Here is a 115,343-nt window from a genome sequence, read left to right on the forward strand (position 1 = left end):
ATTTCGATACAAAAAGAATAGCGCAGTGTACCAATAACAGTATTCGGGCTGTGGAAAGTAAAAAGTACAGAATCCGGAAAAAATTAAATATTTCCTCAGAGATTAATATCAATAGCTTTCTTATAAAAATTTAAACAAAATTCTGATTTTTGTTACTCATACGTAGTGTTGAGTAGCTTCTGATGGTATTTTTTGAGTTTCTTGTCGATATTTTTACTTAAAAAATATTGTAATGAATATTAAAGACATTCATATTGGAAACCTGATCAGATCTAAAGTAGAAGAATATCAGATTTCAATAGAAAGAATTTCCCGATTTTTAAACAGGACGGAAGATGAAGTAGAGATGATGTTTCATGTCAAAAGTATGGATACTGATGTTCTATTAAAATGGTGTAAGCTTTTAAAATTCGATTTTTTTAGGTTCTATACAGGTCATCTGATTTTGTATGCCCCTCAGGCAAGAATTGATAATGAGTTCACTCAAAAGAATGACACTCTGGTTTTCAGAAAGAGCATCTACACACAAGAGGTTAAAGATTTTATTCTTGATAAAATAAAAACTGGTAAAATGACAGCTAATGATGCTGTTAAAAGGTATAGAATACCCAAGACCACTTTATATAAATGGATGAAAAAAATATAATATGATTCCTGATTACAAGCAGATTTATACCGATATTCTTGAAGAAAAGTTTCCTGAGAAATTATTGGATGCGGCCATAAGGCTTAAGCTGGAAACATTGCATTCGGCTTTTGATATTCTGAAATTTAATCAATTGATTTTTGGAGACGCCCAATATACCGTTGGATGTGATAATCAGAGACTCCGTTCTTATGACGAAGAATCTATTTTGAAAATTCTCAGTTACCAAAAAAGAAATGGACTGACTAATCTTCAGGTGAGTCATCATTTTAAGATAAGCCGAAATACAATTGCCAAATGGAAAACAATTTTTAAATCATAAAAGTGTTGTATCCTGTTTAATCCAATTGTTTTATTTTTTTCTATTACATAAGAAATAATTGATTTTATGCTGTTTTGATTTTGATTTTGAATTTATGGTTGAGTTTTGTTCAATAACTCAACTTTTTTATTTGTGTTGGATGTGATGATAAGTTATTGGCGTTTTGTGAGTTTTACTACGCGTGAGTAGTATTGCGTAGAGGGAATTAATTTGTAATCGTCTGTGGTTGATAATTTTGTGGAAGTTAAATGTTCAGATTAAAATTTAATTATAAAACAATTATAACTTAATACAATGATGGAAACAAAATTTACAATGCCTTCAATCAAAGTCTTGTTCATCGCAATGCTCTTTGTTTTTGGAAAATCTTTCTCTCAAACCAATAATGGTGCAGTAGGGATTAATACTACAACCCCGAACTCTAATTCCGTTTTGGATGTTGTTTCAGGAAATAATAACAAAGGAGTCCTTATTCCTCGTTTAACTGAAGCCCAGCGAAACGCAATTGTAATCAATCAATCCAATGATGATGGTTTGACGATTTACAACACCACAGAAGACTGTTTCAATTACTGGAGTCTTGCAGATAACGAATGGAAAAGTGTCTGCGGACAGATGGGGAAAGCTGTTTTTACCATAGATTGCTCCACGTCCAAAGCCATGGGTAGCTATGTAAAAGGAAAAGAGCTTACCAACTCAAATTATCTGAGCATTGCCGTGAATGTGACAAAGCCAGGTAATTATACCATTTCCGGAACTACCACAAACGGATATAATTTCTATGGAACAGGAGTATTTCTAAATGCTGGAGCACAAACCATACAGATTCCGGGGCAAGGAACTCCTCAGAATATTCAGACAGATAACGTGTCGCTAGAAGCCAACGGAACAGCGGTTGCCTGTACTCCTGCCATTTCTATTGCTGTGTTAAGCCCTGCAGGAACGTATACAATGAGCTGTGGTAGTGCCACCGTAAACGGTATTTATAAAGTAGGAACGGCTCTTACCGCTTCCAATACCATTACTTTACCAGTGAATGTTTCAACATTGGGAAGTTACACTATTACAACCAACACGGTTGACGGAATTTCTTTCAGCGGATCAGGAACCTTTACGGCTACAGGAAATCAGAATATAACATTAGGAGGAGTGGGAACACCTTCTTCTACGACAGTAAAAACAATAACAATTACTTCAGACAGCCAGGGAGGTGTATCTACAACATGTTCTGTCAATGTGATTGTGGTAGTTCCAAAGAAAAAACTTTTAACAATCGGAACGGCGCCAAACGGTTGTGGATATAATATTTCAGGAACTTCTCCATCAGGAATGGTAACTAAAGCGGCCGCTAATTTTGGAACACTGGCCAACAGTATCGTAAAGTACGAAGGATGGGATCAGATCATAGATGGTACGGATAGTCCGAATGCTACCCAGCTGACAACCTGGACCACCGGATCTAATCCTGTAGATATCATTGTCATAGGATATGCGTGGGGAATGAATGCTGCAGAAGCACAGGTTTTAAAAAATTATCTGGCAAAAGGTGGTGTAATCGTTGCCTATTCTGAAAGTAATGCCGGAATGCAGAATCTTTTCAGAAATGTTTTTGACGGATCAGTAAATACCGGAAGTGTAAACAGTGCGGGAGCTATTTATAAGCTGCCAATGACTAATGATGAAATATTGAACGGTCCTTTCGGTGATATCAGAGGATTGCAATGGGGTGAAGATGCTTCTTCTACAACGTATGCAACCGGTTTGCCTTCAAGTGAAATAACAGTCTATTCAGGAGATACAAATATTTCTACAGCCTCACCATCGGGAACCGTTGGGCGTGTAACTGCGTTTAAGCATAATACACTGAACTTCATCTGGGTAGGTGATGGCGGATTTAACTCTCAATGTGGAACAGTTACTTCTCCCAACACTTCTGATACGATATGTCCATTCTATGCAGATACGAACTATAAGCCAATTGCTAAACCCAATTATGGAAATGGAGCAGCTGCCTACGAAATGAATGTATATAACTCAATATTCTATGCGAATGCTCTTGCCTGGGCAATTAAAAAGGCAGAGTTCAACGGAATAAACACAAAATGATAAAGTTTTTTAAAGATGACTCCGGCACGATTATTCGTGACGGAGTTTTTTTATTTTATATACTTTTTAATCTCTTCTGTCAGACTTACTATAAATTCTACAGGAATATCCTCTTCCATATCAATAAGAAGGATTTTAAACTTCTTTCTGCCATCCTGGATCAGTTCGGGATAATCAAGTCTGTCACCATGATAAAAACTCAGGTAATGTTTTTTATATTTTTTGCTGTAATAGAAATAGCACAGCATTTTCTTTTTGTATTTGATAAAAGGAAGCCCGAAACTAAATGTTTCTGTAATGTTTTCCGGATCTGAAGCTAAGATCGTATCACGCAAAAATAAAAGAGTACTTCTTTCAGGCTCTTCGATTCTGTAGAAATACTCTTGTATAGGGTTCATTTTAATTCAATTAAAAGATTAGTCGAAGTTTTGAAGTTCGACAAGTTTGTGATACATTCCTCTTTTTGCGATCAGATCATGATGAGTTCCCTGTTCCACGATATCACCTTTTTCCATCACTACAATCCAGTCTGCTTTCTGAATGGTTGAAAGACGGTGGGCAATGACTAAAGAAGTTCTGTTTTCCATCATTTTCTCCAGTGCATCCTGTACAAATCTTTCGGATTCCGTATCCAGTGCAGAGGTGGCTTCATCCAGAATCATGATAGGTGGGTTTTTCAATACCGCTCTGGCAATAGAGACCCTTTGCTTCTGACCTCCGGAAAGTTTACCTCCGTCATCTCCGATATTGGAATCATATCCTTCAGGGAGTGTGGTGATAAATGCATCTGCATTGGCAATTTTAGCGGCTGCAATGACTTCTTCTCTGGTGGCATCAGGTTTACCCATCAGAATATTATTGTAAACGGAATCATTGAATAATACAGATTCCTGGGTTACCATTCCCAATAGCTTACGGTATTCCTGTAGCTTTAAATGTTTGATGTCTGTTCCGTCAATCAGAATTTCTCCTTCCGACACATCATAAAATCTTGCTAAAAGATTGGCAATAGTTGTTTTACCACTTCCACTTTGCCCAACAAGAGCAACCGTTTTCCCTTTTGGAATAGAAAGTGAGAAGTTTTTAAGAATCGTATGGTCTTTATCATAGTAAAAACCAATATTATTAAATTCGATAGAATGATTTAATGTTGATATAGAAACAGGATTGGGTACTTCGTCAATTTTCACATCCGCATCCAGAATAGCTAAAACTCTTTCAAGAGAAGCTTCACCCTTCTGAACATTCGAAATAGATTGAGATAAACTTTTCACAGGAGGTAAAATCTGGAAGAAAATACCCAGAAAAACTAAGAAATCTGCAGGTGAAATACTTTGTTCTACAATGATTTGCTTTCCACCGTACCATGCGATAATCAAGAACGTAACTGATCCTAAAAATTCGCTCATAGGAGAAGCCAGTTCCTTTTTTCTTCCTAAATTTATTGAACTGTTGATCCATTTCTGCATAGACTGCATAAAACGGTTGTCCATTATTTTTTCTGCGCTGAAAATCTTAATCACTTTTGTAGATTTTAGTGTTTCATCTACAATCGAGAAAATATTTCCCATCTCATTTTGAGCCTGGTGAGAATCTTTTTTCAGACTTTTTCCTATTAAAGCAATCATTGTTCCCATTACAGGCAATACTAAAAGAGAAAAAAGAGTCATCTCTGTACTTAAAAAGAAAAGTGTCACCAATGTACTGATCAGCATGAAAGGGGCGTTGATTAATTCAACTAAACTTCCTAAAATATTACCTTCAACTTCACCCACATCATTGGACATACGGGACATCAGATCTCCCTTTCTGCTTTCTGTAAAAAAGGAAACAGGTAAAGCAAGAATCTTTCTGTACATCGCTCCACGAAGGTCTTTGGTAACCCCTACACGGTAATTGATCAGTAAAAATGAACCTAAATATCTGAAAAGGTTTCTCAGCAAAAACATAAAAGCTGTGATCACACAAAGCCACGCCAAAACGTTAAGTGCTCCATATTGGGTTACTAAACTCTGAACATAATAATTGGCATATTCTTTTGCATAGGAGAAAAAATCTAAAATTTCTCCCGAATACACAGGTGGATGGCTGTATTTTTTAGCCTCAATGGTTCCGAAAAGCATTCCCAAAACAGGTAGAATTGTCCCTAAGGAAGCAATCTGGAATACAGAATACATAAGATTGAAAAACAAACTTCCGTAGATGTATTTTTGGTGAGGTCTTGCGAACTTTAGTATTTTAATATATTGGTTCATTCAATGAAAAAATTGGATAGCAAAATTACGTAAAATTAAAAGATAAGACGTTCTTAATCCTGTTTTACTTTACTGGATAAGTTTCAAAAAGTGTCTTTTTGTTACAACTCAGCGTTATTAAGCATTATTTTTTTGAATAAATAAACCTGAATAGGGCTTAAGAACAGGAGATCATAAGATATTGTTATTTAATAAAAAAAAACTGCTGAAACAGCAGTTTTTACATTATTTCACTTAAAATTTCACCTGATCATTGTATTTAGGAGCAAAATTTTTAGGACTCAGTTTGTCCAGTGTTTTTCCCAAATTATTGATGATCTGCGTCATATTATCAAAATCTACAACGTTGATGTCATCATTTTCATGGTGATAATGAGACGCTTTGGTCATATCAACAGTAGAAAATGAATGGGCAATGATTTTCTTTTTGACAAAGCTTACATTGTCTGAACGGTAGAATAGCTGCTGTTTTGCATATGGATCGGGATTGATTTTTAATCCGTTTACTGCATTTTGATTGAAAAGCTCATCAAGATCCGAGAATCCGTCTCCCGTCATATATAATGCGTTTTTTCCCCATTGAGATTCTGTAGCCACCATTTCGAAATTGAAAAGAGCGGTCATCTTATTATAAACAGGATCCAGATTTTTATCCGTTGAAATCGCTCTTGAGCCGAGCATGCCTTTTTCTTCCCCATTGAATGCCATGAACACCATAGAGAATTCCGGTTTTTTGTTTTTGAAATAATCGGCAATACCTACCAGAGTAGTAATTCCGCTGGCATCATCATCTGCTCCGTTATAAATATTGTCTCCGCTTTTATCACTGGTTCCGATATGGTCAAAATGCCCTGAGAATCCAAGATATTGATCCGTTTTTCCCTTTTTGATTCCACAGACATTATATACCGTTTTTCCATTATAATCAAAAGGAACCAGATAAGATTTTCCGGTACAGTATTCCAGGTTATTTTCTTTGAAAAGCTTTGCAATATAGTTGGCAGCATTTTCATTTTCCTGAGTTCCGATTTCACGGCCTTTCATTTCATCTGAAGCGAGAGTGGAAAGAACTGTTTTTACTCTTTCCTTGGAAACTTCCTGTCCAAAAGTAAATATGGAGAATAGTGATAAAGTAAGATACGTTAGCTTTTTCATTGTCTTTTGTTAAAATTATATGATCTGTCGTGCTTTTAATCAAAAAGTTGCAATGAATTTACATATTTTAAATTAAGAATGGCTGACAAATAAAAAAAACAGCTCCTAAAAAGAAGCTGTTCTCACTCAAAAAATCGTTGTAAGGCTATCGAAGTCTGTCTACAGATTTTACGAGCCTCTCATCTTTACGGATGTAAATGTTTGCTATAAGCAGACAGATTACCGCAATCAATGGGAAAATCGGCTCAATACCCTTCTCAGGAATCTGAATTCCTCCGGATAAGTTTAGTAACCAGTACGCCAATACACCAATCAACAAAACGTTTATAATGATGCTGATGGTATTCAGCAAAATTTGTCTTTTTCTGTTTTTGAAACTAAAAATACTTAATGCTCCGATAATAACAAGTACTATACAGCTTATATTAAGTAAAGGAATACTGTCAGAAATGACAACATCCTGTCCTGTTATGAAAAGGAAAACAGCAGCTAAAACTGCTAATAAAGTCCATATTGTTTGTATTCTCTGTAGCATTGAATATTAAATTCTTGGCAAAAATAATATAAATTTTGCACAATTCAAAAATAAGTGTAGATTTGCATTATACAATGTACTTGAAAACAAAAGTCACCGGACTTACTTTTCTTACTCACAATTAATTACATTTTTACATTAAATATGTTTAACATAGAAACGTTAAGGTCAAAATCCGTAACGGAACTGACTAAAATCTTAAAAGATTTGGGCGTTAAAGTTGCAAGAACCAGCAATGAAAATGACAAGATCTTTGCTATTCTTGACTTTCAGGCTTCTAACCCTAAAGTTGCAAAAGATTATTTCAACGCCACAGAAACCGCCAGTGTAAATACTGAAGAGGCTCCAGCAGAAAAACCTGCCAAAGCCCCGGCAAAAAAAGCTGCCCCGAAAAAAACAGCAGCCAAGCCAAAAGCACCAGCAAAAGCTCCGGTAGAAACTAAAACAGAGGAAATAGTAGAAGAAAAGGTCGCTGCTTCTGAAGAAATAAAACCGGAAGAACCAAAAGCTGATACCGCTGTAGCAACAGTAACAGAAGAATCAGCAGCAACTGCTCAGGCAAAAAAGAAAAGAAAAAGAGTTTCTACCAATGCAGGGAATGCAGAAGTATCTCAGGAAAGAACAGAAACTCCAAAAAACACAGAACCTCAAGAGCCTGTTCAGGCTGAAGAAAAGCCTAACAATCCTCAACAACCACAGGCTAACAGACCCCAAAAAGGACACAACCATCCACAGAACAGTGGAAACCAACATAAAAACCAAAACCAACAACATCAGCATCAGCACCAAAACCAAAATCAGAATCAAAACAGACATTCTGAAAAGGCAGAGGAGCAGAACGACCATAAAAAAGAATTCAATTTCGATGGATTGGTAAGTATTGAAGGTGTTTTGGAAATCTTACCGGATAACTACGGATTTTTACGTTCCTCAGATTTCAGCTATATCTCTTCTCCGGATGATGTGTATGTATCTACAGCACAGATCAGGAATTATGGATTGAAAACCGGAGACACGGTGAAAGGAATTGTAAGGCTTCCGAAAGAAGGAGAAAAATACTTTTCATTGCTAAAACCAACCGAAGTAAACGGACGTGATCTTGCATTCATCAAAGACCGTGTTGCTTTTGAATATCTTACTCCGCTTTTCCCGGAAGAAAAATTCAATTTGGCAGGAAGCAATTCTACCATTTCTACCAGAATTGTAGATTTATTTGCACCTATCGGAAAAGGTCAGAGAGCAATGATCGTTGCACAGCCTAAAACAGGTAAGACGATGTTGTTGAAAGATATTGCTAATTCTATTGCAGCCAACCACCCGGAAGTATACATGATGGTTCTTTTGATTGATGAACGTCCGGAAGAGGTTACTGATATGGAAAGAAGCGTAAATGCAGAAGTAATTGCCTCTACATTTGATGAAGCAGCAGAAAAACATGTGAAAGTAGCCAACCTTGTTCTTGCAAAAGCACAAAGAATGGTAGAATGCGGACATGATGTAGTGATCTTACTGGATTCTATTACAAGATTAGCAAGAGCTTACAACACCGTAACACCTGCATCTGGTAAAGTACTTTCCGGTGGGGTAGATGCCAATGCTCTTCACAAGCCAAAAAGATTCTTCGGAGCGGCAAGAAAAATTGAAGGAGGAGGATCTCTGACAATCATTGCTACAGCATTAATTGATACAGGGTCTAAAATGGATGAAGTTATCTTTGAAGAATTCAAAGGTACAGGTAACATGGAACTTCAACTGGACAGAAAAATTGCCAACAGAAGAATTTATCCTGCTATTGACCTTATTTCTTCCAGTACCCGTAGAGATGACCTGCTTCTGGATGAAGTAACTTCTCAGAGAATGTGGATCTTCAGAAAATATCTTTCTGAAATGAATCCTGTAGAAGCTATGGAATTTGTTAATAAAAACATCAAAGGGACTCTGAATAATGAGGAATTCCTGATGTCTATGAATAAATAAATTTAATTTAATATTGTTAAATAGAAAGCACGGATCATTGGGTTCGTGCTTTTTATTAATATGATAAAAAAATTAAAACTTAATTCATTCTAAATCAATATATCAATGTTAAAGATTTATTAAAGTAATCCACAATCCTTGATAATCCCTTAAATATTGGCTAATTTTGAAATATAACATTAAAAATAAAGATTATGTCATTTGAATTACCAAAACTAGGATATGCATACGATGCATTAGAGCCAACGATCGATGCAAGAACTATGGAAATCCACCATACAAAACACCACCAGGCATATATTGACAATTTAAATAAAGCAATTGAAGGAACTGAACTAGCAGGAAAAACTATTGAAGAAATCTGCCAGACAGGAACAGACAAGCCAGCAGTAAGAAATAATGGAGGAGGTCACTTCAACCACTCTCTATTCTGGGAAATTTTAACTCCTGGAGGAAGCAAAGAGCCTGTAGGAAATGTAAAGGCTGCTATCGAAAATTACGGAGGTCTTGATAAATTCAAAACTGATTTTTCTGATGCTGCTAAAACAAGATTCGGTTCAGGATGGGCTTGGTTAGTAAAAAATGCTGACGGCTCTGTATCTGTTTCTTCTACACCTAATCAGGATAACCCATTAATGCCTGTAGCAGACGTTAAAGGAACACCTGTTTTAGGATTAGATGTTTGGGAGCACGCTTATTATTTAAACTACCAAAACAGAAGACCTGACTATGTTTCTGCATTCTTCGATGTAGTAAACTGGGATAAAGTAGAAGAATTATTCAATAAATAATTTTCAGCTATTATAAAAATGAAAAGGTTCAGAATTACTCTGAACCTTTTTTATTGAAGATTGTTTAACATCTACCTTGCCGCATCGCTTCCGGATAATCCATTCAATCTTAGCTTGTATTTCCAGTTTACATAAGCGAAAACCTGGTATAATTTATATTCAAACTTGATCCCGTACTTTTCCTGAGGATCATAATCTATCCCGGATTCTATCATATTTCTGTATCTCCCGGAATGATAATAGCTGTTCCACTCATTGACCAAAAATGTATTTTTTGTCTTCAGATAAGATTCTGTATACTGGCTGATAGGTTTGGCGACAGCGCTCAGAAAATAGTCGAACTGGGTATCAATAACGGTAAGTTCCCATTCTCCATCTTCATTTTTAGAAGGCTTCATTTCATGTTGCTCTTTATCTTTCTTTGGTGTTTCCTGAGAAAAACAACTGAAAGGGACCAATGCAATCATTACTAATAAAATAATATTTTTCATGATATAGGTATTTATATAAAAAAGCACTCCAATAAGAGTGCCTAACTTTTTTATGGTTCTTTCTGAAGAACTACAAATGCCGGAAAGTGGTCACTGTAGCCTCCAGTAAATTGGTCTCCATTCCAGGATCTGAAAGGATATCCTTTGTAATTTCCTTCTTTATTGACAAGATAAGCTGGAGCGAAAATTTCTGCTTTGTACACAGAATATTCTTTAGTTACCTGATCTGAAATTACGTTTTTAGAAACGATAATCTGGTCAAACAGGTTGGGAGCATCCTGATAAGCCAAAGAGGCAACCCCTTTCTTATATAAAGGATACATGAGGTTAAGATAAGGGTTTTCTTCACTTAAATCTTTAGGGTTTGCCTGAGCTTTCAGGTGGTTTTTTAAACTTGGGCTTACAGGATCGTCGTTAAAGTCACCCATAGCAAAAAGTTTAGTAGTAGGATCTGCAGCTCTTATGCTGTCCATCTGTTGTTTTAATAAGGCAGCAGCAGCATTTCTTTTAGGTAGAGAAATTGCTTCACCACCCCTTCTTGAAGGCCAGTGGTTCATAAAAAACGCTACTTTTTCATTATCTAAAAATCCTGTTACTACAAGGATGTCTCTTGTGTATTCTCTTTTTCCGTTGTCACCGTAAATTACCAGTTCTTTTTTTAATGAATTGGTTGGGGTAAACCTTCTTTTCTGATAAATCAATGCCACATCAATTCCTCTGTAGTCGTAAGAGTTGTAATGAATAATTCCGTAGTCATATTTCTTTAAAGCAGGTTCGTTCACAAGATCCTGAATGACCTGTCTGTTTTCAACCTCAATTAAACCTACCACTGCCGGAGCTGTTTTGGTATATTGTGCTCCCATTTCAGAAATCACCTTAGCTTCGTTAGCCAGTTTTGCCCTATAAATTTTAGTTCCGTAGTTTTTAGCACTTTTAGGAGTGAATTCTTCAGAACCACTTTGTATTCTTACTGCTTTTTTCCCTTTCAAAGCACCGTCACTCCAAGGTCCGTCGTATTTTTCTGCTTCCAGAAACTGGATAGAATCCATAGGAATACTTCTGTGGAAAGCAGGGTTTTTAATGTCCTTGGTGCCGTCTATATAATCTGCTGAGCGAATAGTATCCCAAAGGTTTTCTACATTTAAAAAACCTACGGTAGCTACTTTTCTCAGTTTTCCTTGTTGTTGGGAGAATGCCACGATCGAAATAAACAGGGCAAACAGACTCGAAAATCTCTTCATCTCTTTGGAGTTTTATTATACTATTAATTACAAATTTACTTTTTTTTAACTCGCTGCGTTTTAAATATTTGTAAATTTAAAAGCAGTAATTCGAGCCTCTCTTTTATAATGATTCTTAAAAGATTGCAATGTTAAGGAAAAATAACGTTAAAAAAGTTCTGAATTGCAAAATTTGATTAAATTTGTGCCCCCAACTTTTAAACTGTTGAAAATTAACAATAAAAGTATTAAAAAATAAATATACTCATGATTAAAAAATTATCATTGATCTCTTTATTTACTTTGCTGCCTGCTTCATATTATTATGCGCAGACAACTGTGTTTGCGTATCTTAAGGATGCGGACGGTAAACCTGTGGAGCAGGCAAGTGTAGATTTAAAAGGAGCAGGAAATGATGCAAAGGCAGACAAAATCGGATATTTCCAATTTAAAGATTTGATGCCTGGACATTATCAGATTATGGTTACAAAACCCAATTTTGAAACTAAAATTTTTGAATTTGATGTAACCAGTGATGAGAAAAGAAAAGATCTTGGAGTAATTACTCTTTATTCTGCATTAAATGGTGCAGATCAAGGGTTAGCTATCATAGAAGATTCTGGAGAAAGTGATGGCGGTGGTGCACAGCAAACAGCAACGGTGGGATTATTACAGTCTTCTCAGGATGTTTTCAGCAGAATTGCAAGTTTTGATTTAGGACCCTATTGGTTCCGTCCAAGAGGAATTGATAGCAGAACAGGTGAGAATATGATCAACGGGGTTTCTATGGCCGCTGCAGATAATGGAGATGTAGACTTCAGTACCTGGGGAGGATTGAACGAAATTACCCGTTACTCGGAAATTGCAGCTAACCATGCCCCTTCAGAATATGCTTTCGGAGGAACCACCGGAGTTTTTTATAAAAATACAAAAGCCAGCGAGTACAGAAAAGGAAGTCAGCTGACGTACTCTCTGACAAACAGAAACTATACTAACAGATTATCCTACAGATTTTCATCCGGAATGAATAAGAACGGATGGGCATTTACAGGAATGATCGCAAGGAGATGGGCACAGGAAGGGATTCAGGATGGTACCGCTTATGATGCATACAGCGGATATATAGGTGTTGAGAAGAAATTCAGTGACAGCCATACTATGACTTTGAATGCCATAGGTTCTAAATATGCAAGAAGCTCTTCAAGTCCAAGTACTCAGGAAGTTTATGACTTCAGAGGTGTTCATTACAACTCTTATTGGGGATGGCAAAACGGTGATAAAAGAAATGAAAGAGTGAAAAGAGGTTTCCAGCCGATGATTCAATTGCAGGATTTCTGGAAAATCAATAAAAACTCTCAGCTATGGACGTCTGTTTCTTACCAGTTTGGGAAAGAGTACAGTTCAAGATTGGATTGGTACAGAGCGAATAACCCGTCTCCAACTTATTACCGTAATCTACCAAGTTATTGGTTAAATTATAAAGATCCGTCTCCGGAGCAGGCTGCCAACATCGGAATTACAAGAGACTGGTGGACGAATGATGACCAGTCACACACACAGATCAACTGGGATAACCTTTATAATGCCAACAGAAACGTAGAGTACAATGCTTTACTTGGCGGAAGAAGAGCAGCTTATTATCTTGTAGATGATGTAAAAGATGATAAAGTATGGAATGTATCTACTCACTATACTTATAACTTCACTGATACTTCCCGTTTTATCTTAAACTTATCTTATCAGAACTACAGATCTGAACAGTACAGAGAAGTAAACGATCTTTTAGGTGCTGATTTTGCCCTGAATATGGATCCTTTTGCATCCAATACCACAGCAGGAAGTGTTTGGGGTAAATTTAATACAAGAGAAAGTGACACTGATGTTGCCAAAAGAGAAGGTGATAAAATCGGGTACAGCTATATCTTCAGAAGACAGGAATTCAAAATAAACCCAGCTTTCAAATTCTCCACAGGTAAATTTGATGTTTTTATTTCCGGATTGTTTGGTTATACTACGAACAGCAGAGAAGGATTGTTCCAACACTATCTGTATGAGTCTTCTTATGGAAAAGGATCAGACCAAAACTTCTGGAATGCAGGAGTTAAAGGTCAGGTTACCTATAAAATCAATGGTAGAAACTTCCTTGTTTATAATGGAGCTTACTTTTCACAATCTCCTTTCTTAAATGATATTTACTTTAATACAAGAGTAAGTGGTGTTACAACTCCTGGGATCAAGAATGTTGTTGTTGATGCTAATGACCTGAGCTATGTAATCTCTACTCCGATTGTTAAACTTAGATTGACAGGTTATCTTGTTAATACTCAAAATGAAACAAGTGTACAAAGATATTTCGCACAGGGTGTTAAACTGACCAACCTTACTGAGAGCGGTGATCAGGCTCCGGTTCAGGATGGAGCTTTCATTACACAGGTATTGGCAGGAGCGAATAAGAGAAATATGGGAATTGAGCTTGGTGCACAGGTGAAAGTAACGCCTAGCTTAACTGCCAGTGGGTTACTAAGCTTAGGACAATATACTTATACTAATAATCCTACTGTTTATTTTGCATCTGATGCCGTTGGAACTTTCAGAGAGCTTGACGGAAACGGAAATATCGTATCAAGATCTTATACCAACATGGGTGAGGCTACTCTTAAAAATTACAGACAGGGTGGTACTCCTCAGGAGGCATATACATTAGGCCTTCGTTATAGCAGCCCTAAAAACTACTGGTGGGTAGGAGCAACCTGGAACTATTTTGGACATTCATTCTTAGATCCGTCTCCGGTAACCAGAACAGACAGGTTCTATACCAATCCTGGTACACCAGGAGTACCTTATGACCAGGTAACTGATGAAGAACTTGCAAGAGTTCTTACGCCTACAAAGCTTCCTTCAGCATTCTTCTTCAATATCAATGCAGGGAAGTCCTGGATGATTGGTAAATATTATGTATTGGTATCCGGATCTGTCAATAACATCCTTAATAACAGAAACTATATTACAGGAGGATTTGAGCAGACCAGAAACGTTAACTATATTGATTATGCGAATGATTATGACAGCGGAAACATGGTTTTCGCACCAAAGTATTGGTATAATCAGGGCAGATCTTATTTTGTTAACCTTCAATTCAGATTCTAAAAAACTAAAATTAAAAATCGAAAACAATGAAAAATATATATTTTAAAGCAGCGATCTTTAGTGCTATTTCAATGCTGTCATTCTCGTCTTGTGTAAAAACTGATGATTATGAATTACCGGAAATTAAATGTACTAACAAATTTGCAGCAGCTAATCACCCGTTAACTGATCTTGCTACTATTGCAAAAGCAAAACCAACGGAAGCGGATATCATTAAAGAAGATTACATCGTTGAAGCCTATGTTTCTTCAAGTGATGAATCAGGAAATATCTATAAAATGATGTTCCTTCAGGATAAGCCAGAAAACCCGACACAAGGGATTGAAATTGACATCGATGGTGGAAATCAGTATCTTGATTATCCTACCGGATCTTTAGTAAGAATTAACCTGAAAGGATTGATTGTTCAAGGTATTAACGGAAACATTAAAGTAGGTTCTTTTGATCCTAACTATCCTATCGGTAGAATCAACCCTAATAAAGTTTCAAATTATATTGCAAGAGTTTGTGACGGACAAAAGGCTGTAGTAACTGCAATAAAGCCATTAGAGTTTAATTCTATCGCTGATGCTCTTAAAAATGGAGCTCACATCAATCAGCTTGTAAAAATTAAAAATGTTCAGTTCGAGGAGCCTGAATTGACAAAAACTTTTGCTGATGAATCAGGAACAGGGGACCGTTATATTACTGATAAAAAAGCTGGTAGATTAGATCTTCGTTTCAGCAATTATGCAACTTTTGCGAAATCTCCGATTTCTCCTAAATATGCAAAAAGTGGCGAAATCGTTCTTCTTCTGAGCCGTTTTACCAGTTCAAGTAATGCAACAATTTTCACAGATCAGGCGTATATCAGAAATCTAGATGATATAAACTTCCCTAATGACAGATTCAATCCAGGTGAACCAGATGCTCCTTCTGCTTCTGCTGTAAACCTTTTCGCAGGATCAGATTTTGAAAACTGGACAACTTTCTTATCAAGTGTAAATACTTTCGGTCTCAAGCCTTACGCTACACAAGGTGTTGGTCTGGGATATAATGGTACAAATTCACTTCAGATCAAAGGAACTCCTACAGCTAACGATTATGTATTTACCTCTGTGGCTACTACAGGAATCCCAGCTGTACCAAAAAGAATTACAATGTATATCAAAGGTACTGCAACAGGAAAAACTCTTTCTTTCAACGTATACAAAGCAGGTGGAGGTTTCTATGTGTTTAACTTAGGTACATTCTCTACAGGGGCTACTTTAGGAGTAGAAAGTGCTAACTCTTACACAGGATCTATCAATACAAACGGACAGTGGAGATTAGTTGAGCTTACTCTTACAGGTATTACGGATATTAACACTACAGCCGGAAAAGATATGTTTGCGATCAAAACTGGAAATGGTGGAATCTATGATGTTCAGATTGATAACATCAAAATTGAGTAATACATTAGGATACAATATATTCTAATACATTTTATAAAACAAAAACCACTGCATCAGCAGTGGTTTTTTTATTTCCTTTTATTTAACTGTAATTGTTGGATCCCAGTAAAAGTAGCCAAACAGAATCTGTTTGTTACTGTCATTCGGATCTAAAATATAAAGTCCAAACTGTACATAGAAGTTCTCTTTTCCTGTAGCTTTCACTTTAGAGTCGATACTGGCAAAAGTAATATCAGCAGTAGCGGCAGGAAGACCATTTTGAGAATTCAAATTAGGTACTGCAGCTTGTCTTCTTTCAACAGAATTGTATATAAAGCTGTTAAAAACCTGATCTCCGGACCAGTACTTAATATTGTAGATGATAACAGCATCGTCAGAATTCTGATAGATGGAAGTTCCTCTGAAGGAAACTGTATCTCCGGCTCTTGCGCTGAAATTCAGATCAGCAGAACCTTGTCCGGAAATTGCGTTGGCATTGGAAACAATCATATGCTGGCTGTTATGATCAATTCCTGTAGGATTATTAGGGTCTTTACTTGGGTTTGGATAAGTAGCTCTTACATAATCCGTGTCTATTACAATCAGGACATCTATTTCCTGACTGGATGATTTTTGTTGTACATCGTCCATGATATTTCGTTTTTAGTTTGGTGTTTTCTTACTCATGTGGCTTTTCAGATTTCGCCCCGTTATTTATGTGATTCCGGCTTCACCTTGATGGTTGTAATTACAATACAAATGTACATTGCTGAAAATGAAAATATTAGAGTGGAAATGCTGAAATTTCAGATTAAGTATTTGTACTTAATTAATCTCTTCAAAGTGATTTTTTATGGGGCAAAAAAAATACCCTGAAAAGTCTGACTTTCCAGGGTACCCATTTATAATGGTTAAATCTAATTTTCGTTTAAAAAGAAACCTCGTTCACTTCTTTTCCTCTTTGGAAGTTCATTGTTTTCTGGCTGCCTTTGTAGGCGATGTTCACCAGGTTAATCTGCTTAGGAAAAGCGCTTAAAAGGATCGTATTTTTAATCTTTAAGGTATTGATATCCGAAACGCCTCCGGTTTCAAAATATACCCATACAGTTTCTCCACTGACCTGACTTCCTGTGAAGGTAATCGTTTTAGGAGCTCCATTGACAAAAACATCAAAATTATTGTTCACATATTTTTTTACCTCTGCTTCAAATCCTGCCGTATTGGGGTTGATTTTAATCGCATCAGAGATATGGCTTGTATTCATTTTTGTGGTAAACTTCAATGTCTTGCTTCCATCAATATAGTCAACTTTGGTCATTGAAGAGAAAAAGTCTACATACATAAAACTCATTAACACAAAAAATGTTAAAATTCCTGATATATATAAAAGTTTTTTCATCTTAATTAATAGATTTACAATCATACTTGTTCGTTATAAGTCACAAATAATATGCCAATTAGAAATTTACATTTACAGAATATTTATCATAAAAGGCTTTAATATGTGCTACAGCCTCATCAGCAGTATCTACCACCCGATAAAGATCAAGATCATCTTCCGCAATCATTCCTTCTTTTAACAGAGTTGCTTTAAACCAATCCAGTAATCCACCCCAGAATTCACTTCCTACCAAAACAATTGGGAATTTTCCAATTTTGTTGGTCTGGATCAAGGTCATCGCTTCAGTCAGCTCATCCAGTGTTCCGAATCCTCCAGGCATTACTACGAATCCTTGAGAGTATTTTACAAACATTACTTTTCTCACGAAAAAGTAATCAAAGTTCATAGAATAGGATTTGTTGATATAAGGATTAAAATGCTGTTCAAAAGGAAGATCAATATTAAGTCCTATAGATTTCCCTTTGGCATTAAAAGCTCCTTTATTTCCTGCTTCCATAATCCCTGGACCGCCTCCGGTAATAATTCCGAAACCTAGTTTGGTGATCTTTTCAGCAATATCTACCGCCATTTCATAATACTTGTTCTCCGGCTTCAGTCGGGCAGAGCCAAATATAGAAACGCATGGGCCAATTTTAGCCAGTTTTTCATAGCCGTCTACAAATTCAGCCATGACCTTGAAGACCATCCAGCTGTCTTTGGTGATTGTTTCGTCCCAGGTTTTCTGTCTGAAACTGTTATGCAGTTTTGTTTCGTTAATGTCAAGTTCTGGATTTACTAAACTTTCATCCCTGGTTCCATCAATTTCCATTGCAAAAATTTATTTAAAATGTTTTTCGGCTTCTATTATAGATGATGGTCTTCCGACATCAATAAGAATACTGTCGTGTACAAAACCATGTATATGCTCGGTCTGCATCAGATCCAGATATTCTTCCATAACAGAGAATTTGCCTGTTCTTTTTATTTTTTCGAAGATAACAGGATTGATACAATGAATTCCGCTGAATGCAAGAGCTCTAAAGCCTTTATTGAATTCTGCTAATCTTTGTTCACCAGTCTGTACATTCAGCCAGCCTCTCAAAACCATATCATCATTGAAAAGGAGTTTTCTCGAACTTTCTCTGTCCGAAACCGCTAAAGTAGCAAAATCTTTTATCTTTTTGTGGTATTCTACCAATGCATTGATGTTCAGATCGGTTAGAATATCAGCGTTCATGATTAAAAAATCTTCTCCGTGATCTAGGAATTTTCTTGCAAATATCAAGCCGCCACCAGTTTCCAGAAGCTCATTGGTTTCATCAGAGATTTCAATCTTGCACCCGAAATTATTGTTTTTATTCAGAAAATCAACAATCTGTTCTCCAAAATGGTGAATGTTGATAACAAAATCCTTTATTCCGAAACTTTTCAGGTAATTAATATTTCTTTCCAGAAGCGGAATTTCATTTACCTTGGCGAGTGCTTTTGGATGATGATCTGTAAACGGCTTAAGTCTGGTACCTTTTCCAGCTGCGAAAATTAAAGCTTTCATAATTTTATAAGTAATGTGTGATTGATAATGAGTAATATATGTGTAATTAGAAAATTACTTATTGCTCATTACTGATTACTAATGTTCAGTTGCGGTTGTTCATCATGATGAAGGGTTACCTGAGTTCCTTCATGATATTTTTCTTTGATAAATTCTGCAATTTTTATAGCTGAATATACTGATCTGTGCTGTCCGCCTGTACATCCGAAGTTGATTTGAAGATGTTCAAAACCTCTTGCAAGATAATCGTCGATATTGATAGAAACAAGAGATTTTACCAATTCCAGGAACTTAGGCATTTCTGTTTTTGTTTCCAGATATTCCTGAACTCCGATGTCATTTCCGGTCTGGATTTTATATTCTTCAATTCTTCCTGGATTTAATATTCCACGGCAGTCAAAAGCGAAACCTCCGCCATTTCCTGAATTGTCTTTAGGAATTCCTCCTTTTTTGTATGAAAAACTGTGTATCTCGATGTTTAGCATATTTTTTATTTTTAAACCATTAAGGCTTATTTAGTTATGTTGAAGTCGCTTTGTGCTTTGCTCAAATATTTTCACTCTGTCAGTCTGAGCGGAGCCGAAGACTTATTTATTTATTATTTCTTCAATTTTTTGCTTTGCTTTCTCTGATGTCAGTTGCTGAATTACTTTTTGCAATTCCGGATAATTATTCATCTGTTCCCATGAGTCTGCAAATTGGGTAATATTCTGTATCCCTTTTTCAAGGCTGGCCATGAAATGTTGCTTTCTCTGAATCAATCCTCGGAATCCATAGGCTCCTAATACTTGCAGAAATCTCATCATCTGAATAGGCATCACTGCATTTTTCAACTGCATTCTTGTTTCAGGATTTTCAAACTGTTGAATATAATATTCCAGCATTTCCTGTTTGAAATCTTCCGGGAAATTGGCTTTAGCCTGAAATAGAAAAGAGATGACATCATACATTAACGGACCTTTCATTGCCGATTGGTAATCGATGAAAGAGACTTCATTTTTTTCATTCACCATAATATTTCTTGCCTGAAAATCTCGGATCATAATTCCTTTAGGTTCAAGATTTTCAATAAGTACAACAATTTTTTTAAACTCTTTCAGAAGAGTAGATTTATTGTATTCAAGTTCCAGAAAATCGGCGACAAAATTTTTGAAGTAATAAAGATCATGAATCACGGGAAGTTCATCATAACTTTCATATTCAAAGGTTTTTGAAAAATCAATTTTTCCCTGGGTCTGTATCTGCAGTTGGAAAAGCTTTTCTAAGGTCTGCTTAACCAAAGATTTTACAGTAGGAGATAATTGTTCTTTTGTAATCACCTCGGAAAGTGTCTGCTGCCCTAAAAACTCCTGAATGTACATTTTTCTGTCATCAGAAACAGCAATGATAGAAGGGGTATTGAGATTCAACCCGGAGAATACTTCGGAATAGTAAAGAAAACTTTCATTTTCCGGAAGATTTTCATTGTACGTGATGATGTATTTTTCAATGCCTGTAGTGGCCAGAAAATTGACCCTCGCAGAGCCGCTTTGAGCTAATGTGACGAATTCAGAAGATTTTTTACCTATATGGTTTTCAAAAAATCGTTTTGCGTTATCAGAAGTCATAATATGAAAACAAATATACTAAATTAACATGAGTTGGAAATGATAGATTTAAGAAGTGATGGATGAAGATCAAAGAGTTATTATTAGGGAGATGTAGAATTTTGGTTTTATTGATTGTTTTTGTGAAAAATTTTCAGTGTAAGCCTAGCAATTATACGGTTTGAACTCTTGTTTTTAACTTTCTTCATTCAAATTCAGGATATTACAAGCTAATTTTTATCTTTGTATTATGCTGAAAGACTTTAAACCTGTTTTGGGTATTTTATTGCGTTTTATTATTATTTATCTGGTGCTGCTTTTTGCCTATCAGTTCTATCTGAATAGTGGGAAAGACTCCGGATTGGATTCTTTTTCAAGGATGATTGCCAATCAGGTAACGTCTCTTCAGAATGCGATAGGTTACCCCACAGAACTTTATGACGATGTAAAGAACGAACAGGTTTGGTTTTATGTTAAACAGAATTATGTGACGAGAATGGTAGAGGGCTGTAATGCGATTTCTGTTATCATTTTATTTGTGTCTTTTGTTTTTGCTTTTTATAAAGGAACGAAAACTTTTGTTTTTGTGGGAGCAGGATTAGTATTATTGTACGTTATCAATCTTTTAAGAATTGTAGGATTGAATATTGTGATGTCAGATCATAAAGAATACGGAAAGATGTTTCACGATTTTATTTTTCCTGCCATTATTTATGGAAGTGTGGTTGTCCTTTGGCTGATCTGGATTAAATTTTTTGCCTTAAAACATGAAAATTCTTAGCTGGTTTCTGGTTCTCGCAGGTATATGCGGATTGATTGGGGTAAGAGCTCTAGAAGGAACTCTTTTTTATGACCCTTTTTTAGATTACTTTCACGAAGCCAATAAACATATTGAGTTCCCTGTCTTTGAGTGGGGAAAACTGATTACAGGATATGTGTTCAGATTTATTTTAAATCTTCTTTTTTCCTGCCTGATTATTTATGGTTTATTTAAAAATAAAGAATGGACTTTGCAGGGAGCTGTAATGATGATTGTCGTTTTTGCCATTACATTCCCGATTTACCTGTACTGTATTCACAGCAAATTTGAAATAGGATATCTTTTTTCTTTTTATATGAGAAGATTCGTAATTCAGCCTTTGATTATCCTTTTGATTGTTCCGATGTTCTATTATCGAAAACAGGTGGCTCTTAAATCAAATTGATAAAACCAAAACTGAATTTCCTTACTCATCTTCAGAGATGGTATGTTTATCTACACTTGTAACATTTTCTGGGGTCCATTCTACCCGTTTGATAAAGCTTTTTTCGCGAACAGGACATTCTTTGATCTGGCAGATTGAACATGAAATTGGTTTACAGTCATCCATATGAAAATTGAACTCAATAGTACGTTTAATATTTTTAGCAAGAAGGATGATTACCTTTTCCATTTCTCCGTGGGCATCACGCAGATCATAATACCATGGAAGGGTAATATGGGCATCAATATGCAGGGAAGATCCGAATTGTTGAATTTTCATATTGTGTACATCAATCCATTCTATTTGTCTGTTTTCTTCAAGGATTTTAATCACCTGATTTAGTATTTCAGGATCCTGCTCGTCCATAATGCCGCTCAGAGATTTTCGAACGATTTTATAGCCTACAAATATGATATAAAGCCCAAAGCTTAATGCTACTACTGAATCCAGCCAATAAATTTTGGTGAAGTAAACAATAATTAAACTGGCAACCACGCCAAGGGTTGTAATGGTATCCGACTGAAGATGTTTACCGGATGAAATAAGAACAAGAGAGTTTTCTCTTTCTCCTTTTTTAATAGAAATATATCCCAGCAAATAATTAATAACTGCAGTGGCAGCAATAATCCATATCCCAAGATCAATTTTACTCAGTGTTTTTCCTACAATAAGACTGTGAATTCCTTCGTAGATAATCATAACACCGGCTATGGCAATCAAAGCTCCTTCAATTCCGGAAGTCACGAATTCTACTTTCCCATGGCCATACGGATGGTCATCATCTTTAGGTTTGGCCGCAAGATGAAGAGAATAAAGTCCCATGAATGCACTGATGACATTAACGATACTTTCCATAGCATCAGAAAATACAGCATCAGAATTGGTAAGCTTCCATGCAATAATTTTTCCGACAAAAAGGATGATTCCAAATGTGGCAATAAGCTTCTGGAATCCTATTTTCTCTTTATGGGTATTTTTCTGGGTATTCATACTGTGTTTGATAAAAAAAAGAATCTCAATTCTGAGACTCTTTTTATTTTGTTAGTTTATACTAAGTTGTTTGCTACAAGGTATTCTGCAATTTGTACAGCGTTTGTTGCTGCTCCTTTCCTCAGATTGTCTGCAACGATCCAGAGGTTGAGTGTTTTGGGCTGCGAAAGGTCTCTTCTGATTCTTCCCACAAAGACCTCATCTTTTCCTTCTGAATACAGAGGCATCGGGTAGTGGTTGTTTTTTACATCATCCATTACAATGACTCCCGGAGTTTCAGCTAAGATTTTTCTTACTTCATCCAGTTCAAATTCATTTTCGAATTCAATATTTACACTTTCAGAATGTCCTCCCTGAACCGGAACTCTTACAGCAGTTGCTGTTAAGTTAAAGGTATCGTCTCCTAAAATCTTCTTAGGTTCCTTCATCAGTTTGATCTCTTCTTTGGTGTAGTCATCTTCTGCAAACACATCACAGTGTGGTAATGCATTTTTGAAAATCTGATAAGGATACACTTTTTCAGTAGAATCATCTCCGCTGATTTCACCATTTAGCTGGTCTACAGCAGCTTTACCTGTTCCTGTTACAGACTGGTAAGTAGAAACAATTACTCTTTTTAAATCATATTTTTTGTTCAAAGGTCCAAGAACCATGACCAACTGAATGGTAGAACAATTCGGATTTGCAATGATTTTATCTTCTTTTGTTAGGACATCAGCATTGATTTCCGGAACAACTAATTTTTTATCAGGATCCATTCTCCATGCAGAAGAATTGTCAATTACTGTTGTTCCTGCTTCTGCAAATAAAGGAGCAAATTCAAGAGAAGTAGAACCACCTGCAGAGAAGATTGCAATATCCGGTTTGGCAGCTATAGCGTCCTTCATGCTTACGATGGTAAATTCCTTCTGTTTATACTTCACCTTCTTGCCTACAGATCTTTCGGATGCTACCGGGATTAATTCTGTTACAGGGAAGTTTCTCTCCTCCAAAACTTTAAGCATAACTTGTCCAACCATTCCTGTTGAACCTACTACAGCTACTTTCATTGATTTAATTAAAAATTTAAGATTAAACTATTTATAAATTATAACGCATATAATTTCTTTGTCTGTTTTAAGCCCCGAAGACTCTTGTCCAAGGGAATGCAAATGCAAATAAACCTACTGCAATCAGTCCCATAATTACTACTCCTAAAGAAATAGTATCATTGGATTTTACTTTTTTGTTGACAATGGTCATCAAAACTGCAGCAATAAGCATAGAGAATGGATGTTCAACATATTGGAATCTTAATGCTGCATTTTTCATTACTTCTCCCATGTTTAAACCTTTGCTGAAAGTGGTGATCAGCATAATGATCCCTAATAAAAACTGAACGTGGAAGAAAATCATTGTGAAAAGAGTTGTTTTCTTCAAAAATTTGTTCACTTTTCCACTGAAACCGAACATGGTAGCTAAAAGTGCAATGACAAATAATGTTACCAAAAGAATTTCAAGATACCCGAAACCTTTATGGGCATTAAGTAAAATGTTGTAAAAATCCATAATCCTATTTTTTTGTACACAAAGATAACAAAAATCCCGGCTCAAAGCCGGGATTGATATTTATAAAATCTAATATTGTGATATTATTAGAAGTTGAATGATAATGTAGTAGACCAAGTTCTCCCGAATCCGAAGAATACTCTGTTTGAAGGATCAAGTCCTTTGTACAATGTAGCCTGGTAAGCATCATATTTCTGTTGAGCAGTTGTTGTAACTCCACCAGTTGTAGTGGTAGTAAAGTCACCAAGCTCTTTAGTTTTGATGTTTGTAGCACCATCTTGAATATAAGTAGTATCAAACAAGTTGTATACGTTTACACCAAGAGTAAAATATTGGCTTGGATTTTTCAATTTAATCTTATAAGATGCACCTATGTTGAATAAATTAAAGTCAGGTAATTTTAAAGCTTCGTTTCCTGGTTTAATGAAGTCATTCATATTCATTGCTGAATAAATTCTTCCTACATATTGCCAGTTACCATAGATTCTAAGATCTGTAACCGGAGTTACTGTAAATCCTAATGAAGATGTGGTCTGTGGAACACTGTTATTGGTTCCTCCTACATTTACTTTATCTAAATAAAGAGTAGAAGTGTTAGATCCGTCTGTTAGGATAGGAGTGTTATCATCCTGGAAGTTTGATCCTGTTGCATTTCCTTTGTATTTGTAATCTCCCCAAGAGAACATACCTTGAAGTTCTAAGAATCTGTTTACTCTATAAGTAGCTTCAGCTTCAACTCCTTGGTGAAGTTGAGTAATTCCACTGATTTCAGAATATCCTCTGATACCATTTCCAAAGTCTACACCTCCTCTTCTGAACCATCTGTCTTTCCACTCAGTTCTATATAAGTTAACTTTTGCATTAAAGTTAGCTGTTTTGAATCCATAACCTAATTCAACAGAGAAGATTTTCTCATTAGTTAAGTTAGGGTTTACAACCTGTTGGTTACTTGGATATACTGCGCTCATCAAAGGTTGTTTGCTATAATAACCGATATTAGCGAAAACGTTGTTACTAGCATCGATGTTGTAGTTAGCTCCCCCCTTAATGTTATAACCAAAAAGGTTTTTGAATCCGGTTTTTCTTTCTACAGCCTGACCTTGTTGAATAGTTCCTGGTTTTGTAAAGTCATCAATTCTCTGATACCCTTGGTTTGAAACGGAACCTTGTGCATATACTGTTAGTTTTTCAGTAGAATATTCTACTTGCCCAAAACCACTGTACCACAATACTTCACCATCATTACTGAATGCTACTCTGTCTTCCATTGGTGCATTAGATCCACCGAAAGGATTCCAGTTTAGTTTTTGATAATCGTAAGTATTACGAACAATATTATTTGTAGCTAAATTTTTATTTGTGTTATCTGAATAACCAGAAGCTCCATAAAGATCAGAAAGTACTTGGTAGTGATATCCGTAGTAGTATCTGTCATCAGTACCGATAGAGAAGTTCCAGTTATCGTTAATTTTGTGTTGGAAGTTCATCAAAATTCCGTACCAGTTGTGAGAGTTTACACTTGAGCTACGTACTAAAGTGTTTCCTGATACACCTATAGTTGGAGTTACAGCTGCATTGGCTGCAAAAATTGTATTATAATTGTAGTGTCCTTCTGCATCAATGAAACTTGGATCTGTAATAGACTTGTTTCCAACTCTACCTAGGTTTCTTGCTCCACCACCACGTCCGTTTGACATGTAAGCAACGGTACTTAAAGTTGATTTATCACTGATCGTCCAATCCCAGTTCAACATCATTACAGGCTTAGAATAATAGTTCATAGCATTGGCTATGTTTGTTCTTCTTCCATCTGCTGATGTATAATATCCATAATCAGAGTTGTATTGTCTGTATGGTGTACCATCATTATCCGGGTTGTATTTGATATAGTTCCCAATAGTTGGAGCCCAAGATCTCTGATCGTGCCACTGTGGGGAAGAAGTTATCATAAACTGTAAGTTATGCTTCGCGCTTGGCTGGTAACCTAAAGCAAAGAAATAAGTATATGATTCGTAATCTGTATTTTGTACATAGGTTCCTCCTGCTTGTCTGGCCATCAAGAATGATGCAGCCCAACCATTTTCAGATTTTCCGGTATTGTAAGCAAAAGATGTTTTTAAGAAATCGTTATTACCAATACCTAATCTAACTGCTCCACCTTGTTTCATATCAGCAGAACGGGTAATGAAGTTCATTGTTCCTCCTACAGAAGCAATTGCTAATTTAGAAGATCCAAGACCTCTTTGTACCTGCATAGTGCTGGTAACGTCAGATAACCCCGTCCAGTTAGACATATATACGGTACCACTTTCCATATCGTTAACTGGCATACCGTTTACCATTACTGCAATGTTTCTGGATTCAAACCCTCGCATTGTAAGCTGTGAATCTCCAAAACCACCACCACCTTTTGTAGCATATACAGATGGTGTTGTATTTAACATTTCTACAAGCTCTTGGTTACCTTGTCTTTCAAGGATCTGAGCTGCTTTGATTGTAGAAACTGCTACTGGTGTTTTTCTATCTTTAGCGATATCTGTAACACCTTTAAGGATTACCTCTTCAATATCTTTAGACTTAGCTTTCGCTGTATCCTGAACTTGTTGAGCGTAATAAACACTAGCTGTAGATAATGTAATAACCGCAGTTAGTATCGATTTGTTGATTAATTTCATAATCGTTAGTAATAATTAGATTTAATTTTCTGCAAAATTCGCAAAATAAAATTTAACTATTATTAACTCAATGTTAATTTTTAATCAGTCTTAATAATGTTAAAGCGTTAAAAATCAATATTATGGCTAAAAATTGAATTTTTGTATGAAAAAAGTCATGTTATTGAATTTTTAACAAAGTGGTGGTGTTTTTGTTAAAAATTCAACGCTATTTCACTGCTTTGAGACTCAGATCTATATTCTCAGCAGAGTGTGTAAGGGCTCCTACAGAGATATAAGTAACGCCTGTGGAGGCAATTTCTTTTAACATATCGCGGGTAATTCCACCTGAAGCTTCAGATTCACAAGAACCGTTAATCATCTTTACAGCTTGTTTCATAGTTTTTACATCCATATTATCAAGCATGATTCTGTCAACTTTTGCATTGATGGCTTCCTGAACTTCTTCAAGGTTTCTGGTTTCAACCTCTATTTTCAACTTTTTCTTATTCTTTTTAACGTAATCCTTTGCCATTGCTACTGCATTGGTAATGCTTCCGTTGTAATCAATATGATTATCCTTCAGCATGATCATGTCATAAAGGCCATACCTGTGATTGGTTCCTCCGCCGATAGCTACCGCCCATTTTTCACACATTCTGAAATTGGGAGTTGTTTTTCTTGTATCTAAAAGTTTAGTTTTTGTCCCTACTAATCTTGAGTCCCACTCATGAGTAAGGGTTGCAATGCCACTCATTCTCTGCATACAGTTAAGAACAAATCTCTCTGTGGAAAGGATAGATCTTGCGCTTCCTGTAACAATAAGAGCTACATCTCCAAATTTACATGGAGTTCCATCTTTAATGAAAATCTCTACTTTTAAATTCTTGTCAAATGTTTTAAAAATGATTTCAGCCAGCTCAACACCTGCAAGAATACAATCCTGTTTTACCAAAAGCTTGGCACTTTGCACAAGATCCTGTGGAATAGTAGAAAGAGTAGAATGGTCACCGTCCTGAATATCTTCTTCAAGCGCACTTTTTATGAATGCTTTTAATGCTTTATCTGTAACGTATGCTGGTCTTTTCATTATATTATGCTTTTAAGCTAAATCTTTATTATAAAATGCTCCCTTATTCTCTGTCATTTCCATGGATTGGGTAATGATGAGGTGTGCAACGGTTGTTAAGTTTCTTAATTCTGACAACTGTGGAGATAAGATAGAGTAGTGGTATATTTCATCTACTGCAGCTGCAATTTCCTGGTGTTTTTGCAGTGCCATATTCAGACGTCTGTTGCTTCTTACAATACCTACAAGATCGCTCATCATTTCCTGAAGTTGTTTTCTCAGATAACTGACGATAACCATTTCGTCCATGATTTTCATTCCTTCTTCATTCCATTCCGGAACGGCTTTCAGATCATCAAAGTTGAAATTGTTTTCATTAAGAAGGTCTACCGTTTTCATGGCTGCATTGTGCCCGAAAACCAGGCCTTCAAGAAGTGAGTTTGAAGCAAGTCTGTTGGCGCCATGCAGTCCTGAGTTGGTACATTCTCCTACTGCAAAAAGATTTCTGATGGAAGACTGTCCGTCTCTGTCTACTTCAATTCCACCCATGAGATAGTGGCAGGCAGGTACAACAGGAATCAATTGAGTGAAAGGATCAATTCCTTCGTCTTTACATTTTTTATAAATATTCGGGAAATGTTCTAAGAATTTTTCATGGTTCATTTCTTTACAATCTAAACCGACAAATTCGTCTCCTGTAATTTTCATTTCGGCATCGATGGCTCTTGCAACAATGTCTCTTGAGGCTAATTCTTCACGTTCATCATATTTATGCATGAATTTTTCACCTCTTTTGGTTCTTAATTTTGCTCCATCTCCACGAACGGCTTCTGAAATTAAAAACAACATTCCATCCATTTTGCTGTATAAAGCTGTCGGGTGGAATTGGTAATATTGCATATTGGAAACGTTTCCTTTAGCACGGGCTACGAAAGCAATTCCGTCTCCGGTAGCAATAGTAGGATTGGTCGTATTTTTATAAACGTGTCCGGCTCCCCCGGTGGCAGCCAGTGTTATTTTAGAAGTTATTTTTTTGATTGTTTTGGATTTCTCATCCAGAATATAAGCCCCGTAGCAGTGGATGTCTCCTTCATTGAGTTCTTTTCCCGGAACGTGGTGCTGTGTGATGATATCAATCACATAATGATGATCAAGAATTTCGATATTCGGGCTGTTATTGGCTGTTTGCAATAAAGCTCTTTCGATTTCAAAACCTGTGATATCTTTATGATGGACGATTCTGTTTTCGGTATGACCTCCTTCTCTTCCTAAAGCGAATTTACCATTCTTCATATCAAACTGTGCTCCCCATTCTACAATTTCATTGAATCTTGCGGGAGCTTCCCTTACTACCATTTCTACGACATCGCGTTTGTTTTCTCCGTCCCCGGCACGCATCGTATCGTCGATATGTTTTTGGAAATTATCATTTTGAAAATCTGTAACAACAGCCAGACCGCCTTGAGCGTATTTTGTGTTGCTTTCGTCTTCATCAGATTTTGTTACAATAATGATTTTGGCATCAGGGAGCTGTTCAGAAACTTTAATGGCATAGGAAAGTCCGGAAATGCCGGAACCGATTACTAATACATCCGCTTTTATCATATGCTGGCTTTAGGTACAATCGTTTAAAATATTAAATAAATTTAAACAATTTTTCGTTTGGTTTTCTTACTTTTTTCATGTGTTGGAAATGATCTTCTTCAGAACGGTAGCCTAAAGCGAGGGTAACAGTTACTTTTTCTGTTTCAGGATCGATATTCAGAATTTCTTCTATAAGATTCTGACGGAAGCCTTCCATCGGGCAGGAGTCTATATTTTCAATAGCGGCGGCATACATAAGATTAGCCAATACTATATAAGACTGTTTTTCTGCCCAGTTGAAAATTTCATCGTGTGTTTTCTGGTTAATATGCTGATTAATGCTGTTTCTGAAAGGATCCAGTGTTTCCATAGGAGTATCTCTTACTTCAGAAATATGATTAAAATAACCTCGGATGTAGTTCTCTTCTATCACTTTTTTTGAAATAATAACAATAAGATGAGAACAGGTGGAAATCTGTGATGGATTATAAAAAGCAGGAATTAATTTCTGTTTCATCTTCTCACTTTCAACAACCACAATTTTATAAGGCTGAAGCCCCAGCGAACTGGCAGACAGCTTTCCTGACTCAAGAATGTTGTGAAGAGTTTCCTGAGGAATAATCTGATGATTGAATTTTTTTACAGAATATCTTCTGCTTAAAGCTTCCAAATAATTCATACGACAAATTTAAGAATTGAATATGAATAAAGAGTCTTTAAAATGAAATATCTCCTGCCTGTTCATACAAAAAAATCACCCCGACCGGCGGGGTGATTCTTTTGATGTGGTGGAAAGTGTAATTATTCTCTGTTTTTTACAACAATCCAGCCTGAGAATTTTATCGGAGTACTGTTTTTATTATTTTCATTCCATGAAACAGAATACCAATAGTTTCCTGTAGGGACTTTTTTATGTCCATTGGTGGTTCCTGCCCATTTGTAGCCATTGGTTTTATCTGCCTGGAACATTTTATAACCATATCTGTCGAAGATGGCAATTTCCAGATTTTGTTTATTGGCTAATGCAGAGTAATCAACAAAATCATTAATTCCGTCATCATTAGGAGTAATTATATTGATCAGGTTAGGTACTGTAATATTGACTTCAACAGGAACGCAATTATAACCATCTCTTACATATACTTTAGCTTCTCCTCTAGTAATATTGGTGAACACATTGGAGTCCTGCCAGTTGATATTATCCATAGAGTATTGATAAGGAGGAGTTCCACCGTTAGCGTATACCGTTACGGTACTTCCTGAAATGTCAACCGTGGTAATAACAGGATTGTCAGAAGGATATACTGTTACTTTTTGTGTTGCAATACAATCTCCGGTTTTCAGTTTTACCCAGTAAGTACCTACTCCTACATTCTTGATGGATTGTGTGGTTGCTCCTGTGCTCCATTCATAGCTTTTGAATCCTGCTCCCGCATCTAATGTTGTGGTGTTTTCAATACAAATTGTCTTGTTAAGTAAAGTTCTTGAATAAACGGGAGGTATTACAGTTAATGTAACTTTAGCAATAGAATAGCATCCATTTCCATTAAAAACTTTAATATAAACAACTCCATTAGGAGCAATGTATGCTGCCGGAGTGGAGATGGCATTGGTTCCACTGATAGCATCTGTCAACGAAGGGTAATATTCTTTTGTAAGTCCACCCTGGGAAACTACAGCTCCTGTAAGGTTAAAAGAAGCCATAGATGGGTTGGTTTCAATGAAACATGATTTGAGTTCAACGTCATTAACAACTACTACAGGGTAAATGTTCAGTGTAATTTTAGAAGTACTTACACAACCCTGAGGTGTGGTTACTTTTACATATATTGTTGCTGCCGCAGAGGCATAGGCAGAAGGATTTGTTATCTGATTCGTACCGTTATTCAGATCATATAAAGTAGGATAGAATTCTTTGGTAACTCCGGCAACAGTTGTTACAGCAGCAGTATTGAGATCAAAGGTTGCTGTTCCGGCATTGTTGTTATTGCATCCGCTAAGAGTAGCATCTGTTGCTGCAAATGGAGTAGGGTTAAGCTGAATAACACCATCACCATTATCACAAAGAGTAGAAGTAGGATCTTTTACCACCACCTTAATCGTTGTATTTCCGGAATATTGGAAACTTGTAGGATTGGCGATAGGAGTAGAACTTCCCAATACATAATAAGTGAAAATATAATTTCCAGGATTATTTACAAATTGAGAATTATAAGAAGTAAGGTCTACCGTACCATTTCCGGTAGCTGGATTTGTACAAACGAATGGAGTTATGGTATTACTTAAAATAGGAACTTTATCTACATATACTTTAACATCTTTAATAGAATGTCTTGCACTGGCTCCTCCGGTTGCTGCAGAGAAACCAAAATACCCCTGTGACATTCCTACAGCTCCTCCGGAAGGTGCAAAAGACTGATCTACGATAAGCACTCCGTTTATTCTTACTTTGATAATCCAGTTTGTAGGGTTGGTAAGGTCTGTTTCTCCGTTTACTTCAACGTGTCTGTAGGTATCTCCTACAAACGGCTGGGTAGCAATAAGGTCTGGAGAATGGAATGTGCTTCCCGGAGTAGTGTTGAATTCGATATTGTTACCTGCAGTATTATTAGTGCCATAAAGAATATGTACTTTACTCATCTGGCCTTCAGTGGTATTGTTGAAAATATCAAAACCAACCATGAGCCCAGAAGCATTGGCTGGAATACCGAGTCCTCCTCCTGATACAAATCCTGTTGGCGGATTGGCAAGATACCAGAAGGTAAAGCCGTCCCCTTTTCCAAATTGTGTGGTTCCGTTTCCGTCAATTCTGAAATCGAATTCTACTTTCCATTTATCACAGTAGCTTAAAGTAATAGGTGTTGATAATTTTACAGCCCCGTATCTGCTGGTCTGGTCTGTGGTAAGCCTTACAAAGTCTCCGCTTACTATAGCATCAGAGACAAGATCCCAGCCCGTTGTATTAACAGGGTTTCCGGTAAGTTGGTATGTTTGTGAAAATAATCTTCCCGGCAAGCATAATAAGATAGTCAGTAAAAAAATGAGTATATCTTTTTTCATAGTGGATGGATTGTGATGTTATACTTAATCTTAGAAATAAAATTGTTTTTTATGTTTAAATGGTGATAAAAAGCAATACCTGGTTCCAATCTTTGAGGAAGCAGATTCTGCTTTTAATACCGAAACTACCCCAAATGAGGTAGTTTCTGATAGTAAAATTTATTCTCTGTTTTTAACCAATACCCAGCCTGAGTATTTGGTTTCAGTATTGTCTTTGTTGTTTTCGTTCCATGAAATGGTGTACCAGTAAGTTCCTGTAAGAACTTTTTTACCAGAAGCTGTTCCGTCCCATGTAAAGTTTCTCATTTTTCCGGCTTCGTACAGTTTGTTACCATATCTGTCGTAGACAATGAATATCAGGTTTTTCTTGTAAGCAAGTGCTGAATAATCAATGAAATCATTTACGTTGTCGCCGTTTGGAGTGATAGCGTTAATCAGGTTAGGAACGGTAATCTGAACTTCAACAGGTGTACAATTGTAAAAATCTTTTACATACACTCTTACTTCGCCTCTTGCTAAACCTGTGAATATATTGCCAGGCTGCCAGTTCATTCCATCCAGAGAAAACTGATACGGAGGAGTTCCATCTGCTACATTTACAGTGATGGTGTTGTTGTCAATATCAATGCTGGAAATCACAGGATTTGCAGATGCTTTTACATTGACAGTCTGTGTAGTGATGCAATTGCCGGTTTTCAATTTTACCCAATAAGGACCTACTCCTACATCTTTAATAGATGAGGTAGTTGCTCCGGTGCTCCATTCATATCCGTCAAATCCTGGTCCTGCATCCAGATCTGTTTTTTCACCAATACAAATGATCTTGTCTTTCAGAACAGAAGAGGTTACCGGAGGTAATACAATAAGGTTGATTTTAGCAATATTAAAACATCCGTTGGCATCCGTTACTTTTGCATACACTGCGGTACTTGTAGATAAATACTGAAGCGGATTCATAATTTCATTGATTCCGTCTAATGCATTAGCGATGGATGTGTAGTATTTTTTTGCAGCGCCTGCCCCTAAAGTAGTAACATCTGCAGTTGTCAAATTAAAGATGGCGCTTGTAATATTATTTTCAATGAAACATGATCTTAGAGTAGCTTCTTTCACAGGAGTGTCCGGATAAAATGCAAGGGTAATTTTTGCTGAGCCTGTACATCCCTGAGGGGTTGTTACTTTTACATAAACAACTCCGGGAGCAGATAGGTAATTGTCAGGATTTTGAATCTCATTCGTATCGGCATTGAGGTCTGCCAGCGTTTTATAATATTTTTTTGTAACCCCAGGAACATTGGTTACAGCTGCTGTATTCAGATTGAAAGCTGCTGTTCCTGCTTTGTTATTATTACATACTGTGATGGTTTTGTCTTCCGCTTTGAAAGGGGCCAGAACCAATAAAATTTTACCATCCGGGTTATCACACAGTAGTCCTGCATTATCTTTAATAACAACTGTTACTGTTGAGTTGGCATTGAACTGATAATTGGTAGGATTCGCAATAGGTGTAGAGCTTCCAAATGGATAATAGGTAAATGTATAATTGGAAGGGTTGTTTACAAATTGTGAATTGAAAGTAGTCAGGTTTACAGATCCGTATCCGGTTGTAGGATTAGGACAGAATGACTGTGTTGCTGAATTCTGTAAAATAGGAACTTTATCCGTATAAATTTTTACATTTTTAATGGAATGTCTGGATCTTGCACCTCCTGTAGAAGCTGAAAAACCAAAATATCCTACAGTCATTGCTGCAGCAGCACCTGAAGGCGCAAAAGACTGATTGCAAATTACATTACCGTCTATTGTTATTTTTATAATCCAGCTGGTAGGAGCTGTAGGATCTACCTGCGCCGTTACTTCAACGTGTTTAAAAGTTGTTCCCTGAAAAGGCTGTGTAGTATTCAGGTCCGGGGAGTGGAAAGAACTTCCGGGAACATTAAAAAATTCGACATTATTGTTGTCAGTGGTATTTTGAACCAGTCCATAACCAACATGTACCTTACTCATGGTAGCAGTTGTGGTATTGTTGTAAGTGTCAAGTCCTACAACAAGTCCTACGGCATTTTGAGACACTCCAAGTCCTGAGCCTAATACGCTGGCTACCGGAGGGTTGGCGAGATACCAGAAGGCGATTCCATCTCCATTGGAGGTTTGGTTGGAATCCATTCTGAAATCAAATTCCACTCTCCATTTATCACAATATTTTAAGTTAATAGGATCATTCAGCCTGATGGAACCGGATTGGTTATTGGTATCCGGGGTCAGCTGAATAAAATCTGTGTTTACCTGAGTAGGTGAAACCATGGTCCATCCGGTAGTGTTCACTGGGTTTCCGATAAGCTGATAAGTCTGAGCGAAGGACTTCCCAGCTATACAGAGTAAAAAAACAGATAAATACAATAATAGATTTTTATTCATTTATAATGGGACTTAGATTAATATGTAAAGATATTAAATCCCAATTAAATAATATGTATTTAATGTTAATCTTGCTTAAATTTTAATAATATTTTAAAAAAATCCTGCTTATTATGATATAATGGTGAATATTGTAGAAGTGATTCCTTATTTATATTAATTAAATTAAAATAAGGAATTGTTATCCAAACCCTCAAAATAAGTATCAATTTCAAGATCTGGAGAACTGGCTGCTGCTACGGCTAATTTGTCGCAAAGTTCGTTTTCAAAATGTCCGGCATGGCCTTTTACCCAATGCATTTTTGGGTTGTGTTTGTTGTAGAGTTCAATGAATTTTTTCCAGAGATCAGGGTTTTTTACATTTTTCCAACCTCTCTTGATCCATCCGGTAATCCAGTTTTGGTTGATGGCGTCAGATACATATTTACTGTCGGTATACACATGGATGTCATTTTCTGTAGATTTCAGTTTTTCCAATGCAGTGATGACAGCCAGAAGCTCCATTCTGTTGTTGGTGGTTTTTCGAAAACCTTTTGAAAATGTTTTCTGGTAATTTTTTTCAGGAACGCGCATAAGAATTCCATATCCGCCTTTTCCCGGGTTTCCGCTGCAAGCTCCGTCCGTATAAATTTCGATTCTCAAATCTGCTTTTTAATAATTGATGTATTGACTATAAAATTGAACTGAATTTTAGCCTTTGTTTAAAAGGGGAAGTCATCATCGTCGTCAAAGTCATTCATTGAAGATCCTGAAAGTTTTGAACTGTCCGGAAGATCAAATGCTGCTCCTGGCTGAATTGTTGTTTTGATCTTGTCAAATCCGCTAGGTTCTCCGAAGTTGGAAGGATATCCTCCTCCAGCACCACCGTCAAGTGCCGCTTCAATATCACCGAATTTTGCAAAATGTTTCAGGAATGATAATCTTACATCTGCCGTAGCACCATTTCTGTGTTTTGCAATAATCAGTTCGGCCTGGTTTTCTGTAGAAGTTTCCTGTCCTTCCTCATCATTATCCCAAACCGTAATTTTATAATACTCCGGTCTGAAGATGAAAGATACGATATCCGCATCCTGCTCAATTGCTCCGGATTCCCTCAGATCTGAAAGCTGAGGTCTTTTTCCAGGTCGGGCTTCCACACTTCTTGAAAGCTGAGACAGGGCAATTACCGGTACGTTAAGTTCTTTTGCAATGGCTTTTAATGAACGTGAAATCATGGAAATCTCCTGTTCACGGTTTCCAACTCCTTTTCCACCGCTGCTTCCTGCGGTCATCAGCTGAAGGTAGTCAACCATGATAATTCTTACCCCATGCTGCATTACCAGTCTTCGGCATTTTGCACGGAAGTCGAATATGGAAAGGGAAGGGGTTTCGTCAATATATAAAGGAGCGTTTTCCAATTCGGATACATTGGAGAATAGTCTTTGCCATTCTTCATCATCCAGGGTTCCTTTTCTTAGTTTTTCTGATGAGATTCTTGTTTCGGAAGCAATCATTCTGGTGATCAGCTGTACCGAGGCCATCTCGAGAGAGAATAATGCCATAGGAACTTTATGTCCCACTGCAATATTTCTTGCCATGGAAAGAAGAAATGCCGTTTTTCCCATCGCGGGACGGGCTGCAATAATAATAAGGTCAGAATTCTGCCATCCACCGGTTTCCTTATCCACATCTCTGAATCCTGAAGGAACTCCGGAAAGGCCCTCTTTATCTTTTAAAGATTTAATGGTATCAATAGCCTGCTTTACCAATGAATTGGCAGTATCGAATCCTTTCTTAATGGTTCCGTTGGTGATCTCAAAGAAGGATTGTTCTGCTTTATCCAGAAGTTCAAAAACATCTGTTGATTCCTTGTAGGAAGAATCAATAACATTAGCAGAAACATTAATAAGGCTTCTTAAAATATACTTTTCAAGAATAACACGTACGTGATATTCGATATGGGCAGATGAGCTTACTCCCATTGTAAGATCAATGATGTAATGATCACCACCTGCCTGACTCAGTTTGTCTTCCTTTTTTAAATTCTGAATAATCGTCATTAAGTCTACCGGGTGGTTGCCTTCATACAATTTTAGGATAGTAGAAAAGATGACCTGATGTCTGGGATCATAAAATACCTCTGGGGTAAGAAGGTCAATGGAATGGTCAAGACCTTTTTTGTCAATCAAAAAAGTCCCGATAACCAATCTTTCAAAATCCACTGCATTGGGAGGCATTTTTCCATCCGCAATAGACAATTCTTTTGCAAAGTTTCCGTGTGTCAGGGATGATAATGTTTCTTTCTGCGCCATGGTGCAAAGATAGTTTATTTAAAAAATAATAAAAAAATAGTATTCAACAAATTATTAGCAGTCTTTCGTAAAATGCTGTAAACAGGAGGTTGGACTTGTTGATAAAAAAAATCACCTCAGTCTGAGGTGATTTTCAAAAAGATGAAGTAAAAAACTTATTCTTTATTTTTTACCAATACCCATCCTGAATATTTGGTTTCGGTATTGTCTTTATTGTTTTCGTTCCACGAAATCGTGTACCAGTAAGTTCCGGTTAGGATTTTCTTACCAAAGGCTGTTCCGTCCCAAGTGAAGTTATTCATTTTGTTAGCTTCATGAAGTTTGTTTCCATATCTGTCATATACAATGAAGATAAGGTTTTTCTTGTAGGCTAATGCTGAGTAATCAATAACATCATTTACGTTATCTCCATTCGGAGTAATCGCGTTGATAAGATTAGGCACAGTAACTGTTACCTGAATAGGAGTACAGTTGTAAGTATCTTTTACATATATCGTATTCTCTCCTCTAGGAAGTCCTGTGAATACGTTGGAGTCCTGCCAGTTAACACCGTCAATAGAATATTTGTAAGGGGGAACTCCTCCTGAAGCTGTTACTGTGATATTGTTGTTGGTAATTTCGATTCCTGAAACCACTGGCTGAAGGCTTGGATGTACACGTACTTCCTGAAGTGTGAAACATTTTCCGGTCTGAAGTTTTACCCAATACACACCAACTCCTACGTTGTTGATAGATTGTGTAGTTTCACCCGTACTCCATTCGTAGCTTACAAATCCAGGTCCTGCATCCAAAGAGGTTTTAGCTTCAGCACAAATTGTTTTATCTTTTAATACTGCTGATTTTACCGGAGGCAATACAATCAGTTCTATTTTAGCAATTGAATAACACTGTTTGTCATTATCTACTCTTGCATATACTGTTTTGCTTTCTGAAAGATAGTTTAATGCTGCTACAATAGGGTTTGTCTGTGCTTTGGCATCAGTTATAGTTGTATAATATTTAATGATAGTTCCGGTAGGTGTTGGAACAGCTACTCCGATATCTGCCTTGGAAAGATCAAATGTTGAACGGGTAACGTCATTATCAATATAACAGTTTTGAAGTACAGCATCTTTCAGTACCACCGTTGGATAAAATAATAGTCTGATCGTCGTGGTTGCAATACAACCAAAATTAGAAACTACTTTTACATATACAGTTGATTCAGCAGAAATGTAGTTGGTAGGGTCTGTAATTTCATTAATTTCAGCATTCATATCTGCAACCGTAGCATAATATTTAATGGTTGCTCCAGTGCCTCCAAATACATTGGCTGTTGTTAAATTGTATTTTGCAGTACCAGCTCCATTATTATTACAAGAATATAATGTGGCTGTATTGGCTGAGATTCCCACATTAACAAATTTGAATTTTCCGGTTATGAAACATCCGTTGATAGGATTATCCGGATTGCTCGGGTCTTGGTATACAATTCTGTAATAATATATTGTTGTTCCGTCTACAGTGGCTACCGTAAGTGGATTCTGTCCTGTAAGGGCATCGTTGGTTGTTTTGTGATAAGTAACTTTGAAGTTAGGGCTGTTGCCATTAATAATAGCTGCAGATAACGTTGTAAAATCAAATTGGGTTGGTAACGCACAGACCATCACCTGATTAGGATCGGTAGGAGTGGCTCCAGGAATACCCGGTGCAATAAATGGATTAGGAGAAAGAATCGGATCATTAAATGCAGAACTTAAACTTGCAGTTCCTGACCATTCTAAAGAGAAACCATTAACGGATCTACTGAAGTTGTCTATAACCAGATAATAGGTTTGTCCAACTAATACATCCATATAAGGACTCCACTTTCCATTGTTCATACTCGATGTAACACCGGGAGGGTTGGTAGGAAATACTGCAGGTGGTGCAAGAGTAAGATCCAGACCTGTATCTCCTGGAGTACCGCTATAGTTACATCTTATGGGTTGTATGAAGACATGATCTGCATTTTGTAATGAAGCACAGCCGTTGGTTGTAGGCCCATACACAGCAAAATCATAATCGTCACCCTGATCGTTAGGTTTTATTTTAAATGCCAGCGTTCCTGGTGTGGATACTGTGAAAGTGTACCAAACTGTATATCTTTCATTGGTGCTGAGGCATCCTCCGTTTTGGTTAAGGATTTCTATAATATTCCCCGGGCCTGAAGGGGTATATGAGATGTCAGAATTACCACAGATGGGAATTGCTGTGACACAGTCTGACTGTGAATAGGCCATTTGCGCTATCAATAAAATAAAAAGGAGTAATATTTTTTTCATTGTTAAAACTTTTTTTGTTAAACAAACTTGAAATCAATAAATTTTTATCATTATTTGTAAAAGAAAAAGCCGCCAAAGCGGCTTTTTATATTGTGGTGTTTTTATTCTCTGTTTTTTACAACAATCCAACCTGAAAACTTGAAAGGAGTGTTTTTCTTGTCATTCTCATTCCATGTTACAGAATACCAGTAGGTACCTGTTGGAATGTTCTTGCCGCCAATTCTACCATCCCATTTGTAACCATTGGATTTGTCTCCTTGATGGATTTTTGTTCCATATCTGTCAAAGATACTCAAAATAAGATTCTGTTTATCAGCCATAGCAGAATAATCCACTACATCATTCACACCATCCCCGTTTGGAGTAATCATATTGATAAGGTTAGGAACCACTACTGCAACTTCAATTGGTTCGCAGTCATAAGCATCTTTTACGTATACTTTATAAGTTCCTCTTGCTACATTGGAGAATACATTGGAAGGCTGCCATAAAATCTTATCCATAGAATACTGATAATCCGGAGTTCCTCCAATAACATTGATTGTCAAAGTAGTATTGTTAATATCGATATTTGTTACAACCGGCTGCTCAGAAGGATAAACGGTTACCTTTTGAGTGGCAACACATTCACCTGTTTTTAATTTTACCCAGTAAACGCCTACGCCTACGTCTTTGATAGACTGTGTTGTTGCTCCTGTACTCCATTCATAGCTTTTGAATCCAGGTCCGGCATCTAAAGTGGTAGTGTCTTCTACGCAGATAATTTTATCTTTCAATACACTAGATGTTACTGGAGCAATTACTGTTAAACCAATTTTTACTACTACATAACATCCTCTGGTGTCAGATACTCTTACGTATACTAAGCCACTTGGTGCAATATAATTAGCATTTAAAATTTGGTTGGTTTCATCAATTGCGTCTGTTAGTGAAGGGAAATATTTTTTCGTGATCCCCGCCTGTGGTGTAATTACAGCAGCATTATCTAAGTTGAATAAGGCTGTAGAAGGATTGGCTTCAATAAAGCATGATCTTAATTCGGCATCTTTTGCAATGATTTGCGGATAGAACTTAAGAGTAATTTCTGCAATATCACTACATCCAAATACAGAAGTTACTTTTACATATATTTTACCTTCAGCAGAAACAAACTGATAGATATTGGTGATCTCATTGATTGAGTTGTTCAGATCATATAATGTGTAATAGTATTTTTTAGTTGCCGTTGGATCAGCAAAAACTGCAGCAGTGGTAAGGTCATATGTTGCTGTACCTGCATTGTTGTTATTACAGCTTGTTAGCGTTACATCGGTAGCGGTAATCGTACCATCTTTAAATTTAAATTTACCAGTCTGTCTACATTTATTAATAGGGCTGTTGGGGTTAGTCGGGTCAGTATAGTTGATACTATAGAAATAAATACCAACAGGAGTAACTGTTTGAGGACCTACAAGAGGGTTGTTACCTGTTAAAGCATCATTCTGACTTGTATGGTAACTAATGTTGAAGTTAGGGTTTCCATTAAGAATTCCTGCGGATAAAGACGCGAAATCAAAAGTCGCCGGATTTGAACATATTACTACTTCTCTTGGGTCAGCAGGATTAGCTCCCGGAATTCCCGGTGGGATAAATGGGTGAGGCTGTATATTCGGATCAGTGAACGGAGAAGATAAAGTAGCTGTTCCACCCCATGATAATTTGAATCCGTTAGCTGTTTCTCTGTGGTTGTTTACAATGATATAGTAAGTCTGACCAGGTAATACATCCATGTATTTTACCCATTTGTCTCCTGTTGCATCCTCACTAAGGTCAGTAGCGGTCATATTAAGACCTGTGTTTCCGCTTTGTCCGGAATAAGAACAACGTATTGGAGTTCCCAGGTTTCCGCAAGACTTGTTAGGTCCATATACTCCAAAGTCATAATCATCTCCCTGGTCGTTAGGTATAATTTCGAAAGTAAGTGTTCCTCCTGTAGCTATGGTAAAAGAATACCATACGGAATACTTTTCGTCAGAAGTTAAACATCCACCCAGGTCTTCTGCAATGTCTCCATGCCCGCCTGGTGTATATGAAATGTCAGAGTTACCGCAGACTGCCATTGCAGTGCCACAATCTGATTGTGCAAATAAAATATGTGAAAATATGATTAATAAAACAAGTAATGTTTTTTTCATGAGAATTAATTTTTAAAACAAATATTAAATGTGTTTAATTACTGAAAAATGCTGTTTTTATCTGATACAAAATAATGTTTATCAAAACATTTAATGAATTTTCAAGTTTTCGTATTAAAAAAAAACTGATCGTCCCAATTTACTCGGGAGATCATACATTTTCTTACTGTTAATTTGTTCCGATCAGCTGTTTTCCCCAATTAGGTGAGCTTGATGAGGTGTCTGATATTTCAAATTCTTTGGCTGCTTTTTGATAGAACTTTATAGCTTCTGTCTTGTTTCCTTGCTTTTCAGCTATTTCCGCTTTTAAAAAAGAAAGTCTTGGATTATTCTTTAAAGTTGTTTCCGCTTTAGCCATAAAGCCTGTAGCCGTTTTTAGTTCCTTTTGAGGGTCTGCAGCTGTTTTTATTCTTATTTTCTGAAAATGAATAAGAGCAAGAAGAAGATTGACTTCCCCATTATTCTTTTCCGAAGCAAGGGCCTGCATTGTGAGTTTTCTTGCAGATTCATTAGGCTCTCCAAGAGGGCTGTTCGGGCTGTTCTTTAAAAGAAAATTGGTTTTAAGATACAATGCTGCTGCCGCATAGTAATTAGCCTGCCATTTTTCTGAAGTTTTAGCTTGCGAAAACTTAGAAAAAAGCATATCATAGTCATTTTCTGTTTTAGCATTATTGAATTGTAAAACAGATTGTTGTAAGGTTTGGTCTGAAAAGAATTGAGCATTCATCAGAGAACCTGCCATGAGAAAGCTCAAAATTAGTAAAAGTTTAGTCATAGGGGGATATTTTATGAAGCAAATATAAAAAATTATTAACGTTAAATTAAAGATTTTGAGATATATTTAATGAAAGTAATGTATTGATTTTAAATATTGTATTTTATTATTTTGGTTAAATTATGTGGAGATCGTAAAGATATATGTGGTTTTGATGAATATTTAAGGTTTAATTCTTTTATAAATTTTTAAAAAACAGCTATAAAACAAAAATCAGAATAGAACGTTTTCTATTCTGATTTTAAGTATTTCGAATTCTGGTTTTTTTTTGTGCCAGATTTTAAATAGTCTGATAAACAATAAATTAATATTGCATCTTTCTCAGTTTAGGATTGGTGCTTCCAACAACAAGAGCCACTAAAACGGTCATGCAGCCTCCAAATACCACAGAGCGCACAACTCCTAGTAATTTGGCCATAAGTCCACTTTCGAATTGTCCCATTTCATTGCTGGACATAATGAAAATTGAATTTACGCTCAGAACACGTCCTCTGATGTGATCCGGTGTTTTTAACTGTACAATGGTGCCCCGGATTACCACAGAAATTCCATCCAGCATTCCACTCATCACTAGGAACATGAAAGACAGCCAGTATAATTTTGAGAGTCCGAATCCAATAATGCATAATCCGAATCCGGTAACCACAACAAGAAGTATTTTTCCCTGATTTTTGCGAAGCGGAACAATAGATAAAATAGTAATGATACACATTGAACCGATGTCCGAAGCTGCATTCAGTAAGCCGAAACCTTCAGCTCCTGAATTCAGAATGTCTGTTGCAAATACGGGGATCATAGCTACTGCGCCGCCAAAAAGTACTGCAAACATATCAAGGCATAAAGCTCCCAGAATTTCTTTGGTTTTAAAAATATAAGAAATTCCTTCGCGCATGCTTTCTACTACATTTACCGTTTCTTTTTTGTATTCTGAATGCTGTTTGTGAAGCTGCCAGAAAAATAATGAAGCAATAAATATGAGTGCTAAAATAGCAACCAGAGTCCATTTTACACCGATAAATCCAATAAGAACACCTCCTATAGCATGTCCGCAAACAGAAGAGATCAGGAAAGTAGCCTGGTTCAGAGTTACGGCATTCGGAAGATTTTCCTTCTTTACAATTTTAGGAATCATGGAAGGAACTATAGGACCGATAAAGGCTCTTGCTATCCCAGTGAAAAAGATAACACCATAAATATAATAGGTAATCTGATGACCGGTAAAGTGCATTTCCACATCAAGAAATGCGGGAATCAGCAAAAGGCCAATCAGGAAAATATAAGCATAATTACAAATAAGAAGCAGTCTCTTTTTTTCATTCATATCAATAACATGTCCCGCATACAGCGCACAGCTTACCGCAGGAATCACCTCTGAAAGTCCGATAAGGCCTATCGAAAAAGGATCTTTTGTTAATTGATACACCCACCATCCAAGTAAAGTGGCAAGCATTCTGAAAGCTAAAACAATAAAAAATCTCCCGGTGAGAAGATTTCTGAACTCAACATTTTGTAATGTTTGTAACGGGGTAAAGGAAATCATGAACAAAAATAGCCCTAAAAATTTATTTAGGGCTATCCATATGACAATTTTTGAAAGATATATTAAATATATCTCAAAAGATAAAATCTATTTTAGTCAGCTCTTGATGAACTCAATACAATGGCGGCAACACCTGCAGCTCCGATAATTGTGGCTCCTGCAGCAATTCTTGCTTTTCTTCTGTCTTTCACAGCAGCTACATTGGATTTGGGAATAATCACTTCTGTACTATCTTTTTTACCGGCTGTTCCTACAATATTGTCACCAACGACATTTCTGAATAAGATGGTCTGCTTCGGAGAACCGTCTCTCATTGTTACTTTGTATACTTTTCCGGCTTCAAGATTAGAGTAGTTGTTTTTTGAAATATCTTCGCTGTATTTTGTAGTAGCACAAGATGTAATAACAAATAAAGATGTTAGTAAAGACGATTTCAACAGTACAGATGCTTTCATTATTTTCTTTTAGTTTTTCAAATTTATAATTTTTTTCGAATATACGTTTTCGGAATTGAAAAAATATGATTAAAGTTTGTAAATTTCTAAGAGATTTGCAATCTTTCTGTCATTAGCCAATCTAGGAGTCTTGTTTTGACCGCCCAGTTTTCCCTGAGACTTGGCATATTCATGAAAAGCATTTTTTTTAAGCCTCGTGATCTGTAATTTCTGTAAAATATTTCCCGAAATCAAATCATCATAGTAAGTATTTCTTGCCCGAAGCTGTTGATTCAGTTCATCTCTGAATGCTTCTAAATGCTCAGGTTCTTTTTCAAATTCAATCAGCCATTCGTGGTAAGGGAGGCCTTCAACCGGATTTACCTGTGGAGCCAGATGGAATTCCGTAATCTGTGCAGGGTGCTTTTCAAGGGTCGCTTTCATGGCTTCTTCTACCTCAATAGCAATTACATGTTCTCCAAATGCAGAGGTGAAATGTTTGGTTCTCCCGCTTACCAAAACCCTGTACGGATCTTTACTGATAAATCTTACAACATCTCCAATAGAATAAGCCCATAACCCGGAATTGGTCGTAAGAATCAATGCGTAATCTTTATGAAGTTCGATTTCTTTTAATGTTAATCTTCTTGCTCCAGGCTTACCATATTCTTCTAAAGGAATGAATTCGTAGAAAATTCCGTGATTAGTTAATAACAGTAGTCCTTCTTTGGTGTAATCATCCTGAAAAGCAAAGAAACCTTCAGAAGCTGGAAAAGTCTGAACAATATCCACTTTACCTCCCAGCAATTCTTCCATTTTATCACGATAAGGTTCATAGTTGACTCCTCCGGTTACAATAAGCTGAAGATTAGGGAAAAGCTGTTTGATCTTTTTACCATGTTTTTCTGTCAACTTCTCAAAATACATGATCAGCCATGGCGGAATTCCTGAGATCAGTGTCATGTTTTCATGTTCCGTTTCCTCAATGATTTTATCTACTTTGGCTTCCCAGTCTTCCATAATATTGGTTTCCCAGCTTGGCAGACGATTTTTCTGAAGATAATTAGGAATGTGATGAGCCACAATACCGGAAAGTCTTCCTGTTTTTATCCCAAATACTTCTTCCAGTTCCGGGCTGCCCTGCAGGAAAATCATTTTTCCATTCACAAAATCAGCGTTATTCTTCTTACTGATATAATGAAATAAAGCACTTTGAGCTCCGGCAATCTGAAAAGGCATTCCTTCTTTGGAAATCGGAATGTACTTGGAACCTGAGGTGGTTCCCGAAGTTTTGGCAAAATATTCCGGAGTTTCCGTCCATAGAATATTGGCCTGTCCTTTTTTTACTCTTTCAATATAAGGTTTCAGATCTTCATAATCGGCTACAGGAACTTTGTCCTGAAATTCCTTTACAGAATGAATGTTTTCAAAATCATGTTCCCGCCCAAAAAGTGTTTTTTGAGCTGTATTCACTAGAGAGATTAATAAGTCCTCCTGGTTTTTCTCAGCATTTTTTTTGAAATCCTCCGCTTTTTGAACATGTTTTTTTGCCCAGATCAGCGCTGCATTTTTCTTGAAGAAGTTTAACATGGGTCAAATTTATAAATAAGTAAAGAATCTGGAATCATTTTTTACAAAGCTTCACATAAAAAAACCGATGGAACAAGTTCCACCGGCTTTTCGAAATTTGATTATGAAAATAACAACTATATGTTAATGTTGTGCTTATTTGTTGGCTTTGTACCTTTTGTCGGGAGTACCGTCTTTTTTCAGGTGTTTGTTTTCTTTATATCTCTTATCCGGAGTGCCGTCTTTTTTCATTTTGGCAGCCGGTTGTGCAGGCTTCGCCGCTTTTGCATCCATTGCTGGTTTTGCAGCTTTTACTTCAGCTGGCTTTACAGCTTTTGCTGTAGTTGCTTTTACAGGTGGATGGGCCGTAGCACCTGTAGCGGGAGCAGTCTGCTGAGCAGTGGCAAGTCCTAATCCAAGGATCAAAGACATTGCAGATAAGAATTTTTTCATAAGAATTATTGTTTGTTTTTTGTTGAATAAAGATATACAAAAAGCAGGCTAGAAAATTGAGAATTTCAAACTTAACTAAAGTTTATTACAGCTTAAAAAAAAATTAAAACACTTCATTTACAATAAAAAAGCCTGTCTTTAAAGATAAAGACAGGCTTGAATAATATATAAATAGACATGGCTAGCGCGTACAATTGGCTGTCCACGTTTTGCCATCCTTGACATACAGAATTTTTAAAACATTATTATCAATTCTGATATAAGAAGTTGCTGTAGAGCCAATCATCACCAGAGTATGATCTCCTTCCTGATTAAACTCTATTCCGTTAAGATCCGGAATGCTGTTTGAGAAAGCGAAATTATACTTGGTACCGCTGGCGATTTTTGTTACAAATACACTTCCGTTATCGGTACTGATACTGGTAAAGCCTCCATCATTATAGGAAATCTTTCCTTTATAGGTTCCGGCAAAAAATTCATTGTTTACAGGGTCGTCATCTTTGCTACACGACGAAAAAGATAATGCTGTAAATAATAACAGCATCATAACTCCTAAGATTTTAATTGCTTTTTTCATAATATCATTCTTAAATGTTTGGTTGTATTTAAAAGGCCAAACACTATGCCATGAGGAGAAACTTGAATTTTTTTAACAGGTTATTAAATAAAATTGTAAAAAATTAAGATTTATTATCTAAGTGCTTCATTTTAAATCTGAAAGTTACTCTGCTTTTGAAACAAAGAAAAAAAATATCCGTACCTTTGTATATCATAAACGGTTTCGGAAAACTCCCGAAATCGCTTTTGTCGTTTATACCTTTACTATCTATGCAGTTAAAATCCATCAATGAAAAGTTCCTTCCAGACCTTATGCAGAAAGAGTTTGGGAAAGAAATTTTCACCCAGTTAGAAAACAGTCAGCATATTGCTGTAAAAGGAAGCGCAGGATCTTCGGTTTCTATTTTTGTGGCTGAGCTTTTTTTGGTTCAGAAAAAGAACATTCTTTATCTGGTAGATGATAAAGAAGATGCATTGTATGCCAATACAGAGATGGAAGATCTTCTGGGTAAGGATAAAGTGCTGTATTTTCCCGCAACCCATCTTGAACCTTATCAGGTGGAAAAGACTCAAAATGCCAATCTGGTGTTAAGGACTGAGGTTCTTAATAAAATCAATTCCGGAAGATCTCCCAAAGTGATTGTAGCTTATGCTGGTGCTTTATCTGAAAAAGTTTTGAAAAAAGAAGATTTTAAAGCAATTTCCCATCATATCAAAGTGGGAGATCAGCTGGATTTTGATTTTGTGGACGAACTGCTTAATCATTATCATTTCCAGCAGGCTGATTTCGTTTCTGAACCGGGAGAATTTTCAGTGAGAGGGGGAATTGTAGACGTATTTTCCTATTCACACGAAAAGCCATACAGGATTACATTCTTCGGTAATGAAGTGGAAAGTATTAAAACCTTTGATATCGAGACACAGCTTTCGGTAGATAAAGTAAAGGATTTCCAGTTGGTTTCCAATATGAATTTTTCTGTAACAGGAACGAGAGTCTCTTTGCTGCAGCTATTGCCTAAAGAAAGTTTTGTGGTTTCTAAAAACGGAATGGTGGGAATGCAGAAGATCAGAACATTCTACGAAAAGTCTTTGGAAAAATATGATACATTAAGTAAAGATATTGCCCACAGGACTCCGCAGGAACTTTTTATCTCTGATCAGGAATTTCTCTTCGATTATAAAAAATTCAAAACAGTTGATTTTGGAGGAGTAATCATTGAAGGATTGAAAGAAGTAACTGAAGTTAAAATGGAACAGCTTCCACAACCTTCTTTTCATAAAAACTTTGAACTGCTGATTGAAGATATTGAAGAAAAGCAGAATGGAGGGTTCGATACCTGGATTTCCTTTTCGACAGAAAAACAGAAAGAAAGACTGGAATCCATCTTTGAAGAGCTTGAACATGAGCTACCTTTTAAAAGCTTTAAGTCTGAACTTCATGAAGGATTTGTAGATAATGGGCACAAACTGCTGGTTTATACGGATCATCAGATCTTTGACCGTTATCAGAGATATAAAGCAAAAAATACTTTTGCAAAATCTGAACAGCTTACCCTCAAAGACCTGATGTCTTTAAAAATCGGAGATTATATCGCCCATATTGATCATGGGATCGGAAAATTTATGGGACTTGTAAAAGTTAATAATGATGGTAAAATTCAGGAATGCTTTAAACTGACCTATAAAAACGGAGATTTATTATATGTAAGTATTCACTCTCTGCATAAGATTTCGAAGTACAACGGACCGGATGGAAGAGAAATTGTGTTAAGTAAACTCGGATCTCCAACCTGGAAATCTTTGAAACAGAAAACAAAGGCGAAGGTTAAACAGATTGCTTTTGATCTTATTCAGTTATATGCCCAGAGAAAAACGGCAAAAGGCTTTGCGTATACTCCGGATTCCTATCTGCAGAACGAGTTGGAGGCCAGCTTTATTTATGAAGATACTCCGGATCAGGAAAAGGCTACCGTAGATGTAAAGAGAGACATGGAAGCAGATACAGTGATGGACAGACTTGTGTGTGGTGATGTAGGTTTCGGTAAAACGGAAGTTGCCATCAGGGCTGCGTTTAAAGCGGCAACAGATGGTAAGCAGGTTGCGGTATTGGTACCTACTACTATTCTTGCTTTTCAGCATTACAGAAGTTTCAAAGAAAGGCTTAAAGATTTTCCGGTCAATGTTGCATATGTAAACCGATTCAGAACGGCTAAGCAGAAATCAGAAACTTTAGAAGCTTTAAAGAACGGAAAAGTAGATATTATTATCGGAACGCATCAATTGGTAAGCAGTTCTGTAAAGTTTAAAGATCTTGGTTTATTGATTATTGATGAAGAACATAAGTTTGGGGTTTCAGTAAAAGATAAACTGAAAACTCTGAAAAATAATGTTGATACCCTGACGCTTACGGCAACTCCTATTCCGAGGACTTTACAGTTTTCGTTAATGGCTGCAAGGGATTTATCCGTTATCAAAACACCACCACCAAACAGGCAGCCTGTAGATACGCAGTTAATCGGGTTCAGTGAAGAAACTCTTCGTGATGCTGTTTCTTACGAACTTCAGAGAGACGGGCAGGTATATTTTATCAATAACAGAATTGAAAACCTGAAAGATATTGCAGGACTTATCCAGAGGCTGGTTCCGGATGCAAGAGTGATTACAGGACATGGGCAAATGGAAGGGAAGCAGCTTGAAAAGAATGTTCTGGATTTTATGGAAGGGAAATATGATGTTCTTGTGTCCACTACCATCGTAGAAAGTGGGGTAGACGTTCCGAATGCCAATACTATTTTCATCAATGATGCGCAAAGATTTGGAATGGCAGATCTGCATCAGATGAGAGGAAGGGTAGGGCGTAGTAACAGAAAAGCATTCTGTTATCTGATTACTCCGCCATATGATATGATGACTTCGGATGCCAGAAAACGTTTGGAAGCTATTGAACAGTTTTCAGATCTGGGAAGTGGTTTCCAGATTGCGATGAAAGATCTGGAGATCCGTGGTGCCGGTGATCTTTTGGGTGCTGAACAAAGTGGGTTCATCAATGAAATGGGGTTTGAAACCTATCAGAAACTAATGCAGGAAGCTTTAGAAGAGCTAAAAGATGATGCTGATTTTGAAAGTCTTTTTGAAAATGAAGAAGACAGACAAAAACTTTTCAAATCTGTGAAGGATGTCAACATTGATACAGATTTAGAGCTGATGTTGCCGGATTCATATATCTCCAATACAGAAGAAAGGTTGTTGCTGTATCAGAAAATTGCGGAAATTACTAATGAAGCAGACCTTCATCAGTTTGAACTGGAGCTGATCGACCGTTTCGGAGCATTGCCGAAAGAAGCTGTCAATCTTTTGAAGAGTGTTTCCTTGAAGTGGCTTGCTTCTGATATCGGTTTTGAAAAGATTGTCATGAAAAATGGTGTATTTTTAGGATACTTCCCGGGGAATCCTCAGGATAAGTTTTATCAGACAGACAGATTCCGACATATTATTAATTATCTGACCCGAAATCCGGCTGAAGCCCAGCTTAAAGAGAAGTCAGGAAAAGAAGGTAATCAATTGATGATGAGGAAAGAAAGAGTGAAAAATGTAGATGAGGTCAATCTGCTGTTAAAAGCAATTATTGAACATGATTAAATTTATTTTCTATTTGCTGGAAATAATATCATAAAAATTATTAGAAACGTGTAAAAAGATTAATTTTTACACGTTTTTTTTGTGATTGTTATCATGTTTTTCTTTTGTAATATTCCTGTTGAAGAGAATTAAGGCTGTTTTTGAGGGGTTGAAATCACTTTCCAATGATAAAAAAAATCCTGTAAACCCCCGTACAGTAAGGGTTTGAGATGTTGTCTTATTGTTTTTATACATGGAAAGTAGAGTTATGTAGTAATAATTCTACTTTTTAGTATTATTAATTCTATGCTCTAATGTGTTTATTTCTATAGGTTTATAGATGTATAACTGGAATTTTTTGGACTTCGTTGCTTAACTTTGCAGTCCTTAATTATGAAAACAATTATACATTGCTGCGTGGCAGGACTTTTTTCGTTCTACGCTAACGCACAGGTGGGAATAGGTACTGCAAAACCGAAATCTGTTCTTGATGTGAACGGAAAAACCACCTTAAGAAAAGAACTTAGAGTAGGCGGGACTTCAACTCAGGCTGGAAATGCCGGGTTAAACGGCCAGGTTTTGGTTTCTCAGGGTGAGGGTTTACCTCCTGTGTGGAAATCTTTGAATGTTTCCTTTATGGAAGAGGGACAGTATAAGCTGATTAATTCTTATCTGTCGTCTGATCAGTTAGGGGTTACCTCTCTTTCTAATGGAGTTGCCGGGGATAATATCTATACAAGCAAAGTGGGAGATAATGTCACTGATGTAGCTAAAGGTAACTGGAAAAAGATTGATGGTCTTAATAATTCATTTACAATCAAAAACGGGAAAAACAGGATCACTTATCAGTTTCAGTCAGGCATTGAAATGAAAGCACAGTCATCTACCACTATAGAAAGTGTCAGATTTGCCTGTGGTGTTTTCAGAAACGGTTTATTGGTGGCTGTACGTCCGGATAGGATCGCTACGAATAACAACAGTGGAAAAAATGGTCTTCAGGACTATATCTTTACCCTCAATTATACGGAACAGAATGTCCCTGTAGGGGTTCATAATATTGAAATTGCATGCCGAAAGATTGATACTTCAAATTCCACTTCAGAATTTTCAATCGGAAGTAATGTACAGTCTTCAAGTGGAGTATCCAGTTCGTTTACTTTGGAATCTACCATGAAAATGGATGTTATCGAATACGTGAGCTATAAAACTAACTAATGATGAAAAAACTATTATCAACACTGCTTTTTAGCATAGGACTTTTGGCAACAGCTCAGGTAGGAATAAAAACAGATACCCCAAAAGCACAGCTTGATGTAAACGGAGATGCCAACCTCAGAAATAAGATTGGTATTTTTAATGCCACAGATAACACCGTATTTCAGGGAAATAATGATCAGCTTTTGGTTTCCAGAGGTGAGGGTTTTGCTCCCATCTGGAAATCCCTTCGTATTCCTGAATATGAACCGAATAAATTTTATCTGATCTACAACAACTCCTTTTCAGATAAAGTAGGAGTTACATTTACCTCTTCAGAAGATTCTACGATAGGTTTCGCTTCAAGAGGGGCAACTTTTACCAAAGGAAAAGAACTTAACAGTCTTCCGGGTTTTAAAAAAATTACGAATCTTTCAAAGACGATCAGTGTATTCAGTACTCAAAGTAAGGCTTACTTCCAGTTCGAAACAGTGGTTCAGGCTGACTTTGGAGCAGTAGGAACAGTAGATACTTCAATAGATTATGCTTGTGGTATTTTTGTAGATGGTAAACTGGTGAACCTGAGACAAAGGAATTTAAAGGCAATTACCAGTACACATCCGTTTCTTACCCATACTCAGATCGGGATTGTAGATAATCTTGCTAAAGGAGATCATACGGTAGACGTTGCCTGTACAAGATTGGGCTCTTACGGAGCTTCCAGCAATAAACTTTCGATAGGAATTAATGGATATACTAACATTAATGACTTTATTGCACAGTCTTCTCTAAAAGTTGATGTATATGAAGTTCCAGAAGTGTTTAACACAATTATAAACTAAGCAGGTCATGAAAAAAATACTATTTGTAACATCACTTCTTTTGGCTGTTATAGTAACTGCACAAGTGGGAATTAATACTCCTAATCCAACGAATATGCTGGATGTAAATGGAGATCTGAATATTGGAAAAGAATTAAGAACAGGAGGTACTGATGTACTGAAAGGGTCTGCCGGAACAGCAGGTGATATCCTGCATAATAATACAGATTTAAACACCAATGACTGGAAAGCGATAAAAATTGCTGACGGGCAGGGAAGTATGTCTGTATTTTCAATAAATACGGTTTCAGACAAGACCGGAGTTAGTTTTTCAGGAAATAATGGTTCAACTAATCCTTACGGTGACGGAGATCCGTTAAATGCGAATTGGTCTGTACTTACAGGAACAATGGATACTTTCTCTGTGACCAATCAAACGAATAAAGCTACTTTTTCGTTTCAGACAACAGTACAGAAAACAGGCTCCAATTCTGCAAGTTTTGCCTGTGGGGTATTTGTAGACGATGTGTTGAGAGCAGTAAGAACTGATGTATTGCTTGGAGATCCAGGAGCATACAAAATTTTTAATCTTAATGCAACACTGACTAATCTTATGCCTAAAAATGATTATAAAGTTAAAGTTGCCTGTACAAAAAGAGCTATTTCCGGATCGACACTTGGAGTAGGAACTGCGGTGAATACTACCTTCCTCAATAGTGATATGTCACAGTCTGTTTTGACAACATCGATATTGCAACCTTATTAATTTTCATCATAATACAATAATAGGAAATCTAAAAACGTTATGTTTTTAGATTTTTTTTGTTTATTAAGTCTATTTCTTGTGAATTTGTTCAGATAAAGTAAAGTGTATTATCGAAAATTGAATTATATTTGGACAAGCTAAAAAAATTCTATATGGTAAAAAACTATTTTTTTAAAATATTTGCCGGTATTGCTTTTCTTGGGCTGCTGACAGCATGTAATACTACCTCAGATCCCACAGAATCCATCCCGAATCCTGATGAAGGAACTCCTCCTAAAAAGATTTTAACGAAGGTAAGCTCGAATAATATTTCTCAGGAAGACTATACTACAACCGCTGTAACCGGAGATCTGCAGACTGCTGTCTCTAAAGATGAATCTTTTGCCGGAACTGCTTATTATACAGGAACTGTAACGTATACCAATAAAAATATCACTAAAATTAAATATGTAAGTTCAGCGGCATCCAGCCTTGCTTATGAATTTAATATTGTTCCTGATGCTACAGGTAAAAAGATTTATAATGCTACTTCTACAGCAACGGGGGCAACTCCATCTGCTTCTGTTGTAAGCGACTATACATTTACGTATGATCCGGTTAACAGCAGACTTACCAAAATTCTTGAGAAGAGAAAAGAAGCAGGCATCAGTGCCTATAACAAATTCATTGATTATTCTTTTGTGTATAATGGAGAAAATGTGATTCAGGTCGTTCGCTCCAAAGGTCTGCTGGATATCAACGGAAACCCGAATATGAGTACGGCGGTAATAAGCAAGTTTAGTTTTCAAAACTATGATGCTCAGAAAAGCCCATATTCTACACTGTCATCAGTGTATTTCATCACACGAAGTCTGATCGATCCTGCTCAATTCTATAAAATATCTCCGAACAATCCTACTTCTATGTTTATAGAATTGCCATCACCAGCTACTCCTGTTAATACTTCTCAAAGTTATTCTTATGATAATCAAGGGTATGTGGTTGTTGAAAAAAATCAGAATGTAACTTTTACCTATAAAAACTTATAGAAGAAATAGAGTTATTAATCTTACCAGAATATAAATAATAATCTAATTTTTAGGCAAAAAAAAATTATATTTGTCAAAAAAAATAATCAATTACAAGGAAATGAAGCAAATTTTCTATTTTATTTTACTAATCGCAGGTTTTTCCTCAATACATTCCTGCAAAGACATGCTGGATGAGGATGGAAATCCATTGTTGGATCTTAACAATACAGGAGGCTTAAGCGGTCCCAGAGCATTATACAGAGAAATTACAGATAAAGATACTATCGCAGAATATCAGTACAGCGGGCTTCTTGTGACTAAAGTAATCACAGACAGTGCTTCCATCACTGATATTATGTACAGTGGTGATAAAATCAGCCAGATTAATTTCAATGGTTTCCTTGATCTAGACGGAAACGGAAAACTGGATAAAGACAGTGTATCATACACTCAATTGTTCACTTATGCAAACAATAACAAACTGCAGCTGATTTCTGAAAGTCGTTCAATTTTCAGAAGACCTCCGCCAGTACCACCGGCAACTACTCCCGGACCACAGACATTACTGAAAAAAGAGAAAACTGCTTATCAGGTTAAATACAATACTGCTACAGGAAAACTGGATTCAATCATTATGAGAAACGGACCGGATGTTCCAGGAGCTCCGCTTAACTTCACAGATTATTCTAAAACAGGTTATACCTATGTAGGAGACAATGTATCTAAAGTAGTAAGATACTATGGAACAATGACTGGTGGATCGTTTGGTGCTGTTACCGGAAAATATAGCTACGAATACTATGCTTATGATGACCAGGTAAGCCCATTCACATTGCTGCCACACGTATATAAAATTTCAAGATTATTATCTACGGTAATTAATGATAAAGAAAGTCTTATCTTATCTCCAAACAACCCTAAGAGATGGTCGGTAACAGATCTTACACCACCCATCCCAACACCGATAGTGAAGAGTACTAATTACGTTTATGATCCTCAGACTTACATGACAAAAGGATATGGCGTTAATTACATCTATAAACCACAATAGAAGATTTTTTTAACAATATTCAAACTCAATCTTTCCTAAGATTGAGTTTTTTATTTTTTATCCCTTAATTTTGCAAAAAATTTCTGATGAAATATTTAATTGTCGGGCTTGGTAATAAAGGCTCAGAATATGAAAATACACGACATAATATAGGTTTTAAAGTAGCTGAAAAAATAGCTGAAACTCTCGAAGTATCATTCAATACCTCCAACTTTGGCTGGCTGGCTGAAGGAAAGCACAAGGGCAGAAAAGTTTTTGTTCTTAAACCGGATACTTACATGAACCTTTCTGGTAATGCAGTGAAATACTGGATGCAGAAGGAAAATATTCCCTTGGAAAATGTACTGATTGTTACCGATGATCTGGCTTTACCTTTCGGAACTTTAAGAATGAAAGGAAAGGGCTCTGATGCGGGGCATAACGGACTTAAAAATATCAATGAAGTATTGCAGACTCAGAACTATGCAAGGCTGCGTTTTGGCATCTCTGCTGATTTTTCTGCCGGAAGACAGGTAGATTATGTTCTTGGAACGTGGAATGAAGAAGAAACAGAAAAACTTTCGGAGAGAATTGAAACTTTTTCCAAGGCAAGTCTTTCTTTCGTATTTGCTGGATTGAATAATACAATGTCTGCATTTAACGGGAAATAATTTCTAATTAGGATAAAGAAGCTCTGAAATTAAAATATAGTTTATCATATTGAATGACTGCCTTATTATTGAGGCAGTCATTTATTTATGTACTTCTAAAATTTTTCTGCTGGTTTTATAATTAATTTATCATCTTTCCTGATAAACAATATCCATATCCAAGGAATAAATGATAATAAAAAGGATAGAATAATGTTCTCCATAAATATTTCATTTGCTGCAGGGTTTGTTTGAAACTCAGATATCGCCTGATTAATTGTAAGCCCTTGTTTTACCAATAAAGCAATTACAGTGATAACATTGGCTATAAATATGCTTACAATATTTGTGAAGAAGATAATATATCTTGTCGGTTTTCCACGAAATCCTTTGAAATAATCATAGCCTAAAAAACCAAGAAGTGCAATAACAAATGCCATTCCTGAGGAAATACCTCCTAAATATACAGCAAGTAAGACCCAAAGTATAATGGCAGGAATTGAAAAAAGAATGGCTCCTAAAAATCCTGTCAGATAGCTTTTCTCTTTTGAAATTCTTTCCTTTTCAATTTCATAGAATTTATCATCTGTCTGTTTAAAACAATGATCACAAAGGAGTACACCAGTATGGTTAAGGTCGTAATAGTGAATACCTTCATTTGTTTCACAGCTATGACAATGGTTTTGTTCTGGTATGTTCAGTTTTTTTAGTAGATCAGCCATAAAGTCAAACAGTGCATAAACAGTTCTGATTTTAGTAGGCATTATATTTTCAGTGAATTTGAAAAAAATAGTATTTTCTCTAATTTCAAAGAGGGTAAATCTTAATCTTTTTCTGTTTCCTGTTAACTCTGTTTTGATTTGTTGCCTTTGTTCCTCGGTTAAATTGCCGGTTGTTACTGAAACATATTTGTATTGAGGAGTATGTATTATACTTGCGTCTGAAACATTGAAAAAATAGCCTTTGTAAAGTCCGAATACCTTATGATTTGTTTTATGCCATCCAAGGTCTCTGCCTATTTTTTTTGCTTTGGGAAAAATCATATGTGTTTATTTTGTTCTTATTCTGAAAAACAGGCGGCATGTTTATACCATCTGAAATAATGATTAAGTTATCCATTTAAAAATAAAATCATATTCTTTAGAGAATCCTTCATTTTGTTCTCATTGCTGGTCTTCCATTTTATTAGGATTTCAGTTGCTGTTGTTGGCTGCTCACCCATTTAAAGCTATGCAAAAACAAAAAGTAGCACTCAAAATTCTCTGTTAAGTTTATTAAGAAAATTAATAAATGAGGTCGTTTTCACGAGTTGTGAGACGACCTCGTTTATTTTGTGTATTTAAGAATATTCTCTTTTTTTCCTATTTAGAAATAGTAATTCACACCTAGCTGTAAATTAGTGTTTTTGGAAGGTTCTTCAGCGTCATCTTTGACAATTTTTGTTAATCCGGCAATATAACGGACATTGACCCCGAGGCTGGGAATAAATTTATATCCGAGGCCAATCCCTAATCCAAAATTAAACGTGCTTAATAAGCTTTTATTATCCCAGCTAAGTGATTCTCCGAGAAAATATTCTTTAGCTTTTGCATTGATAAGGAAGCCAAATTCAGGTCCTGCTTCCAGATAAAATTTAGGAGTGGCATTGTACTGAATCATTACAGGAACATTGATATAGTTAAGGATTTGCTTGATATCCTTTACAGGGATAGCTCCCAAAAGATATTTATCTTTTGCCTTTGTCCCCTGTTGGCTGTACACAACCTCCGGCTGAATACTAAATACTTCAGAAATAGGGATGTTTACAAAAGCTCCGGCATAAAATCCGAGTTTTGATTTGGTATCACTTCCGGATATACTAGAAAGGTTACCTCCGGCTTTAACACCAAATTTAGGTCCGCCTGTTGATTGAGCAAATGCCATAGTTCCTATAACTATGCATACGCTTAGTAATTGTTTTTTCATATAATATGTTTTTAAAAAATTATAGAGTATTATAATCAGATATTGCTGTTTACGCTATTCTTGTGAGGTTAATGTTTTTTTCTTCTGTAAGGTTGCCTGTGGTTACAGATACAAATTTGTAGTGAGGGTTGTTTATCAGGCTTACATCTGAAACAATACCTGGTAGTACAAATTTAATAGTTCCAGGATTGCTTGTGATAAGAAGAACAGAAGCAGGAATACTCCTACTTCTGTTTTCAAATTGTTTCTCTTGGTTTGGGATATTACATTAAGGAAAAGAAAAAGCTTTTTATTAGCCTAATCCTATTATTTCTTTCCCAACAAAAATCCATTTGCCATTATCCTGTTTAAAGTGATAAATTTCAAATTTCGCTCCACTACCTAAAGATTTAACTACTTCAATTGATGCATATTTATTATTTTTACTTATAATAAAATTAACAAAAGAGATATTAATCATATCACTTTTCTTATGAAATTTATTGTCTGTATTTAAAGAAATTAAATGATTTCCTATTTTTTTTGGAATTTGTTCAATTTTTATTTGGTGTTTAAATATTTCTTCATTATTTAAATTGAATTTATTTTGAAATTTCTCAACTACCATTTTTTGATCTGATTTAATTTCACCCACATATTGATAAATACCTACAGATAAAGGTCTTCCAGATACATCAAAATAATCTAAATTATCTAATAAAGTAGGGACATTTTCAGTGATTAGTTCTTTACCTAATTGATTTTTTTCTTTCTTATTTTGACAAGAAAACAAAGTAATATAGAGTAATATGAACACGAAATATTTAAAATTTCCAACCATGCATATTTGTTTTATATAAATTTTCATCGTAAGGCCAAAATATTCCTGTGGCTCGTTTTTCAAAAGCGTTTCCATATTCGTAATTATAATTATCTAATCCTTTTTTAAATCTCACATAATGCACAAGTTCATGTAAAGTAGTTATACCTAATGCAAAAGAATAAGCATTGATAGCCGTTTGTACAGTTAACCTTTCCAGAGTCATAACTCTAAGTTTGTTAATTGTAATATTAAAAGGTGAATATGCACTTGTTTTACCTCCTACATTCCATTTATCCTTATAATCATTTCCATTACCGCTATGAAATACAGATTCAATTACGTCAATCTTAATTGGAAGTTTCTGAATACTTTCCATATTTAATAATTTTAGCATTTCCTCTCTAGATGCTTCAGAATTGTCCATAAATGCTTGAGATATAATATCATTTCCAGAAACGAAACTATGAAGCTTAGTTAATACTTTATAATATCTAGGATATTTTGATTTAATTTCATTGATGCTAATTGACTCTGTATCAAACAAATCCTTATCGTCTGTAGAAGCAAAATATTTATAGCCCAAAGCTGTTATATCTGTGAAGGTCATTTTATTTTCAAACACGCTACTGGCATATGTTATTCCTCCAATAACACCGCCTAAAAAATTACCACCTGTAAATGCGGAGTTCAGTCCTCCTGAGACAATACTTGGCAATATAAACTTAATAGCTCCGGGGTTGCTTGTGATCGTTCCCAGTGTTCCTGAGATTGCCATACCACCAATAGCACCTCCCAATACGGCACTCCACGACTTCTGCCAATTCCATTTTCCGGGATTCCAGTTGCCATTATTGGCAGCCACGCCATTTAAATATCCTCCAACAAAAAATCCAATAACCCAGGGTAAGGGTATAAACTCTCCACTAGGGTCATTGTACATCAGCGGATTATTCATCACATACCCGTACTTGTTATAGTTCTGGGTATTGGTAGGGTCCTGTATATTTTCATCCGCATTTAAGAACCTTCTAAGAAGAGGATTATACAATCTTCCATTCATGTGGATGATGCCTACGCTCGTAAAGTGCTCATGTCCTGTATACCCACGGTCAATAAGAAGATCCTTCGACAGGCTCAGAATGACATCCCTGCTCGTGTTAACAGCTCCGTTCCCAATCTTCAGGTGGGTAAGATTACCCCATGCATCATAGTGTCTTTGTTCCAGTTTGTTTCCAGCCTGGTCAGATATCGCGAGGATGCTGCCTATATAATCTTTGTGCAAAAATTTAAAAGAACCGCTGCTCTCTCCAAAGTTTTTCAAATATACAATATCAGATTCATACGGAGTACCGCCAATATATAAAATATGCTTTTCTTTTGCGCTTACAAGATCTGTTACAACCTCGAAGCTGCCATCCTCATTATAGAATTTTGTAAACGTACTTTGCCATGTATAAGTAGGCTTGGGGCCAGGTATCGGAGACTGTTTTAATTCTATAATGTCTACACGCTGCCTCATACTGCTTAATCCATAATCAAAGCTGATACGAGCCTTCTCTCCATCTATCTGTACAGGGTCATTATTCTCATTGTAAACAACGGTCTGGATAAGATCACCATTATAATTCTGCACACCGCTATTATTAAGGCTCATTCCGGTAGTCTGATAAATTTTAGTGGAATTTTCGAATTTCATTATACCCACCTGATCATTCTCCATTATTCTGCCTTTGATGTCGTATATATTTCTGTTTGCAGGAGGCTTGATTCCTGTTATTGGATTGGTCCAGTTGATAAGACGGTTATTATCGTCATAATCAAAATTTTCAGAAATGCTGAGATCTCCTCCGGTGGTTCTGCTTTTAAGTTCATTTTTAATAGCATCAAATGAATAAGACAATTGCAGAATGGAAGGCTTTACGGCTGATGAATGATTGGTATTGGTCAGAAAGCCATTTGCATCATATGTATTTGTAATATTCGCTGCTCCCAGCTTCGAAGTCAGTGCCTGCCCCATCGCGTTGGTTGTCTGCAGCTCCCAGAGAACTTTTCCGGTCGTTTTATCCTTTATCTGATATAATTCCCCATTCCAGGTATTGTAAATATTTTCAATCGCAACTAAAGTAGTGATCCCCGACTGCAGTTCTTTTTCATAGGATACTACCCTGTTTTTATTGTCATAAATAATATTCTTATGTTTATAATATCTGCTGTTGCTGTTTTCCGTAGAAGATGATAGCCTTCCTTGTGGATCATATGTAAGACCGGTACTGAACGAATTGCCTTTAGAAACTCCGGATTTTGAAATCAGCATTCCTTTGTTGTTATAGGCAAAAGAAATTGTTTTGTTTGTTGCCTGCCCACCATCTGTAGTTGAGAGTTCTTTCTGGGAAACCAGCTGCCCCAGATTATTGTAGGTGTATTCTTTCGTTCCTTTCGGGCTTATTGCTTTCTTAGCTTGTCCAAGCCCGTCATACTCATACTTGTATAGTCCGTTGGAAGGATCATTAAATTCAACTTTCCTGCCCCATACATCATACAGTGTGGTAACCGTATTTTCGGCATACTGCGCCTTGATCTGCTCTCCGGCTGCATTGTAAGAAAATTTTATGGTTCCCCCTTTATCGGTGGAAGTAATGGTATTTCCTAAAGCATCATCCGTTTTGCTCGTTGTTCTTCCATAATCTGCAGTATTGGATTCCTTTACAGAGGTTGTTAATCCGGAAACCGTGGTTTCTGTCTGCTTGCCTGTAAATGCTGTAGCCGTTACCTTCGCTGGATATACAGAATCATCATAGCCAATGGTATTCCATTTGCTGGCACTTTGCCCTTCGAAATACGGTTCGGATTCCTTGACTTTTCTTCCGAAAACATCGTACTGCGTTTCCCTCGAAACATATTGTCCCGACCCAAAAGCCTTAGTTGTTGCCTTATATACCTGCCCAAGTTTGTTGGTCAATGTTTTGGAGATATTACCATCCGGTTCGTTTCTTGTTACCGTTACATTGTCGTTGGAATCTCTATCATAAAGATATGTAGTAATACCTTGAAGACTGCTTTCAGAGGTAAGAATTTTCCCCCAATTATCATAAGTGCTTACAAGGGTATTTCCTAACGGGTCGGTCTGGCTCGTCACCTGTCCCCAGCTATTATAGGCGAACTGTGTCTGTAATCCTAAGTGGTCTGTTTTCTGAATGATAAATCTTCCTGTGGGATCGTACTGTGATGTGGTTGTACGGATCTGGGAATCTATGCTGTTGGAAAGTGTTTTTCCAGTGATATTTCCAAAACCGTCATAGCTATAGGTTTCAAGGATATTGCCTGTATTATTCCGGTTCCATTTTTTCAACGATTTGATACGGTTATTTTCATAGGTATATTCGTCTTTGCCGGACTGGCTGTCTCCGTAGGCCTGCTGCGTTACTGTCTTAGATTTCAGGCGTCCAATATAATAACCATTGCCACTTCCCGAAGGATTATGTTCATATTCAGATATAGAACTTATAACCCCATAGTTGTCATTAACCTTGGAATCTGTTTTCAGTGGAAGGTAGTACTGTTCGTAGATGATATTGTCTTCTTTGACAGTTCCTGTTAAGAAATCTTTTACCCTGCTTCTTGCTGGCAGAATAACAGTCACCACCTTTGGCTTGTCTGCATCGGAAACAGAAGTTACTTGCTGCCCATTCAAGAGTTTAATGGTCTGGTAAACGGTAGATTTTAAGCTTAAAAGCTGGGTATTATTTTCTGTGAGATCATCAGGAAAAATCATTGCTTCATCACCACTATATTTTACAGTCCACTCTTTTAATGGAATACCGTCATTTAATGGATCAGTTTCTACTCCTGACCAGATGATGGTGCTCGCAAGCCGTGAGTTTCTCCAGGAGGATCTCGCCATTTTCTTAAAGCCAACAATTCCTTTACCAAGAATATTGGCAGTAAGCCCCCTATATCTGAATTCCCGTCTCAACTTCACCTTTTCAGGGTCAGAGAGGAACTGGTCAGGTCTTAATGGGGCTTGAGTCATTTCAGAAACTACATATATGCCGTAGGACTGGTCAATCCCAACATAAGGATAGTTTTCAGTTTTGATTGGCTTATACAGTTCACTGTTGTTTCCCAGAAACTTATAAAAAATTTCTGTGGTTATTCCTCCCTGCTCGATCGTTTTGATATGGGTTTCTTGTCCCATGTCTATATAATAGCTGGAGGCAACCTCCTGCTCATTGTTAAAACCATAATTTTCTCCATTCATAGATACCAGCATTACGCTTTTGAGCATTCCTCCGGTCCACTGGTCTACAGCAAGCCCTACAACGTCCCTGCGGTTCGGTAGCAATTCAATATTTGTATAATATTGACCGTTAAGATATACCGCTTCATTCCATGTACCATAGACATTGGCCATAGGAGGAAGTTCCCCGGCAGAAGCAGAAAGTATCTTTACCTTCGCTGTGTAATTTCTCCTATATTTATATCCTGGTTGGGCGCCGTCCTGGTTAGCATCATAAATATAACTTCGTCCCCCTTCCAGCATCACAAGCTCGGTTTTTCCGTCATTATTAATATCATAGGCGACAAAAGTCCTTGGGTTAGCCACGAAGAGATTGTTAGTCTGAGGGTCAGTTGTAATCCTTCGGGTGGGCTCCGGACGGTAGAAAACTTTGGTTTCTTCCTTAAAGCCATTACCTTTGGATGTATAGAGATACCAGATAGCTGAAGTTGCAGTGCCAGGCATCATCAGATCACTAAGACCATCCCCATTATAATCTCCTACAACAGTATTTTGCCAGTAGCCCTTGATCGTTTCATCATTAGCGGGTTTAAAAGGAGCTATAAAGGACTCGTACTGCCCCGAAGAATTTTTCTGGAAAGTGATCAAAACAGGCTTTAAGTCCTGGCTGAGCTTCATAAGGTCAAAAACTCCATCACCATTGAAGTCTCCTGACCAGTATTGTTTCAATACATCCTGATCAAGCTTATCATAATCAGGATAAAGCTCAAGCGGATAATACCAACCATTGCCTTGGATAGATTCATCAGGATCTGCCACATAATACCTCATTGTAGTGGTACAGTCATGAGGAAGCCTGGATCCCGGATCAATAGTCATCGGATAACATTCCCTGTCACTTAACGAAATAACCAGCTCATTGAGACCATCCCCATTAAAATCCACGCTTCTGATAGCCGTAACGGTTGTCTTTATCCCATTACTTATGGTTCCCGTTGAAAAATCATAATCGGCACCAGGAATAGTCTTCGTATAATCCAGGACCAGCTGGTTATTTTCAGAAAGTCCGTAGAATGAAAGTACCAGGTCTGTTTTGGAAGTAGAAGTATTAAGCACTTGTTTTTTAAGCACGAATCCCTGCCGATTTCGGATAAGATTTCCCTTTCTAAGATTAACAACGGCAGCATTGCTAACTCCTGTTACGATATTGCCCACATATGTAATGGCAGCTCCATTGTAAGAGGCATGCTTCAAATAATTATTATAAAGATAGAGTCCTACCTGTGGTATATTGTTTGAAGTTTGGGAGTGATACCTTAATACATCAAGATATCCATCACCATTAAAATCTCCCACTACATCATTCGCATCAGGTCTGATTGTATACGAATTATCCCAGTTTTTATTCTTAAAAATGGATTCTTCATAGGTAAACTTTACAGGATTAGCTTCTTCATTATTACTGTTTGAAACGGTGATCTTTTCAATTAACTTATATTGATTGTCACTATGGTTCATGTAAGCAATATTGTATTTCTTAAATTGCTTGCTATTGGATAAGACTACAATAGACTGAAGAATTTTCGATTGAGAAAAGAGATTTCCCTTGATGTAAGCCGTTTCCGGATATGGTCTTGTTGCAAAATTAAAATTAATTTTATTGATATGGTTTGTACCCGTGTTTTCGTTTCCTCCCCACTCAATACTACTGACTACAGAAACATTATCCTCGGAAGTATAATTATAGGTAATATAATTTCCATCAGTATCCTTTGTTTTGACAATATTATAGTCAATTGGCGTTCTGGCCTGGCTGCTTCCCGAAGCTGTAGCTCCGTACCAGGTTTGTGAACCGTCAGGAGAGGTCACCTCCCAATATTCAGGTCCCTGCCAGCTTTGTCCTGTAATATTTCCTATAGATTTTATTCTTAAGTTAGAATACTTTTCTGTTACATACTCTGCACCGTCTTTCCCATATTCCCCGGATTTGAGGATTAATCGCTGCCCGTTAAAGCTGTAATAATCTGAATAATCCAACTGTACGCCTTTGGTAATACGATCCTTTTCAAGTGTTTTACCGACTCTTGATATTGAGCTAAGCCCTGTAATATTCCAACCATAGCCTGCCAGGCCGTTTCCACCACCACTTACGTAGACCAAACTGATGCCGGGAGCTGCATTTTTAATTCCCGGAGGAAGGTCTATAGGAAGAGTGTATTGCAGCTGCCCTGCGCCGGTAACATCTATATTTCCTTTGGTGTCATGAAATTTCGGAGCCGGGGTCTGAGAAAAACAGAATACAGATATAAAAGATAATACAAGCGATGAAAACAGCTGCATTTTGTTATTGTACTTTTTCATAACGATTACCTTTTAGTGATATTTTTACTGAAGATTCGTCCGTCTTTTAGAGTAAAGCGCAATATATATACACCCCAATCGTAACCTGTCATATTTATTTTCAGCTGCTTGTTTAGCTCTGGTAAGTTTAGCTGCTGAAATTTCCAATGAACTGTACTATGTTGATAAAGGGATACAGATTCTATCAATTTGTCTGTTTCTTCGGTCCAGTCGATGGTTAGGACATCGTTTACAGGAACCGGGTATAAACGGATCTGTTTCCAGAAGGTTTTTTCATCCATAGCAGGGTTGGGTACAGGTGCTGTTTTAGCAAGAGTGTTGGTTTTTAGCGTGGGAGCATTGTCTGGCCCCCGGTAGCGCTGGCTTCCTGATTCGTCATACTTAAAGTAGACCTCAGTTTGTTGGGCATAGGATATGCTTAGCCCTGTGCATAATAATGCACCTAAATAGATTTTTTTCATTTTGGTGTCTTTTTAGAATTAAAAATTTGTATTAACTGATAATGGGTAAGTATCCCGTTTATTATGGGATCTTATGCAGGATCTTGCTATCCTGACAAATAGAATGTTTTCATACGTTCTTAGTATTGGATTTTAGGTATCATCCCGATTATTCAAAATCAGGATACATTGCTATTCAGTCACTGGGACGTTCTGGCTTAAAGCCCTGCACAAAGAAAATAAGGGTAAACCTTATAGTGTGCATACAAGAAATTGTGTTTGGAGATACAGAATTTCTTTTCCTCATTTGTTGCTTTTCTCAGGCGAACTTACGCATTTTGTAAAAACCTTATCATCCGTAAAATAACGGGATTTATACTTCCGGGTTTTTACGGTAAGAGTGTAGACCATATTTAAATTTTCTTATTTTGTGTTTTTTATTTTTCCTGAATACAAAGCTACAGGCTGATAGCGACAAACCGTGTCGCATTTTAATTTTTATATTAATTGGGTTCACAGACAAAAAAAGTGGCAATATCTATAGCTTACTATTCATGAAGTCCTCTTATGTAAACCAATAATCACATCATGGTGAGTATTGGTTTTTAAAAGTATCTGAAAAAACCTGAAGTCATAATATACTTTAGTAATAATTTTTATTACTTTAGTGGTAATTTTAAAAGGTATGACAACACTGGGAACCAAACTGAGAAAACTGAGAGATAGTAAGAAAATGTCACAATCCGAGATCGCCAATATGCTTGGTGTATCACAATCTGCGTACAATAAATGGGAAGCAGATCAGGCGAGACCAAATACTGATAACCTTGTAAAAATAGCAGATCTCCATGAAACCAGCATCTATGATCTGCTGGATGAAAAATCAATTATTCAAAATAATACAGATAAAGCAATTGGAAGTATTCAAGGAAATGTTACCATTAACCATAGTGTTTCTGAAGAATTAATAGATACCATACTAAAAAACCAGAAAGATATATCGAAACTGATAGAGCTTCAAAGTAAGCTTATAGAGAACCTCCTCAAAAAATAAAACCAATAAAAAACACAAATAATGGCACTCACCAATCTAAACAACACCCATCTTACAGCTGAACAGCTTACAGCAGCTCAAACAGCTCTTACCTCACTGGAAGCTGCACTGGCTATCATTACGGTGAATCTTACACCGGAAGACCGCCAGAAATACGGAAGTATTAATGAGCAGAACAAGCTTCTGGTAAACAAAGTATCAGACTACAGGAAAAATCAACCTGCTTTAAGTGCTTCTGAAATAGACTGGGAAGAATTTGACAGGGATCTTACTTCCAGACAAAATTACGAGAGTTTTATCACCAGGCTGGAAAGCCTCATTACGAGACTAAAAAGTGCTAAAACCTTACATGACTATGACAATTATCAGGCTGCTCTTACAGATTATGCTTATACAGCCTATAAAGCAGGAACAGCATCACCGGGGTTTGAAGTAAAACAGAATGACCTGAAACAGTTTTTCGCAAAAAGCAGTAGTCCCAAAACGGATGAAACGCTTCCAAAAGAGAACAAATAAAATTTTAAAATATCCGGATCTTGGTTCCGGATATTTTTTTACATAATCGGATTATCTTTTGTGGTCTGAAAATGCTTCACTATGGTTTTACACTTCTTGGAGTAGGTCTTTAACAGGTATTATGAGGTTATATAACCACAAATTTTAATACAAGCAACCATTTCCAGGCAGTAAAAGACCACAAAATAATAATCTATAAGCAAAAAAGGAGAGTTATAGAACCCCTGTTTTTAATATATTGGTGTCTATTATTTAATAGATGAACGTAAACAGTAGCATAATTATAAAACCAATAAAATTTAATGACCTATCCTTTTTAGTACTAATAGCTTCGACAGGCTCAGCCTGACAACGCTTAAAAATTTCGTCTGGTATTCGGATTGTCACCCTGAGCTTGTCGAAGGGCTGTCAACAAGAAAACCATTGTCAAACATTAATCTCGGGTATTAATTAAGGAGGTAAGTCAACACAATAAAATGTATTTTGTCAATGATTTACTATATTTGGTAAAACTTATACGTATGAAATTCATATCTTTAAACGATCAAACATTTATTAATGCTAGTCAGATAGCATACATAGAAACTGTTTCAGATAGAAGTGGTACCTATTTGTTAATAACACTTGTAAACGGAAAACAATTTAAACAACACGGTAAGAGTATTCAACAATTCATATCACAACTTAATAACTGAGTACTCTTCTACATTATTTTTTAAGAGCCTTAGCATTTGTAAAGCATCATAGTAACTTACTCCTTTAGAAGGATAATATTTTTTTTAATCCATTATTTTCCACCAATTACACTTTTGAGTTTGGATTGAATCAATATCACAACTATGAAAACTTTGAGATTTTTAGCTTTTATTCCAGCATTCTTTATTGTTGTATTTTTACTTAATTTAATAATCAATTTTGTTGCTCCAATTATTGGGTTTGAAAATATGTCCAAACAAAATTGGTTTGCATATTTCACACAACCTTTTATTATTGTTGCAATCAGTACGATAATTGCTGTTCAGATTTACCCTAATAATAACAAAAGGATAGGGATTATACTTGTAGGTGTATTGCTAATTATATTCTGCTCTATTACCATTTATTCTATGAATGAATTGAAGGTTAGTATGAGGAGACAGCTGGTAATATTTACTGCTGCTTTTGCTGGGTATCTAGTCGCAGGATATAATTCTTGGAGACAACATTATGTTTAATCTTAATTTCTTACATTTGAAAAATGTAGTGGGGGAGTTTATAAAAGATATAGTTCTTAAAACGATACTGTATTTTTTCACTATATGACTATCTAAGCTTCCTCTTTACTATGGTAAAATAACTTATATGGGTAGTAACCATACCATATTCATTGATAGCTTAACCTCCACTACTATTTATTCCTCTGTAAAGTTGGATATAGTTGCTTTCATTAAAAACACAATAAAAATTTATTTATATGAATGATCTTTTCAACTTTTTAGTTAACATTTTGATGTTATTAGTAGCCTTAATTCCATACAGGAAGTATATAAAAAGGAAAATCCAGGAAATATATGAACATCCGTATTATAGACCTCTTAATAACATTATAGCAGCCGGAACTTCCATATTTTTGGTGGTGTCCTACTTTATCGTAGCGATGTTATTCTGGATTCTAAAGTTTAAAGCATCAGAAGCGGGATTCTATATCTGTATTGGAGGAACTACACCAGTTATTGCTTTTGCACTATTTTTTTACAGAATTAATTATATGCCCAAATTATAGTAAAGCCATTTGGGCACAGGTGAATGAAATATATAATTGTTTTGTAAACTTAGCAGCTGGAATAGTTTATAATCAACAAATTGTATATCGGAAAACAATAAAAAATAAATGCCACCGGATTCCGATGGCATTTTCTGTAAATTATAATTGAAATGTAATGAAGTTACTTCTTATAACCAGGTTACTGCACCTGTCTCAACATCATAATTTGCTCCAACAATTTTAATTTTACCCTCTGCTTCAAGATTTTTAAGTGTTGAACTTTGCTTACGGATATCTTCAATCGCACTTTTTACGTTTTGATGATTAAGCCTTTCCAGAAGTGAGCTGTTTTTTGATGAGCGTTCTTCGTTCTCTTCAATGATCTCATTGATGATAGGGTTGAAATGATTGATAAGATGGTTCAGGTTATCCATTCCCAGCCCTTCAATTTGTGCCGCGTCAAGACCTCCTTTCAAAGCTCCGCATTTCGTGTGTCCTAGCACTACGATAAGCTTAGAACCGGCAACGTTACAACCGAATTCCATAGACCCTAAAATGTCTTGATTAACAAAATTACCAGCAATTCTAATACTGAATACATCTCCTAATCCCTGATCAAAGATAAGCTCTGCAGAAGTACGGCTGTCTATACAGCTTAAAACTACTGCAAAAGGCCATTGTCCTTCGCGGGTAGCATTCACTTGCTCAAGAAGGTCTCTGTTTGCCTTAAGGTTATTTACAAATCTCTGGTTTCCCTCTTTTAAGAATTCTAATGCTTTCTCAGGAGTAATAGTTGACTGTGTTTCGTATGTATGTGCTTTCATATTTTTATTGTTTTCGAATTTAAAGTTAAAAAAATTAATTAATTATTGGGATTACATAGCTCTTTTGTGAGTAACCAAAATATGGGAATCCTCACTTCTTTCGTAATCTCTGTATGAAGTTTTAAAACCTATAAGCTCTACATTGATATCCTGTTCCTTTGCACGGATATTGGCAAAGTCCTGAATCATTTCCAATACATCGGTGGCAATGTAGGAAGTGCTTTTCGCATCAATAATGACTGTAGAGTTGGGTTTTATATTTTTAAGTGTTTTTTTGATGGCTGCCTTATTTAAAAATGATACTTCTTCAGCCAGCTTGATATTGATCCCATCAGCGTCATCCAGCCTTTCTCTGCTTAAATAGTAAGCTCTTTTCATATTTCCCTGAAGGATATAGAAAACGGAGATGGTAAGACCAATTCCTACACCTTTTAACAGGTCTGTTGCCACTACAGCTACCACGGTTGCTACAAACGGTATAAACTGGAATTTTCCCAAGTGCCAGAAATGTTTGAATGTAGCTGGCTTTGCCAATTTATATCCCACTAAAATTAATACCGCAGCTAATGTTGCTAATGGAATTAAATTTAAAATAACAGGAATTGAAAGCACACAGATCAATAAAAAGACTCCATGAATAATAGAGGAAATTTTAGAGGTTGCTCCGGCATTGGCATTGGCAGAACTTCTTACCACTACAGAAGTCATCGGAAGACCACCAATAAATGAACTGATAAGGTTTCCTATTCCCTGAGCTTTAAGTTCAAGATTGGTATCTGTAATTCTTCTCTGTCTGTCTAAACGGTCCGAAGCTTCAATACAAAGTAACGTTTCAATAGAAGCTACAATGGCAATCGTTGCTCCTACAATCCATACTTTAGGATTGGTGAATCCATTAAAGTCCGGAGTTGTAATCAGATTTTTAAAATCATCAAAAGTCTGCGGAACCGGTAAAGAAACCAAATGCTGGGTTTCGATAGCCAGAGAACTTCCGGACATCTTAAAGAGTTGATTCAAAAGGATACTTACAATTACTGCCACCAATGCTCCCGGAAGCATTTTCATCCTTTTCAGTACGTGGATTTTGTCCCATGCAATAAGGATGGCTACAGAAATTAAAGTAATAACAATGGCTCCCGGATGAATAGCTCCGAATAATTCTGTAAAATATCCGAAATTCAGGCCGTTATCAAAAATAGATTCGTGACCTTCATAATCTTTATCAAATCCTAATGCATGTGGAATCTGTTTTAAAATAATAATGATTCCTATGGCTGCCAGCATTCCTTCAATGACGTTATTCGGGAAATAGTTGGAAATACTTCCGGCTCTTACAAACCCTAAAACCAATTGAATAAGTCCTGCAATAATCCCTGCGCAAAGGAAAAGTTCGAATGCGCCAAGATCTGTTATTGCTGTTAAAACGATAGCTGTCAGACCCGCTGCAGGTCCTGATACTGAAATATTTGAATTACTGATTGTTCCTACTACCAGGCCGCCTACGATACCGGAAATAATACCGGATAATGGGGGAGCACCTGATGCTAAAGCAATTCCTAAACACAACGGAAGTGCTACTAAAAATACCACGAGTCCTGAAGGAAAATTTTCCTTGATTCCTCCTATTAATGATGTCTTTTTCATAATGTGAAGCTGTAAGGTATAACCGGCTTATCTGTTTTTAGATAAGTCTATTATAAAAAGTTGAAAAAAATAATTTTTAAAGTACATGCGTATCCGATATCAAAAATGATATGGAAATAGTATCAAAAAAATCTAACTATAGGAGTTACGCTTCCGGAGGAGGAGAAAATATAGTAAGTAAAGGTGAAAGATGAAAAGAATCATCAATCAGAACAAAAGACACGCCCTGAACATCAGGTTCGGAAAACTTCAGATAATCGAATACATCTAAAGGTTTCGGAATCGTCTTTTCGTAAACAATGAATGAGGATGGGTGAGAATGTGGCTCTTCTTCATTGATTATTATATTCGTTCTCGCAATATCCCAGCCTGCAACTGCAGCAATGCCTGGCAGCGCTGTGAAATTGAGAAAAAACGTTAATACAATAATACTCCAGAATTTCATTTTACATTCTTTTTAGAAAAACTACTTGGTCTTTCTGCTCATTACCCAATCAGAACCTGTAAGATTATAAATCTTTTGGATGTCTTTTAAGATTTTCTCAAAATCAATCTCCAGATCAATGATTTTACCTGTTCTAAGGTCAAATACCCAGCCGTGAACAATAGGATACTCTTCTAAAATGTATCTTTCCTGTACACAGGCCATTTTGATGACGTTGATGCACTGCTCCTGAACATTAAGTTCTACAAGTCTGTCATAACGCTTGTTTTCGTCCTGAATAGAATCCAGTTCTGCCTGATGTAATCTGTAAACATCACGGATGGTTCTCAGCCATGGATTCAATAATCCCAGATCCTGAGGAGTCATCGCTGCTTTTACACCACCACAGTTGTAATGTCCACAAACAATAATGTGTTTTACTTTCAGATGTTCTACAGCGTATTGAATAACTGCTGTGGAACTCATATCTAAAGTGTTAACCACATTGGCAATGTTTCTGTAAACAAACACCTCTCCAGGTTTGGCTCCCATCAATTCTTCTGCAGTAGCTCTGCTATCTGAACATCCTATATAAAGATAGTCCGGATGCTGAGTTTTGGCAAGTTCATGGAAGAAATTTGGATCTTCAGCTACTTTGGACTCTACCCATTTTTTATTGTTTTCGAAAATAACCTCGTACGATTGTGACATAATTTTAAAATTTATAATTATTTATTTCGTTTAAATTATTTCCAAAATCAATAGACCAAATCAATAATTGTGCAAAAATATACTTTTTGTTAAACAATTAATCACTTTTAACAAAGTTTAATATTAAAATATGCTTAAAATCATATCTAATTTTCCGATATGCTTTGCCTTACCGTTATTGGAATCTATAAGGAAATCCAAACGTTTAAAAAAACTAGGATAAAATTACGAAGTATAAATTAAAATTTGAGATTTGTGAATTAAAATATTCTTAATTATTTATCGGTTCATGAATGTATTGGATTTGAGTTTAAAAAAAATCATCGAAATATATCAGAAAATGAATAATTTAAAGGCCTGATAAATCTATTCATTGAATGTCTGATTTTGGGTTGCCATCTTTACCATCCTTATTTTATCTGGCAGGAGTTTTTATTGCCTGTTTTTCTTCTCTTTTGATTCTGGGGAAACGCAAAAAAATAAAGGCAGATTATGTACTGGCAGTTTGGTTTTTGATTATAGGAATACATCTTATATTATTTATGCTGTTTTTTTCCGGCAGCTATGTGAAGTATCCTTATTTTCTTGGTTTTGAAGTGATCTTTCCCTTTATTCACGGGCCAATGCTGTATGTATATGTTCTGTGTGTAACAGGAAGAAATCCTGGTGTGAAGACAGCGTTGCTGCATGGTATTCCTGTTCTGATGATCTGTATATTGTTATCTCCACTTCTGATGTTGTCTCCCTGGGATAAGCTTGCTTCTTATCAGAATGGGAATAACGGGTGTAAATCATTAAGTAAGGTCATTAAATATCTTATGATCTTATCAGGAATTGTATATGTTGTTTTAAGCCTTCTTGCTGTCAGGAAATATACGAAAGGAATATCCAGCCAATACTCAAATACTGAGAAAATTAATCTGAACTGGTTGTATTATCTTATTGCAGGTATCGCTTTCATATGGATTGCTGTCGTTATTAGAAATGATATTCTTATTTTTTCCATTGTTGTTCTATTTATTGTAGTGGCGGCTTACTTTGGAATCAGTCGGGTGGGGATTTTGGATCTGCCTGTTAGTATTGATATGACAGAGGATAAGGAACATGATCATGAAATGGTAAAATATCAGAAAAATTCTCCGGGTGATGAGGCCATACAATCTATTTATGAAAAGCTCGTGTATAAAATGGAACACGAAAAACTATATAAAGACCCGGAACTTAATCTGAATAATATTGCCAAAGTATTAGAGATTCACCCTAATGTATTGTCTCAGGTCATTAATTCTATGGAGCAGAAAAATTTTTATGATTATATCAACAGACAGCGTATTGAAGAATTTAAACGGACTGTAGTACTTCAGGAAAATCAAAAATATACGATTCTTTCATTGGCTTTTGAATGTGGATTCAATTCTAAAACTTCTTTCAACAGAAATTTTAAAAAATACATGAATTGCTCGCCAACAGAATTTTTAAAAAGCCAAAGCATTCATATGGAATGATTTATTGTTGGTATTTCTGGTTGGTAATTTGTAAACGATTTATTACTAGTGATTTATAAATAGGTTCCACCTTTCATTTTGGAACAGTTGACACTTTTATAATGCTCATTTTTACAAAAAATTAAATTGACAACTATGAAAAAGTTACTGTTTGTAATAATGGGTATTTTGGCATTACTTATCGGATTATATCCTTTTATTTACGCTTTTGTAGAACATAAATATACCTTTCTGGGTTCAAAATCATCAGAAGTTCTCCATAATGTTATCTGGAAATCTGCCTTTTTCTCTCATATTATTTTTGGTGGGCTGGCACTTTTTATTGGCTGGTCTCAGTTTGGGAAATCATTCCGCAATAAAAATATCAGGGTGCATCGCATCATTGGGAAGCTCTATGTGATTGCAGTGGTTATTAGCTCTGTTTCGGCTGTTTATATGGGTTTTTATGCTAATGGCGGATTAATTTCATCGGCAGGGTTTATCAGTTTGGGATTAATCTGGCTGGTGACCACTCTTGCAGCGGTTATACAGATCAGAAAAGGGAATGTCGGTAAACATCAGCAATTCATGACCTATAGTTATGCCTGCACCTTTGCTGCAGTGACACTGAGGCTATGGTATCCTCTGCTGACAAAGATTACTGGAGATGCTGAAAGCTCTTATATTGCAGTAGCATGGCTGTGTTGGATTCCCAATCTGCTAATGGCCTATTTTATTAATACAAAAACGGTTGCAATTTCAGAATAATATTCTATTCCGGCAGTTGATTATACTCCATACTCTTCATCTCTAAGTTCAAATACTTATTTCCTTCATTTTTATAGTGTTGAGGAGCTTCCAGTCCCATATATTTCATGATCAGAGGATAGATATAAGTAGTTTGGGTCTGTTGGGATTCATGTCCGGTAATTCTGTAGTTTGCCGGAACTTTGTCTCCAAACCATACAAAAAACGGTACCTGAGTAGATTCTTTAGAGTCTACGTGCAATAATTTGTCTCCTTGTATTTTAAGGCCATGATCTGAAGCATAAATTACCACAGAATTAGTGTTCTTCAGCGTTTTGAAAATATTGTTGAAAACATAATCCGTGTATTTGATAGAACTGTCATAGCAGTTAAGATCTCCGGAATTCCAGTTAGGAGGAAGTCTGTTACATGGGTTTGGATGGCTTCCCATAATGTGAAGAACTACAAATTTATTCTCTTTCTTCTGTATTACATTTTTGAGCTCAGGAACAATTACTTCATCATAGCCGTTTACCCACTTTTTATTTTTAGACATGGAAGCGATGGCTGTAATCCCTCTTGCGCTAGCCTGTGTACTGAGCCAGAAAGAATTGTATCCGCTTTGATTGGCAAGATTGATGATATTGTAAGAAAGTTTATCATAACGATATCTGAATTCATCCGGATGAATGCTGGATAACATTAATGGGACACTCAGGTTGGTAATTCCTGCTGGAGAAACAGCATGATCAAAAATCATCATGTTTTCAGCCTGTTGATCTGTATAAGGAGTTGTTTTTTTAGAATAGCCATACAGGGACATATTTTGCTTTCTTTCTGATTCTCCGATGATAAGAATTACATTTTCTATTCCAGGCTGTATTTTTTTGATATTGAAAACCGGAATATTCTTTTTTATTGCGTTAATATCTCTCTGTATATTCAAAGCGGTATTGAAATCGGATAAATGATAGTATACATTCTTAATCATCCTGCCTCCTCCTTTATTGCTTACATAGGTATGTTTAAGGTGGTATCCGAATGGTAAAATAAGCCACAGTAATGCAATAATAATAAATTTAGCATCAACTTTAACTACATTTTCTTTAAGGTAATTCACAGAGTATACTACCATTCCCAGAAAAACGAAAAATAAGATGACCGGAAGAATAAACATATAAGACATGCTCATGGCTTCATCCGGATTAGACTCAAGAATACTGATGGCCATTCCTACATTAAATCCGGAATGATAAATAAGAAAACATGATACTGAGATCAGAAAGTTAATGCTTAATAATAAACAGAGAATAACAGCAATGACAGTTGTATATTTATTCTTAAAAAGAAGCGCATTGAATACCAGAAACGAAGAAAACATAATTCCATACTCAAAAATATTCCGGATACTGTCTATTTTTTCAGCCCCAAAGAGATTATCAAAGATATAAGGGAATGAAATCAAAAACCCCGTTAGGTATATTATAATGAGAAGAATGGGAACTATTTTTTTGAACATGGTTGTGGGTGTCTGGGCTGTTAAGATAAATGTTATATCATCTTCCTCTTAGAGTTTCCGGAAGAGTCTGCCGAATATCAGAATCATGGAGTGCATGAAAAGAATTACTATCAGATAATAATTCCCAAATGTTATAGATATTGCATCAACTCAAAAAAGAAACTTTTGAAGATAAATTGTTGTGGTTTAGAGCGGTATGTCTTTTTTCGCTTTATAGAGTTGATTGCGTAGGTAGGAATGGGGACAATTGGGTCATATTTTTTTTCATCAAAAATTATTTTAAAAAATTAATAATAAGTCTGGGTTGTGTTTTTAATATTAAGCGATTTTTTTCAGAACAAGTGTATTGAATGATTGGAATCATCCGGATAATAAAATGTGATATTTTATATAAAGTTGGATGATTGTGGATTATTTTTAATCAAATAATACAATTTTTTCAAATGTACATGAAATTAGCGAAAAATACAAGTAGAATTTTTACGATAACTATTGGAGTTACTACACTTTACGGTTGATGTACTCCTTTGTTGCATCTGCGGTAGGGATAATTTTAGCAGGATTTCCTATAACAACAGAATTGGAAGGAACATCAAAGTTAACATAAGAGTTGGGAACAATCAATACATTATTTCCAATAGTGATTCCTCCTACAATAACTGCATTAGTACCAATCCATACTTCATCACCAATAACCGGATATCCTTCATTTTTTCCACGGTTTTGCTGTCCTATCGTAACGCCATGGGCGATGTTGCAATTTTTTCCGATCACTGTTTTCGGATTGATCACAAGGCTTCCAAAATGACCTAAATAAAATCCTTCCCCAATCTGAGTCTCAGGATAAATCTGAAACCCGTATTTGATCTGGTAATGTCTTAATACAATTCTCCAGAAAGTATTTAAAACCGGTTTCTTCTGATACTTCTGAGCCATTCTCAGAATGTACACAAAATGAAGATTGGGATTAATGCATTTTTTCCAGATCTGAAATGGGGAAAGCCACTTTCCACTTTCCCTGTAAAAGTCTTTTTGAATGATTGAATAATCAGCCATCGTCAATATTTTTATACTTCGTCAATTATTTTCTGAAGGTGTTCTACAGATCTTTCCAATACAAACGGAAGCTCCGTTTCCGAAATCTGTTTTTTGTATTCTTCAGTGATATTTTTATCTGTAAGGAACTTTTTCATTCCTTCATATATTCCTTCTTCTGAATTGGGTGTGATATTTCCCAGCTTTCCATCCTGGAGAAGATCCCTGATCCCTGAAATATCTGTTGCAGAAATAGGTTTATTCAGAATAAGTGCTTCGGCAATAATGGTAGGAAATCCTTCATGTCGTGAAGACATAATGTAGAAATCCGCCTTTTTCATATAAGGATAGGGATTACTGCTGAAACCAAGCATTTTTGCAGTATCCTGAAGACCAAGTGTATTGAGCTGATCCTGAATATTATTAAAATCATACCCGTCACCAATAATCAAAAGCTGATGTTTGAACCCTTCATCAATAAGTTTTTTATGCACATTAAGCAATCTGTCGTATCCTTTCTGAGGATATACGGTTCCTACGGTTACAAAAGTGGGAAGATCACTGTTGAAAGGATAATCATTTACTTCAATATCCGCCTTTCTTAACGTATCATTTTTGTCGATCGGATTGAAAATCTTAATCACAGATGCTTTTTCAGCTTCATTTTTAGCCAAATCATGCATTCCTTCCTGAAGTTTATTGGAAATTACCAGAATTCTATCGAACTTGAAAAACTGTCTGATGACTTCCGGAGTATATTCTTTTAAATTGAAAATATCATTCTGTACCCAAATAATCTTTTTCGAATCTTTTTGAGGGCTGGATAGAATTTCCTGATGCATCGCATGGATGGCAGCAATCTCTACATCGTATTTTTTATTCTTTAAAATAAATTTATAGAGAAGGGAAGGGAACCAAAGAAACATTTTCTGATAAAGAACCCTGTAAGCTTTCACAGGGATATCCTGTGGTCTGTTGGTCGTTATCATTTCTCCTTTTGTCAAATAGTATAGTGTCACCCATGACGGAACCTCTTTAATGTATAATCCTGAATAGAGATTTACCAGAAGGTCAACTTCATATTTGTCAGCAGGCAGATGCTTCAAAAAGTTGATTAATACTTTCTCAGCACCACCATGACGTAATGAACCTATACGAATGAGGAGTTTTTTCTTTTTCAATTTGTTTTTTTCTTTTTATGATTTTACAAGATTAAATTTATTTAATTTTTCTTGCTTTTTTATACTTGTGAGGAAGATTTTCTTTGATATAAGCATCCAGTTTTTTTCTGTCTTTCTCCAATTCACGGGGATATTCCGGATTGTTTTTAAGAACAATATCTCCATAGTCTTCAATAGTACACAGAAATTGTGCCGGATTTCCGATAAAGACTGTGTTGTCTGGCATAGACTGTGACAATACAGAGTTAGCTCCTAAAATACAGTTATTTCCAATCTGAACATCCTGCATAATAACAGCATTAAGTCCAATGGTGCAGTTATTTCCGATTTTTATTCTCCCCAGGATTCTTGCATCTTCATATCCCGGAAGTTTTCTAAGCAGAGTAGTTGTTCCACCGTGGTTGACAAACCGTACATCTCCTGCAATGTTCACGTTATCGCCAATTTCGATAAGGTAAGGTTCCGTTCCGAAATACACTTTATCGGGCATATTAAAGTTTTTTCCTACTTTCATCCCTCTATATTTAGCCACTTCAAGACTGCCCCTGTTCAAAAAAGTATGATAGAGGGAGTCTATTTTTAATAGGATTCTGAATATAAAAATCATCACAAGTGTAAATTTGTTTTCGTTACTTTTGCAAAGAAAGAGAATTTATTAATATGATGAAAATTTCAAAAATAGAATATTATCTGCCTCAGCAGGTGCTAACTAACGAGGACCTTGAAAAGCAGTTCCCTGAATGGAGTTCCGAACGTATCCAGGAGAAAGTAGGTATTTCCCAACGCCATATTTCTTCTGACAGCGAAACCGTACTGGATATGGCTGTACAATCTTCAGAAAAAATTTTCGAAAACTATGACAGAAACAAAGTAGATTTTATTTTGTTCTGTACCCAGAGTCCGGAGTATTTCCTCCCTACAACGGCCTGTATTTTGCAGGACAGATTGGGGCTTAGAAAAAATATCGGAGCTATAGATTTTAACCTTGGCTGTTCAGGATTTGTATATGGGTTAGCTTTTGCAAAAGGATTGATTTCTGGTGGAATTGCAAAGAGTATTCTTTTGGTTACTTCAGAAACGTACACCAAACATATTCATCCCGATGATAAAGGAAACCGAAGCATATTTGGAGATGCTTCTGCTTCTGCAATTATTGAAAAATCAGAAGGCAATGATTATCAATTCTGTCTGGGAACAGATGGAAGTGGTGCAGAAAATCTTATCGTGAAGAAAGGAGCTTTCAAAAAAGATTTTGAACTGAATCCTGAACACGAATTCAGTCCTGAAAATATTTATATGAATGGTCCTGAAATTTTTAATTTTACGATTGAAAATATCCCCGGGCTGGTAAAAGAAACACTGGAAGTGAATGGAATGACGATGGATGATATTGACCATTTTGTTTTTCATCAGGCCAATTCTTTTATGCTGAATTATTTAAGAAAGAAAACAAAAATACCGGCAGAAAAGTTCTATATTGACATGGAAAAAACCGGGAATACTGTTTCGGCAACTATTCCTATTGCTCTTAAAAATATGATGGATAAAGGAATGCTGAAAGAAGGAGATAAAGTTTTAATGGCAGGATTTGGAGTTGGATATTCATGGGGTGCTACCATAATGGAAATTTAAAAAACAAACATTTAAAATTATAAAATATGAAAACATCCGTTTTTTTAGAAAAACTACAGGAGGAATTGGAAGAAGATGAAACATTGACTACTGAAACGAACTTGAAATCTTTAGAAAGCTACGATTCTATCAGCTTACTTTCTGTTATTGCGTTTGTAGACGAAAATTTCAGTAAAAAAATTGATACCAAGCATTTTAAAGATATTGAAACCGTTTCAGATCTGATGAATGTTATAGGAAAAGAAAATTTTGAAGATTAATGGATGCTTTCTCATTAAAAAATAAAATTATTCTCATTACAGGCGCTTCTTCCGGAATCGGGAGAAGCTGTTCTGTAGAATGCAGCAATAGCGGTGCTGATCTGATTCTTGTAGGAAGAAACCAGGAGGAACTGATGAAAACCGTTTCTATGCTTAATCCTGAAACAAAAGTTGAAACCATCACGGAAGATATTACCCAATCTGAAAACCTTGAAGCAATTATTGCCGATAAAGTTTCAGTTTTAGGTAAAATATCAGGATTTATTCATTGTGCGGGTATCGAAAAAACGTTACCATTAAAGAAACACAATCCTCAGCTCTATCAGGATATATTCGCTGTCAATGTCATTGCAGGACTTGAAATTGCTAAAATTTTATCTTTAAAAAAATACAAAGACGAAAACTCCAGTTTTGTGTTTATTTCTTCTGTTGCAGGGATGATAGGAGAAGCAGGGAAGTCCGCTTATTCTGCCAGTAAAGGCGCTGTAATTTCCGGAGCCCGTTCTTTGGCCATGGAACTTTCAAGAAGTAATATTCGGGTCAACAGTATAAGTCCGGCAATGGTCAATACTCCGATTTTAGAGAAAATGTTTGAAAATATCGGAGAAGAAGCTTCATCAGAAATCATAAAAAAGCATCCGCTGGGAATAGGTGAACCTAAAGATGTAGCGAATGCCTGTATTTTTTTACTGTCTGACGCCTCAAAATGGGTCACAGGCAGTAACCTTGTGATTGACGGAGGATATTCTGCACAATAACTTACTTTTTGTGCAGCGTTTCTATAATATTTTCTACGCTGTCAAATATTTTCTTATTGTCAAACTGACTTTCAATTGATTTAAGATTCTCTCTGATGTGGAGAACGAGGTCGGGATCAGTAAGGAATGTTTTCATCGCTGCATACATTTCATCTACCTCATAACTGATGAGGTATCCTGTTTCACGGTCTTTGATCATCAATCCTACATCTCCTACTTCTGTTGCAATAATAGGTTTCTGAAGAATTAAAGCTTCAGCAATGACCAATGGCCATGCTTCAGACTCCGAAGGAAGAACAAAATAATCCGCTTTTTTGATATAAGGATAAGGATTCATTTGGTTACCAACCAGAATAAATGTTTTCTCAACATTATTTTTAGCTACCTGTGCTTTGAGGTTGTTCATTTCATCACCCTCACCAATAACAATGATGCTGTGATGAAATCCTTCGTTGATAAGCTTTGTATGAGCGTCAATAAGCTTATGATATCCTTTTCTTGAATGAAGTCTTCCTATAGATGCGAAAACAGGTCCTTCAGGGAAATTTTCAAGCTTTCCTTCTGCCTTACGTTTAATTTCTTCGATAGGAATAGGATTGATGATAACGCTCTCAGCCGGATAATTAAGATTAGGGTAATGCTGGTGCATCATGTCTTTGATCTTGTGGGAACAGTATACCATATGGTCAAATTGCGGAAAGCTCTTTAAAATATTCGGCACTAAAGGCTGAAACTTCGGAACATTAATTTCAGAGTGAAACCATCCGATTTTTTTTGAATTCTTATTGGTTGAATTCAGAATGGCATCATAGTCTCTGTAATCCATCCCGATCTCAATATCAAAAGTATCATTGATAAGACGGTCTGCAATGGCCGGGGTATTTTTTAGTTTTCTCAGCTTTATTCTTCTTTTAACGAGCTGAAGTTTCTGTAAAATAGAATTGTTGGAAAAATCTTCTTTTCCGTCAGTAAGGTATATTTTTCTGATGTGCTTCGGAAGTTCATCACGCAGTTTCCCTTGGTTAAGCGTAAGGCATACCGTTATTTCAAATTTGTCCGGATTAAGGTTGTTGAGAAGTCCCAGTAATACTTTTTCCACACCTCCCATTTCCATGGAACGATGCCTGAACAAAATTTTTATTTTTTTTTCTAACATTATCCGAAGATTGATTGTAACGTAATTTTTATTTTTTTCTTGATACGGAAAGGCAGCTGATGCTGGTACTGCAGGAGCCCGAATATTTCATCTGCACCTGTATACTGTTCAGGAACTTTTTCTCCATTGATGGTAGTAAGTCCTCTGCGCTTTATGGTATTGAAAATCACTTGGGCAAAATATTCGTGGGATTTCTTTTTATTGTCATTCTGGGAAATTCCGCCCTGATGGGTTCTATAAAGATAGTTAGTTTTGTTGATAAACTGAACATTCCCTTTTTCATACATTTTAAGGTATAAATCCTGATCTTCCCCAATTTTTAAATTGGGATTCATTTTTTCTGTCTGTTCATAAACATCCTTTCTGAAAGTCACAAAATGAGCAATCTGAATCGGGAAATTAAAAAAATAAGGATCTCTGTTCGGTACCTGCATAGCTGATCTGAAAGGAGCTATGGGCTTAAGGTTGTGATCACATGTCATAAACCTTGAATAGGTAAGGACTGTATTTTTTTTAGCCTGAAAAATCTCCATACATTTTTGAATAGCGGTAGGAGAAATAGCATCATCCGGATCCAGAAAACCACAGATTTCTCCTTCGGCCAGTTCAATCAGTTTACTTTTTGTAACTCCTACACCGGAATTTTTTTCATTTTCAAAAAACTTAAATCTTTTGTCCTTTGAAATCATTTCCTGTATCATTTTCTTCTCGTTTTCAGAAGAGCCATCATCTAAAATTACAGCTTCCCAGTTTGTATAGGTCTGTTGAAGAATACTTTCAAAGCAATCCTTAAAAAAGATGGCGTTGTTGTAATGGGCGATAAGGATAGAAAACTTCATGAACGTTCCTTGAATATTAAATCCTGATGATTGATAACTGTAGTATTAGACGGAATATCTTTATGAATGACACATCCCGCTCCGATGATACAGTTGTCTCCAATAGTAACTCCTTTTAAGACGGTCACATTACTCCCAAGCCAGCAGTTACTTCCTATTTTGATGGGAGCTGTAGTGAACTCGGAGGAGAACAGCTTAAATTCCGGTTGAGTCTGGTAAGCGTGGTTGTGGTCATACAGTTTTACACCTTCTCCGAATAATGTATTGTCTCCTATTGAAATCCTGTCGAGACAATTGATAGAGCAGAAATTATTCATGAAAAAATGATCTCCGATTTCTAAAGTGGCGTTCTGCTGTACAAGAATATGTACATAATTTCTGAAACTCATGGAATTCCCGAACGTAACATTTTTTAAGTTTTCGTGCAGAACAAAATGATTACTGATCCCAAGCTTTATCCCTTTAAAAGAAACATTAGGGTGTTTTTTGAGACGAGAAATCTGGCTTTTCCGTTGAATTTTTGCTAAAATTTCATCAAGCATACCTGGATTTATTTTCACATTTGTAGTTTACAAATATAATTTGTTTTAAATAATTATAATAATAAATCTTATTTTTGTGCCTTAAAAATTAATACTTTATACCAAATAAAACAACTTTTCAGATTGAGGTTGCTGAGTTTTGATAAAGTAAATTATTTGGTGTTCTGTGAAAATAAGTCAGATTACATTTACCCGGTTTGTTGCTGCAATGGCAATTGTAATTTCTCATTTCAATAAAGATCTGTTTTTATATAAGATAGATTATATTTCCAATCTTTTTTTGAGGGCTAACGTAGGAGTAAGCTATTTTTTTATTCTTTCAGGATTTATCATGATCATTGCTTATCACAAGAAAGATAAAATTGATTACCTGGAATTTTATAAGAACAGGTTTGCCAGGATTTATCCGCTTTATATGCTGGGGCTTCTGCTGTATTTTATGACGAGATACGAGATGTTCGATTGGTATAAAGTGCTTTTATATGGATTGGGCATTCAGAGCTGGATTCCGGGAGAAGCAATGATCCTGAATTTTCCGGGATGGTCGATTTCCGTAGAGTTCTTCTTCTATTTGCTTTTTCCGTTTTTGTATAATTATTTTTATGCAAGGAAAAACAAAATGATCTGGGTGTTCGCCATTGGTCTCTGGCTGATTACGCAGGTTTTTTCTAATCTTTATCCGGTGTATGGAGCGTATGAAGGACCTCATACAAAAAGCCATGAGTTTCTTTACTATTTTCCTTTCTGGCATCTTAATGAATTCCTTATCGGAAATCTTGCGGGGATATTTTTCGTTAAAAATTACAGGCAGAAAAATTATGACCGCCAGGTTATCATCATCTTTTTACTGATCCTTCTGTCTCTGATATTTGTCCCGCTTTTTTACCACAATGGGTTGATGGCTTTGCTATTTGTCCCTGCTATTCTTTTCATTTCGGCTAATAACGGAAGAGTCAGTAAGTTCTTTTCACTGAAGCCCATGGAGTACCTGGGAGAAATAAGCTATGGTATATACATCACCCATATTCCTGTGCTTTACCTTGTAAGAGAGTTTTTGAAATGGCAGGAGTGTACATTCAGTATAGATATCGTATTTTTGATTTATATTATCGTTATGCTGTTGAGTTCTGCAGTTTTTTACCAGTTTATTGAAAAGCCGATGCGAAATATTTTAAGAAAGATTCATTTTGTAAAACGTTGATATATAGGTGTTATCTAGAACTATGTATTTAGTTTATTGTTAGAACAACTCATTTCTGAAGTTGATATTGTACAATCCTGAGCGTATGCTTTTATAGTCTGTCAACAAATACTTTGTGATCATTCCCCATTTTTTGAGAAGGGGAGCATTGGCAATCTGGAAACTTCTGTATACCCGTTTGATGTGAAGCTTAATATCCTCAGGAATGGTATTTTCATTTTCTGCCCAATAATTGACCTCTTTCCACAATACAACTCGTGTAGAAGCCGGTTTCACTTCTCCGGAATCTACTTTGGTAATTCTGTTATTCTCATGAACACCTCTCACGGCTACAGCTTTGTCAAGAATTCCCGGATACAGATTCAGATAGTAGGAGAGCCTGAATAAGAATTCTGTGTCCTGGTGAAGCTTTAAATGGGTTTTAAAGAAATACTCCATGTTTTTCAAAGAACTTTTACGGATCGTTAATGCATCAATACTGAAAAGTCCGAAAGTTCCTCTCATATTTAGCTGTCCCGGAAAGACATCTTTAGGAGGATGTTCTTTATAAACTGTAGTCAGACGGTCTCCAAAAACTTTATAATACTGCTCTTTTGCCTTTTCAGAATAATAGTGAACACCTATAGCTCCATAAACACCGTCTACTTTATGATTAATGAAAAGCTTTTTTTCTGCATCAAAACGGTTGGGAAGATAGTAGTCATCTGCATCAAGGAAAGCAATAAAATCTCCTTCAGCCTTTTCCATTCCTAAATTTCTGCTGGCACCTGCTCCATGATTTCCTTTGTCCGGATGTTGAAAGAGTTTTACCCTGTCATTTTTTTCAGCGAGTTCCCGGCATACCTGCAAGGCATTGTCAGGTGATTTATCTTCTACCAATACCACTTCATATACATCTTCAAACTGGAGAGCAGATTCTACAGCCTGAGCAACATATTTTTCGGCATTGTAAACGGGAATGATTACTGAAATTTTCATTTTTTCGGATTATGCTTTTAATTTAATTTTCAAATAATGGGTAACTCTTTTCTCTACTAAATAGTATAGAAGTGAGGCTACAATAATAACTAAAACAATTTTAAGAAGAAAAAAAGGAATGTTTAAATAGCCTTCAACTTTAAATCTTTTTAAAATAATTCCTACGAAAGGATGTGACAGGTATAATGAATAGGAAATATCTCCCAGAAATATTAAGAATTTGTTTCCTTTACAATGGAATATATAATCAAAAGTGAGGAAAGAAAAGACAAATGCAGAGATGATTGCCAGTTTTACCCAATCATTATCTATTGGAATGACACTAAGTAAAACAAGTATAAACGATATTATTCCTATTACAGAAACTATTGCTGCCCATTTCTTTGGAACTGTATATTGGTTCAGTAAAAGAGCGAAGAGAATTCCTACAACAAAATAAAGATTCAGAGAGTGGGTTACCATTTTCAGATAAGGGCTGTCAAAATGTATACAATATCCCAAAATGGTAGTCAGAATGAAAAATACTACAATGAAATAATACCTTTTTTCTTTAAAAAATAATGAGAGCCCAAATATGAGATAAAAGAACATTTCAAAATTTAAAGACCAGCCCAGGAAAAGCACTGGAAATTCTTTTTGAGTAGGGAGGAATAATAGTGAATGAATTAGTTCATAAAGTCCCTCCCCATGAAAGTATATGAATAAGCCACCTCCCGGTATTATTGCAGCAAATGTCAAAAGATAGTACAGTGGAACAATTCTGATCACCCTTCTTTTGTAAAATAAAGTGATCTGCTGAAAAGAATCCTTACTGAAATTTATTTTTTGAGTGGTAAAAGCCATGATAAATCCACTGATAATAAAAAATACGGGAACACCGATACTTCCTTTTTTAAAAAGAATATCGCCAAGATTCAGCCCAGGTAAGTTGATCGTTTCACGAAAGTGAAAGCAGCATACCAATAATGCTGAGATTCCTCTTAATATCTGGAGATTATTAAGCTTCATTACGTCTGCCAGATCTTATCTTTTAAAAACTTTTTTCAGAATAAGTCCCATTACAAAAGGTACTCTGGCAATATTATGCTGAAATGTTTTGAAACCGTCAATTGTAAATTTTGTGTCTTCAGTCATTCCATATTCTGAAAAATCAACCTCAGGAACAGCTTTATGTTTAAAAGTGACATTCATCAAGTTGTACTGATGGATGATCTGTATGTACATTTCCTTGCTGTCTTCCACAGAGAAATCCGGATAATGACGATAACTATTGTGAGCTCTTTCTTTTAACATGGTTTTGAAGTTATCCACACTTTCTGCGAGACTTACAAATGGGTTTACGACCGCATTATACACATTTACGACCGCTTTACGACCAGGAAGCATTGTTAGCTGATATCCTCTTCTTAAATCAATAACAAGATCATGAATCGGTTTAAAATGTTCTTGAACAGTTTTTACATAGTCCTGATGAAGCATGTCATCATTATCAAGTTCACTGGTGATTACAAATTTTGTGTCAGGAGTGAAAAATTGAGGAATTACTTCTACTGCTTTGGTTTTCATTGCATCAAAATCCTCTACAAAAACGGCTCTGAAAACAGGATATTCTGCTTCGATTTCTTTGATGATTTTTCTGAATTTCTCGGACGTATTAATATCAAAAAAAGTTAGCCAGATATAGTTTTGATTGGTTTGGTTTTTATAGGAAGGAAGTACGTAAGTTCTGAATAACTTGAATCGGTCATCCAGCCATTCTTCTGTAAGGGGTTTATACCCTGAACGTGTTTCGTTCCAACCTTTTGTAGGAACATTGAATCTTGTCATGATCACGTGTACAAACTGACTCATCTAAATAAATTTTTTAAAAAGTTAAATATTCTGTAAGGTTTACTGTTGTATATATTCTCCAGTTTTTTTTCATAAAACGTTTTTCTGTTCAAAAGGGCTATATAACTGGGGAAAAATTCATGAAACAGTGCTTTGTGTTTTTCATATACGGCATGATAAATAAACTCTTTTTTATCATTGTTGCCGGTAATGTCTTTTATCATGGAAGTGTCCGGATGAGACCTGTAATTGAAAACAACATAATCAATTTTTGTGATGGGCTGGTTTCTGTGTGAAGATATAAGCTGTATCCAGAATTCCCAGTCTTCAAATCCGTGTCTTAATTTTTCGTCATAAATAATACCTTCATCAAAATATTTTTTGGCAAATAGAGAAGTACAATATAATTTATTTCCCAAAAGCAATTCCTGAAGGGTGAACGTTTCCTGTAAATTTGATTTTTTGCTGGTATGGCCAAATGTAATGGTATCTGAAAAAACAATTAAAGTATCAGGATTCTGATCAAATACCGCAATCATCTTTTCTAAAGCCAGCGGATTAAGCGTGTCATCTGCATCAAGAGGCAGGATATAATCTCCTGTAGCATTTCTTATCCCCGTATTCCTGGCACCGGAAAGCCCTTTGTTTTCCTGATAAACATAGCGTATTTTATCATTTTCAAGTTTTCTGGATACTATTGCTGTATCATCAGTAGAACCGTCATCTACAATAATGCATTCCCAATTCGTATAAGACTGGGTCATCACAGACTGTATGCATTCTTCCAGATATTTTGCATGATTAAAACAGGGAACAATAATGGAAACTTTATTTGTCATTCAATATGTTTTACTTTATAAATATGCTGAAAATAATTTTTTTAAATAATCCTCAGAAGAAATTCCAGTGAAAAAAGATTCTGTACGGGGATTAAATTCTATGTTATAATAAGAACCTTCGTCAATATTTTCAAACACTGCTTTTTTTCCTAAATGCTGTTCCAGCTGAAACAAGATTTCAGGAAGAGAGTACTGATAAGGGTAGGTGAGATTAATAATTTCATTGTTCAGTACATCAATATACTGTTTTGTAAATAAAGCAATATCATCAGTGCCAATGAGAATTCTCTTTGCATTGTTGTGTATTGTGAATTGAGTTCCGGACACAATTGAGTTCTTAAGGAAGTTAATCAACGTGTTTGGATTTCCTCCACGGCCTACTGCATTTCCAATTCTGAAAATGATAAAGTTTTTGCAGTGCTCCGTAATGAGTTTTTCAGCATTAAGTTTATGATTAACGTATGGACTGTCTTTTTTTGTAGGATCATAAATACTGCAGGTTGAAAAATAAACCAGTTTTTTATCCGGAAATTCTTCTGTCACTTTTGTTAACAGAGTGATTTCTCTTTCGAATTCTGCCGGATTCTTTTCCAGAGAATTGGAAACCCCGGATGCAAAAAAAAGGATATCTTCCCTGTCATAAGGTCTTACGGCTGTTGCCAAAATTCCATTGCCAATAATCATATATTTTTATCTAAACGGTTTAAAAAATCTTACAGGTATCTGAAGATTTTAAATAGTCCAAGTTTATTTCCCAGTTTTGCCCATCGTGAATTCTTCACACGATCCAGCTTATCAAGGGTATATTTGTATTTGTTTTTCGGGATATAATTTTCCAGAAAAAGATCTTCAATATTGATATTTCTTCTTTCCGCCATTTTAATAAGAGCTACCCAATGCCAGAAAAGGGCTTTTTCTGTATTTTTTGTGGTAGATATTCCATTTTGATGAATTCTGTACAGGTACAAATCTTCATCAATATATTTTACGGGAGCTACTTCGCACATTTTCATGTACCAGTCTTTATCTTCAGCGATTTTTAAAAATGGATCAATACCGGAAGTCTTTTCGTATATCTTTTTTTTAAAAGTTGCAAAATGTGAAATTTCTCCATTAAAATTATAGTATGAGTGATCCAGCTCAGTAATCTGCTTAGCTTTATGTACTGATTTCGGATTAAGATGTTCATCACAAAATACCAGATTAGAATAGACCATGCCTGCTTCAGGGTATTCAGCATGGGTTTTTACAACAGATTCCAGGGCGTGTTGTGTCAACGCATCATCAGGATCTAAAAAACCACATATTTCAGATTCAGCAAGCTGTATTAATCTCTTTTTGGTATATCCGATTCCTCTGTTCTGATCATTTTGATTGATTTTAACCCGTTGATCATTGCCTATAATTTTTTTTATGACTTCAAGAGAATCATCAGTAGAGCCATCGTCCAAAATTACTGCTTCCCAGTCTGTTTCAGTCTGAACCATTAAACTCTGGTAACATTTTTCAAAAAAGTGACCATTATTATAATTGGCAATAAGAATACTGAATTTACTCATTTCTACTGTGTTTATTCAAGATTTTTTTTAATGCATTCAAATATCCGAAGCCATTTTTTCTGTCCGGTTCCAGGATGTTTCCTTCTGCCCATTCGTTCCATGATTTAACAATAAGAAACTGCTCTGGATAATTTTTTTTATCTTGAAGATATTCTACTGCCTTCTCAATCTGCTTTTCGAATAGTTCCGGAGAATTATTAGCCAATATGATGCCTCTGTACCCGCTTCTTGGGGTATTGTCCCAATTAGGTAGTATACATGGATAGGTAGGAACATTGCTTTCTTCAAATTTCAAGTCATTTACGACCTCTTGAGCATCCTGAATTCTGACTTTAGGTTGTTCTTTTTTCTTAAATCCAATTAATCCTTTTATTCTATTTTTATAATATTGAGAATGCGAGATGTATTCCTTTTTATTAATATGCGGTACCCAGGCTTTCTGAAAGGCATTGGAAATTTTACTGTCATATCCCATAGATTGAAAATCAATGGCATCAGAAAGTTTATTGGAAGCCATCACGTACAATCCATCAAATCCGTTTTCTCTGGCAAGCTCTCTGAATTTTGAGATATAGTTTGGATCTCCTTCATTTAAATGATTAGGATCATAAATGATGAAAAGAGGCTTATTATCCACTTTGATATACCTTTCGTCCTTAAAGAAAGGAAGCAGATATTCGAAATGAGCAATTAAATCCTGCTCATCAGGATAGGTCTGTTCTGCTAGTATTTTCTCTGACAGTCCGTGCCATATTCCTGACCATGTTTCATTGGCCCAACAGAAGCAGAAAGGGAAATCCGGTTTTCCTGATTTCAGTACATCATTTGCAACACGTTCCAGCAATTGTTTGCCGCTGCCAAACCAGTAATGATAAAAGATAAACCCATGTACTCCATAATCTTTTGCCATCTGGGCCTGTTGTTCTCTTACTTCAGGAACACGCAGATCATAATATCCAAGATCTGCAGGGAATATAGGCTGTTCATGTCCTTCGAATAAAGGCTTGGCTTTGCTTACATTGGTCCATTCTGTAAAACCTTTTCCCCACCATTCGTCATTTTCCGGGACGGGATGATATTGAGGGAGATAAAATGCAAGGGGTTTTATTTTTTTCATAATCAGTTTTCTAATGTTTTTATTAATCTGGCGGGAATTCCTGCAATGACTGAGTTTTTTGGGAAACTCTTATTTACTACAGAGTTGGCGCCTATAATGGAATTCTCACCAATGGTAACCCCTGGAAGTATACATACTCCTTCACCAATCCAAACGTTATCTTCAATAATAACAGGACCTTTTGAATATAAAGGTCTTGTAGCAGGAGTATTTTCCAGATCATCAATTGTTATATTACCATGGGAATGGTCAGAAATATATATTCTGCTGGCCATAAGGACATTATTTCCTATGACAATTTTATTGACTGCTCCAATATGAACATCGGAATTGCATACCACATTATCTCCAATTACAATTTCAGGATGAAATTCTTGACCTTGGAAACGATCCCAGGCCTCTAATCGTAAATGAAATAAAGAACTGAAGTTTTTTCCTATTGAAATATATTTAGGATTTTTTATCCAGTGTTCTTCAGGTAATATAGAATTAGATCCAAAGCTTTTGAAACTTTTCTTAGCCCACTCACTAATTTTATTTTGAGTGTGAGCTTTATAAGCCTTTGAATTCAGTACATCGAATAAAAAATTGACAATATATTTCTTTAAAAAATTCATATTTTTCCTGTTATTTGATAGTATATTGTTTTTAAAAATGTTATTTTGTTTTCTTTAAAAACTTTTTTATAATAACTTAATTTATAATCCTGAAACATTTTAAATCTTTCGCTACCCGTTAAAAATTTATTAATGGTATTTTCAAAAACAGGATTATATAGGTTTTCGGCTTCAATCATTAAGGTATTAAATGTTTGATAGGATTCAAATGCATCATACTTCTTTTCTAAAAATGACATCGGATTTTCTCCATTAAATATTTTTTGTAAATTCTCAGAAAATTCTTCTTCAGTAATCATCAGATTATTATAAAGTGATTTTGGAGTGTTTTTTTTGTATTCAATAGAAAATTCCGTTACTAATGTATCTAAATTATCAAAGTTTTTAAATCTATCAGATTTGTAAAATAAATCTTTTATATCACTTACCAGATTTTTTGGATGTACATAAGCAAAAACAGGTAATCCTGAAGCAACAGCAATTTGTGTCATTAAGGCACCTATATAGGGAAAAGTAGAAATATAATAATCTACATTTTTCATAATTTCATATAAATCATAGCGGTCGCCAATTAAGAATATTCTGTTGTTTAATTTATTGTCATCAATAAATTTATGAATGGCTGTACCATTTCCACTTCCGGCAAATACGAAAATTAGATTTTCATCTAATTGTAAAATCTTATGTATTGTTTCAAGGAATTCTAAGTTATTTCCCAGAATTTTATAAAATGTACTTCCAGAAAATATTATTTTTTTGTTTTTAGTATCAAAATCAAAACCTTGAAATGGAGTTTCTGACAAAATAGGATAATACGGTAGTATTTTGTTTTTATAACTAGGAATATTTCTTAATTGTTCAGATAAATTTTGTCCAAATGAACGGAATTCAATATTGATGTCTGTAATGTCTACCCCAAGCCAGAATGCATGATCCGTTAAATTTATTTGGTATCTTTTAATCCCTTGTACCTTATAGAAAGCCATATAAGCAATGGTATCCCAGGGAATTAAATGCATTAAAATATGTTCAGGCTTTTCTGCTAAGATAATTTTGATGAGGTTTGCACACAGCTCTATTCTGTTATTACCTTCTAAATAATAAATTTCTTTATTATCATAGTTCTCAATCTCGGCTAGAATTGCTTCGTTTTTATAATGTCTGTTTTTATTTTCAAAGACAAGAATAATTCGTTTATTAAGTCTTAGTAATGCCCTTAGATATTGCTGAGTTAATCCTCTGTTATCATAGCCAAAGTAATCATAGAATAAAACAACATTTTCGTTGGGAATTATTTTTTCTGATTTAAAAAGAGAATTGGAAATTTGTTTCAAAGAGCCTTCTAATTCTTGATCATATAGAGTATCATTAAATGCATAATTATATTTTAGATGTGTAGATAACTCTATTAATCGTAAAGCAAAGTCATAATTTTTTTTGATTATAGCTTGCTTTAAATTCTTTTTCAGAATCTTATCAATATTAATAAGCTTTTTATTTGAAATCATTTAATTCTGAGATTATTTTTTCTATATCATCGTGGGTCATTACAGGGCTTATCGGTAGGCTTAAAACCTCCTGATGTATCTTTTCACTTATTGGGAAGGACAGGCCATTCCAATCTTTGTAGGCTTCTTGCTTATGGGGTGGAATAGGATAGTGAATTAAAGTCTGCACACCATTTTCTGTAAGATAAGACTGTAGCTCATCTCTTCTTTCGGAGCGGATAACAAATACATGCCAGACATGTTCATTTTCATCAGCCGGATATTCTGGCAGAATGACTGCCGGATTTTTTATTTCGTCAATAAAACGCTTTGAAATCTCTCTTCTTATTTTATTTTCGTTGTCAATATACTTTAATTTAATATCCAAAACGGCTGCCTGAATTTCATCAAGTCTGGAATTTAATCCTTTATATATATTTACATATTTTTGATTGGAACCATAATTGGCTAAAGCTCTGATGGCTTTCATTAAATCATCATCATTGGTAGTTACGGCTCCTGCATCTCCCAAAGCACCAAGATTTTTGCCTGGATAAAAACTGAAACCAGCTGCATCACCAAGATTTCCTGATTTTATTCCTTTCCATTCTGCTCCTATTGCCTGAGCATTATCTTCTATAATTTTGAGGTTATGCTTTCTTGCAATTTCTTTAAGTGAATCAGAAAATATAATTCTACCCTGAAGATGAACAATAAGAATACCTTTAGTTTTTGAAGTTATTTTTTCTTCAATTTTTGATATGTCAATATTATACGTGTTAATTTCCGGTTCTACCAAAACAGGAATTAAACCATTATCTGAAATAGCTAAAATAGAAGCAATATAAGTATTGGATGGAACAATAATTTCATCTCCGATATTCATTACTCCTAGTTCTATATAAGCTCTTAAAATAAGTCTTAAAGCATCCAGGCCATTGGCAACCCCAATAGCATGTTTGGCTCCGATATAATCTGAAAGATTTTTTTCGAAGTTAGCAAGCTGATTACCCATAAGATACCATCCGGAGCGGAAGACTTCTAAAAGCTTAGCTTCTATTTCGTTTTGATATTGTAAGTTTACCTTTTGTAAATCAAGAAATTTAATCATAGTTTAAAGTTTAATTGAATAAAAATCTAAAGCAATTCCTCTTGCTCCCATGTTTTCTTTCTGCTGAATTAGCCCCTCATTTAAATACTTGCCTTGGTTTTCTGTAGAAATTCCAAAACTGTAATATTTTCTGTCTTTGAATTTTTCTAAAAGAAAATGATTGATAAAATCCAATGCTCCTGCTTTTCTTCCTTCTGATGAGGCTGCCATATACTGAGTATGAATGGTGTTTCCAAAATCAAAAATAACAATACCAGCTAAAATCCTGCCATCCTGATTAGCCTCGAAAAGTCTTATGTTTTCTGGAAATTTTTCTTTTAAAATAGTGATTTCCTCTATTGTATGTACTGGTTTTGTATCAAATTTCTGAAGAACAGAGGACAGTAAGCTCCAGTATTCTTCAAAATTTGTATTTTCTGTAATAATTACATTATTTTCTTTACATTTTCTTACCAATTGTCTTTTGGTCTCTGAAAATCGGATTGGATGTGAAAGATCGATAACCGATGAAATATCTCTTCTGTAAAGATTGGCATCACTACGGAAAAGTGCATACAAATCTTCTTCCGCAGGATATTTATGAAAAATATGGGGAATCCCTTTGTATATTATTTCATTGAAAGAAAGCTCAGAATAGTATTTCTTTATTTCATTAAAAATTTCCAGAACTTCACTGGTTTTTACAGTATGGGATATAATTAAAGATCCAAAAGTTAATCCGCCATGAGAGATAATCTGTTTTTCAGATTCGTTGGCAGGAAGTACAGCTGTGATCTTATTATTTTTAAAAATAAGAAGTGAATGATCTTTGAACCGATCTGAATGGTATTCCATAAAATCTCTGGCAAAAAAGAAAAGTCCGTTTTTACTTTCTATGATGAATTGATTCCATTCATCATAATACTCTTTTCTGTACTTTTTTATTTCAATAGCCATCTTATAAGTTTATGGACATGATTATATTAGAATCTGTAGAATTCTGTTTTAAAAAACCTGCATTCTCATAAGCTTTTATAGCTCTTGTATTTTCCGCTATAACTTTTAGATATAGGCTTTTTAAATTGAGCTTTTCTTTAGCAAATTTAAAAATGTGTTTGAAAATTTCAGTGCTTAATCCTTTTCCCCAATATTCCTTTTCTCCAATATATCCGAAATATTCGGCAGATCCTTCATCAATATTTATATTTTTAAGACCGGCAACACCGATAATATTATTGTTGTACCGGATACCTTTGACCCAATATGTAGGATTTTGATTGAGTGAAGAAAACCATTTTTGCTGATCATCTTTTGAAAAATCAGGAGTGCTTGTTAAATGTTTAATTTCCGGCTCATTGAGCCAATCCCAGGATTTACTAAGTATTTCTGGAGTATATTCTACAAGGGTAAGTTGATGAAAACTTAAGAAGTCCTCATAATTTCTGATATAATCTTTTTCGTTATATGTATGTGAAGCTAATACAAGGCAAATAGCTCCTGAAGAAAAATTAATTTCTGAAGCCCAGATGCCGGGAGGAATATGTAATCCTAAATCAGGACGGTTCAAAAAGACTTGCCTTTTGAACTTCCCATCATCCAGAGAAACTTCAAAGCTGCCGCTTGTTGCAATCAGGAACTGATGACATTCTTTGTGGGAGTGTGAGCCTCTGCTTTCTCCTCCCGCAATATCATATAAATAGAAAACTCTTTTTACATTAAACGGAAATGATGAATTATTTTCAACCACTGTAAGGTTGCCTTCGTCAAAACTGATCTTACCTAAATCAATAACACTACAATCAAATACAGAAATATTATTTTTCATCAGTCAGTATTTTAAATTCTTCGAAATCTCTTATATAATCATTTTCATCATACTTCCTGTCAGAGACAATAAGTGCTAATGAATTGGTTGAAAAATTTTCCAATCTTCGCCAGAACATTTTAGGAATATATAATCCGTAATATGATCTGTTTAAAGAAAACCTTTGCTCTTCTTTTCCATTATGAAGGACCACATCAAAACTTCCTGAAAGGGCAATAATAAATTCTTGCTGCTCTTTGAAAGCATGGCTTCCTCTTACTTCTCCTCCAGGAACATCATATACCCAATATGTCCTTTGTATCTCAAAAGGAAGTTGATTGGGATATTCAAAAAATGATAAATTTCCTCTTTTATCATATATTTTTGGGAGTTCTATTATTTTCGGGATCATGGTGTTTGTACTTTGTATTCAAAAAATGGTCTTGTAACGCCTGGGTAAATATGCATCATTGTTCCAACTTTTACATTTTCTACTTCAAATCCAATAAATTCATCAATTCCGTATAAAAGTATTTTTTGATCTTTCCCAAAGTAAAGCTTGAAATAATAGTTTCCGGCATTCAAAAGCCCAGCAGGAATATCAAATTCTACAGTATATTCACCTATTTTTGAGTTGTTGTTCTCTGCAACAGCTTTCCCAACATGAAAGATGACCAATTCTTCATAATTTTTGAGTTCAAAAGTTGTGTCAAGGGTAATATCCGGACAGAAATTATGAAAAATAAGTTTTACATGTACTCCGGAATCAATATCTAGTAAATCCCCATTAATAGGAGATACTGAAAATTCTTTTATTCTGATATTTTCATTACCTATAGCTTCGTTCAGATTACCATTATACTGGTAAGAACTTTCTCTTGCGCTGCTTTTTTGATATTCTATGATTGTATTGAGAATGTCTCCTTGATAGCTAATTTGTCCTTGATTTAAAAGTATACCTTTTGTGCATAGCTCTTTAATGGCTGTCATGTTGTGACTGACAAAAAGAATGGTTCGTCCCTCTTCTCTCGTTACATCATTCATTTTACCGAGACATTTTTTTTGAAATTCTGCATCTCCTACTGCTAGAACTTCATCTACGATAAGGATTTCAGATTCTAAATGAGCTGCTACGGCAAATGCCAGACGGACATACATTCCTGAAGAATATCTTTTCACAGGAGTATCTATATATCTTTCAACACCGGAAAAATCTACAATCTCATCAAACTTCCTTTTGATTTCCTTTCTTGTCATTCCTAAAATAGCACCATTAAGGAAAACGTTTTCTCTTCCTGTCATTTCAGGATGGAATCCTGTTCCTACCTCGAGGAGAGATGCTATTCTTCCGTTTGTATAGATCTTTCCTGTTGTAGGTTTTGTGACTTTACTTAAAACCTTGAGTAGTGTTGATTTCCCAGCACCATTTCTGCCGATAATTCCAACCGCATCTCCTTGTCCGATTTCAAAATTAATATCACGAAGAGACCATACATAGTCTGATAATCCTTTTGTGGTTCTGTCATTGGCCTCACCAATTTTAAGATAAGGATCTTCCTTTCCTCTCACTTTATGCCAGAACCTGTTAAGGTCATGAGAGAGAGTACCTGTCCCGACTTGCCCCAGGCGATATTGTTTGGATATATTTTCTGCTTTTAAAGACAGCATATTCTAAAAGATTTTAAATTAATAAAAAAATTTACCAACAAAGGTTATACAGTATCCATAAAGGTTTTTTCAACCTTATTGAAAACAACAATTCCTATCATTAAAAGGATAAGAATAATAGCAGTACTAATTCCCAGCATGGCAGGAGAAAAGTCTCCAACGCCTATCCAAGCATATTTAAAACATTCAAAAATACCGGTTAAAGGATTATAATAAGCCAACTTTTTAAAGAACCCTGGTAGTGATGAAACAGGATATATCACTGGAGTTGCATACATATATAGACTTACTCCAAAACCCAGAAGCATACTCAGGTCTTTATATTTTGTAGTAAGTGAAGAAAAGATCATTCCAACTCCTAATGCAAAAAGGGCCATTAAGAATATAAGAAATGGCGTTGCAAGAATCCAGATATTAGGATGAGCCTCTCCTTTACTATAATAATATGCCCATGCAAGAATAAATAAAATAAGCTGTACTCCAAATCGCATCAGGTTGGAGATAACAATAGACAATGGAGTAACCAGTCTTGGGAAATAAACCTTTCCGAAAATTCCCGCATTCCCTGTAAAAGTAGATGAGGTAGCAAGTAATGATGCCGAAAAGTAATTCCAGAGAGTAACTCCTGCCAGATAGAAAAGAAGGGGTGGAGCTCCATCTGTAGGTAATTTGGCAATTCTTCCAAAAATTACCAGATAGACGATAGTGGTGAGAATAGGATTAATAAAAAACCAGATTGGCCCTAAAATAGTTTGCTTAAAGCTGGACACAAAATCTCTTTTTACAAACATATAAACAAGATCTTTGTATCTCCAGACTTCTTTTAGCTTCAAGTCAAATAACGAATGATCTGCATCAATCGTCTCAGTCCACTTTTGTTGTGGTTCATTCATCTGTGTAAGTTTTTGCAAATTTATAATAATTAATTCTTACTGTATCTCTTAGTTTATGAATTTTCATAGTCAATAAAACTAAAAATCAACAACTAATATATTGATATTTGAGCGTATGAACAAAAACTATTGGCCATAAAGCCAATAGTCTATGAATTTTATAAATTATATTTGTTATTTTCCGACAAGTTGTTTCAGGTATTCGCCGTATCCACTTTTACCATATTTAGTGGCTGTTTCAAGCAGCTTTTCCTCGTCAATGAATTTATTTCTGAAGGCAATTTCTTCAATACAGCCAATTTTAAATCCTTGTCTTTTTTCAATAACACTTACAAATTCTGAAGCGTCATGAAGAGAGTCAAATGTTCCTGTATCCAGCCATGCAGTTCCTCTGTTCAGTACGGCTACTTCAAGCTTTCCATTGTTTAAGTAAACATTGTTGATATCTGTGATTTCCAGTTCACCTCTTGCAGAAGGTTTGATATTTTTTGCAATTTCCACTACATTATTATCATAGAAATAAAGTCCGGGAACTGCGTAGTTTGATTTTGGATTTAAAGGTTTTTCTTCAATAGAAACGGCTTTCAGATTTTTATCAAATTCTACTACACCATATCTTTCAGGGTCTGCGACGTGATAAGCGAAAACAACTCCTCCTTCCGGATTGGTTTTATTTTTCAATAAAGTTCCCATTTCGGAACCATAGAAAATATTATCTCCCAATACCAGTGCTGCGGGATCATTACCTATAAAATCTTCACCCAGGATAAAGGCTTGTGCTAAACCATCCGGGCTTGGTTGTACAACATATTCTATATTACAGCCAATTTGCGAGCCGTCGCCCAAAAGTTTGATGAAACCAGCCTGGTCATGTGGAGTTGTAATGATCAGAATATCCTTGATTCCTGCTAAAAGTAGTGTGGAGAGCGGATAATAGATCATGGGTTTGTCGTAAACAGGCATCAGTTGCTTGCTTACTGCAATCGTTAGAGGGTATAGTCTTGTTCCGGATCCTCCGGCTAATATTATTCCTTTCATGTTTTGGTGCGTGTTGCGCTTATTTCTTTTGTGTTGTGAGTTGAATTTCTGTTGAGTACAAAGGCTTTATTTCTCTGTTATCTCAATAACAATATATTTAGCTGTATTGCTTGTTGTAGTAATCCTGATAATTTCCTGAGGTTACATTTTCAAGCCATTCTTTGTTTTCAAGATACCAGTCGATGGTTTTTCCTAAACCTTCTTCGAAAGTTACCGATGGTTTCCAGCCTAAATCTTTATTTAATTTTGTAGCATCAATGGCGTAACGTTTATCATGGCCTGGTCTGTCTTTTACAAAAGTGATCAGTTTTTCAGAATAGCCTTCCGGTCTTTCCAGTTTGGAATCCATTTGTTTGATCAGCTCTTTTACAAGATCAATATTCTGCCACTCATTGAATCCTCCGATATTATAAGTCTCTCCGGTTTTGGCTTCCTTAAAAATCTGATGAATGGCTCTGGCGTGATCAATTACAAATAACCAGTCTCTGGTATATTTTCCATCCCCATAAATAGGAAGTGGTTTTTCGTTGATAATATTTGAAATACAAAGCGGAATCAGTTTTTCAGGAAAATGATTCGGGCCATAGTTATTAGAACAATTGGAAACAATGAAAGGCATTCCATAGGTGTTTCCGTAAGCTCTTACCAAATGGTCGGAAGCTGCTTTGGATGCTGAATACGGAGATTGCGGGTCGTACGATGTTGTTTCTAAAAAGAATCCTGTTTCCCCTAAACTCCCATATACTTCGTCGGTAGAAATATGATAGAAAAGATTGTTTCTTTTTTCATCCGGGAATCTGCCGTGGGTATGGTCAGGATTTAATGTCCAGAACTCTTTGCAAAGATTCAGAAGATTAGCGGTCCCGTTTACATTCGTATTGATAAATGCCATTGGATCTGTAATACTCCTATCTACATGGCTTTCTGCTGCTAGATGTACAACTGCATCCGGATTGTATTTTTCGAAAACTTTTCTAAGTTCTTCCGGTTTTGTGATATCTGCTTTTTCGAAAACATAATTGGGTTCATTTTCAATGTCCTTTAAGTTTTCAAGATTTCCGGCATAGGTAAGAGCATCAAGGTTGATGATCTTAGTGTCCGGATTGTTTTTTACAAATTCTCTTACAACATGGGAGCCGATGAACCCGGCACCTCCTGTAATAATAATGTTTTTCATTTATTTATTTTGAGATGGTCTTTCTTCCTATACTTTTATAATGAAATCCGTTTTGTTCAGGGACTTCCAGTGGATACATATTTCTGCCGTCAAAAATGACTTTGTTTTTCATTTTTTTAGCCATCAGTTCAAAGTTTGGATTTTTGAATTCCGGCCATTCAGTAGCAATAAATAGTGCGTCTACATCTTCCAATGCATCATACATTCCTTTGGCATATTGTATTTTATCACCTAAAAGTTTCTTAACATTATTTTCCGCAACAGCATCATAAGCAATGATTTCAGCACCCTTCTCTAATAGTAGAGCGATGTTGTCTAAAGATGAAGCTTCTCTGATGTCATCTGTGTTGGCTTTAAAGGCTAGTCCCCACATGGCGATTTTCTTTCCTTCAATACTTCCTCCGAAATATTTTTCAATTTCAGATACTAAAATAACTTTCTGGGTGGTATTTACAGTCTCAGTAGCTTCCAGGATCTGGAAATTAAAATCTTCCTGTTTTCCAGATTTTATAAGCGCTTTTACGTCTTTAGGGAAACAGCTTCCTCCATATCCGATTCCCGGGAATAAAAATCTGTGCCCGATTCTGTCGTCACTACCCATTCCCAGTCTTACCTTGTCCACGTCTGCACCTACCTTTTCACAATAGTTGGCAATTTCATTCATGAAGGTGATTTTTACCGCTAAAAAAGAATTTGCCGCGTATTTGGTAAGTTCTGAAGATTTCTCATCCATGAAGATGATGGGAATTCCTGTATTGGTAAAAGGCTGGTATATTTTAGACATAATGTCTTTAGCTTTTTCTGAACTTGCTCCTACAACAACTCTTGAAGGATTCATTGAATCTTCAACAGCAAATCCTTCTCTTAAGAATTCGGGATTTGAAACTACGTCAAAAGGAATGTCTGTTTTGGAAGAGATTGTTTCTCTTACCCTATCTGCTGTACCTACAGGAACGGTACTTTTATTGACAATGACTTTGTATTCAGTCATCATTTCACCAATATTATTGGCTACCTGAAGTACATAAGACAGATCTGCGGATCCGTCTTCTCCCGGAGGAGTAGGTAATGCCAGATATATAACTTGGCTTTTGTCTAAAGCTTCTTTAAGATTGGTAGTGAAAAATAATCTTTCAGACTGGATGTTTCTTAAAAACATTTCTTCAAGGTTCGGCTCATAGATGGGAACAATGCCGTTTTTCATACCTTCTACTTTTTTTTCATCAATATCAACACAGTATACTGAATTGCCAAGTTCTGCCAGAGTAGTTCCTGTAACTAATCCTACATAACCTGTTCCTACAATCGTTATATTCAAAATGTTTGTTTTAAAATTCTAAAGACAAAAGTAATAAAAATCCTGTGACATACTCTTTTAATTTATTGTAAATGAAACTTACGCTATTTGCTTGATACTTAAGATAATTTTGCATTTTTAGAAAAAAAGCTTATATTTGCAATGGATTTACGGAAAAAATGGGAAGGCTTCGGAAGAAAGCCTTTTTTCGTACTGTAAATCAAGATAAAAATATATGGAGTTTAGAAAAAGAATTGAAGAATTATTAAATGAATTCCTTGAGACCAGAAAAGATCTGTTTCTTATTGATCTTAAAATTTCTGCAGGGGATGATATTACAGTGATTTTGGATGGTGATAACGGAGTTTCTTTGCAGGACTGCCTTGATGCAAGCCGCGCAATTGAATTTAATATGGATCGTGAAGAGCATGACTTTAGCCTTCAGGTGATGTCTGCAGGACTGAGCGAGCCATTATCCACACCAAGACAGTTCAGTAAAAACATTGGAAGAGAGATTGAGGTGATGCTGGAGGATTCTTCTAAAATTGAAGGGGAATTGTCAAAAGTAGACGATGAGAAGATCACACTTGTTTTACGTTACCGAAAGCCGAAAGATATCGGGAAAGGAAAAGTAGATGTGGAGGAGGAGAAAGAAATTTCTTATCCTGAGATCAAAAAAGCATTAGTAGTAATTAAATTTTAAAAAGAAAAAAGAATAGATGGATAATATAGCGTTGATTGAATCCTTTGGTGATTTTAAAGACGAAAAGGGGATCAGTAAGATTGATCTTATGGCAATTATTGAAGATTCACTGAAGACTCTTTTAAGAAAGAGATTTGATTCAGATGATCATTTTGATGTGATTGTAAACCCGGATAAAGGAGATTTTCAGATATTTTTGAATAAAACAATTGTAGAGGACGAAATGTCTGAAGATGATGATTTGGAGATTGAAATCTCTGAAGCAAAGAAGATTGACCCTACCTTCGAAGTAGGTGAGGACTTTACAATGGAAATTCCTGTTGCACAATTGGGAAGAAGAAATATTCTTACCCTTAAGCAAATCCTTGCTACAAAACTTCAGGAACACAATAATGCAATGCTGTACGAACAGTTTAGAGATAAAATTGGTGAAATCGTTGTTGGAGAAATCCACCATATCCGTCACAAGCATGTGATTTTGCTGGATGATGAAGGAAATGAATTTATTTTACCAAAAGAAAACCAGATCCCATCCGATTTCTTTAAAAAGGGTGAGAATATCAGAGCTATTGTTGAGACAGTAGATTTTAAAGGTTCTAAACCACAGATTATTATTTCCAGAACTGCGCCTAAGTTCCTTGAGAAGTTATTAGAGCTGGAAATTCCTGAAATCCAGGACGGAACAATTATCCTGAAAAAGGTAGTGAGAATTCCTGGTGAAAAGGCGAAGATTGCAGTAGATGCTTATGATGACAGAATTGATCCGGTAGGAGCTTGTGTTGGGGTTAAAGGATCCAGAATTCATGGCGTTGTAAGAGAGTTGAGAAATGAAAACATCGATGTTATTCAGTGGTCTAAAAACCCTGAGATCTTGGTGAAGAGAGCATTAGGAAATGTTACAGTCAATAAAATTGACATCAATGAGGATCAAAACTATGCATTAGTATATACTCCTGTTGAAGAGATTTCTAAAGTAATTGGAAAACAAGGTCAGAATATCAGATTGGCTTCTTGGTTGTCAGGATATGAAATTGATGTGTACAGAGAGTCCAGCGAGGATGACGATGTTGAATTGAGAGAATTTAACGATGATATCGAGCAGTGGATTTTGGATGAGTTTAAGAAAGTAGGACTTACAACTGCAAAATCAGTATTGGATAAAGAAACTGAGAGTCTTTTAAATATGGTAGACCTTGAAGAAGAAACAATCGAAGAGGTTAAACGTATTCTGAGAGAAGAATTTGAAGATTAAGATTTTAAATAAATTTTAATAAACAGTAAAAAGGAAATACTTTAATTTTAAAAATTAAAAACAGTAAATAATATAAATGCCAAAAATTAGATTAAATAAAGCGGTTAAGGAATTCAACATTTCGATGTCCAGATTAGTAGAATTTTTACAATCAAGGGGTTTCGAAGTTGAAAGCAATCCTAACGCTCAATTGGAAGAAGCGGCATATTCTGCATTGGAGGCTGAGTTTGCTAAAGACGGCGAACAAAGAAAGGCTTCCCATGAGGTGGTGATCACTAAAGTTCCGGAAGAAAAGCTGGAAATTGAAGAAAAGAAAACCCCTGAAGTGATAAGAGCTAAAGCAAATAAACCAGAAACTAGAATTTTAGGTAAAATAGACTTAGAACCTAAGAAGCCTGAAGTTGAGGAAGCTCCTGCAGCTCCTGTGGCTCCTGTTGCGACACCGGTTGAAGAAAAGAAAGAAGAAATCGTGAAAGAAGAACAACAGCCGGAAGTTAAAGCAGCGCCTGAGAAGCAGGAATTTAAAGTTTTGGATAAAATTGATTTGTCTCAAATAGAATCTAGAAACAGACCTGTGAAAAAAGACAAACCAAAAATGGAGGAGAAAAAAGAAGAAGTTAAACCTGTGGAAACAGTAAAAGAAACTCCAAAACCAGTGGTTGCAGAGGAGAAAAAAGTAGAAACTCCAAAAGTAGAAGCTGAACCTGAATCTCAGGAACCACAAAAAATTGAGACGGTATATCAGAAGCTTGATGGTCCTAAGATCGTTGGGGAAAAGATTGACTTAACTCAGTTTGCGCCGAAGCCAGGTGCTGGAGCAAAAAAGAAAAGAAAGAGAATTGAAAAGCCTGGTGGCCAGAATAATCAACAAGGTCAGGGGAATAATCAAAACTCAGGAAATAACAACAATAACCAAGGTGGACAAGGCCAAGGTAACCGTCCACATAACAACAACGGTGGACAAGGACAAGGTGGAAACCGCCAAGGTGGTCAGGGAGGACAAGGAAATCGTCCTCAAGGTCAAGGTGGCCAGGGTGGAAACCGTTTTGGAAATAACCAGGGTGGTGGAAATCGTCAGGGTCAAGGTGGTGGCTTCAAAAAAGGAGGCCAGAACAACAGACCTGGACAAAGAGTTATGCCAGTTGAGCTAACTGATGAGCAAGTTAAAAACCAGATCAAAGAAACATTAGAAAAACTTACGAATAAAGGAGGGAAATCTAAATCTGCGAAACACAGAAAAGACAAGAGGACTTTCCGTAGAGAGCAGGATGAGCGTCAGCAGGAGCTTGAAGCACAAGACAGAACTCTTAAAGTAACAGAATTCATCACAGTGGGTGAATTGGCAAGTTTAATGAATGTTTCTCCAACTGAAGTAATTTCTGCTTGTTTCTCATTAGGGGTAATGGTTACTATGAACCAAAGACTTGAAGCTGATACCTTATTATTAGTAGCAGATGAATTCGGTTATAAAATTGAATTCTCAGATGCTGATCTTGAAGATACAGATTCAGAAGATGAAGTAGATACTGAAGAAAGTCTATTACAAAGAGCTCCTGTAGTTACTGTAATGGGACACGTTGACCACGGTAAGACTTCATTGTTGGACTACATTAGAAAAACAAACGTAATTGCCGGTGAATCTGGAGGAATTACTCAGCACATTGGTGCTTATAACGTGAAACTGGAGAATGGTCAGAGAATTACTTTCTTAGATACACCTGGTCACGAAGCCTTTACCGCGATGAGAGCGAGAGGTGCACAGATTACGGATATTGCAATTATCGTAATTGCTGCCGATGATGATGTGATGCCACAAACAAAAGAAGCTATTGCTCACGCACAGGCTGCACAGGTTCCAATGATTATTGCAATCAATAAAGTGGATAAACCTAATGCAAACCCTGATAATATCCGTCAACAACTTTCAGGCTTAAACCCTCCGGTTTTAGTAGAAGAATGGGGTGGAAATGTTCAGGCACAAGAAATCTCGGCTAAATTCGGTAACAACGTAGATGTATTGTTGGAGAAAGTTTTACTACAGGCTGAAATGCTTGAATTAAAAGCAAATCCTGAACGTGCAGCAAACGGTGTTGTTATTGAAGCATCTTTAGATAAAGGTAGAGGGTATGTAGCAACAATGTTGGTACAGACCGGAACTTTAAGAGTTGGGGATTATGTGGTAGCAGGTAAAAATCATGGTAAAGTAAAAGCTTTGCTTGATGAAAGAGGGAAAAACCTTAACGAAGCGGGGCCATCAATTCCTGCAACAATCTTAGGTTTAGATGGAGCACCTACTGCAGGTGATAAATTCCGTGTTTATGCTGACGAAAGTGAAGGTAAAGCTATTGCCAATAAGAGAGAACAATTACAAAGAGAATTATCAATCAGAACGAAGAAGCATACGACGCTTGAAGAATTGGGAAGACGTATTGCTTTAGGAGAATTCAAAGAATTGAATATTATCCTTAAAGGTGACGTGGATGGTTCTGTAGAAGCTCTTTCTGATCAGTTACAAAGATTATCAACAGAAGAAATCAGTGTTAAAATTCTTCACTCAGGTGTTGGGCAAATCACTGAATCTGATATCAACTTAGCAGCAGCATCCGATGCTATTATCATTGGATTTAATGTGAGAGCAGGTGCTAATGCTAAAGAACTTGCAGATCGTGAGGAAATTGAAATCAGAACATATTCTGTAATCTATAAAGCAATTGATGAGGTAAAAGAAGCGATGGAGGGAATGCTTTCTCCGGAAATTCAAGAGCAGGTGATTGGTAATGTTGAAATCCGTGAGGTATTCAAGATTTCTAAAGTAGGAACAATTGCAGGTTGTATGGTTCTTACAGGAAAAGTAACAAGACAGTCTAAAGTACGTTTATTAAGAGACGGTATTGTTAAATTCGATGGAGAACTTGAAAGTTTGAAACGTTTCAAAGATGATGTTAAAGAAGTAACGAAAGGTTACGAATGTGGTCTGAATCTTAAAGGTTACAATGACATCGAAATCGGAGATATCCTTGAAGTATACGAAGAAGTAGCGGTCAAGAAAAAACTAAAATAAATATATCCTAAATATGTGAAAACCACTTTTTTATAAAGTGGTTTTTTTATTTTTTAAACTCGCTTAATTTGTAATCATTCTAAATAATTTTTTTTGAATTATTAATAATTTGTTAAAACGAATGGGGTCTGTAAAAAAATTGTTTTTTATTGAATAAAAACTGTCTATTATTATTGAATCTTATTTATTTTGTGTAAATTTTAAATGAAACAGTAAAAAAAATAGTCGTTTAAACGTTAGTTTAATTTGTGGATGTTAATATTTATTAACATATTTGCCCATTAAATATATTAAAATTTGTTAATATGAATGTTAAACTACGTGTATTAAGCGCCGGAGCTCTGTTTTTCCTAGGACAAGTAGCTTATGCGCAAAAAGCAAAGAAGGATACAGCTAGAGCTACTGAGATTGATGAAGTAGTAATGGTCGGGTTCGGACAGAAAAAATCTGTTAAAGAAGTTACAGGTTCTGTAAGTACAGTTAAAGGTGACAAGCTTAATGATCTGCCAGTTTCATCTCCTGATAAAGCCTTAATGGGTAGAGTTACCGGGGTACAGACTGGAGCAGCTTCAGGACAGCCAGGGGGAATTGTAAACATCCGTGTTAGAGGTAATACTTCTGTTAATGGAAATAATAGCCCAATCTTTATTGTTGATGGAGTAAGAATTGCTTCAGGAGATCTTACAAGCTTAAACACAACGTCAAATATCTTGGCGAATTTAAGTTCTGATGATATTGAATCAATGACTGTACTTAAAGATGCAGTTTCAACATCGTTATATGGAGCAGATGCTGGTGCCGGGGTAATCATTATTACAACAAAATCTGGTAAATCTGGTAAACCAAGATTCCAGTTCTCAAGTAACTATGGGGTAAATAAAACAGCTTTTAAATTACCAAATTCATTGACAAAAGATCAATGGCATGGCTTAGCAGCTCAGACAATGGCCAATACACCGGGTGTATTTGGTTATGGATCTTATCAGGAAGCTTATGATGCCTTATTTGATCCAGACCAGGATCCACTAGGATATGCAGCTTATGGTAATGTAAACACTAATTGGCAAAAAGAATTAACTAGAAATAGTGCTAACCAAAGTGAAACAAACTTCTCAGTTAGCGGAGGAAGTGATAAATTCAAATATTACTCTTCTATCGGTATGTTCAATCAGGAGAGTGTCTATAAAGGGAGTGATTTCAAAAGAGTGAATGCTTCCACTAAAATTGAATATAAAGCAACTGATAGATTAACGATTAATACAGATTTCCAGTTTTCAAACAGTAAAATGCGTACTTTGAATGATGGTGGAGATTTTGCTAACCCATTGATTGCTCAGTACTTTAACCTTCCTGTTGATCCGGTAAGAAACCCAGACGGTAGCTGGTATTATGGAATTAATAATTCATTACCTTCCGGAAACTTTAACGTAGCAGCATTACAGGATATTAACTCTAGAAAGGCAAACACAAGTAGAGTATTTGCAAATTTAGGAGTAACTTATAAAATTCTTGACGGGCTTGTTTATAGAATGAATTTTGCACCTGAATATATCAACGTAGAAGAAGATGTTTACTTATCTCCTCTTCATGGTGATGGATATTCAGCGAAAGGTGATTTAACATCTAACGCAAGAAGATTTTTTAACTTCAACATTCAGAATATCTTAGAATATTCTTTCAGAATTGGAGATAAAAATAAATTCGTTGCAAGAGCAATCCAGGAAGCTTATAAGTCTGATATGAGAGCTATCAATGCTGAAGGACAAGTTGTTGCTCTTTCTTCTCTTCAGACTTTAGATAGTTTTGTTAAACCTGTTGCAGCTGGTGGAACAAAAGCGATTACTTCAAGATCTGGTTATGCAGGACAGGTAAACTATAACTATGACAATATTGTTAACTTAGACTTATCTTACAGAAGAGATGCAATGTCAAACTTCTTCCCAGGTCAGAAAGGAGGTAACTTCTATTCTGCTGGAGCGAGTGTTGACTTAGCAAGAATCTTTATCCCTGATAATGATTATTTAACATTGTTGAAACTTAGATCTTCTTATGGTAAATTAGGAAATCAGATTTCAGCATCTCCTTATGCTACATACAGCTACGGTATCAATTATAATAACAATGCTGGTGCAAGTTACGGAGGTTTTTATAACCCAGGACTTAAATGGGAAACTGTTAAGCCTTTCAACGTAGGAGTTGATATAGGTCTATTAAAAGATCGTGTATCATTAACAGCAGAATACTATAACAAACAAACTGAAGATCTAATCTTTACTGTTCCATTATCCCTTGCTCAAGGTATTTCAGGATATACAGATAATATCGGTACATTGGTTAACAAAGGATTTGAATTCAGTATCAATGCAGATATCTTAAAACCTGAGAATCCAAAAGGTTTTGCTCTTAGCATGGATGCTAACTTATCAACACTTAATAATGAGTTGACTAAAATCTATGGAGGAAAAGATATCATTTCCGGAGCTACAATCTTAAGAGAAGGAGAATCTATCAACAGCTGGTACATGAGAAAATGGGCAGGGGTTGATCCTAATAATGGAGATCCATTGTGGTATGTAAATGGAGTTGATGGTGAGACAACTAACAATTATAATAACGCTCAAAGAGCAGTTCAAGGTAATCGTTTAGCGAAATATTTTGGTGGTGTTGGTATTAAAATGTCTTATCAAAACTTCACAGTATCTGCACAAGGAACATATAGCTTTGGAGGTAAAGTATATGATGACTGGGCAATCTATACTATGAGTGATGGTCAGTACAACTTATTCTATCCTGGATATGAGGATCAACTAGATTATTGGACACCAAACAATACTAATGCATTGAACCCTAAACCTATTTATGGTGGAAATAAACTTTCAAACAGAACATCTACAAGATTCTTATATAAAGCAGATTATTTGAGATTAGCTAACTTAAAAATAGCTTATACTTTTGATTCTAGCTTCTTAAAAGGTTCAAACCTTAATAAAGTAACAGTTTACGTTATGGGTAACAACCTTTGGACACATGCTTATGATAAAAATTTAAGATATGATCCGGATATTGCACTTGCAGGAACTACTAACCTGAACTTGCCTCCTTTGAAATCTTATTTAGTTGGATTTAATGTTGAATTTTAAAAATTGAAAAAAATGAAAAAATACTTAATAGCATTTTCAGTTATTGCCCTTACTTCTACTGCAGTTACTTCGTGTGGTGAAGACTTTGTGGATACTGAATTTTTCCAAAGCAAGCCTCAGGAAGATATTAAAACAATAGAAGAGCTTCAGTCTTTTGTATTCGGAGCTTATGGTACTATGAGAGGTGCTTCTTATTATGGATGTGATTTTGTAACAATTCCTGAATTAAGGAGTGATGGAATGTATTCTAATAACCGTTCAGGATATTATAGTACAGTTTCAAACTATACAATGCTTTCTGGTGATGCTTACGCATCAGGTCCATATACTGCAATGTATACAACAATTGCTAAGACTAACATCATTCTTGGAACTTCAAATAACTTAAGCTGGGGTGAAACAGTTGATCCAAATCAGATTGCTCTGAAAATAAAGCAGCTTAAAGGACAAGCTTATGCAGTAAGAGCGCAGGCTTTGTTTGATGCTTTAAGATTATTTGGGCAGCAGTATTCTGGTGGAACTACTGGAGTTGTTGTTCCTCTTCAGTTTAATCCTTCTGCTAATATGGCTCGTTCAACAGTTCAGCAGACACAAGCTCAAATTGAAGCAGATTTTAATAGTGCATTAACTAACCTTACAGGAAATGCTAATCAGGTTTATAGTGATAAAACTGTATTAAATGAATTCTCAGTTAAGGCTTTGATGTCTAGATATTATCTATACAAAGGAGATTATGCTAAGGTACGTTCATTAGTAAACGATGTTGTAGCATCTGGGAAATATAGTGTAATTCCTCGTGATTCATATTTAACAAGCTGGACACTTAATAATGCATCTTCTAACTCAGTGTTTGAATTAGCTGTTGGACCAATTGCTGCTTTAGGTTCTACAAGTATTAACTCTAAAATTAGCCCAACTAACGGATATCAAAATATGCCAGTTAAAGCTAATCTTGTATCTTCTATCCCAGCTCAAGATATCAGAAGAGATATATTTGCTGCAAGTGGTAATACTTCAGGAACATTTATTGCTGCAAAGTATCCTAATACTAACGGAGAAGATAATATTAGAGTTTCTAGATACGAAGAGGTTATCCTTAATGGTATTGAAGCTGAGCTTAATGGAGGAAGTACTGCTAAAGCTCAGGATTATTGGGAACTAATTTTGAGAAATAGATTAACAAGTTATAAAGATGCTGGTGGGAATACAATAACTGTTGACGCTCAAATTCTAGCAGCTGGAACAGTTGATATGACTAAGCTAAAAGCTGAAAGAAGAAAAGAGCTTGTTGGTGAAGGTTTCAGAATGTGGGATTTACTAAGATGGGGAGGACCTATTCCTAAAAATGCTACTAATGGTAACGTAACAGCTAACATTGCAATTGGAGATAACAAATTGGCATTCCCAATTCCTTTAGCAGAAACTAACGTTGCTGGAACTTTGGTAAAATCAAACCCTGGTTACGATAACTAATTATCAAATCTGATATATAAAAAAGAAGCCACCTTTTAAAGGTGGCTTTTTTATTCACTCAAAATCTTAAAAAAGCCTGTCATACTTACTTATTATAGGATGAGTGTGGTAAATGTTTGTAGACAAGAAGAGAATTTAAAAAGACTGTTTTATTCAAGCTGCTATCATGATAGCAATATGGTACTAATTAGGTATGTTATCATAGCCTCAAAATAGTTACTAAGCCCAGGATACCAATCAAACAGTTTTCATGTCCTTTTATTTCTTATTTTTGCTGTACAATAATGAATAATGAAGTACATCCTTTTCATACTCTTCTCTTTAGGTTTTGTAGCCAAGGCTCAGGTCGTTAATAAAGCAGAAACAAAGCCTCAACCTAAAAAAGAAGATACTCTTGTAATAGATTCAGGGAAAAAAGATTCCCTGAAAATTTTCAAACCTACTATAAATGATTACCAGCATCAGACCCAGTTTTCTGAAAAGAAAGTTTTTGATACAGTAATGACTTTTGATAAAACCTATATCTTTTCACAACAAAATAATAAAGATAACTTCGGAAAAGTACAGCCTGCCAACATTGGTTCAGGATTTAATCCTCTTGTATTTGAAGTTAATGATGAACAAAATCTCTCTTTATTGCCATCCAATAAATCTTACATGATCATTGGAGCCAATGATGTGAAATATTATGACGTAAAAACACCTACAGCTACATTTTTATATCATAATGCCATGCGAAACGGTGCTGCCCTCAAATCTACCTATACTCAGAATATCGGGAAAAGATTCAATTTTGCGCTTGAATATATGGGGCTTCGTTCGCAGGGACTTTACAGAAACTCCTTGTCAGCTAATAACAATACTTTATTTTCTGGACATTATGTTTCAAAAAACGGGAACTATGAGCTTTTTGCCCATTATCTTCACCAGAATGTAAATAATCAGGAAAGTGGAGGGATTACTGAAGATAACCTGTTTCAGAGTGGGGACAGCAATTATAGCAACAGACAAAACGCACAGGTAAATCTGGCTTCTTCAAGCTCGCAGTTTTCTTACAGAAGATATTATCTGAGCCATCAGTTTACTCCATTCAATTCTGATAAATTTCCTTTTAGCATAAGACATATTCTTTCTCATCAGGGAAATAAATATTACTATAATCAAACTGCTTTGGAGCCTTATTGGTATGACGCTCCTACAGATTTAGTGAATGGCTTTCCATTGACCACCAAAAAATATTCTGAGAATTTCAGTAATACCGTAAGCTTGATTTTTAATAATGAAAAATTCAAATTGGATGCTGGGGTACGTTATCAGATCATTAAATTCGGGATAAGAGATGTTGTTGCACTCAACAACGTGCCTTTTCCTGGCGAGCTGAAAGAAAACAGAATCGGAGCTGTAGGAAATTTGCAGGTAAAACTATGGGATAAAATTCAATTGAATTCATTCCTGGAATTTTCAAACGGAAGCCAGTTTAAAAGTTACCTGAAGACAACCAATAACCTGAAGTTCGAGCCTATAAAAGATTATTTCGTTAATGCTAAGGTTAATTTCCAAAGTGCCTATCCTTCATTCAATTATTTATTGAATACTTCTGTTTATAATAATTTCAATTATTATCTTGAAAATGCAAAGAACCAATCGGTAATGGAAGTGGGAGGAAGCATCAATCTGAAATGGTTTAAAACTGAAATTTTCGCCAATTACTTCAGAATCGATAACTATACTTACTTTGACAGCAATGGAAGTCCGAAGCAAAGTGATAATTCTGTCAATATCTCTCAGATCGGAGGAGACGCTACATTCAGCTTCAACAAATTCCATCTGAACACCAGAGTGCATTTCCAGAATACCTTAACGAATAAAGAACTGCTTCCAATGCCAGGATTTATCGGTAGAGCCAATTTCTTCTATCAGACACAGGCCTTCAAAAAAGCAGCAGAAATTCAGGCAGGTGTTAAAGTATACTATTTCTCTAAGTTTGCATCAAGAGATTATTTTCCTGTTCTTAATGAATATATTCTTCCAAGAGCAGATTCATTCTCAATTGGAGGACAGCCTATCGCTGATGTTTATATTAATATGAAGGTTAAAAAAATGTTCTTTTTCATAGAAGGGCAGCAGATAGGAACTGTTATTTCCAATAACAAAGCATATGCATTTCCACATTATCCGGTGTATGATTTCAGATTGAATATCGGAATCGTGTGGTATTTGTTCAACTAAAAACTGTACAGGTTGAAAACAATTAATAAAATATCATTTAACGATATAGAAAGCATTCCTCAGCTGGTAAAAGATTTTTTAAATCAAAAAATTGAGGGTTTTGAAAATAATACATTTTCCCTAGATCATTTCAGACAGCAGATTCATCTGAAGAAAGATTCTTTTACCTCTGAAAAAAGAAACATTTTAGCTGACGTGTTTGAAGGACAGTTAGAAAACCTTTCTCTATCCTCAAAACAGAAAGAAAATCTTGAGAATCTTAAACTGCCCAATACATTTACGATAACAACAGGACATCAGTTGAACCTATTCTCAGGGCCTGTTTTCTTTGTGTATAAAATTCTTCAGACCATCAAGACATGCAGCTATCTGAAAGAAAATTTCCCGGACTTTAACTTTGTTCCGGTTTATTGGATGGCTTCAGAGGATCATGACTTTGCTGAGATCAATCATTTTAAAACCGAAAACAATTATTACGAAACCAACGAGAAATCCGGAGGTCCGGTAGGTCGAATTGAAATCAGTGATACCTATTTTATTTCGGAATTTGAAAAAGAATTCAAAGATTCTATTTTCGGTACAGAGCTGATCTTAATGATGAAGGAAGCTTATAAAGCAGGAAACACTTTAACGGAAGCCATTAAGACTCTTGTCAACCGTCTTTTTTCAGAATTCGGGCTTTTGAT

At 35.7% G+C, this 115,343-nt stretch carries 99 protein-coding genes (2 of these 99 cut by a window edge); 34 read left to right on the top strand and 65 right to left on the bottom strand.

Going from position 1 to position 115,343, the window contains the following annotated elements; all coding sequences use genetic code 11:
* From REB14_RS14020 to REB14_RS14035, 4 genes are all read left to right on the top strand, one after another.
* Positions 1 to 134: the final stretch of a helix-turn-helix transcriptional regulator gene (locus REB14_RS14020; RefSeq protein ID WP_079240098.1), read on the top strand. The gene continues 859 nt to the left of window position 1, outside the view; the window shows 134 of its 993 coding nt (coding positions 860-993); its start codon lies beyond the left edge, outside the window; its stop codon occupies positions 132 to 134.
* A gap of 98 nt (positions 135 to 232) precedes the next feature.
* On the top strand, positions 233 to 646 hold the full coding sequence (locus tag REB14_RS14025; RefSeq protein ID WP_079240099.1) for a transposase: 414 nt from the start codon (positions 233 to 235) through the stop codon (positions 644 to 646).
* 1 nt (position 647) lies between these two features.
* Complete coding sequence (locus tag REB14_RS14030) at positions 648 to 968, top strand: transposase (RefSeq protein ID WP_079240100.1); 321 nt, start codon at positions 648 to 650, stop codon at positions 966 to 968.
* Between the two features lie 294 nt (positions 969 to 1,262).
* Positions 1,263 to 3,074: an autotransporter outer membrane beta-barrel domain-containing protein gene (locus REB14_RS14035; protein WP_309522466.1), complete on the top strand. Its 1,812-nt coding sequence runs from the start codon at positions 1,263 to 1,265 to the stop codon at positions 3,072 to 3,074.
* A gap of 50 nt (positions 3,075 to 3,124) precedes the next feature.
* On the opposite strand, the gene REB14_RS14040 is transcribed toward REB14_RS14035, so the two are convergent.
* From REB14_RS14040 to REB14_RS14055, 4 genes are all read right to left on the bottom strand, one after another.
* Positions 3,125 to 3,472 (bottom strand): DUF1801 domain-containing protein, encoded by a 348-nt coding sequence (locus REB14_RS14040; protein ID WP_079240102.1) that lies wholly within the window; start codon positions 3,470 to 3,472, stop codon positions 3,125 to 3,127.
* Positions 3,473 to 3,490: 18 nt separating this feature from the next.
* On the bottom strand, positions 3,491 to 5,329 hold the full coding sequence (locus tag REB14_RS14045) for an ABC transporter ATP-binding protein (RefSeq protein WP_079240103.1): 1,839 nt from the start codon (positions 5,327 to 5,329) through the stop codon (positions 3,491 to 3,493).
* A gap of 234 nt (positions 5,330 to 5,563) precedes the next feature.
* On the bottom strand, positions 5,564 to 6,484 hold the full coding sequence (locus REB14_RS14050; protein WP_309522467.1) for a M28 family peptidase: 921 nt from the start codon (positions 6,482 to 6,484) through the stop codon (positions 5,564 to 5,566).
* A 145-nt stretch (positions 6,485 to 6,629) separates the two neighbouring features.
* Positions 6,630 to 7,019, bottom strand: coding sequence for a DUF4293 family protein (locus tag REB14_RS14055; RefSeq protein WP_034691563.1), 390 nt, complete (start codon positions 7,017 to 7,019; stop codon positions 6,630 to 6,632).
* Positions 7,020 to 7,163: 144 nt separating this feature from the next.
* On the opposite strand from REB14_RS14055, the gene rho reads away from it, so the two are divergent.
* Positions 7,164 to 8,996 (top strand): transcription termination factor Rho, encoded by a 1,833-nt coding sequence (gene rho, locus REB14_RS14060; RefSeq protein WP_079240105.1) that lies wholly within the window; start codon positions 7,164 to 7,166, stop codon positions 8,994 to 8,996.
* 194 nt (positions 8,997 to 9,190) lie between these two features.
* The gene (locus REB14_RS14065; RefSeq protein WP_034691558.1) at positions 9,191 to 9,787 is read left to right on the top strand and encodes a superoxide dismutase; all 597 of its coding nucleotides are present in this window, start codon (positions 9,191 to 9,193) and stop codon (positions 9,785 to 9,787) included.
* A 71-nt stretch (positions 9,788 to 9,858) separates the two neighbouring features.
* Here the strand turns inward: REB14_RS14065 and REB14_RS14070 are convergent, their stop codons facing one another.
* Together REB14_RS14070 and REB14_RS14075 are read right to left on the bottom strand one after the other, a co-directional pair.
* Positions 9,859 to 10,278 carry a DUF6146 family protein gene (locus REB14_RS14070; RefSeq protein ID WP_309522468.1) on the bottom strand — a complete coding sequence of 140 codons (420 nt, stop codon included), beginning with the start codon at positions 10,276 to 10,278 and terminating at the stop codon, positions 9,859 to 9,861.
* Positions 10,279 to 10,328: 50 nt separating this feature from the next.
* Positions 10,329 to 11,519 carry an endonuclease/exonuclease/phosphatase family protein gene (locus REB14_RS14075; protein ID WP_309522469.1) on the bottom strand — a complete coding sequence of 397 codons (1,191 nt, stop codon included), beginning with the start codon at positions 11,517 to 11,519 and terminating at the stop codon, positions 10,329 to 10,331.
* 246 nt (positions 11,520 to 11,765) lie between these two features.
* On the opposite strand from REB14_RS14075, the gene REB14_RS14080 reads away from it, so the two are divergent.
* Together REB14_RS14080 and REB14_RS14085 are read left to right on the top strand one after the other, a co-directional pair.
* On the top strand, positions 11,766 to 14,645 hold the full coding sequence (locus REB14_RS14080) for a carboxypeptidase regulatory-like domain-containing protein (RefSeq protein WP_309522470.1): 2,880 nt from the start codon (positions 11,766 to 11,768) through the stop codon (positions 14,643 to 14,645).
* A gap of 26 nt (positions 14,646 to 14,671) precedes the next feature.
* Positions 14,672 to 16,078, top strand: a complete 1,407-nt coding sequence (locus tag REB14_RS14085) for a DUF5689 domain-containing protein (protein WP_079240109.1) — start codon at positions 14,672 to 14,674, stop codon at positions 16,076 to 16,078.
* A gap of 78 nt (positions 16,079 to 16,156) precedes the next feature.
* On the opposite strand, the gene REB14_RS14090 is transcribed toward REB14_RS14085, so the two are convergent.
* The 6 genes from REB14_RS14090 to REB14_RS14115 form a co-directional block, all read right to left on the bottom strand.
* Positions 16,157 to 16,708, bottom strand: coding sequence for an inclusion body family protein (locus REB14_RS14090; RefSeq protein WP_309522471.1), 552 nt, complete (start codon positions 16,706 to 16,708; stop codon positions 16,157 to 16,159).
* A 277-nt stretch (positions 16,709 to 16,985) separates the two neighbouring features.
* Positions 16,986 to 17,456, bottom strand: coding sequence for a DUF6702 family protein (locus REB14_RS14095; protein WP_228377469.1), 471 nt, complete (start codon positions 17,454 to 17,456; stop codon positions 16,986 to 16,988).
* Between the two features lie 58 nt (positions 17,457 to 17,514).
* The gene (locus REB14_RS14100; protein ID WP_051934163.1) at positions 17,515 to 18,267 is read right to left on the bottom strand and encodes an LOG family protein; all 753 of its coding nucleotides are present in this window, start codon (positions 18,265 to 18,267) and stop codon (positions 17,515 to 17,517) included.
* A 9-nt stretch (positions 18,268 to 18,276) separates the two neighbouring features.
* A complete protein-coding gene (locus REB14_RS14105) occupies positions 18,277 to 18,990 on the bottom strand; it encodes a nucleotidyltransferase family protein (protein WP_079240111.1) in 714 nt (237 codons plus the stop codon).
* A 68-nt stretch (positions 18,991 to 19,058) separates the two neighbouring features.
* Positions 19,059 to 19,475 (bottom strand): RapZ C-terminal domain-containing protein, encoded by a 417-nt coding sequence (locus REB14_RS14110; RefSeq protein WP_309522472.1) that lies wholly within the window; start codon positions 19,473 to 19,475, stop codon positions 19,059 to 19,061.
* A gap of 102 nt (positions 19,476 to 19,577) precedes the next feature.
* Positions 19,578 to 20,597, bottom strand: coding sequence for an aminoglycoside phosphotransferase family protein (locus REB14_RS14115; RefSeq protein ID WP_309522473.1), 1,020 nt, complete (start codon positions 20,595 to 20,597; stop codon positions 19,578 to 19,580).
* Positions 20,598 to 20,826: 229 nt separating this feature from the next.
* On the opposite strand from REB14_RS14115, the gene xrtF reads away from it, so the two are divergent.
* Complete coding sequence (gene xrtF, locus REB14_RS14120; RefSeq protein ID WP_079240114.1) at positions 20,827 to 21,357, top strand: exosortase family protein XrtF; 531 nt, start codon at positions 20,827 to 20,829, stop codon at positions 21,355 to 21,357.
* Positions 21,344 to 21,781 (top strand): exosortase F system-associated membrane protein, encoded by a 438-nt coding sequence (locus REB14_RS14125; protein WP_309522474.1) that lies wholly within the window; start codon positions 21,344 to 21,346, stop codon positions 21,779 to 21,781. Before xrtF ends, REB14_RS14125 begins: the two co-directional genes overlap by 14 nt.
* A 21-nt stretch (positions 21,782 to 21,802) precedes the next feature.
* Here REB14_RS14125 and REB14_RS14130 read toward each other — a convergent pair whose 3' ends face one another.
* The 19 genes from REB14_RS14130 to REB14_RS14220 form a co-directional block, all read right to left on the bottom strand.
* On the bottom strand, positions 21,803 to 22,810 hold the full coding sequence (locus REB14_RS14130) for a cation diffusion facilitator family transporter (RefSeq protein ID WP_079240116.1): 1,008 nt from the start codon (positions 22,808 to 22,810) through the stop codon (positions 21,803 to 21,805).
* 56 nt (positions 22,811 to 22,866) lie between these two features.
* A complete protein-coding gene (locus REB14_RS14135; protein WP_079240117.1) occupies positions 22,867 to 23,859 on the bottom strand; it encodes an aspartate-semialdehyde dehydrogenase in 993 nt (330 codons plus the stop codon).
* Between the two features lie 67 nt (positions 23,860 to 23,926).
* A complete protein-coding gene (locus tag REB14_RS14140; protein ID WP_034691532.1) occupies positions 23,927 to 24,358 on the bottom strand; it encodes a hypothetical protein in 432 nt (143 codons plus the stop codon).
* A gap of 86 nt (positions 24,359 to 24,444) precedes the next feature.
* Positions 24,445 to 27,033: a TonB-dependent receptor gene (locus REB14_RS14145; protein WP_079240118.1), complete on the bottom strand. Its 2,589-nt coding sequence runs from the start codon at positions 27,031 to 27,033 to the stop codon at positions 24,445 to 24,447.
* Between the two features lie 208 nt (positions 27,034 to 27,241).
* Entirely contained in the window at positions 27,242 to 28,102 is an 861-nt protein-coding gene (nadC, locus tag REB14_RS14150; protein WP_309522475.1) for a carboxylating nicotinate-nucleotide diphosphorylase, read from the bottom strand.
* Between the two features lie 12 nt (positions 28,103 to 28,114).
* Entirely contained in the window at positions 28,115 to 29,686 is a 1,572-nt protein-coding gene (nadB, locus tag REB14_RS14155) for an L-aspartate oxidase (RefSeq protein WP_079240120.1), read from the bottom strand.
* A 31-nt stretch (positions 29,687 to 29,717) separates the two neighbouring features.
* Positions 29,718 to 30,344 (bottom strand): NAD(P)H-dependent oxidoreductase, encoded by a 627-nt coding sequence (locus REB14_RS14160; RefSeq protein WP_079240121.1) that lies wholly within the window; start codon positions 30,342 to 30,344, stop codon positions 29,718 to 29,720.
* Between the two features lie 122 nt (positions 30,345 to 30,466).
* Positions 30,467 to 32,725 carry a T9SS type B sorting domain-containing protein gene (locus REB14_RS14165; RefSeq protein WP_309522476.1) on the bottom strand — a complete coding sequence of 753 codons (2,259 nt, stop codon included), beginning with the start codon at positions 32,723 to 32,725 and terminating at the stop codon, positions 30,467 to 30,469.
* Positions 32,726 to 32,884: 159 nt separating this feature from the next.
* Entirely contained in the window at positions 32,885 to 35,143 is a 2,259-nt protein-coding gene (locus tag REB14_RS14170) for a T9SS type B sorting domain-containing protein (RefSeq protein ID WP_309522477.1), read from the bottom strand.
* Between the two features lie 165 nt (positions 35,144 to 35,308).
* Positions 35,309 to 35,785, bottom strand: a complete 477-nt coding sequence (gene rnhA, locus REB14_RS14175) for a ribonuclease HI (RefSeq protein ID WP_079240124.1) — start codon at positions 35,783 to 35,785, stop codon at positions 35,309 to 35,311.
* A 59-nt stretch (positions 35,786 to 35,844) separates the two neighbouring features.
* Positions 35,845 to 37,434, bottom strand: a complete 1,590-nt coding sequence (gene dnaB, locus REB14_RS14180) for a replicative DNA helicase (protein WP_079240125.1) — start codon at positions 37,432 to 37,434, stop codon at positions 35,845 to 35,847.
* 155 nt (positions 37,435 to 37,589) lie between these two features.
* Positions 37,590 to 39,737, bottom strand: coding sequence for a T9SS type B sorting domain-containing protein (locus REB14_RS14185; RefSeq protein WP_309522478.1), 2,148 nt, complete (start codon positions 39,735 to 39,737; stop codon positions 37,590 to 37,592).
* A gap of 101 nt (positions 39,738 to 39,838) precedes the next feature.
* Entirely contained in the window at positions 39,839 to 41,911 is a 2,073-nt protein-coding gene (locus REB14_RS14190; RefSeq protein WP_079240127.1) for a T9SS type B sorting domain-containing protein, read from the bottom strand.
* A gap of 169 nt (positions 41,912 to 42,080) precedes the next feature.
* A complete protein-coding gene (locus REB14_RS14195) occupies positions 42,081 to 42,686 on the bottom strand; it encodes a tetratricopeptide repeat protein (RefSeq protein ID WP_309522479.1) in 606 nt (201 codons plus the stop codon).
* A gap of 304 nt (positions 42,687 to 42,990) precedes the next feature.
* Positions 42,991 to 44,226: an MFS transporter gene (locus REB14_RS14200; protein WP_309522480.1), complete on the bottom strand. Its 1,236-nt coding sequence runs from the start codon at positions 44,224 to 44,226 to the stop codon at positions 42,991 to 42,993.
* A 92-nt stretch (positions 44,227 to 44,318) separates the two neighbouring features.
* Complete coding sequence (locus tag REB14_RS14205) at positions 44,319 to 44,681, bottom strand: hypothetical protein (protein ID WP_309522481.1); 363 nt, start codon at positions 44,679 to 44,681, stop codon at positions 44,319 to 44,321.
* A 69-nt stretch (positions 44,682 to 44,750) separates the two neighbouring features.
* Positions 44,751 to 46,250: a GH3 auxin-responsive promoter family protein gene (locus REB14_RS14210; protein WP_309522482.1), complete on the bottom strand. Its 1,500-nt coding sequence runs from the start codon at positions 46,248 to 46,250 to the stop codon at positions 44,751 to 44,753.
* A 135-nt stretch (positions 46,251 to 46,385) separates the two neighbouring features.
* Positions 46,386 to 46,682 (bottom strand): hypothetical protein, encoded by a 297-nt coding sequence (locus tag REB14_RS14215; protein WP_034691510.1) that lies wholly within the window; start codon positions 46,680 to 46,682, stop codon positions 46,386 to 46,388.
* Positions 46,683 to 46,863: 181 nt separating this feature from the next.
* Positions 46,864 to 47,259: a hypothetical protein gene (locus tag REB14_RS14220; protein WP_309522483.1), complete on the bottom strand. Its 396-nt coding sequence runs from the start codon at positions 47,257 to 47,259 to the stop codon at positions 46,864 to 46,866.
* A gap of 251 nt (positions 47,260 to 47,510) precedes the next feature.
* On the opposite strand from REB14_RS14220, the gene mfd reads away from it, so the two are divergent.
* The 7 genes from mfd (at position 47,511) to pth (ending at position 56,350) form a co-directional block, all read left to right on the top strand.
* Positions 47,511 to 50,879: a transcription-repair coupling factor gene (gene mfd / locus REB14_RS14225; protein WP_309522484.1), complete on the top strand. Its 3,369-nt coding sequence runs from the start codon at positions 47,511 to 47,513 to the stop codon at positions 50,877 to 50,879.
* A gap of 372 nt (positions 50,880 to 51,251) precedes the next feature.
* Entirely contained in the window at positions 51,252 to 52,073 is an 822-nt protein-coding gene (locus REB14_RS14230; protein ID WP_079240133.1) for a hypothetical protein, read from the top strand.
* The gene (locus tag REB14_RS14235) at positions 52,073 to 52,894 is read left to right on the top strand and encodes a hypothetical protein (protein ID WP_309522485.1); all 822 of its coding nucleotides are present in this window, start codon (positions 52,073 to 52,075) and stop codon (positions 52,892 to 52,894) included. Before REB14_RS14230 ends, REB14_RS14235 begins: the two co-directional genes overlap by 1 nt.
* Before the next feature lie 7 nt (positions 52,895 to 52,901).
* Entirely contained in the window at positions 52,902 to 53,639 is a 738-nt protein-coding gene (locus tag REB14_RS14240) for a hypothetical protein (RefSeq protein ID WP_079240135.1), read from the top strand.
* A 152-nt stretch (positions 53,640 to 53,791) separates the two neighbouring features.
* Positions 53,792 to 54,667 (top strand): hypothetical protein, encoded by an 876-nt coding sequence (locus REB14_RS14245; RefSeq protein ID WP_079240136.1) that lies wholly within the window; start codon positions 53,792 to 53,794, stop codon positions 54,665 to 54,667.
* Between the two features lie 100 nt (positions 54,668 to 54,767).
* Positions 54,768 to 55,700: a hypothetical protein gene (locus REB14_RS14250; RefSeq protein ID WP_309522486.1), complete on the top strand. Its 933-nt coding sequence runs from the start codon at positions 54,768 to 54,770 to the stop codon at positions 55,698 to 55,700.
* A gap of 86 nt (positions 55,701 to 55,786) precedes the next feature.
* A complete protein-coding gene (pth, locus tag REB14_RS14255; RefSeq protein ID WP_079240138.1) occupies positions 55,787 to 56,350 on the top strand; it encodes an aminoacyl-tRNA hydrolase in 564 nt (187 codons plus the stop codon).
* A gap of 95 nt (positions 56,351 to 56,445) precedes the next feature.
* Here the strand turns inward: pth and REB14_RS14260 are convergent, their stop codons facing one another.
* The 5 genes from REB14_RS14260 to REB14_RS14280 form a co-directional block, all read right to left on the bottom strand.
* Entirely contained in the window at positions 56,446 to 57,372 is a 927-nt protein-coding gene (locus tag REB14_RS14260) for a hypothetical protein (protein ID WP_309522487.1), read from the bottom strand.
* Between the two features lie 322 nt (positions 57,373 to 57,694).
* Complete coding sequence (locus tag REB14_RS14265; protein WP_309522488.1) at positions 57,695 to 58,294, bottom strand: porin family protein; 600 nt, start codon at positions 58,292 to 58,294, stop codon at positions 57,695 to 57,697.
* Between the two features lie 292 nt (positions 58,295 to 58,586).
* The gene (locus REB14_RS14270) at positions 58,587 to 59,114 is read right to left on the bottom strand and encodes a hypothetical protein (protein ID WP_309522489.1); all 528 of its coding nucleotides are present in this window, start codon (positions 59,112 to 59,114) and stop codon (positions 58,587 to 58,589) included.
* Positions 59,098 to 65,694 carry an RHS repeat-associated core domain-containing protein gene (locus REB14_RS14275; RefSeq protein WP_309522490.1) on the bottom strand — a complete coding sequence of 2,199 codons (6,597 nt, stop codon included), beginning with the start codon at positions 65,692 to 65,694 and terminating at the stop codon, positions 59,098 to 59,100. Before REB14_RS14275 ends, REB14_RS14270 begins: the two co-directional genes overlap by 17 nt.
* Positions 65,695 to 65,699: 5 nt before the next feature.
* Entirely contained in the window at positions 65,700 to 66,155 is a 456-nt protein-coding gene (locus REB14_RS14280) for a hypothetical protein (protein ID WP_309522491.1), read from the bottom strand.
* Positions 66,156 to 66,819: 664 nt separating this feature from the next.
* On the opposite strand from REB14_RS14280, the gene REB14_RS14285 reads away from it, so the two are divergent.
* From REB14_RS14285 to REB14_RS14300, 4 genes are all read left to right on the top strand, one after another.
* A complete protein-coding gene (locus REB14_RS14285; RefSeq protein WP_309522492.1) occupies positions 66,820 to 67,188 on the top strand; it encodes a helix-turn-helix domain-containing protein in 369 nt (122 codons plus the stop codon).
* Between the two features lie 21 nt (positions 67,189 to 67,209).
* On the top strand, positions 67,210 to 67,704 hold the full coding sequence (locus REB14_RS14290) for a hypothetical protein (RefSeq protein ID WP_309522493.1): 495 nt from the start codon (positions 67,210 to 67,212) through the stop codon (positions 67,702 to 67,704).
* Between the two features lie 839 nt (positions 67,705 to 68,543).
* Positions 68,544 to 68,918 carry a hypothetical protein gene (locus REB14_RS14295; protein WP_309522494.1) on the top strand — a complete coding sequence of 125 codons (375 nt, stop codon included), beginning with the start codon at positions 68,544 to 68,546 and terminating at the stop codon, positions 68,916 to 68,918.
* A gap of 239 nt (positions 68,919 to 69,157) precedes the next feature.
* Positions 69,158 to 69,466, top strand: a complete 309-nt coding sequence (locus REB14_RS14300) for a hypothetical protein (RefSeq protein ID WP_309522495.1) — start codon at positions 69,158 to 69,160, stop codon at positions 69,464 to 69,466.
* A 170-nt stretch (positions 69,467 to 69,636) separates the two neighbouring features.
* Here REB14_RS14300 and REB14_RS14305 read toward each other — a convergent pair whose 3' ends face one another.
* From REB14_RS14305 to REB14_RS14320, 4 genes are all read right to left on the bottom strand, one after another.
* Positions 69,637 to 70,272 (bottom strand): carbonic anhydrase, encoded by a 636-nt coding sequence (locus REB14_RS14305; protein WP_034691487.1) that lies wholly within the window; start codon positions 70,270 to 70,272, stop codon positions 69,637 to 69,639.
* 51 nt (positions 70,273 to 70,323) lie between these two features.
* Positions 70,324 to 71,916, bottom strand: a complete 1,593-nt coding sequence (locus tag REB14_RS14310) for a SulP family inorganic anion transporter (protein ID WP_079240140.1) — start codon at positions 71,914 to 71,916, stop codon at positions 70,324 to 70,326.
* Between the two features lie 145 nt (positions 71,917 to 72,061).
* Positions 72,062 to 72,361: a hypothetical protein gene (locus REB14_RS14315; RefSeq protein WP_047427346.1), complete on the bottom strand. Its 300-nt coding sequence runs from the start codon at positions 72,359 to 72,361 to the stop codon at positions 72,062 to 72,064.
* A gap of 21 nt (positions 72,362 to 72,382) precedes the next feature.
* Complete coding sequence (locus REB14_RS14320; protein ID WP_079240141.1) at positions 72,383 to 73,051, bottom strand: carbonic anhydrase; 669 nt, start codon at positions 73,049 to 73,051, stop codon at positions 72,383 to 72,385.
* Between the two features lie 377 nt (positions 73,052 to 73,428).
* On the opposite strand from REB14_RS14320, the gene REB14_RS14325 reads away from it, so the two are divergent.
* On the top strand, positions 73,429 to 74,556 hold the full coding sequence (locus REB14_RS14325; RefSeq protein WP_309522496.1) for a helix-turn-helix domain-containing protein: 1,128 nt from the start codon (positions 73,429 to 73,431) through the stop codon (positions 74,554 to 74,556).
* A gap of 135 nt (positions 74,557 to 74,691) precedes the next feature.
* The gene (locus REB14_RS14330) at positions 74,692 to 75,303 is read left to right on the top strand and encodes a DUF2306 domain-containing protein (protein ID WP_079240143.1); all 612 of its coding nucleotides are present in this window, start codon (positions 74,692 to 74,694) and stop codon (positions 75,301 to 75,303) included.
* Between the two features lie 4 nt (positions 75,304 to 75,307).
* Here REB14_RS14330 and REB14_RS14335 read toward each other — a convergent pair whose 3' ends face one another.
* The 4 genes from REB14_RS14335 to REB14_RS14350 form a co-directional block, all read right to left on the bottom strand.
* Complete coding sequence (locus REB14_RS14335) at positions 75,308 to 76,801, bottom strand: phosphoethanolamine transferase family protein (protein ID WP_079240144.1); 1,494 nt, start codon at positions 76,799 to 76,801, stop codon at positions 75,308 to 75,310.
* A 501-nt stretch (positions 76,802 to 77,302) separates the two neighbouring features.
* The gene (locus REB14_RS14340; protein ID WP_079240145.1) at positions 77,303 to 77,857 is read right to left on the bottom strand and encodes a serine O-acetyltransferase; all 555 of its coding nucleotides are present in this window, start codon (positions 77,855 to 77,857) and stop codon (positions 77,303 to 77,305) included.
* An 11-nt stretch (positions 77,858 to 77,868) separates the two neighbouring features.
* Positions 77,869 to 79,017, bottom strand: a complete 1,149-nt coding sequence (locus tag REB14_RS14345; RefSeq protein WP_309522497.1) for a glycosyltransferase — start codon at positions 79,015 to 79,017, stop codon at positions 77,869 to 77,871.
* A gap of 37 nt (positions 79,018 to 79,054) precedes the next feature.
* The gene (locus REB14_RS14350; protein WP_227941083.1) at positions 79,055 to 79,531 is read right to left on the bottom strand and encodes an acyltransferase; all 477 of its coding nucleotides are present in this window, start codon (positions 79,529 to 79,531) and stop codon (positions 79,055 to 79,057) included.
* 146 nt (positions 79,532 to 79,677) lie between these two features.
* On the opposite strand from REB14_RS14350, the gene REB14_RS14355 reads away from it, so the two are divergent.
* Genes REB14_RS14355 through REB14_RS14365 form a run of 3 tightly spaced genes read left to right on the top strand, consistent with a single transcriptional unit; the run spans position 79,678 to position 81,667 of the window.
* Positions 79,678 to 80,649, top strand: coding sequence for a 3-oxoacyl-ACP synthase III family protein (locus REB14_RS14355; protein WP_079240148.1), 972 nt, complete (start codon positions 79,678 to 79,680; stop codon positions 80,647 to 80,649).
* A gap of 26 nt (positions 80,650 to 80,675) precedes the next feature.
* Positions 80,676 to 80,909 (top strand): phosphopantetheine-binding protein, encoded by a 234-nt coding sequence (locus REB14_RS14360; RefSeq protein WP_047380387.1) that lies wholly within the window; start codon positions 80,676 to 80,678, stop codon positions 80,907 to 80,909.
* Positions 80,909 to 81,667: an SDR family NAD(P)-dependent oxidoreductase gene (locus tag REB14_RS14365; protein WP_309522498.1), complete on the top strand. Its 759-nt coding sequence runs from the start codon at positions 80,909 to 80,911 to the stop codon at positions 81,665 to 81,667. The genes REB14_RS14360 and REB14_RS14365 overlap by 1 nt, the downstream gene beginning before the upstream one ends.
* A 1-nt stretch (position 81,668) precedes the next feature.
* Here REB14_RS14365 and REB14_RS14370 read toward each other — a convergent pair whose 3' ends face one another.
* Genes REB14_RS14370 through REB14_RS14380 form a run of 3 tightly spaced genes read right to left on the bottom strand, consistent with a single transcriptional unit; the run spans position 81,669 to position 84,222 of the window.
* Positions 81,669 to 82,823 (bottom strand): glycosyltransferase, encoded by a 1,155-nt coding sequence (locus REB14_RS14370; RefSeq protein WP_309522499.1) that lies wholly within the window; start codon positions 82,821 to 82,823, stop codon positions 81,669 to 81,671.
* On the bottom strand, positions 82,823 to 83,662 hold the full coding sequence (locus REB14_RS14375; protein ID WP_309522500.1) for a glycosyltransferase family 2 protein: 840 nt from the start codon (positions 83,660 to 83,662) through the stop codon (positions 82,823 to 82,825). The genes REB14_RS14370 and REB14_RS14375 overlap by 1 nt, the downstream gene beginning before the upstream one ends.
* A complete protein-coding gene (locus tag REB14_RS14380; RefSeq protein WP_238594342.1) occupies positions 83,659 to 84,222 on the bottom strand; it encodes an acyltransferase in 564 nt (187 codons plus the stop codon). Before REB14_RS14380 ends, REB14_RS14375 begins: the two co-directional genes overlap by 4 nt.
* Positions 84,223 to 84,370: 148 nt before the next feature.
* Between REB14_RS14380 and REB14_RS14385 the strand changes: the two genes are divergently transcribed.
* Positions 84,371 to 85,405, top strand: coding sequence for an acyltransferase family protein (locus tag REB14_RS14385; protein ID WP_309522501.1), 1,035 nt, complete (start codon positions 84,371 to 84,373; stop codon positions 85,403 to 85,405).
* A 39-nt stretch (positions 85,406 to 85,444) separates the two neighbouring features.
* Here REB14_RS14385 and REB14_RS14390 read toward each other — a convergent pair whose 3' ends face one another.
* The 18 genes from REB14_RS14390 to REB14_RS14475 all read right to left on the bottom strand — a co-directional run bounded on the left by REB14_RS14390 (position 85,445) and on the right by REB14_RS14475 (position 102,820).
* Positions 85,445 to 86,383, bottom strand: coding sequence for a glycosyltransferase family 2 protein (locus tag REB14_RS14390; RefSeq protein ID WP_309522502.1), 939 nt, complete (start codon positions 86,381 to 86,383; stop codon positions 85,445 to 85,447).
* A 9-nt stretch (positions 86,384 to 86,392) separates the two neighbouring features.
* Positions 86,393 to 87,391, bottom strand: a complete 999-nt coding sequence (locus REB14_RS14395; RefSeq protein WP_309522503.1) for an acyltransferase family protein — start codon at positions 87,389 to 87,391, stop codon at positions 86,393 to 86,395.
* A gap of 15 nt (positions 87,392 to 87,406) precedes the next feature.
* On the bottom strand, positions 87,407 to 88,234 hold the full coding sequence (locus REB14_RS14400; protein WP_079240156.1) for a glycosyltransferase: 828 nt from the start codon (positions 88,232 to 88,234) through the stop codon (positions 87,407 to 87,409).
* Positions 88,231 to 89,052 (bottom strand): glycosyltransferase family 2 protein, encoded by an 822-nt coding sequence (locus REB14_RS14405; protein WP_079240157.1) that lies wholly within the window; start codon positions 89,050 to 89,052, stop codon positions 88,231 to 88,233. The genes REB14_RS14400 and REB14_RS14405 overlap by 4 nt, the downstream gene beginning before the upstream one ends.
* 15 nt (positions 89,053 to 89,067) lie before the next feature.
* The gene (locus tag REB14_RS14410) at positions 89,068 to 89,736 is read right to left on the bottom strand and encodes an NAD-dependent epimerase/dehydratase family protein (RefSeq protein ID WP_079240158.1); all 669 of its coding nucleotides are present in this window, start codon (positions 89,734 to 89,736) and stop codon (positions 89,068 to 89,070) included.
* 29 nt (positions 89,737 to 89,765) lie between these two features.
* A complete protein-coding gene (locus REB14_RS14415; protein ID WP_309522504.1) occupies positions 89,766 to 90,611 on the bottom strand; it encodes a glycosyltransferase family 2 protein in 846 nt (281 codons plus the stop codon).
* The gene (locus REB14_RS14420) at positions 90,604 to 91,728 is read right to left on the bottom strand and encodes a glycosyltransferase WbsX family protein (RefSeq protein ID WP_309522505.1); all 1,125 of its coding nucleotides are present in this window, start codon (positions 91,726 to 91,728) and stop codon (positions 90,604 to 90,606) included. The genes REB14_RS14415 and REB14_RS14420 overlap by 8 nt, the downstream gene beginning before the upstream one ends.
* Before the next feature lie 2 nt (positions 91,729 to 91,730).
* Complete coding sequence (locus REB14_RS14425) at positions 91,731 to 92,345, bottom strand: acyltransferase (RefSeq protein WP_079240161.1); 615 nt, start codon at positions 92,343 to 92,345, stop codon at positions 91,731 to 91,733.
* Positions 92,342 to 93,853, bottom strand: a complete 1,512-nt coding sequence (locus tag REB14_RS14430) for a glycosyltransferase family protein (protein ID WP_079240162.1) — start codon at positions 93,851 to 93,853, stop codon at positions 92,342 to 92,344. Before REB14_RS14430 ends, REB14_RS14425 begins: the two co-directional genes overlap by 4 nt.
* Complete coding sequence (locus tag REB14_RS14435) at positions 93,840 to 94,943, bottom strand: DegT/DnrJ/EryC1/StrS family aminotransferase (protein ID WP_079240163.1); 1,104 nt, start codon at positions 94,941 to 94,943, stop codon at positions 93,840 to 93,842. Before REB14_RS14435 ends, REB14_RS14430 begins: the two co-directional genes overlap by 14 nt.
* 3 nt (positions 94,944 to 94,946) lie before the next feature.
* Positions 94,947 to 95,879: a GNAT family protein gene (locus REB14_RS14440; protein WP_079240164.1), complete on the bottom strand. Its 933-nt coding sequence runs from the start codon at positions 95,877 to 95,879 to the stop codon at positions 94,947 to 94,949.
* A 1-nt stretch (position 95,880) separates the two neighbouring features.
* A complete protein-coding gene (locus REB14_RS14445) occupies positions 95,881 to 96,747 on the bottom strand; it encodes a GNAT family N-acetyltransferase (protein WP_079240165.1) in 867 nt (288 codons plus the stop codon).
* Complete coding sequence (locus tag REB14_RS14450) at positions 96,737 to 97,138, bottom strand: sugar 3,4-ketoisomerase (RefSeq protein WP_079240166.1); 402 nt, start codon at positions 97,136 to 97,138, stop codon at positions 96,737 to 96,739. Before REB14_RS14450 ends, REB14_RS14445 begins: the two co-directional genes overlap by 11 nt.
* Positions 97,135 to 98,394, bottom strand: coding sequence for an ABC transporter ATP-binding protein (locus tag REB14_RS14455; RefSeq protein ID WP_079240167.1), 1,260 nt, complete (start codon positions 98,392 to 98,394; stop codon positions 97,135 to 97,137). Before REB14_RS14455 ends, REB14_RS14450 begins: the two co-directional genes overlap by 4 nt.
* A 44-nt stretch (positions 98,395 to 98,438) precedes the next feature.
* Positions 98,439 to 99,287 carry an ABC transporter permease gene (locus tag REB14_RS14460; protein ID WP_034691447.1) on the bottom strand — a complete coding sequence of 283 codons (849 nt, stop codon included), beginning with the start codon at positions 99,285 to 99,287 and terminating at the stop codon, positions 98,439 to 98,441.
* Positions 99,288 to 99,461: 174 nt separating this feature from the next.
* On the bottom strand, positions 99,462 to 100,325 hold the full coding sequence (gene rfbA, locus REB14_RS14465) for a glucose-1-phosphate thymidylyltransferase RfbA (RefSeq protein WP_079240168.1): 864 nt from the start codon (positions 100,323 to 100,325) through the stop codon (positions 99,462 to 99,464).
* Positions 100,326 to 100,422: 97 nt separating this feature from the next.
* Positions 100,423 to 101,502 (bottom strand): dTDP-glucose 4,6-dehydratase, encoded by a 1,080-nt coding sequence (rfbB, locus tag REB14_RS14470; RefSeq protein WP_079240169.1) that lies wholly within the window; start codon positions 101,500 to 101,502, stop codon positions 100,423 to 100,425.
* Positions 101,503 to 101,506: 4 nt separating this feature from the next.
* On the bottom strand, positions 101,507 to 102,820 hold the full coding sequence (locus REB14_RS14475) for a UDP-glucose dehydrogenase family protein (protein WP_079240170.1): 1,314 nt from the start codon (positions 102,818 to 102,820) through the stop codon (positions 101,507 to 101,509).
* A gap of 214 nt (positions 102,821 to 103,034) precedes the next feature.
* On the opposite strand from REB14_RS14475, the gene rimP reads away from it, so the two are divergent.
* The 7 genes from rimP to bshC all read left to right on the top strand — a co-directional run.
* Complete coding sequence (gene rimP / locus REB14_RS14480; protein WP_034691441.1) at positions 103,035 to 103,502, top strand: ribosome assembly cofactor RimP; 468 nt, start codon at positions 103,035 to 103,037, stop codon at positions 103,500 to 103,502.
* Positions 103,503 to 103,518: 16 nt separating this feature from the next.
* Entirely contained in the window at positions 103,519 to 104,754 is a 1,236-nt protein-coding gene (gene nusA, locus REB14_RS14485; protein ID WP_034691439.1) for a transcription termination factor NusA, read from the top strand.
* A 76-nt stretch (positions 104,755 to 104,830) separates the two neighbouring features.
* Positions 104,831 to 107,815, top strand: a complete 2,985-nt coding sequence (gene infB / locus REB14_RS14490; protein WP_079240171.1) for a translation initiation factor IF-2 — start codon at positions 104,831 to 104,833, stop codon at positions 107,813 to 107,815.
* A gap of 305 nt (positions 107,816 to 108,120) precedes the next feature.
* Complete coding sequence (locus REB14_RS14495) at positions 108,121 to 110,955, top strand: SusC/RagA family TonB-linked outer membrane protein (protein ID WP_309522506.1); 2,835 nt, start codon at positions 108,121 to 108,123, stop codon at positions 110,953 to 110,955.
* A 12-nt stretch (positions 110,956 to 110,967) separates the two neighbouring features.
* Entirely contained in the window at positions 110,968 to 112,428 is a 1,461-nt protein-coding gene (locus REB14_RS14500; protein ID WP_079240173.1) for a RagB/SusD family nutrient uptake outer membrane protein, read from the top strand.
* 291 nt (positions 112,429 to 112,719) lie between these two features.
* Positions 112,720 to 114,657 carry a putative porin gene (locus REB14_RS14505; RefSeq protein WP_079240174.1) on the top strand — a complete coding sequence of 646 codons (1,938 nt, stop codon included), beginning with the start codon at positions 112,720 to 112,722 and terminating at the stop codon, positions 114,655 to 114,657.
* 12 nt (positions 114,658 to 114,669) lie between these two features.
* Positions 114,670 to 115,343: the 5' portion of a bacillithiol biosynthesis cysteine-adding enzyme BshC gene (gene bshC, locus REB14_RS14510; RefSeq protein WP_309522507.1), read on the top strand. 913 nt of this gene lie beyond the right edge of the window; only the first 674 of its 1,587 coding nucleotides appear in the window; it begins with the start codon at positions 114,670 to 114,672; its stop codon lies beyond the right edge, outside the window.

This window comes from Chryseobacterium metallicongregator, from assembly GCF_031324065.1.
In the GTDB taxonomy this organism is placed as follows: Bacteria; Bacteroidota; Bacteroidia; order Flavobacteriales; family Weeksellaceae; genus Chryseobacterium; species Chryseobacterium metallicongregator.

Bases quoted from the DNA above. Each gene is read 5' to 3' on its own strand.
- REB14_RS14115 (WP_309522473.1), bottom strand. From the start codon at position 20,597: ATGACTTCTGATAACGCAAAACGATTTTTTGAAAACCATATAGGTAAA.
- REB14_RS14285 (WP_309522492.1), top strand. From the start codon at position 66,820: ATGACAACACTGGGAACCAAACTGAGAAAACTGAGAGATAGTAAGAAA.
- REB14_RS14215 (WP_034691510.1), bottom strand. From the start codon at position 46,682: ATGAAAAAATTCTTATCTGCAATGTCTTTGATCCTTGGATTAGGACTT.
- REB14_RS14045 (WP_079240103.1), bottom strand. From the start codon at position 5,329: ATGAACCAATATATTAAAATACTAAAGTTCGCAAGACCTCACCAAAAA.
- REB14_RS14230 (WP_079240133.1), top strand. From the start codon at position 51,252: ATGAAAACAATTATACATTGCTGCGTGGCAGGACTTTTTTCGTTCTAC.
- REB14_RS14170 (WP_309522477.1), bottom strand. From the start codon at position 35,143: ATGAATAAAAATCTATTATTGTATTTATCTGTTTTTTTACTCTGTATA.
- REB14_RS14185 (WP_309522478.1), bottom strand. From the start codon at position 39,737: ATGAAAAAAATATTACTCCTTTTTATTTTATTGATAGCGCAAATGGCC.
- REB14_RS14100 (WP_051934163.1), bottom strand. From the start codon at position 18,267: ATGGAAATTGATGGAACCAGGGATGAAAGTTTAGTAAATCCAGAACTT.
- REB14_RS14085 (WP_079240109.1), top strand. From the start codon at position 14,672: ATGAAAAATATATATTTTAAAGCAGCGATCTTTAGTGCTATTTCAATG.
- rimP (WP_034691441.1), top strand. From the start codon at position 103,035: ATGGAGTTTAGAAAAAGAATTGAAGAATTATTAAATGAATTCCTTGAG.
- rho (WP_079240105.1), top strand. From the start codon at position 7,164: ATGTTTAACATAGAAACGTTAAGGTCAAAATCCGTAACGGAACTGACT.
- REB14_RS14350 (WP_227941083.1), bottom strand. From the start codon at position 79,531: ATGAAAGTAGGAAAAAACTTTAATATGCCCGATAAAGTGTATTTCGGA.
- REB14_RS14320 (WP_079240141.1), bottom strand. From the start codon at position 73,051: ATGTCACAATCGTACGAGGTTATTTTCGAAAACAATAAAAAATGGGTA.
- REB14_RS14415 (WP_309522504.1), bottom strand. From the start codon at position 90,611: ATGAGTAAATTCAGTATTCTTATTGCCAATTATAATAATGGTCACTTT.
- REB14_RS14290 (WP_309522493.1), top strand. From the start codon at position 67,210: ATGGCACTCACCAATCTAAACAACACCCATCTTACAGCTGAACAGCTT.
- REB14_RS14080 (WP_309522470.1), top strand. From the start codon at position 11,766: ATGATTAAAAAATTATCATTGATCTCTTTATTTACTTTGCTGCCTGCT.
- rfbA (WP_079240168.1), bottom strand. From the start codon at position 100,325: ATGAAAGGAATAATATTAGCCGGAGGATCCGGAACAAGACTATACCCT.
- REB14_RS14125 (WP_309522474.1), top strand. From the start codon at position 21,344: ATGAAAATTCTTAGCTGGTTTCTGGTTCTCGCAGGTATATGCGGATTG.
- REB14_RS14315 (WP_047427346.1), bottom strand. From the start codon at position 72,361: ATGAAATTCTGGAGTATTATTGTATTAACGTTTTTTCTCAATTTCACA.
- REB14_RS14130 (WP_079240116.1), bottom strand. From the start codon at position 22,810: ATGAATACCCAGAAAAATACCCATAAAGAGAAAATAGGATTCCAGAAG.
- REB14_RS14105 (WP_079240111.1), bottom strand. From the start codon at position 18,990: ATGAAAGCTTTAATTTTCGCAGCTGGAAAAGGTACCAGACTTAAGCCG.
- REB14_RS14035 (WP_309522466.1), top strand. From the start codon at position 1,263: ATGATGGAAACAAAATTTACAATGCCTTCAATCAAAGTCTTGTTCATC.
- REB14_RS14280 (WP_309522491.1), bottom strand. From the start codon at position 66,155: ATGAAAAAAATCTATTTAGGTGCATTATTATGCACAGGGCTAAGCATA.
- rfbB (WP_079240169.1), bottom strand. From the start codon at position 101,502: ATGAAAAACATTATTATTACAGGAGGTGCCGGGTTCATCGGCTCCCAT.
- REB14_RS14405 (WP_079240157.1), bottom strand. From the start codon at position 89,052: ATGACAAATAAAGTTTCCATTATTGTTCCCTGTTTTAATCATGCAAAA.
- REB14_RS14220 (WP_309522483.1), bottom strand. From the start codon at position 47,259: ATGAAAAAAGCAATTAAAATCTTAGGAGTTATGATGCTGTTATTATTT.
- REB14_RS14400 (WP_079240156.1), bottom strand. From the start codon at position 88,234: ATGAGTCAGTTTGTACACGTGATCATGACAAGATTCAATGTTCCTACA.
- dnaB (WP_079240125.1), bottom strand. From the start codon at position 37,434: ATGGCGCAGAAAGAAACATTATCATCCCTGACACACGGAAACTTTGCA.
- REB14_RS14275 (WP_309522490.1), bottom strand. From the start codon at position 65,694: ATGAAAAAGTACAATAACAAAATGCAGCTGTTTTCATCGCTTGTATTA.
- REB14_RS14440 (WP_079240164.1), bottom strand. From the start codon at position 95,879: ATGGCTATTGAAATAAAAAAGTACAGAAAAGAGTATTATGATGAATGG.
- REB14_RS14365 (WP_309522498.1), top strand. From the start codon at position 80,909: ATGGATGCTTTCTCATTAAAAAATAAAATTATTCTCATTACAGGCGCT.
- REB14_RS14370 (WP_309522499.1), bottom strand. From the start codon at position 82,823: ATGTTAGAAAAAAAAATAAAAATTTTGTTCAGGCATCGTTCCATGGAA.
- REB14_RS14355 (WP_079240148.1), top strand. From the start codon at position 79,678: ATGATGAAAATTTCAAAAATAGAATATTATCTGCCTCAGCAGGTGCTA.
- REB14_RS14190 (WP_079240127.1), bottom strand. From the start codon at position 41,911: ATGAAAAAAACATTACTTGTTTTATTAATCATATTTTCACATATTTTA.
- REB14_RS14135 (WP_079240117.1), bottom strand. From the start codon at position 23,859: ATGAAAGTAGCTGTAGTAGGTTCAACAGGAATGGTTGGACAAGTTATG.
- REB14_RS14055 (WP_034691563.1), bottom strand. From the start codon at position 7,019: ATGCTACAGAGAATACAAACAATATGGACTTTATTAGCAGTTTTAGCT.
- REB14_RS14310 (WP_079240140.1), bottom strand. From the start codon at position 71,916: ATGAAAAAGACATCATTAATAGGAGGAATCAAGGAAAATTTTCCTTCA.
- REB14_RS14145 (WP_079240118.1), bottom strand. From the start codon at position 27,033: ATGAAATTAATCAACAAATCGATACTAACTGCGGTTATTACATTATCT.
- REB14_RS14065 (WP_034691558.1), top strand. From the start codon at position 9,191: ATGTCATTTGAATTACCAAAACTAGGATATGCATACGATGCATTAGAG.
- REB14_RS14430 (WP_079240162.1), bottom strand. From the start codon at position 93,853: ATGATTTCAAATAAAAAGCTTATTAATATTGATAAGATTCTGAAAAAG.
- REB14_RS14495 (WP_309522506.1), top strand. From the start codon at position 108,121: ATGAATGTTAAACTACGTGTATTAAGCGCCGGAGCTCTGTTTTTCCTA.
- REB14_RS14235 (WP_309522485.1), top strand. From the start codon at position 52,073: ATGATGAAAAAACTATTATCAACACTGCTTTTTAGCATAGGACTTTTG.
- REB14_RS14140 (WP_034691532.1), bottom strand. From the start codon at position 24,358: ATGGATTTTTACAACATTTTACTTAATGCCCATAAAGGTTTCGGGTAT.
- REB14_RS14425 (WP_079240161.1), bottom strand. From the start codon at position 92,345: ATGAATTTTTTAAAGAAATATATTGTCAATTTTTTATTCGATGTACTG.
- REB14_RS14240 (WP_079240135.1), top strand. From the start codon at position 52,902: ATGAAAAAAATACTATTTGTAACATCACTTCTTTTGGCTGTTATAGTA.
- REB14_RS14050 (WP_309522467.1), bottom strand. From the start codon at position 6,484: ATGAAAAAGCTAACGTATCTTACTTTATCACTATTCTCCATATTTACT.
- REB14_RS14040 (WP_079240102.1), bottom strand. From the start codon at position 3,472: ATGAACCCTATACAAGAGTATTTCTACAGAATCGAAGAGCCTGAAAGA.
- xrtF (WP_079240114.1), top strand. From the start codon at position 20,827: ATGCTGAAAGACTTTAAACCTGTTTTGGGTATTTTATTGCGTTTTATT.
- REB14_RS14360 (WP_047380387.1), top strand. From the start codon at position 80,676: ATGAAAACATCCGTTTTTTTAGAAAAACTACAGGAGGAATTGGAAGAA.
- REB14_RS14250 (WP_309522486.1), top strand. From the start codon at position 54,768: ATGAAGCAAATTTTCTATTTTATTTTACTAATCGCAGGTTTTTCCTCA.
- REB14_RS14375 (WP_309522500.1), bottom strand. From the start codon at position 83,662: ATGAAGTTTTCTATCCTTATCGCCCATTACAACAACGCCATCTTTTTT.
- infB (WP_079240171.1), top strand. From the start codon at position 104,831: ATGCCAAAAATTAGATTAAATAAAGCGGTTAAGGAATTCAACATTTCG.
- REB14_RS14410 (WP_079240158.1), bottom strand. From the start codon at position 89,736: ATGATTATTGGCAATGGAATTTTGGCAACAGCCGTAAGACCTTATGAC.
- REB14_RS14505 (WP_079240174.1), top strand. From the start codon at position 112,720: ATGAAGTACATCCTTTTCATACTCTTCTCTTTAGGTTTTGTAGCCAAG.
- REB14_RS14200 (WP_309522480.1), bottom strand. From the start codon at position 44,226: ATGATTTCCTTTACCCCGTTACAAACATTACAAAATGTTGAGTTCAGA.
- REB14_RS14500 (WP_079240173.1), top strand. From the start codon at position 110,968: ATGAAAAAATACTTAATAGCATTTTCAGTTATTGCCCTTACTTCTACT.
- REB14_RS14165 (WP_309522476.1), bottom strand. From the start codon at position 32,725: ATGAAAAAAGATATACTCATTTTTTTACTGACTATCTTATTATGCTTG.
- REB14_RS14090 (WP_309522471.1), bottom strand. From the start codon at position 16,708: ATGGACGATGTACAACAAAAATCATCCAGTCAGGAAATAGATGTCCTG.
- REB14_RS14445 (WP_079240165.1), bottom strand. From the start codon at position 96,747: ATGAAAAATAATATTTCTGTATTTGATTGTAGTGTTATTGATTTAGGT.
- REB14_RS14435 (WP_079240163.1), bottom strand. From the start codon at position 94,943: ATGATTAAATTTCTTGATTTACAAAAGGTAAACTTACAATATCAAAAC.
- REB14_RS14205 (WP_309522481.1), bottom strand. From the start codon at position 44,681: ATGAAAGCATCTGTACTGTTGAAATCGTCTTTACTAACATCTTTATTT.
- REB14_RS14245 (WP_079240136.1), top strand. From the start codon at position 53,792: ATGGTAAAAAACTATTTTTTTAAAATATTTGCCGGTATTGCTTTTCTT.
- REB14_RS14195 (WP_309522479.1), bottom strand. From the start codon at position 42,686: ATGACTAAACTTTTACTAATTTTGAGCTTTCTCATGGCAGGTTCTCTG.
- REB14_RS14025 (WP_079240099.1), top strand. From the start codon at position 233: ATGAATATTAAAGACATTCATATTGGAAACCTGATCAGATCTAAAGTA.
- REB14_RS14110 (WP_309522472.1), bottom strand. From the start codon at position 19,475: ATGCTAAACATCGAGATACACAGTTTTTCATACAAAAAAGGAGGAATT.
- REB14_RS14295 (WP_309522494.1), top strand. From the start codon at position 68,544: ATGAAAACTTTGAGATTTTTAGCTTTTATTCCAGCATTCTTTATTGTT.
- REB14_RS14075 (WP_309522469.1), bottom strand. From the start codon at position 11,519: ATGAAGAGATTTTCGAGTCTGTTTGCCCTGTTTATTTCGATCGTGGCA.
- REB14_RS14270 (WP_309522489.1), bottom strand. From the start codon at position 59,114: ATGGTTGGAAATTTTAAATATTTCGTGTTCATATTACTCTATATTACT.
- REB14_RS14390 (WP_309522502.1), bottom strand. From the start codon at position 86,383: ATGAAAATTTCAGTAATCATTCCCGTTTACAATGCCGAAAAATATGTT.
- REB14_RS14095 (WP_228377469.1), bottom strand. From the start codon at position 17,456: ATGAAAAAACTTTTATATATATCAGGAATTTTAACATTTTTTGTGTTA.
- REB14_RS14460 (WP_034691447.1), bottom strand. From the start codon at position 99,287: ATGAATGAACCACAACAAAAGTGGACTGAGACGATTGATGCAGATCAT.
- REB14_RS14395 (WP_309522503.1), bottom strand. From the start codon at position 87,391: ATGAAGCTTAATAATCTCCAGATATTAAGAGGAATCTCAGCATTATTG.
- pth (WP_079240138.1), top strand. From the start codon at position 55,787: ATGAAATATTTAATTGTCGGGCTTGGTAATAAAGGCTCAGAATATGAA.
- REB14_RS14340 (WP_079240145.1), bottom strand. From the start codon at position 77,857: ATGGCTGATTATTCAATCATTCAAAAAGACTTTTACAGGGAAAGTGGA.
- REB14_RS14070 (WP_309522468.1), bottom strand. From the start codon at position 10,278: ATGAAAAATATTATTTTATTAGTAATGATTGCATTGGTCCCTTTCAGT.
- REB14_RS14325 (WP_309522496.1), top strand. From the start codon at position 73,429: ATGTCTGATTTTGGGTTGCCATCTTTACCATCCTTATTTTATCTGGCA.
- REB14_RS14030 (WP_079240100.1), top strand. From the start codon at position 648: ATGATTCCTGATTACAAGCAGATTTATACCGATATTCTTGAAGAAAAG.
- nadC (WP_309522475.1), bottom strand. From the start codon at position 28,102: ATGAAAAGACCAGCATACGTTACAGATAAAGCATTAAAAGCATTCATA.
- REB14_RS14160 (WP_079240121.1), bottom strand. From the start codon at position 30,344: ATGAATTATTTGGAAGCTTTAAGCAGAAGATATTCTGTAAAAAAATTC.
- nadB (WP_079240120.1), bottom strand. From the start codon at position 29,686: ATGATAAAAGCGGATGTATTAGTAATCGGTTCCGGCATTTCCGGACTT.
- REB14_RS14330 (WP_079240143.1), top strand. From the start codon at position 74,692: ATGAAAAAGTTACTGTTTGTAATAATGGGTATTTTGGCATTACTTATC.
- REB14_RS14300 (WP_309522495.1), top strand. From the start codon at position 69,158: ATGAATGATCTTTTCAACTTTTTAGTTAACATTTTGATGTTATTAGTA.
- mfd (WP_309522484.1), top strand. From the start codon at position 47,511: ATGCAGTTAAAATCCATCAATGAAAAGTTCCTTCCAGACCTTATGCAG.
- REB14_RS14210 (WP_309522482.1), bottom strand. From the start codon at position 46,250: ATGTTAAACTTCTTCAAGAAAAATGCAGCGCTGATCTGGGCAAAAAAA.
- REB14_RS14420 (WP_309522505.1), bottom strand. From the start codon at position 91,728: ATGAAAAAAATAAAACCCCTTGCATTTTATCTCCCTCAATATCATCCC.
- REB14_RS14455 (WP_079240167.1), bottom strand. From the start codon at position 98,394: ATGCTGTCTTTAAAAGCAGAAAATATATCCAAACAATATCGCCTGGGG.
- nusA (WP_034691439.1), top strand. From the start codon at position 103,519: ATGGATAATATAGCGTTGATTGAATCCTTTGGTGATTTTAAAGACGAA.
- REB14_RS14335 (WP_079240144.1), bottom strand. From the start codon at position 76,801: ATGTTCAAAAAAATAGTTCCCATTCTTCTCATTATAATATACCTAACG.
- REB14_RS14450 (WP_079240166.1), bottom strand. From the start codon at position 97,138: ATGATCCCGAAAATAATAGAACTCCCAAAAATATATGATAAAAGAGGA.
- REB14_RS14265 (WP_309522488.1), bottom strand. From the start codon at position 58,294: ATGAAAAAACAATTACTAAGCGTATGCATAGTTATAGGAACTATGGCA.
- REB14_RS14305 (WP_034691487.1), bottom strand. From the start codon at position 70,272: ATGAAAGCACATACATACGAAACACAGTCAACTATTACTCCTGAGAAA.
- REB14_RS14260 (WP_309522487.1), bottom strand. From the start codon at position 57,372: ATGATTTTTCCCAAAGCAAAAAAAATAGGCAGAGACCTTGGATGGCAT.